This is a genomic window from Cupriavidus sp. SS-3 (assembly GCF_035818815.1).
In the GTDB taxonomy this organism is placed as follows: domain Bacteria; phylum Pseudomonadota; class Gammaproteobacteria; order Burkholderiales; family Burkholderiaceae; genus Cupriavidus; species Cupriavidus taiwanensis_C.
On record NZ_JAYLVT010000001.1, the window covers coordinates 562,142 to 677,484 of the forward strand.

Below are 115,343 nucleotides of genomic sequence, written 5' to 3' on the forward strand. Positions count from 1 at the left end.
TAGTCGCGTCCGATCGACAGGATCAGCGACAGCACGGTCGGATGCAGGTGGAAGTGCTTGTGCGCATTGACGTGGTCCAGCGCCAGGCCGGTGGCGGCAAAGGCCTCGAACTGCGCGCGGATCTCCGCGGCAAGCTGGCGGCGCACCGCGGGCAGGAAGAAGAAGCGGCACCCGTCCAGCGCCATGGCCGAGCCGAAGCGGCCGTGCGCATCGGCCAGCGCCGGGATGCGCGCGCGCGGCAGCGTGGCCGGGCCATCGGCCAGCACCACGTGCAGGCCCACGCGCAACGCCGGCAGCCGGCGCGCGCGCGCCACCGCATCCGCCACCGCGGGCGCGCCCACCATCAGGCTGGCGGCGTTGAGCACGCCGTCGCGATGGGCCAGCTCGACCGCTTCGTTGATGGCCGGGTGCAGCCCGAAGTCGTCGGCGGTGACGATCAGCGCGCGATGTGCGGCAGCGGGTGCCGCACCGGTTGCCGCACCGGAAAGGGCCCGGGCCAGGATCAGGCCTCGTGCGAGCGCAGGAAGCGGAAGAACTCCACGCCTTCGCGCAGGCGCCGCTTCATCATGTCCCAGCTGCCGAGCATCTCGCGCACGATTTCCCAGATCTTGCCGGGGCGGAAGTAGAAGCGCTTGTAGAAGGTCTCGACGCCGTGGTAGATGTCCTCCTTCGACAAGTGCGGGTAGCTGATCGCCGCCAGCTGCACGCCCTGGTCGTTGACCAGGTTGATGACCTTGTTCTCCTCGAGCCAGCCGTTCTCCACCGCCTGGCGGTACAGCGTGGTGCCGGGGTAGGGCGCGGCCAGCGAGACCTGGATGGTGTGCGGGTTGATTTCCTTGGCGTACTCGATGGTCTTCTCGATGGTCTCGCGGGTTTCGCCAGGCAGGCCCAGGATGAAGGTGCCGTGGATCTGGATGCCGAGCTTGCGGCAATCTTCGGTGAAGCGGCGCGCGATGTCGGTGCGCAGGCCCTTCTTGATGTTCAGCAGGATCTGGTCGTCGCCGGACTCATAGCCCACCAGCAGCAGGCGCAGCCCGTTTTCCTTCATGACCTTGAGCGTGCTGTACGGCACGTTGGCCTTGGCGTTGCACGACCACGTCACGCCCAGCTGGCCCAGCCCGCGCGCGATTTCTTCCACGCGCGGCTTGAAGTCGGTGAAGGTGTCGTCGTCGAACATGATCTCCCTGACCTCGGGCATGTTCTCCTTGATCCATTTCACCTCGGCGATCACGCTTGCGGCCGAGCGCGTGCGGTAGCGATGCCCGCCCACGGTCTGCGGCCACAGGCAGAAGGTGCAGCGCGAACGGCAGCCGCGGCCGGTGTAGATCGACACGTAAGGATGCTTCAGATAGCCGATGAAGTAGTTCTCGATCTTGAGGTCGCGCTGGTAGACCGGCGCCACGAACGGCAGCGCGTCCATGTCCTCGATCATCGGCCGCTGGCCGTTGTGTTCGAGCGAGCCGTCCGGCAGGCGATAGGACAGCCCGAGAATTTCCTTGAGCGGTTTGCCCGCGGCCACGTCCTGGCAGGTGTAGTCGAATTCCTCGCGGCAGACGAAGTCGATGGCGTCGCTCGCGCCCAGCGTGCCGCCGGGATCGACCGCGGGCTTGGCGCCGACCATGCCGATCATCACGCCGGGATGGCGCTGCTTGAGCGCCTCGGCGAATTTTGCGTCGGTGGGGAACGACGGCGTGCTGGTGTGGATGATCACCAGTTCATAGTCCGCGGCGATCTCCAGCGTCTGCTGCGCGGTCAGGCCGTCGGCCGGGGCATCGAGCACGCGGCTGCCGGGCACCAGTGCGGCCGGCTGTGCCAGCCACGTGGGATACCAGAACGACTTGATCTCTCGCTTGGCCTGGTAGCGCGAACCGGCGCCGCCATCGAAGCCGTCGAAGGACGGGGCCTGCAGAAAAAGGGTTTTTTTCATAACGGCCTCTTGGTATGGATGCCGGCGAAAGGTTGGGTGTCAGGGACGGGCTTCGTCGGTTTTCGCCCCTCTCCCGCTTGCGGGAGAGGGGCGGGGGAGAGGGCCGGCGCTCGCCCGGAGCGCTGCCTGTCGTGGACCGACAGCACCTGCTCCCCCCACCACACCCGCTTGCCAGCCAACGCCAGCGCCCAGCAGGCCAGCAACAAGCCATCGCGCAACGGCGCCCGCAGTGCCCCCGCGACGCCACCCGCCAGCATGCTGCGCGCCATCACGCCGACGGCCGCCGCGGCGATCACCAGCGGCAGCGGCGCCAGCCACACGCCCAACGCCAGCATCGGCCAGGTGAACGTGACGAAGCTGAACCCATAGCCCGCCGGGTTCAGCGAGGCGATCGTGCGCATCCAGCGCAACTCATGCCGCCACAGCAGCGTAAAGCTGTCTTCGGTGATATCGGTCGACACCATCACCTCCGACAGCACCGTGCGCAAGCCCAGTCGCCGCGTCAGCTCGCCCAGCCAGAAATCGTCCGCCAGCCGGTCGCGCAAGGCCTCGAAACCGCCGATCGCCGCCAGCGCATCGCGGCGCAGCGCGATGGTCGCGCCGAAGGCAAAGCGCCGCGAGCCGCCCGCGTGGGCGATGCGCACCGCCGGCACGAACCAGTCGTCGATGAACTGCGCGCCCAGGCGCGACCAGAAGCCGCCGATGGCATGGCCACGGTACAGGCAGGTGACCACGCCGACGCCGGCATCCGCCAGCGGCGCCGTCACGCGGGCCAGGTAGTCCGGCGCCACCGCGACGTCGCTGTCGGCGATGACCAGCGCATCGTGCCGGGCCGCGCCGGACAGGTTGATCAGGTTGCTGACCTTGAGGTTGCTGCCGTGCACCCGCGGATCGATCACCAGTGCGATGTCGCAGTCCGGGAAGTCGCGCCGCAGCCGCTCCACCACCGCGATCGCGGGATCGTCCGCGGCACGTACGCCGAACACCAGCTGGAAGCACGGATGTCGCTGCCGGCAGAAGCTGGCCAGGTTGGCGTAGAGACGGGGTTCGGCGCCGCACAGCGGCTTGAGCACGCTGACCGGTGTGGCGGCCATGGCGCCGCGTGGCGCAGGCTTGCGTCGCGACAGCCAGGCCGCGGCCAGTGCATAGCCAGCCGCCACGCAGACCAGCGCTGCGCCGGGCAGGATGCTGGCAAGTCCGGCGGCCATGGCAATGGCTTCAGTGCGTGGCGGCGCTGGCAGGCGCCTCGGCCGGCCGCGGCTGCTGCGCGGGCGGCCGGGCGCGCTGGATTTCCTCGAGCTTGATCTCGACGTGGCGCGAGAACACGTATTCGGCCGGCCGCTGCCGGTCCAGCGCAATGTCCGGCGCCATCGGGCCGCTGGTGCGCACGCCGCGCAGGCTGACGCCGAGCGCCTTGAGCGGATGGGCAAAGGTGTCGGCCACGGCGGTGGCTTCATAGCCGCTGTGCACCATGCAGTCGGCGCATTTCTCGTAGTTGCCGGTGCCGTAGGCGTCCCAGTCGGTCTCTTCCATCAGTTCGCGGAAGGTCGCGGCATAGCCTTCGCCCACCAGGTAGCACGGCCGCTGCCAGCCAAATACCGTGCGCGCCGGGTTGCCCCACGGGGTGCAGTGGTAGGTCTGGTTGCCGGCGAGGAAGTCCAGGAACAGCGTCGACTGGCTGAACGCCCAGTTCTTGCCCGCGCGGCCGCGGCCGAGGATGTCGCGGAACAGCTGGCGGGTCTTGCCGCGGTTCAGGAAGTGCTGCTGGTCCGGCGCGCGCTCATAGGCATAGCCCGGCGACACGGTGATGCCATCGACGCCCAGCGCCTTGACCGAATCGAAGAACCTGGCCACGCGCTCGGGCTGCGCGTCGTTGAACAGCGTGCAATTGATATTGACGCGGAAGCCGCGCGCCTTGGCCGCGCGGATCGCCTCGACGCAGCGGTCGTACACGCCTTCCTGGCACACCGAGCGGTCGTGCATCTCGCGGTCGCCGTCCAGGTGCACCGACCAGATGAAATACGGGCTGGGCTGGTACTGGTCCAGCTTCTTTTCCATCAGCAGCGCATTGGTGCACAGGTAGACGAACTTGCGCCGCCGGATGATGCCTTGCACGATCCGCGGCATGTCCTTGTGCAGCAGCGGCTCGCCGCCGGCGATGGACACCACCGGGGCGCCGCACTCGTCCACTGCCTCGAGGCATTGCTGCACCGACAGGCGCTGGTTCAGGATGGGATCGGGGTAGTCGATCTTGCCGCAGCCCGAGCACGCCAGGTTGCAGCGGAACAGCGGTTCGAGCATCAGCGCGAGCGGATAGCGTTTCTGCCGCGACAGGTGCTTGCCGACGATATAGGCGCCCACGCGGGCAACCTGCAGGAGCGGAATGGCCACGACAGCTTCCTCTGGTTGGTTCAGCCTGCAATGTTCTCGTTGGCGGCATCGCTGCAGTCGGGCGCGGTGTCCGTGCCGGCCTCCGCCGATGCCGCCGGTGGCTTCACGTCGGCCAGTTCGGCCGGCAGCCGGAACTCGGCATGCTCTTCGCGCCCGGCCATGGTGGTGACCTCCACCGGGCCCAGCCGGCGCAGCGCCGCAATCACGTCTTCGACCATGGCCTCGGGGGCCGAGGCGCCCGCGGTGATGCCGACCACGTTGGCGTCGCGCACCCAGGCCGGGTCCAGCTCGCTGCCTTCGGCGATCAGGTAGCTGGGCACGCCGCTTTCGGTGCCGATCTCGCGCAGGCGGTTGGAGTTGGAACTGTTGGTCGCGCCGATCACCAGGATCACGTCGGCCAGCTTGCACAGGTCGCGCACCGCGCTCTGGCGGTTCTGCGTGGCGTAGCAGATGTCGCGCGTGTCGGGACCGACCAGGTTGCTGAAGCGCCGTCCGAGCGCGGCGATGATGTTGCGGGTGTCGTCCACGCTCAGCGTGGTCTGGGTGACGTAGGCGACCGGGGTCTGGTCGGGCAGGTCTAGCTTGGCGACGTCGGCCTCGTTCTGCACCAGGATCACCTTGCCGGGGATCTGGCCCATGGTGCCTTCGACCTCGGGGTGGCCGGCATGGCCGATCAGGATCACGGTGCGGCCGCTGGCGGCGTACTGGCGGCCCTGGGTGTGGACCTTGATTACCAGCGGACAGGTGGCGTCAATGGCATGCAGCTGGCGCTGGCGGGCATCGGCGACGACTTCGCGCGAGACCCCGTGCGCGCTGAAGATGGTGACCGCGCCGGCCGGCACTTCGTCCAGTTCCTCGACGAAACGCGCGCCCTTGTCCTTCAGTCCCTGGACGACGTGCTTGTTATGCACGATCTCATGCCGCACGAACACCGGCGCACCGTGCTTGACGAGGGCGCGGTCGACGATCTCGATCGCGCGCACCACGCCGGCACAGAAGCCCCGGGGCTGAGCAAGAATCACCTGCATGGAGTAGGCCCCCGACCCTTTTGCTACGGGTTTCAGTGTTTGGGATCGCGCAACGGAAAACGATGCCGGTATCGAGCCAGACCCACCGGAGATCCGCCGCGGATCACATTTTCCTCGCACGGTGGTTACTATATACCCGACACGCCGGCTTTGTCTGGCGCCGCCATGGCCGGCGCCGGGCCGGCCATGGCGACGCCGCCTTACGGGGAAACGGGCTGATGACCAAAAACGATGACGTGCTGGTGACAGGTGCAGCGGGTTTCCTGGGCTCGGCGGTGGCGCGCCAGGCGCTGGCGCGCGGCTGGCGCGTGCGCGTGCTGGTGCGCCCGCAGAGCCCCCGCACCAACCTCGCGGGGCTGCCGGTGAACGTGGCACAGGGCGACATGCGCGATGCCGCCGCGGTGGCCGCGGCGCTGCAGGGCGTGCGCTACCTGTTCCATGTCGCCGCCGACTACCGGCTGTGGGCGCGCGACCCGGAAGACATCGTGCGCACCAATGTCGACGGCACGCTGGCGGTGATGGAGGCCGCGCAGCGGGCCGGGGTCGAGCGCGTGGTCTATACCAGCAGCGTGGCGACGCTGCGCGTCGCCGGCGCCCAGGCACCGGTGGACGAGACCGCGGCGATGCGCCCGCATGAAGCCATTGGCGCCTACAAGCGCAGCAAGGTCCTGGCCGAGCGCGTGGTCGAGCAACGTATCGCCGAACACGGCCTGCCCGCGGTCATCGTCAACCCGTCCACCCCCATCGGCCCGCGCGACGTGCGGCCCACGCCGACCGGCCGCATCATCGTCGAGGCCGCCACCGGCAAGATCCCGGCCTTTGTCGATACCGGGCTGAACCTGGCCCACGTCGACGACGTGGCCCACGGGCATTTGCTGGCGCTGGAGCGCGGCCGCACCGGCGAGCGCTACATCCTGGGCGGGCAGGACGTGATGCTGCAGCAGATGCTGCGCGATATCGCCCAGCTGTGCGGCCGGCGCCCCCCGACCCTGCAGCTGCCGCGCTGGCCGCTGTATCCGCTGGCCTACGGCGCGGAAGCGGCGGCGCGGCTGACCGGCAAGGAGCCCTTCCTGACTGTCGATGGACTCAATATGTCCCGCTACCGGATGTTCTTTACCTCGGACAAGGCGCGCAAGGAACTGGGGTATCAGCCGCGCCCGTACCAGGAGGGGCTGCGCGATGCGCTGGCGTGGTTCCGCGCGCACGGATACCTGGGCCATCCCTGAGCCGCCGGCTCAGGGGCGCAACGGGGCCTGGCTGCGGCCCTTCCACTGGCCGCCGCGCCGCAGCCGGTAGCGCCGCGCCGAGTCGAGCGTCGCGCCCAGGTAGAACAGCGCCGTCACCGGCAGCAGCGGTGCCAGCCACCACGGCTGCCGGTACTCGCGCAGCATCGGCAGGTAGGCCAGCGCCATCGCGGCCCAGGCCAGCCATGCCGGCCATACCCGCCAGCCCAGCGCCAGCACCGGCGGCACCAAATAGGTCAGCACCATGCCGGCGAGCGCGCCCGCCAGCCACAGCGGCGAATGGCGCAGCTGCGTGTAGGCGCTGCGCGCGATCATGTCCCACAGGCTGCGCCAGTCGTCATAGGGGCGCAGCGATACGCTGTCGTCGGCCAGGTCGAGCCGGATGGCGCCGCCGGGCTTGATGCGCGCGGCCAGGCTGCAGTCGTCGATCAGCTCGCCACGGATCGCGGCAAAGCCGCCGATGCGCGCCAGCGCCGCACGGCGCGCCAGCATGCAGCCGCCGGCCGCGGCGGCAACGCGGCTGCGCGGATCGCGCACGCGGGCAAAGGGGTAGAGCTTGGCGAAGAAGAAGACAAAGGCCGGCACCACCAGCCGTTCCCACGCCGAGACGCAGCGCAGCCGCACCATCAGCGAGACCAGGTCGCGCCGCTCCGCCTCGGCGCGCGCCACCAGGCCGGCCAGCACGCCCGGGCCGTGGCGGATGTCGGCATCGGTCAGCCAGACATAGCGTGCCTGCGGCGCGATGCGGTCGGCGGCGGCCAGGCCCTCGGACTGCGCCCAGACCTTGCCGCTCCAGCCGGCCGGCAATTCGCGCGCGCCGATGACGGTGAGCGAGTGGGGCCGCGCGGTGACGGCCGCGGCGGCGCGGGCAATATCGGCGGTGCCGTCCGCGCTGTGGTCGTCCACCACCACCAGCGCCAGCGGGCCCGGGTAGCGCTGGCCCAGCACTGCCGCCACCGCGCTGCCGATGACCTCGGCCTCGTCGCGCGCGGGGATGATGGCGACTACCCGCGGCCAATGCGCCGGCGCCGGCGCGGCCGGTGGCTTGCGCACGCGCCAGAAGCCGGCGCGCCCGAACAGCAGTAGGCCCCAGATCGCCAGCGACAGCAGCGACAGCGCCATGGCGGCGCCGGGCACGGTGGTCTCGGACATGCGGCCCCCTGCGGTGGCATGGTTCGGGGGCCATTTTAGGCGATGGCCAGCCGGCGGGCGCGGGCCCGTCGGTGGGGCGCGGACCCGCCGTTGGCTCAGGCGCGGTAGCTCACCGGACCGCGCGAGCGCATGTCGAGCGCGTAGTAGCAGATCGTCAGCAGCACCAGCCAGCCCGGCCCCACGTACAGCGCCACGCGCGTATCGGGGAAGTAGGCCATCAGCGCCACCACCAGCGCCAGGAAGGCCAGCGCGATATACGAGCCATACGGCCAGAACGGCATGCGGAACGCCAGTGCCTTGCGCGCGGCCGGCGCGAGCGAGCGCCGGAACTGGATCTGCGTGACCAGGATGATGGCCCAGGTCCAGACCGCGCCGAAGGTGGAGATCGCGGTCACCCAGACGAAGACCTTCTCCGGCACCAGGTAGTTGAGCAGCACGCCGGCCAGCAGCGCGGCGATCGACACCAGCAGCGCGCGGCGCGGCACGCCGTTGCGGTCCACCTTGGCGAAGGCCGCCGGCGCCTGGCCCTGCAGCGACAGGTTGTACAGCATGCGCCCGGTGCTGAAGATGCCGCCGTTGCACGACGACAGCGCCGCGGTCAGCACCACGAAGTTGATGATGCCGGCGGCGGTCTTGATGCCCAGGCGCTCGAAGGTCAGCACGAACGGGCTGCCCTGCGCGCCGATCTCGTTCCACGGGTACAGCGCCAGGATCACGAACAGCGCGCCGACGTAGAAGATCAGGATGCGCCAGAACACCGAGTTGATCGCATCGGGGATCGACTTCTTCGGGTTGCGCGCCTCGCCGGCGGTCAGGCCGATCATCTCGACGCCGAGGTAGGCGAACATCACCATCTGCAGCGACATCAGCACGCCCGAGGCGCCGTTCGGCATGAAGCCGCCGTGCGCCCACAGGTTGGAGATGCCGGTGGCGACGCCGCCATTGCCGAAGCCGAACACGATCATCGCGCCGCCGCCGATCAGCATCAGCACGATGGTGACGATCTTGATCATGGCGAACCAGAACTCGAACTCGCCATAGGCCTTGACCGCCATCAGGTTGACCGAGCCCATCGCCGCCAGCGCCGCCAGCGCCCAGATCCAGCGCGGCACGTCGGGGAACCACATGCCCATGTAGATGGCCACGGCGGTGATCTCGGCCACGCAGGTCACCAGCCACAGGAACCAGTAGTTCCAGCCGGTCAGGTAGCCCGCCAGCGGCCCCATGTGGTCCTGCGCGTAGCGGCAGAACGAGCCGGCCACCGGGTTGTGCACGGCCATCTCGCCCAGCGCGCGCATGATCAGGAAGATCACCGCGCCGCCGATCAGGTAGGCCAGCATGATTGCCGGGCCCGCCATCTTGATGGCATTGCCGGCGCCCAGGAACAGGCCCACGCCGATGGCCGATCCCAGCGCCATCAGCCGGATATGGCGTTCGCCCAGGCCGCGTTGCAGATGTTCTGCGCTTGCACTCATTGTTCGTTGTCTCCGTGTGATCTGAATGGCCGCGCCAGCCCTTGTGGGGCTGGCGGGGGCAGAGAACTTTTGCGTCTGCGGCGCACGCAAACGGAAAAGAGCCGGCAGGTTAATCAGATAACGGGGATATTTGTTGCTGAATTCGTGCTGAAATGCAGGAAAAGTTGCTGGCGCCGCGGGATGCCGGCGGCCCCGCGCAATGACATGGCATGGGCCGCGGAAGGCGCGCAGGGGGGTGGCACGGTGGCCGGCCGGGAATGCGGGACGGGCCAGTCAGGGATGCCAGGTTGCCGGCTGCCTGTCGCCTGGCAGCGCGGGCCGCTGACTGCCCGCCATCGCATAGGAAAGCTTGTTCGCGGCGTCGACCACGGTCTGCGCCAGCTCCAGCAGCCGCGCTTCGCCAAGCCGGGAAGTCGGCCCGGAAATGCACATCGACCCCAGCAGGCGCCAGTGCAATCCGAACACCGGCGCCGACACGCTGGAGACCTCGGGCTCGCGTTCGCCGAGCGACAGGTGGAAGCCGCGGCGCCGGATCATCTCGTAAAGCTCCCCTGGTTCGCCAGAAAAAGCCAGGATCACCCGCCCCGGCGAGCCGCTGTCCAGCGGCAGCGCCGCGCCGATCCTGACGTGATGGCGAATGGCCTGGGGGCCTTCGACACGGACCAGGCAGGTTCGCTGCTGGCCCTCGCGCACGTAGAACGAAGCGCTTTCACCGGTCTTGATGGTCAGTTCGCGCAGCACCGGCTCGACCACTTCCTGCACGTTGAAGGTGGCCTGGTAGCACGCGCCCAGCCAGCCGGCGGCGCGGCCGAGACGCCAGTTGCCGTCCTCCTTCTGCACCAGGTAGTTGTCCGCCGCCAGCGTGCGCGCCAGGCGCAGCACCGTGGTCTTGTGGATGCCGGTGCGCCGGCTCAGTTCGGCCAGCGACAGCTGCGGGTCGTTGACGCCGAAGGCTTCCAGCACGCGCAACGCGCGCGTCACGGCGATCACGGCGCCGGAACCCTCATCGGCGGATGGGGAGTTGTGTGAATCACTTTTGAGGTTCATGGCACGAAACGCGGTGCACAGTGTGAAACGGCATTGTATGCCGTGAAACGATGCACCACAATCCGAAGCACAACGAAACCAGATTCGGAGACATCCATGCAGTCCACATCCCGCCGCGTCCTCCTGGCCCTTGCCAGCCTGCTGATGGCATCCGCCAGCGTCCATGCCGCGTCGCCATATCCCGCCAAGCCCATCCGCGTGATCGTGCCATTCCCGGCCGGCGGCGGCACCGACATCATCGCGCGCGAGGTGACCAATACCGTGGCGAAGTCGACCGGCTGGGTCTTTGTCGTGGAAAACAAGCCGGGCTCCGGCGGCAACCTTGGCGTCGACGCGGCGGCCAAGGCGCCGGCCGATGGCTACACCATCGCCATGGGGCAGACCAGCAACCTGGCCATCAACGCCTCGCTGTACGAACACCTGCCGTATGACCCGCTGAAGGACCTGGCGCCGGTCAGCCTGGTCGCCTCCGCGCCGCTGGTGCTGGTGACGCACGTCAACTCGCCCTACAAGACCATGAAGGACGTGATCCAGGCCGCCCGGGCCAAGCCCGCATCGCTGAACTTTGCCTCGCCGGGCAACGGCACCGTTGCCCACCTGGGTGGCGAGCAGCTGCAAAGCACCGCGAAAGTCAAATTCACCCACGTCCCGTACAAGGGCGCGGCACAGGCTGTCAACGACCTGATGGGCGGACAGGTGGACCTGTACATGGCGTCCGTGCCGACGCTGCTCGGCCACATCAAGAACAACAAGCTGCGGCCGCTGGCCGTGACGTCAGCGAAGCGCCTGCCCGACCTGCCCCAGGTTCCAACCGTGGCCGAGTCCGGCTATCCCGGCTTCGAGACGGCGACCTGGTTCGGCTTCGTCGCGCCGGCCGCGACCCCGAAGGACATCGTCGTGCGGCTCAATGCGGAATTCAACAAGGCGCTGCAGTCCCAGGCGCTGGCCAGGAAGCTGAACGAACAAGGCGCCTCGGTGCTGGTCGGCACGCCCGAAGCGTTCGCCACGCTGATCAGGCAGGACATCGGCCGCTGGGCCGCGGTCATCAAGGCCTCCGGCACCAAGCTGGACTGATCGACTTCGACCCTATCCCTCTCATCTTGCTGGAGTTTTCCATGAGCTTGCCCAACATCATCAAATCGTTCGAGCGCGTGCCCGCCGCCGTGGTCGAGCGTGCCGCGCGCTTCCAGCCGGCGATCCTGTCGGATGTCGGCGGACGCCGCGGCGCCCTGCATGGCCGCATCCGCGCCCTGCGTCCGACCATGAAGGTCGCCGGCCCCGCCTTCACCGTGGAAGTCCGTCCCGGCGACAACCTCATGATCCACGCCGCGCTGGCGCTGGCGCAGCCCGGCGATGTGCTGGTGGTGGACGGCAAGGGCGACCAGACCTCCGCGCTGATGGGAACGATCATGATGCATGCCGCAAGGCAGCGGGGGATCGCCGGGGTCGTGATCGATGGCGCCGTGCGTGACAGCCTCGAGCTGGAGGACATGCAGTTCCCGGTTTTCTCGGTGGGCACCAATCCCAATGGCCCGACCAAGGAAGTCGGCGGCCGCATCGGCCACCCGATTTCCGTCGGCGGCGTCACGGTGAACCCGGGCGACTATATCTGCGGCGATGCCGATGGACTGGTCGTGGTGGAGCGCGGCAAGATCGAGGCGCTGCTCGATGCCGCGGCGAAGAAGGAAGAGGCCGAAGCCATGCGCATCGCGCAGATCAAGGAGGGCAATACCACCGCGCCGTGGCTGCTGGCATCGCTGGTCACGGCCGGCGTCCTGAAGCAGGGAGAAGCCCTGTGACCAGCAAGGACGTCATTATCGTCACGGGTGCGGACCTGGCACCGGAAGCGCTCGCGCTGCTTGGTGACTACCAGATCGTGTTCGCGGGCAAGAAGCCGCAGACCGACGAGCTGGTTGCGCTGGCGCGGCAGCACAACCCGGTCGGCATCATCGTGCGCTATGGCAACGTGACGGCCGAAGTCATGGATGCGGCGCCGGCCCTGAAGGTGATCTCGAAGCACGGCAGCGGCATCGACGTGATCGACCAGAAGGCCGCGGCCGCGCGCGGCATCGCCGTGAAGGCCGCGGTCGGCGCCAATGCCGCCGCGGTGGCCGAACATGCCTGGGCGCTGATCCTCGCCTGTGCCAAGGCGGTGCCGCAGCTGAACGCGCGCATGCGCGCGGGCCACTGGGACAAGTCGATCCACAAGACCATCGAACTCAATGGCCGCACCCTGGGCATCGTCGGCCTGGGCGAGATCGGCCGCCGCGTCGCGGTGACCGGGGTGGCCATGGGCATGCGCGTGATCGCCTTCGATCCCTATGCGAAGACACCACCCGCCGGCGTCGCGCTGGTCAGCGAGCTGCCGCAGCTCTACCAGGCAGCGGACGTGGTGTCGCTGCACTGTCCGCTGACCGACGAAAACCGCGGCATGCTCAACCGCGAGACGCTGGCCCTGTTCAAGCACGGCGCCATCCTGGTCAACACCGCCCGCGGTGGCCTGGTCGACGAGCCGGCGCTGGCCGAGGCGCTCGACGGCAAGCTCTACGCGGCGGGCCTCGACAGCTTCGCCGTCGAGCCGATGGCCGTGCCGCATCCGTTCCAGAACCTCCCGAACGTCATCCTGTCGCCGCATATCGGCGGCGTCAGCGATGCCGCATACGTGAACATGGGCGTGGGCGCCGCGAACAACGTGCTTGCCGTGCTGCAGGGCTCTGCCGCGGCGGTCTAGGCGAGGCTTCGACGCTTCACCGGTCAAAACAATACAGGCATGGCGGCCGGCGGGCAGTCGGACCGGCCGCTGCCAGGAGACAACGATGATTCATCGCAAATTTGGTCTGTTTGCAGTGCTCGCCGCGATCGCCACCGCCAGTGCGGCGCCGGCGTTGGCGGCCTACCCCGACAAGCCCGTGCGCATTGTCGTGCCGAATCCCCCGGGCGGCGCCGTCGACGTGGTGACCCGCAAGGTGGCGCAGAAGCTCACCGAGCAGACCGGCCAGAGTTTCGTGGTCGAGAACAAGCCGGGCGCTTCCGGCACCATCGGCACCACGCTGGTCGTCAAGGCGCCGGCCGACGGCTATACGCTGCTGGCCAATGACAACTCCTACACCACGCTGCCCTACGTCTTCAAGAAACTGAACTGGGACCACCAGACCGCGCTGGTGCCGATCGCCCCGTTCGCGTTCTCGCCGGTGGTGGTCGGGGTCAAGGCCGATTCGCGCTTCAAGGACCTGGAGTCGCTGATCCGATACGCCAAGGCGCATCCGGGCGAGGTGACATTCGGGAGCGGCGGTCCGGGCAGCTCGCCCCATTTTTCTGCGGAAGCCTTTCAGCAGGCCGCCGGCATCAGGCTGATGCACGTTCCGTACAAGGGTGCCGGCGAAGCCATGGTCGGCCTGCTGGGCGGCAGCGTCGACTTGCTGGTGGTGTCCACGCCGACCGCGCTGGCGCCGGTCAAGGGCAACCAGATGCGCCTGCTTGCCATCAGCGGCAAGCGCCGGCTCGATGTGTTCCCGGAAGTGCCGACCTTCGCGGAAGCCGGGCTGCCGACATTCAACCTGTTCAACTGGTCAGGCCTGGCGGCACCGAAGGGAACGCCCTTGGAAGTGATCGCCCGGCTGCAGGCAGAGGTGCAGAAGGCCCTGCAGTCGCCTGACATGAAGCAGTTCCTGGCGCAAATGGGCTCGCAACCGGGCAGCCTGGACAGCAGCGCGTTTGCACAGCTGATCCAGCGCGAAACCGAGCAATGGGCGGCCGTTGCGCAGAAGGCCAATATCGAAAAGCAGTAATCGCACTGGCATCCACGATGATCCTTCTTCAGCAACCCACCGTGCGCGATGCCACGGTGCTTACCCGCCTGCCGCAATCGTTCCGGCGGCAGGATCGGGACAACGCGTGGTCGCTGGCCAATCGCGGCGGCGCGGTCACGGAGTCATTCCTGGAAGGCCCGGTCTGGTCGGAAGGCCACCTGTGGGTGACCGACATTCCCTATGGCCGCGTGTTCCGCATATCGCTGCAGGGCAGCTGGGAACTGGTGGCCGAGTACGACGGCGAGCCGAACGGCATGAAGCGCCTGGCCAGCGGCGACTTCCTGATCACCGACTACCGCAACGGGCTGATGCGGCTGGACCCGGAGACCGGTGCCGTGACGCCGTTCCTTGAGCGCAGGAATTCAGAGCGCTTCCGCGGTGTCAACGACCTGACCTTCGATTCGGCGGGCAACCTGTACTTCACGGACCAGGGCCAGACCGGCATGCACGATCCCACCGGCCGCGTCTACCGCCTGTCGCCCGCGGGCAAGCTCGATGTGCTGCTGAACAATGCGCCGAGCCCGAATGGCCTGGTGCTGTCGCCCGACGAGAAGGTGCTGTATGTCGCCATGACGCGGGGCAACTGCGTGTGGCGCGTGCCGCTGCAGGCCGACGGCTCCGTCAGCAAGGTGGGCCGGTTCTTCACGTCATACGGACCGAGCGGTCCGGACGGGCTGGCCATGCGTGCCGACGGGTTCCTGCTGGTGGCCAATCCGGGGCTTGGCTATGTCTGGGTGCTGAACCATCGCGCCGAGCCGGTCGAAGTCATCCGCACGCCGGTCGGCGCGTCGTTGACCAACCTGTGCTTCGGCGGCGCTGACGGCAAGACGCTGCTGATGACGGAATCCACCACGGGGACGATTCTGAGTGCGGAGGTGCCCGAAGGCGGTGCGCCGGTGCATGGCGGGGTTGTGGCCTGACGATTGCCATGGGTGCCCGGCGCATCGTCGGGAAGCGGGCGCCTCAGGGCCTCAGGATCTCAGGGGTCCGTTTGACCGTGTGCCTTGACCGGCGGCGCACCGATATCGATCTGCAGGCTGGGGAAGGCTTCGGCCGCCGCGGCGACAGCTTCCTGCCTGGTGGAGAAAGTCTCTGTCAGCGAGACGACGAAGCCATCCGTCAGCATCCGGACGTGCCATCCGCCGTCGTCTTCGCGCATGACCAGTACGAAAGGGGGCTGCGCGGGAGCGGCATCGGGCATGATGAAGCGGACATTCATACGATAAGGCGAGCGGGCGCATACGGTCGCGGGACGCATGGGGACCAGTGCGCGGCAATCCGACTGGAAAAAAGGGCTGGCCCGCGGCCAGCCCTTTCCCACTGCAAGCTACAACTACCGGGTAACGATCAGACCCAGACCAGGTCCGACGTCGACAGGCTGCCCAGCTGGTTCGCCGCGCCCAGCAGCGCGACTTCGTGCTCGGCCTGTACGAAGGCCTGGGCGCCGTTGTTCAGCGTGAAGTCGAGCGGGTTGAACGCCTCGCCTTCGGTGTTGAACAGCAGTTGCAGGTCGGTGCCGCTGGCGTTGTAGTTGAACGAGCCGTCTTCGTTGTACGTGCCCACGCGGATCACGACGTTGACCGGATCCAGGCCGTCGCCGATGTAGAAGGCGAATGCCGGCAGGCCGTTGCCGCCCGGGGCGTTCGTCACGTACATGGCGTAGTCGCCCTGGGCCAGCGGGTTCGACACGTCGACCAGGATGGTGTCCTCGGCCACCTTGAAGTCGGTGATGACGTCCTGCTTGGCCGCCGCGCCCGGGTTCGTCGACTTGCCAGCCTCGGCCAGGTGGTTCTGGTCGAAGTTGAAGTAGAACGAATCCGCGCCCGCGCCGCCGGTCAGTACGTCGGCGTGGAGGCCGCCGGCGATGAAGTCATCGCCTGCGCCGCCGTCGAGCGTGTCGTTGCCTTCGCCGCCGAACAGCTCGTCGTCGCCCGCTTCGCCGTTGATCACGTCGGCACCGCCGTTACCAAACAGCGTGTCGTCGCCGGCGCCACCGTTGAGCGTATCGGCGCTGTTCGAGGCGTAGACCACATCACGCTGGCCCGAGCCGATGAAGGTGAACGCTGCCGCGTCGGACGGATCTTCCATCACGATCGTCACGCCGCTGCCCTTGAGGGCCGATGCGTCGATGGTGGCGAAGTTGTTGTCCTCGAACGCGAAGCCGGTGACCTCGCCGGAACCCGACAGGATCAGCTTGCTGTCGGCGCCGGCCTGCTCGTCCAGGTCCAGGCGCACCAGGCTGGAGTAGCCGACCGGGATGTCGAGGCCGGCATAGCCTTGACCATTCGCCCACACCGTACCGCTGGCGTCGCCGTTCACCGAAGCGCCGGCAGCCACGTCGACCTTCATCAGGTTGACGGATGCAGCCTGCAGCCATTCGCCGCCTTCGAAGCCGCCGAGCAGGTGCATATGGCCCGAAGCCGCGGCAGCAATGTCGATGCTGGTGATGGTGGCGCGCTTGTCAGCGCCGGCGGCATCGATGCCCCACGAGGTGAACTCGGTGCTGATGCCGGTGCTGAGCTTCACGGTTTCGAGGTCGCCGGCGGCACGGGCATCACCCACGCGGCCGATCTCGATGTCGCTGTCGGTGGCGCCTTCCACGACCAGGTGCTGCAGGTTGGTCGCTTCATCCATCAGGCTTTCGAACTGGTTGCCCAGCGACAGGTCGCCCAGGCCGGTCGACTTGATGTTCAGGCGCTGCACGGTGTCGCCATCAAGGATGACGCTGTCCGTGAAGTTGTTGCCATCGATGGTGAGGTTGCCAGCGGAGTTGTTGGTGATCGACAGGTCGGTGGTGTAGCGGCCCGAGAACGAGTCGTCCACCTGCAGGCCGCGGGAAATCACCACGCTCTCGCTGCCGTTGTGGCTCAGCGCCACCTTGTCGGCGTTGATGACGCGGATGCCCGACGGATTGCCGGCGTTGCCGATTGCGCTGGTGGTGCCTTCGATGTTGATATCGAGCGTGGTCAGCGCCTGGCCGTCGTAATCCACTTCGACGCCCTGCGCCAGGTTGCCCTGGATGTTCAGGGTCTTCAGCGTGCTGTCGAAGTTGTTGAAGTCGGCACGGCCGGTCGAGGCCTTCAGGTTGATCGTGGCCAGGTCGTTGATGTTGGTGCCGTCCAGGTGGACCGCGTTCAGGAACGTGGCGTCCAGCGTCTCGACGCGGCTCATGGTCGGCGCGCGGTTGGCTTCGGCGACCGTGGCGTTGGCATCGAACACGGCGACGACCTTGTCGGCGCCGGCACCGCCGTCGATCACGTCACCCGTGCGCAGCGAGTCGCCGACGTTCAGCACGTCGTTGCCCGAGCCCAGCTTGACGTTGACCTGCTGGTCCGATTCCGAGATGTTCAGGTTCAGGTTGGCCAGTGCGCCCGAGGCGTCGATGGTGGTCAGGGTCGAGTCCAGCGCGCCCTTGATGCCGAAGTTCAGGCCGGCCTGGCCGCCCTTGATGTTCAGCGTCTTGGTACCGTCGCCGATCAGGTCGGTCAGGTTCGACTCGAAGCCAGCCTTGTCATCGTTGATGGTCAGGTTGATGGTCTCGACGTCGAAGCCGGCATCGGTGTTGATCTCGACCGTCGCGTTGACTTCCTTGACCGAGACGTTGGCTTCCTTGCCCTGGATCTGCTGGCCGTCGAAGTTCAGCGTGATCTTGTCTTCGGCCTGGATCGCGTCGACGAGGTCATACTGCGTGGCGGCGCCCTGCAGGTCTTCCAGGCTCACGTCGCCCTTGACCTTCTCGACCACGACCTGCTGGATGTCGGTCCAGTTCTTGGTGGTGACGGCGACATCGCCGGTCGGCTGGATGGTGACCTTGCTGGCGCCGGCGATGGTGGTGCCGGAGTAGAGATCCTGCTTGGCAGCCAGGCTCAGCACGACCTTGCCCGGGCCGGTGATGGAGTCGCCCTGGGTCAGGGTCTCGGTGCCGCCGGTCACGGTATCGGCGGCGCCCAGCGTGATGGTGTCGATGGCGGTGGTCAGCACCTTGCTGCCCGGTTGCGGTGCCGGGCCGGCGACGATCTTGTCGATCGCGGCTTGCGGGTTGCCACCCTCGCCAGCCTGGTCGACCGGCTTGAGCCAGTCACGCGCCTGCTGTGCGGCCCAGTCGCCGCTGTACTTCAGGATTTCGGTGGTGGTGTTGAGGGCCGCGGTGAAGCCTTCGGCCGCGGCCAGCTTGGCATCGATGGCGACCTTGTCGCTGCCTTGCGCGCCGTTGACGATGTCCAGCGCGATGCTGGCCAGGGTGGCCTTGGGCGGGTTTGCCGCGAGCAGGCCGGTATAGAAGGCGAGGCCGGCCGGTTCGGCGTCACGGCCGAACATCTGCTGGTAAATCGCGTTGATCTTCTCGCCGTGGGTCTGGCCGCCATACAGCGCAGTCGACTCGGCCGAATTGCCGAAGGCATCGATGATCGCGTTCAGATTGCCACCGACACCGTCCAGCTTGGTGGCCCAGAACTCCAGGCCCGTCGGATCGGCCGGGCGGCCGTAGTAGGCGACGTAGACCTTCTGTACCTGATCGTAGTAGGCAGATGCTGCCATAGTGTTCTCCTGGGAATAAAAACAAGCGATCTGGACTTCGGCCTGCCATCCCGCGGCGCGGGCCAGTACGAAATCCGGATCTCGCTTCCGTTGCAGCCTGCAAGGTCAACGACATTGGCAGTGCAGGCTGCGACACGCTGCAAAACGCGTCGGGGGCAGTATCCGGAAATGCGCACGTCGAATCAGTGACTGGGGCCACAAAAACGCGCAAAGGCAGAGGCCATGCATCGGTGCGCCGAAACGCTTGCGGTGGAGAACGACGCCAACGCGCCGTTGGCGTGACGCTCTACCCGGCGCCGTGGCTCGTTGCCAGTGCGCAGACCGGGATCTCGAGTTCGCGCGCAAGCCGGCGCAGCAAGTCGGCGGCGGGCCGGCGGCGGCCGGTCTCGATCATCGAGATATAGGCGCGCGTTACACCGACGCGCTCGGCCAGTTGAGAACTCGGCAAGCCGCGAAAGCGGCGCCATGCGCGCAGCTCGGAGCTGCCGGCGGAAATCGCGGCCTGCACCAGCAGCGGCGGGCAGAACGAAGTCGCGGTACCGGCATCCTTTCCCGCTTCCTCCAGCAGCCGCTGGATGCAGCCCCTGATGTCCTTCCACGTCCGCTCGGGAACCAGCACGAAGCGCCGGCCCTCGTACTCGATGAATTCCACCTCATGCATGTCGGCTTGCCCTGAGAAGCGCACCGGGTGGTGCGTGCCTGTCGAAAGGCAAGGCTAGCCGATGGCATGCGCACGGGGATGTGACAGGTGTCACAGCATTGCCGCCGCCGTCCCCTTTGGTGGGGTGTCTATCGAACTCGCCGCAAGTTGTCTTGCTTTTCTGACGAAATGACTTTAATAATTCGTCTGAGATTTATTGCAAATTCATCTGTTATGGCAAACATGCCATGTCAATACCGAATTTCGGCGACGCGCAGGTTACCCATGTTTGGGTGATGAGCGGGGCCGCGATTGCGGGCACCATGTTGTGCCGGCAATGTCCGAACGATGTGCCCGGGGCATGGGCGCATCGATAGCAATACTGCCTTGGTCTGTGTATTGAGGTTTTTGCTTTACCAACGAAAAAGACCGTGATGCAAAGCACGGCTCGACGGGGAATGAAGGTGGTTGAACGAATAACAATAGTGGTTCGTACGGAAACGGGTTGGGCGATCGAGCAGCATGTCGGAGAATTTGCCGTCGTCTTCAATGGGGAGTACCTGAGCTGCATGCAGGCCAAAGAGGCAGCCGAGCGACTCTTCCCCAATCAGCATGTCACAGTCGCGCCGGTCAGCCGGCATCCACATTCAGGGCCGGCTGCCAAGCCAAGGCCAACGCGACGAACAAGGCGGGGTTCACACTGAGCATGGCGGGCGCATGATTTCGCAGATGCGCCTGCCCTCACCCCCGCCCCTCTCCCGCAAGCGGGAGAGGGGAGCAAACAAGCAAGAGAGCAGGCCTGTGGCCTCACCCGCGATAACGCGTGCGAGCGCAGCGATGCGCTCCGTGCCCGTGCGCTTGACCCGAGATGATGGGCGCGTGCGGCGCAGCCGCAGGCGACCCACCGCCCCACCCGCTCCCTTCCCACAAAAAAAGATGCCAGGCGTGCGGGGGCAGCCTGGCGATAACGGGAAAGTTGGCGGGGTCATTGCGCCAACAGGACCCACTATAGAAGCTCGCGATCCACCCGGCTGTGATCGGTATCACAAGCCCCTACGGGCGTCCGCCCGCGCGGCGGTGCCGGCTGAATCTCCATGTCCCGCAACACGATGCCACTTCGCAAACCTTCGTCGGGCTCGCGCACGAAGAACGACGGGCGCTGTTTTTGCGCGTCATAGACGCGTGCCAGATAGACGGCCAGCACGCCCACTGCGAGCAGCAACAGGCTGCTGAACGCTGCCTGCGCAATGATCACGGTGGTAAAGCCGTCCAGGGCATTGCCACTGAGGTAGCGCGCCACGGTCTGCACGATCAGCAGGAAGCTCAGCACCACGCCGGCGAAGCCCGCGATGGCGACCGCCTGCAGCGGCAGCGACGAGAATGCCACCAGGCTGCGCAGCGAATAGCGCAGCAAGCCGGCCACCGACCATGAGGAATGCCCCGCTTCCCGAGGCGCCACGTCGAAGGGGATATCGACCTGACGGAACCCCACCCACGCCACCAGCCCGCGAAAGAAGCGGTCCCGCTCCGGGCAGCGCAGCAGCGCATCGGCTACCTGGCGGTCGAGCAGCTTGTAGTCGCTGGCGCCTTCGAAGGAAAAGCCGGTGGCGCGCTCGAACATCCGGTAGAACAGGCGCGACGCCGTGGCATAGGCAGCGTGCTCCTCGCCGCGATGCCGCTTGCGCGCATTGACCACATCGGCGCCGGCGCGCCAGGCACTGATCATCTGCGGGATCAGCGCGGGCGGATGCTGCAGGTCCGCGTCGATGAAGAGCAGGCCGCGGCCGCGGGCACAGGCCAGCCCCGCTTCCAGTGCCGCCTCCTTGCCGAAGTTGCGCGAAAAATGGATGGCGCGCACGAACCGGTGGCGCCGTGCCAGCTCGTCGGCAACCGCCGCGGTCTGGTCGCTGGAACCGTCATTGACGATCACGATCTCGAAGCGCGAGACGGCCTGTGCGAGTTCGCTGACGATACGGGGCAGCGCGAGCGGCAGGCTGGCCGCTTCGTTGTACGCGGGGATGATGACGGACAGCTCCGTCGGTTCGCTGGTGTGCATGGGGATCACCTGATGCCGGAGCTACAGAAGTGCAGACCATGCCGGGCCAGGCAATGGGCGGTCCACCCGCGCCCGGCAATGTACTGCGTGTCATACGGCGGCCCGAGCACGACCAGCACGCCTGGCGCAAGCCCCTGTCCGGACAGGGCCGCGGCGAAGCGCGTGCAGTCGGTCTGCTGGCGTGCGCCGGAGAGACTGTTGATGGCGAGGCCGCCACGCGCGGCCAGCAGCTGCAGGGCGAATCCGCCATGCATGGCGGCTCGGTCGTCGGAGCAGCCCACTGGCGGATGGAACGCCAGCGCGGCATGGCGCCCGACCAGCGCGCCGACCAGCGGGTCGGATGACACCGGGTCCATGGGCTTCTCGGCAACGGCGACCGAGCGCAGCACCGCGGTGTCGAGCCACTGCAGTGCGGCGACGGCCACCATGCAGGCAGCGGCCGTGCGCGGACGGTAGCAGCGCGCCAGCCCATACAGCACGAAGGCGGCAATGGCATAGCCCACCGGCCAGAAGAAGCGCCCCGAGGCGCGGAAGGTCGTGCTCAGGCCCTGCAGGCCCGCCGGCCAGTCGTAGCGCAACAGGCGATAGCCGCCGGCATACACAGTGGTGGACAAGGCGTAGAGCGTCAGGCAGGCCAGCAGCGCCAGCAGCGGCCATTGCCGCCGGGCCGCGGCGCGCAGCGGAGCGCCGCGGCCCGCGCAGGCGGCTCCCGCCACCAGCAGCAGGCCTGCCAGCAGGCCCAGGCCGAGGTAGTTGAATCCCTCCATCTGGCCCGGCGTGCCGCGCGCAAAATGCCCGCTGCCCGGCAGCAGGCCGCTCTTCCCCATCGCGCCGAACGGCGCGAGCAGGTTCATCGAGTAGATGCCGAAACCCTCGCTGCCGCGCACCAGGCCCTGGCCGAGATAGCCGCCCAGCGCAAGCGCAAAGCCAAGCACGCACAGGGTCAGGCCGACGGCCGCCAGCGCGCCGCGCGCCGCGCCAGGCTGCCGCGCAAACGCCGCACACAGTGCGCTCAGCAGGAAGAACGGCAAGGTCATGGCCAGCAGGTAGGGATGGATGCCCAGTGCCACGACCAGCAGGGCTGGCCACCTCCAGTCCAGCGGCGCGCGCACCATGGCCGCGGGCGGGCCCAGTGCCAGCGCCAGCGCGAGGATCAGGACGAACTGGCCGCACAGCGCCAGATGCCACATCCAGTAACGGAACAGCAGGGCAGGCATGACCAGGGCCAGCACCGTGCCGGCGGCAACGTGAACGGCCTGGCGCAGGCCCAACCGGTCTAGCAGCAATGTCATTGCCCAGGCTTGTCCCAGCATGCAGATCCAGAGCCAGGCGGGCGTCGGTTCCGGCGCCGCGCCGCCGGCCCGGTACCACAGCTTGCCGGCCAGGGCAAAGAGCGGAATGCTGTCGGTGAAGATCACGCTGCGCAGGCCGTCGAGGCTGGGCACGCGCATCGAGAACAGCGGCAGCCGCCAGCTATCGGCGTAGTAGTACCAGGCGCCGGCCAGCGCCTGTGCCTGGTCGCCTTGCGGAAAACGCAGGGCCGGATCCGTGCCCAGCATCACTGCCGGCGACAGCACCGCGGGAGCAAGGATAAGCGCCGTGAGCAGCGCAACGGCGATGCGCCGGCCGAGCGTCAATTCAGTTGACGCACGCTGGAGAGCCACGCGCAAGGCGCCGGCCATCATGGCGTACCGGCCGCACGCGCACGGAACAGCCAGCGCATCGCAACGAAGTTGACGACGGCCATCACCACTTCCGCCGCCAGCTTGGCCACCAGCAGCCGCTCGCCACAAAGCCGCAGTGCCAGTGTCAGCACCACCGGCGAGAGCGCCACGCCGGCGAGCGTCAGCACGCCGTAGCCACCGCCCTGGGAAAGCAGTCCGTGCGCATCCACGCCCCCATGGCGGAAGGAATAGCCCTTGTGCGCGACGAAACCGATGATGGCGCCAGCGCCACGGCTCGCCGCCTGCGCCGCCGCCGGCGCGACACCGGCGTGCGTGAGCGAAAGGAACAGCGCGATATCCGCGAGCAACAGCGCGCAGCCGGTCACCACGTAGCGGCCGAAGGTCGTGCGCACCGGCAGCGCGTGCACGCCGCCGTGCCGGTGCTGACGCGTCATGGGCAAGCTCCGGTGGCATGCAGATGCTCGCGCAGCACGACTACCGGCGGCGCCGCGCCCTGCAGGAAGCGCAGGCGCGCGGCGTGCTGCAGCCGGGCCAGCGCGGTGTCGATATCCGCGGCCGGTCCGCCGGCCGAGCGGCGCGCCTGCGAACCGGCCTCGGCGGAAGCCGTGCATGGAATGCGGAACCCGTCCACCATGATGTCGAACTGAATGGCGTGGCTCATGCTCTGGCTGCCTTGCTTTTCTCGCTGGGTCAAAGCGGCAAGCGTAGCCGGCGGACTGCACCCGTTCCGTGATGGGTGTCACATTCCTCCGCGTGCCGTCACCCGCGCCCCGTGGCGAGCAGTTCGCGATAGACCTCGAGGGTTTCGCGCGCGCAGCGCTGCCAGCTGAAGCCGGCGGCGCGGCGCAGGGCGCGTGCGCCGATGGCCGCACGCCAGTGCGCGTCTTCGCAGGCGCGCAACATTGCCGCGCTGAAGCCATCGATGTCGTCCGGGTCCAGCAAAACCCCGCCATCACCCACCACGTCCGGCAGCGCCGAACGGTCCGAGCAGATGACCGGTACCCCGCAGGCCATGGCTTCAAGCGGCGGCAGGCCGAAGCCTTCGTAGATGGACGGGTAGACCATGGCGCAGGCGCCGGCGACCAGGCTCGGCAGATCCGCGTCGGGCACATAGCCCGCCACGCGAACCTCGCCCCGCGCCACGGCGGGTGCCATCTCGCGCTCCAGCTCGCTGGTCAGCCAGCCCTTGATGCCGGCCAGCACCAGCGGCATATGGCGTCGCAGCGCGGCCGGCAACCGCTGGTGCGCGCGCAGCGCCGTGGAAAGCCGCTTGCGCGGCTCCAGGGTGCCCAGTGCCAGCAGATAGCGGCCGGGCAGCAGACCCTGGCGTGCGAGCACCGGCGCAAGCACGTCGGTCGCAAGGGGCCGGAACGCCGGCGCGACGCCGTTGTGGACCACCCTGACCTTGCCGGGGTCGACCTCGCACAGTGCCAGCAACTCGGCGCGCACGAAGTCGGACACCACGATGACGCGGTCGGCCCTCGTCAGCGCGCGCGGAAACTGGCGGCGCATCAGGTCGACCCGTGCAGCGGGATGGGTCTCCGGATAGCGCAGCCACGATACGTCGTGCGCCGTGAGTACGGTCGGCAGCGCGCCGTAGCAGAAGGGCAGGAAGTTGGTCTCATGGTAGAGCGCCGCCTCGCGCGGCAGGCCCGCGCGGAACCGGTGCGCCTGCCACGCGCGCGAGGCGGCATGCGCCAGCCCCGAGCGGCGCAGCAGGCCCCGCCCCGCGGTACGCCATGCGGCGGGGCGCGCCGCATTGTGCGGCGCCAGCCCATCGGCCCCGGCGTGAGCGCTGGCGCTGCGGGCCTCGCTCCAGCCTGTGCCCAGGAAACAGTGCGGCGCCGCGCCAAGCGCCGCCAGCTCGCGCACCAGGTGACGCGTGTACTGGCCGATTCCGGTCAGCGGGGATGACAGCGAAACGGCACCCACCGCGACGCACAGCGGCTGGGCCAGGAAGCAGGAGGACAGGGGCATGAGGCGCAACCATAGCGAGCCGGTGGCCGCCGTTCTGTGACAGCCATCACACTGCGCGGGTGCGCGCCACGAGAGACTCTGCCACCAGCGCCGACCAGGGCCGGATGCCAAGCCACACACTGACATGAATATTCTGCACGTCTTCAAGGTGTACTACCCGGACTCGTACGGGGGCATCGAACAGGTCATCCGCCAGCTCGCGCGCAGGCAGCCCGACGGCCTGGCGCACGAGGTATTCACCCTGAGCCGGCATGGCGGTGGCGCGCAGCGCGAGCTGGAGATCGACGGCGTGCGCGTCACGCGCGCGCGTGCGCACCTGTCGCCAGCCTCGACGCCGATCTCGTTCAGTGCGCTGGCGCAGTTCCGGCGCGCGGTGGCGTGGGCCGATGTCGTGCAGTACCACTTCCCATGGCCCTTCGGCGACGTGCTGCATTTTGCCGCGGGCGTGCGCGTGCCGGCGCTCGTCACCTACCACTCCGACATCGTGCGCCAGCGCCTGCTGATGCCCGTGTATGCGCCGCTGATGCATCGTTTCCTGGGCAGCATGCAGGCCATCGTCGCCACCTCGCCCAACTACCTCGAAACCAGCGACGTACTGCGCCGCCATCGCGCGCGCGTGCACACCATCCCGATCGGCCTCGATGCCAGCGAATGCGAGGCGGACCCCGCCCGCGTCGCCATGTGGCGCGAACGCGTGGGGGAGGGCTTCTTCCTGTTCGTGGGCGTGATCCGCTACTACAAGGGCCTGCATATCCTGATGCAGGCGTGCCGCGACGCGGCGTTCCGCGTCGTCATCGTCGGCACCGGACCGCAGGAAGACGCCCTGAGGCAACAGGCCGTCGCGCTGGGGCTCGACAACGTGACGTTCCTCGGCGTGCTGCCGGATGCCGACAAGCATGCGCTGCTGTCGCTGTGCCGGGGTGTGGTGTTCCCCTCGCACCTGCGGGCCGAAGCTTTCGGCGTCACGCTGCTCGAAGGGGCAATGTTCGGCAAGCCGCTGGTGTCTTCCGAGATCGGCACCGGCAGCAGCTATGTCAACGTGCACGATCACACCGGCTACGTGGTGCCGCCGGCCGATCCGGCATCCCTGCGTGCCGCGCTCACGCGGCTGCACGCCGACGCCAGCCTGGCCGCAACCCTCGGCCGTAACGCCCGCGCCCGCTTCGTCGAAAAATTCAGCGCCAGCACGATGCGGCGGCGTTACCACGCGCTCTACGAAAGCGTGTTGCGCGACGGCGCGGTGACAACGCCGGCGGGCGAACCGGAGTTTCGGCGCTGGTGAGGTTGCTGCCAGCATGCGTCAACGAATTGGGATAGCGAACGCCTTGCGGATTCTGGTCGCGTACTCCGTTGATGCGCCGGCCCTCACCCCCGCCCCTCTCCCGCAAGCGGGAGAGGGGAGCAAACAAGCGGGCAATAAGAACCAGAGGGATCGCCCGCGATAGCGCGTGCGAGCGCAGCGATGCACTCCGTGCCCGAGCCGTAGACCTGAGCTAGTGAGCGCGCGCAGCGCAGCCGAAGGCGTCCTACCAACAACGCCGTTCGCAGGCGGCCACCGACCTGAAGTCGGGTTCGTCCATCCGACCTCGAACGCCAGGCACATCCAGGTAGCGTCAGCAGGGTCGAACCACCAACCGCTTCACCGCAAGTCACCACCGTTCGAACCACCAACGCCGCCTTAGCCAGCCGCTCAGGCGACGCGTTTCTTGCCTACTTCTTGGCGCTCGGCCAAGAAGTAGGTCGCCGGCTGCGCCGGCGAAACAGCCGCGCCCGCCAAGCACGACAGCCATCCGCATTGCCTAAAGAAAACCTCTCACCCACCAAAACAAAACCAACCGTGACCCACCTCACACAATTTTGTGATGAACGTCACAAGCACCACCCCAGCCCTCATCCAGAATTCGCACCTGCTTTGTGACACCACGTCACAACGCGACCAGCCCCCGGCAGGTGCCATTCTCCGCAGTGCTTAAGGTGTATCCGCAATCCATATGAGCCAATCCGCGCCTCCCGGCAGTGAAATCCTGACAGCCCTGCGCGCGCACAAGAGTGCCCTGCGCAATATCGGCGTGTTCAGTGCCGTGATCAACCTGCTGATGCTCGTGCCGTCGCTCTACATGCTGCAGGTCTACGACCGCGTGCTGCAAAGCCGCAGCGAGACCACGCTGTGGATGCTCAGCGCCATCACGCTGGGCTTGTTTGCGCTGATCTCCGTGCTCGAGTACGTGCGCAGCCAGGTGGCCATCCATGTCGGTGCCCAGCTTGACGCCCAGCTCAACCGGCGCGTCTACACCGCCGCCTTCGAAACCAACCTGCGCCAGGGTGGCTACATCGCCGGCCAGGCGCTCAACGACCTGACCACGCTGCGTCAGTTCATTTCCGGCTCGACGCTGTTTGCGTTCTTCGACGCGCCGTGGTTCCCGCTTTATCTGGGCGTGATCTTCCTATTCGACTTCCATCTCGGACTGTTTGCGTTGTGCGGCGCCGCCGTGCTGATTGCGCTGGCGGTGATCAACGAGCGCATCTCGCGCCAGCCGCTGGACGAAGCGGGCCGGCTGTCGCTGCGTTCCGCCGAATCGGCCACGGTGACGCTGCGCAATGCCGAGGCCATCGAGGCAATGGGCATGCTGGGCCCGCTGCAGGCGCGCTGGCTGCGCATTCACGAAGCCTTTCTCGGCAAGCAGGGCGAGGCGAGCGAGAAGGCGTCGATCGTCGGCGCGTGGACCCGCTTCGCGCGCATCGCCTTGCAATCGATGGTGCTCGGCGTGGGTGCCTTGCTGGTGCTGGACAACGAGATCACCGCCGGGATGATGATCGCGGCCTCGATCCTGATGGGCAAGACCCTGAGCCCGGTCGAAGGCGTGATCGGCGGCTGGAAGCAGTGGAGCGCGGCGCGGGCGGCCCACGAGCGCCTGCACAAGCTTCTGGCGGCCAATCCGGCGCGGCGCAGCGCGATGTCGCTGCCGCGCCCGCGCGGGCAGCTCGCCGTGGCGCGGCTGGTCGGCGGCGCGCCGGGCACCGCGCCGGTGCTCAAGAACGTCAACTTCGCGCTGCCGCCGGGCGAGGTGCTTGGCGTGATCGGTCCCAGCGCTTCGGGCAAATCCACGCTGGCGCGCCTGCTGGTTGGCGTATGGCCGCCATTGGCGGGCGAGGTGCGGCTCGACGGCGCCGATGTCTGGCAATGGAACAAGGATGAACTGGGACCGTTCGTCGGCTATCTGCCGCAGGACATCGAGCTGTTCGCGGGGACGGTGGCGGAGAACATCGCGCGCTTTGGCGAGCTTGATGCCGAGGCTGTGGTCGAAGCCGCGCGCCTTGCCGGTGTGCACGACATGGTGCTGAAACTGCCCAAGGGCTACGGCACCGAGCTTGGCCCGGATGGCGCCGGACTGTCGGGCGGGCAGAAGCAGCGCATCGCGCTGGCGCGCGCGCTGTATGGCTCGCCGGCGCTGATCGTGCTCGACGAGCCGAACTCCAACCTGGACGAAGCCGGAGAGGCGGCGCTGGCCCGGGCGATCACGCTGTGCCGCGAACGCGGCGCCACGGTCGTCATCGTCAGCCATCGCAGCAGCGTCCTGGCCGTGACGACCCGGCTGCTGGTGCTGCAGGACGGTACCTCGCATGCATTCGGCCCGACGCAAGAGGTGCTGCGCGCGATGCAGCAGCGGGCACAGCCGCAAGCGGGCGGCAAGCCGGCGCGCGGCGCCGAGCCAGTCCTGGCGAGCCGCGGCGAGCCCGCGCGTGCCGCCGGCTCACATTCCTGACCTGAATCGCCATGCCTTTCGATCATGCATCGTCGCTGCCGCCGGCCGTCGCCGCCGCGCAGCCATCTGCGCCCGCGGTTCCCGCGCGCCGCTACAGCCGCATCGGCTGGACCGTCATCGCCGCCGGGCTGGGAGGCTTCCTGTTGTGGGCGGCGCTGGCGCCGCTGGACAAGGGCGTGCCGGTGGCGGGTACCGTCATCGTCTCGGGCAACCGCAAGGTGGTCCAGCACCCGAGCGGCGGCATTGTCGAGAAGATCCTGGTCAAGGACGGCGACAAGGTCAGGACCGGGCAGGTCCTGGTCACCATGAACCATACGCAGGCGCGCGCGCAGGCCGAGGCGACGCGTGCGCAGCTGCTCACCGCGCGTGCGGTCGAGGCGCGCCTGCTGGCGGAGCGCGACGGCCTTGCCGACATCGACTTCGGCGAGATCGGTCGCGAGGCGGCATCGGATCCGGGCGTGGCCGAGGTGATCGCCGTGCAGCGGCAACTCTTTGCCTCGCGCCGGCAGGCCTTGCAGAAGGAGCTTGGCACGATTGCCGAGGGCATCACCGGGCTGCAATCACAGTTGAGCGGGCTGCGCGATGCGCGCCAGAACAAGCAGCAGCAGCTGGCCGCACTGCGCGAGCAGCTGCAAAACATGCGTGAGCTGGCGCGCGAAGGCTACATGCCACGCAACCGTCTGCTCGACACCGAGCGCCTCTACGCGCAGGTCAACGGCGAGATCTCGGCAGATCTTGGCACCATCGGCCGCACCCAGAGCCAGCTCACCGAACTGCGCATACGCGCCAGCCTTCGCCGCGAGCAGGAACAGAAGGAGGTGCGGACGCTGCTGGGCGAAGCGCAGCGCGATGTACGCATGCTGCGCAGCCGGCTGGAGGGGCTTGACTTCGACGTCGCCAACACGCAGGTGCGCGCGCCGGTGTCGGGCTCGGTGGTGGGGCTGGCCATCTTTACCCAGGGCGGCGTGGTCGCGCCCGGCGCCCGGCTGATGGACGTGGTGCCGGACGGCGAGCCGCTCGAAGTCGAGGCGCGGGTGCCGGTCAACCTGATCGACAAGGTCACCAGCGGCCTGCCGGTGGAACTGATGTTCACGGCGTTCAACCAGAGCCGCACGCCGCGTATCCCGGCAGCGGTCTCGGTGGTGTCGGCGGACCGCCTGACCGAAGAAGAGGGCGCGCCGTACTACAAGATCCGCGCGCAGGTGACGCCGGACGGCATGGACCGGCTCGCCGGCCACCAGGTCCGGCCCGGCATGCCGGTGGAGGTCTTCATCAAGACCGGCGAGCGCACCATGCTGAGCTATCTGTTCAAGCCGGTGGCCGATCGCGCGAGAACGGCGCTGACGGAGGAATGATGCGCGTCGTTCGTGCTGGAACCGGCGTGCTGGCCACGCTCGCCGCCGCTTGCCTGCTGTGCGCGCCAGGTGGCGCCGCCGCGCAGGCCATGTCGCTGTTCGATGCCTATCACCTGGCGCTCGCGCAGGATCCCCGCTTCCGCGCCGCGGTCGAAGAGGCCGCCGCCGGCGAGCAGTACCGCGTGATCGGGCGGTCCTTCCTGTTGCCGCAGATCCAGTTCACCTACAACTGGGCGCGCAACCGTTCGGACATCACCCGCTATGCCGGGCCGCGGCTCGGCGACCAGACCACCACCGAGTTCTATCGCAGCTACAGCGGCGCGGTGCAGCTGCGCCAGCCGCTGTTCAACTGGGACTACTGGTCGCGCTTCCGCCAGGGCGAAGCGCAGTCGCAGGCCAGCGCGGCGTTGTTCGACAGCCGGCGCCAGGAACTGGCGCTGCGCGTAACCACGGCCTTCACCGAGGTGCTGGAGGCCTACGACGTGATCGCACTGGCCGAAGCAGAGCGCGACGCGCTGCAGGAACAGCTGAAACAGAACTACCGCTTCTTCGACAAGGGCGAGGGTACGCGCACCGACATCGTCGAGACGCAGGCCCGGCTCGACCTCGCGGTGGCGCAGGTGATCGAGGCACGCGACGGCCTGACCGCCGCGCGCAAGCGCCTGGACGCGATCCTCGGAGCCAGCGAGGGCGGCCAGGACCGGCTACTGGCGACATTGTCGCCGGAGTTCCGCGCGCTGGGACCGGTGCCGGCCGATATCGGGTACTGGACCGATGCCGCCATCGCCAACAATCCGGAGCTGCAGTCGCGCGAGCACGGCGTGGAGGCGGCGCGGCAGGATATCGGCCGCGCGCGTGCCGGCCACCTGCCCAGGATCGACCTGGTGGCCAGCTACGGCGAGAACAAGTCGGAAACAGTCAACACGCTGAACACCAAGTACGACACCGCGTACGTCGGCCTGCAGGTGGCCGTGCCGCTGTTCAGCGGCGGTGCCGTCAGCGCCCAGGTCAGCCAGGCCGAGGCCGGCTACCGCAAGGCGATGGCCGAGTTCGACGGGCGTCGTACCGAGGTCACGGACGAAGTGCGCAAGCAGTTCGACCTGGCCCTCAGCAGCGTGGTCAAGGTCGGCGCCTACGAGCAGGCGGAACAGGCCGCGCGGGAACTGCTGCGCGCGACGCGCCTGAGCATCGCCGCGGGCATGCGCGTCAACCTGGACCTGCTCAATGCGCAGCAGCAGCTGCATACCGCGCGCCGCAACCTGGCCCGCGCCCGCTATACCAACGTCGTCACGCGGCTGCGGCTGCGGTTTGCGGCGGGCCTGCTTACCGAGCAGGACGTGCGCGAAGCCAGTGCGCAGTTTTCAGGCCACGCCGCGACGGTGCAGCGTGAGCGGCCGGAGCGGCCCGAGCGGCAAGAGCGCAGAACCGCAAGCCGCGCCCCGGATGCGTCGGCCGCCACCAAGCCCTTTGGAGAACCCAGACATGGACAACACTGATCTGCCGGTACTGGTCCCGGTGGTGATTTCCGGCGGCGCCGGAACCCGGCTCTGGCCGGTCTCGCGCGAGACCTTTCCCAAGCCGATGATGACGCTGGCGGATGGCGAAAGTCTGCTGCAGAAGACGTTCAACCGCGTGGCGGCCCTGCCGGGCGTGCAGGAGGTAGTGACCGTCATCAACCGCGACATCTACTTTCTCGCTCGCGACACGTTCGCGCGCAGCGCCGCGGGAGCCATGCCATGCAGCTTCCTGCTCGAGCCGGTCGGCCGCAACACCGCCGCGGCCATTGCCGCGGCAGCGAGCTGGGTGGCGCGCCGGCACGGCGATCATGCCTTGATGCTGGTGCTGCCCGCCGACCACCTGATCGAGCCGCTGGAGAGTTTCGTCGAAGCGGTGACGGCGGCGGCGGCGGTGGCGCGGCAGGGGTGGCTGGCCACGTTCGGCGTGGCGCCTACCGCGCCGGAAACCGGTTACGGCTACATCCAGGCCGGGCCGCGCATCGGCGCGGCGGGCGAGTCGGCGCACCTGGCGTGCCGCTTCGTGGAGAAGCCCGCGCTGGAGCTGGCCAAGGCCTACCTGGCCAGCGGCGACTACCTGTGGAACTCGGGCATGTTCTGCTTCGCGGCCGGCGCCGTGCTGGCCGAGCTGCAGCGCTACGCCTCGGATATCGTCGACCAGGCTGCCGGCAGTGTCCGCGGCGGCCGCGAACTGCGCGCCGGCGACCAGCTGTCGCTCGAGCTTGACCCGGTGGCGTTCGAGGCGGTGCGCGCCCAGTCGCTGGATTTTGCCTTGATGGAGCGCTCCCAGCGCGTGGCCGTGGTGCGCAACACCATGCGCTGGAGCGATGTCGGTTCGTGGTCGAGCGTGAGCGCGCTGCTGCCGCAGGATGGCGAGGGCAACAGCGTGAGCGCCGAGGCCGTGCTGCACAACACCCGCCGCTGCTTTATCCGCAGCGAGCGCGTGGTCGGTGCCGTCGGCCTGGACAACCTGATGATCGTCGACACCGAGGACGCGCTGCTGGTCGCGCACCGCGAGCATGCCGAGGATGTACGCCACATCGTCACGGCGCTGCAGCGCAAAGGGCATGACGCCTACCGGCACCATCGGACGGTGCGGCGGCCCTGGGGCGCGTATTCCGTGCTGGTGGAGGGCGAGCGCTTCAAGGTCAAGCGCATTGTGGTCGCGCCCGGCCAGTCGCTGTCGCTGCAGCTGCACGCGCATCGCTACGAGCACTGGATCGTGGTGTCCGGCGAAGCGCTGGTCGAGAACGGCACGCAGCACGCGCGGCTGCTGGCCAACCAGTCCACCTACATTCCCGCGGGACAGAAGCACCGGCTGCACAACCCCGGCAGCGGCGAGCTGGTGCTGATCGAAGTGCAGTGCGGCAACTATCTGGGCGAGGACGACATCGTGCGCTTCGAGGACAACTATGGCCGTGCGCCGGCTTCGGCGCACCACGCCTGAAGTGGGCCGGTCGCGCAGACGAGGGAACAAGGACCATGGCAAGACGCGAGGCACTTTCAACGATGCTGCTGTTCGCGCGGCAGGAGCTGGTGGACCGCCAGCAGGGCCAGCTGTTCGGCATGGCCTGGCTGATCATCCACCCGCTGTGCCTTATCATCGTGTTCAGTACCGTGTTCTCGCACCTGATGCGGGCGCGGCTCGGCAGCGACGGCAGCCCCTACGCCTATACCGTGTACCTGATCGGCGGGATGCTGGCGTGGAACCTGTTCGCCAACACGCTGTCGCGCCTGTCCACGGTCTACACCGCCAAGGCACACCTGATCCGCAAGGTACCGGTAAGCCTGGGGCTGATGCCCCTGCACGTGGTCGCGGTGGAACTGGTGGTCTACGGCATATCGATGGCGCTCTATGCCGCCTACCTGGCCGTGATCGGCTTTCCGTTCAACCCGGCCTGGCTGGCGCTGCCGGCGGTGGTCGGGCTGCTGGGCGCGTTCGCCTACGGTGTCGGCATCGTGCTCGGCATGCTCGAGGTGTTCCTGCCGGACGTGCGCCATATCGTGGTGGTCGCGCTGCAGTTCGGATTCTGGATGACTCCGGTGGTCTACCTGCCCGAGATCCTGCCGCCATGGGCGCGCGGCTTGCTGTTGCTCAACCCGGCGTACTGGGCCATCGACGCGGTCCACGTCATCATCCTCGGCGGGCGGTTGCCGGCGCCGGCCCCGCTGGCGGCACTGGCGCTGCTGGCGGCCGCGCTGCTGCTGGCCGCGCGCTGGATGAAGCGGCGGCTGGAACGCGAACTACGGGACTTGCTCTGACATGCCGGGCACTGCATCCACGGCGCCGCTGCTCGCGCTGACGCGCGTCAGCAAGGCGTTCCGCCTCTACGCATCACCCGCGGACCGGCTCAGGGAGGCGCTGCTGCGCCGGGCCTGCCATCGCGACCACCAGGCGCTCGATGGCGTCAGCCTGGAAGTCCGGCCGGGCGACGCAGTCGGGGTGATCGGGCGCAACGGCGCGGGCAAGTCCACGCTGCTCAAGCTGGTCACCGGGGTACTGCTGCCCGATGCGGGCACGGTCCGGCATGCCGGCCGGGTCACCGGCTTGCTGGAACTGGGCACGGGGTTCGATCCCAACCTGTCGGGGCGCGACAACATCGACGTCAATGCCCGGCTGCTGGGCATGGACGCGGCGGAAGTGCGGCGCAAGCGCGATGCCATCATCGCGTTCTCCGAGCTGGGGCCGTTCATCGATGCCCCGGTGCGCACATACTCGTCAGGGATGACGATGCGCCTTGGCTTTGCCATCGCCATTCACGCGGATCCGGACTGCTTTGTCGTCGACGAAGCGCTGTCGGTCGGCGATGCCCGCTTCCAGCAGAAGTGCATCGCCAGGATCCGCGAGTACCGGGAGCAGGGTGGCGGCATTCTTTTTGTCTCGCACGATGTCAACGCGATCAAGCTGGTCTGCAATCGCGCGGTGGTGCTGGAAGCGGGCCGGCTGCTGTTCGACGGCCCGCCGGAGCAGGCCGTGAGCCGCTATTTCCGGCTGATCGCCGGGGTGCCCGCCGACATGCAGATGACGGCGCGCGATGACGACGGCGATGGCGACCGCGACTACGGGCAACGGCGCACGCGCATCGTGGCCGCCACGCTGCATGACGGACAAGGCCGGGCATCGCGCAAGTTTGTCTGCGGCGATGCGGTCAGCCTGCGGCTTGCCGTGGCCTCGGACGACAACGTGGCGCTGAACGTCGGCTTCCTGCTGCGCGACCGCTTCGGCCAGGACATGTTCGGCACCAATACCGGACTGCTGGGGCGCCGGGTCGAGTTCCGCCGCGGCACGGTGTCGGAATGCCGCTTCGATTTCCCGGTGCGGCTGGCGCCGGGCAGCTATTCGGTCACGCTCGCGGTCCACTCGGAGCTGACCCACCTTCACAACTGCCAGCACTGGCTGGACAACGCACTCGAGTTCGAAGTATCGGCATTTGGTTCCTGCGCCTTCGCCGGGGTGTGCGAGCTGCCGGTCAGCTTCAGCCAGACGCCGCAGGGCGTGCGCGCCGGTGCCGGTGCCGACAAGGAGATTCCCTTTGCTTCATGAGCGATATGCGCCATCCGAGCCCACTGAACCGGTCGCGCCGGCCAGGCCCGCGCCAGGCGCGGACGCCGCTTGCGCGGACCAGGCGCGGGAGCAGGCGCGCGCGGCGCTGGAGGCGCTGGTCGCCCGCGTGCGCGCCGAGGCCGCCGCGGCCGATGGCAAGGCCAGCGCGCTCGATCCGCTGTCCGCGGACTACCTGAGCCTGCCCGAGCCGGCGCTGCCGGAACTGGGCTATGCCGGCGCGGACGGTGTCCTGCACCCGGTCCATTTGCTGTCGATCCCGCGCGCGGAGTTTGTCGGGCAGGCCTACCGCCTGCTGCTGGGACGCGAGCCCGACGACGCCGGCGCCGCGCACTACGCCGCGGTGCTGGCGTTGACCGGCAGCCGGCTGTGGGTCGTGGCACAGCTGCGCGGCTCGGCCGAGGGCCGTCGTCGCAGCGTACGGCTGGCCGGCGGCGCCGGACTGCTGGCACGGTACCTGGCGGCCCGCGTCGCGGTACGGCTGGGCCTGGGCGGACCGGCGCGGCGCGCCTTCGGCCGCTACGAGCAGCGCCTGGCCAGCCGCGAGGCGGCGGGGGTCTGGCTCGCCGATGCGTTGCAGCGGCAACGCGACGGCATGCTGCGCGCGCAGCGCGCCTGGCGCAAGCCGATCGAGGCGGTCGCGGGCAGCGTGCTGAATGCCCTGCGCGAACAGCGCGACGCACGCGCGCGCCTCGACGTGCTGGAAGACCAGCTCGACAAGCTCTCGGCCGAGCTGACCCATGAGCGCCTGTCGCGCATGGGCGAGCGCCGCACCGCGCCGCCCGTGCCGGGCCTGCTGCCCCACCACGGCGGTGGCGATAACGTGCATGGCGAGGCCGCGCCCGGCGCGGACCTGCGCGCGCAGATCGAAGCCTATTACATGGCCTTCGAGAACGCTAACCGCGGCTCGCGCGAAGAGATCCGCCGCAAGCTGTCCGCCTATGACGACTGGATCGAGGCCCTGCGCAAGGCGGCACCCGGCCCGGTGCTGGACATCGGCTGCGGGCGCGGCGAATGGCTGGAACTGCTGGCCGAGCGTGGCATTCCGGCGCGCGGCGTCGATCTCAACAGCACCATGGTGGCGTTCTGCCGCGGCCGCGGCCTGGAGGTCGACGCCTGCGATGGCGTAGAGGCCATGGCCCGCATGCCGGCCGCCGCGCTGGGCGCGGTGACGGCGTTCCATGTGGTCGAGCATCTGCCTTTCGAAGTGCTGTACGCGATGATCGCCAACGCGGCGCGGGTGCTGGCGCCGGGCGGCTCGATCCTGATCGAGACGCCGAATCCGGAGAACCTGCTGGTGGGCAGCCATACCTTCTATCACGACTTCTCCCACCGCAATCCGGTCACGCCGACGTCGCTGTCGTTCCTGCTGGCATTCCACGGCTTCGAGGCGCCGCAGGTGCTGCGGCTCAATCCTTATCCGGCAGCGGCCAAGGTGCCCGGCGACGACCCCTTGACCGAACGCGTCAACGGCCACCTGTGCGGACCGCAGGACTACGCCATGATCGCGCGCAAGCCGCTGCTGCCGACGGCCACGCCGCACGAAGCCGCCGCACCGTGAAGATCCTGCTGACCGCGAACCTGGTGCCGTTCCTGCACGGCGGCGCCGAGTACCACATCGCCAATCTCGCCGCCGCGCTGCGCGAGGCCGGGCACACGCTCGAGGTGCTGCGGCTGCCGTTTCGCTTCGGGCCGGAGCACGCCGTGGAGCAGGCCATGGCGCACGCAGCCGCGCTCGATATGCATCGCCCCAACGGGGTGGAGATCGACCGCGTGATCAGCCTGCAGTTTCCGGGCTGGGGGCTTGCGCACCCGGATCACCACGTGTGGGTGATGCACCAGCATCGCGCCGTGTACGACCTGTATGCCGAAGCCGCGGCCACGCCGCCGCTGAGGCGCCTGCGCGAGCGTGTGATCGCCTTCGACAACGCCAGCCTTGCCCGCACCCGCCGGCGCTTCGCCAACTCGCAGCGCGTGGCGCAGCGGCTGTGGCAGTACAACCAGATCGAAGCCGAGCCGCTCTATCACCCGCCGCCGCTGGTGGGGCGGTTCCGCTGCGAAGCGGCGCTGCCGTTCGTCTTCATGCCGAGCCGGCTCGAGACGCTCAAGCGCCAGGCGCTGCTGGTCGAGGCCGCCGCGCGGCTGCGTGGCGGGCTGTCGATCGTGCTGGCCGGTACCGGCGGCCAGATGGAAATGCTGCGCCAGCGGATCGAGGCGCTCGGCGTGGGCCACCGCGTGGCGCTGCTGGGCGAGATCAGCGAACAGGAGAAGCTGCACTTCTACGCCCGCGCGCTTGCCGTGTGCTTTCCCGCGCGCGACGAAGACTACGGCTATGTGACGCTCGAGGCGATGCTGTCCGCCAAGCCGGTGGTGGTCTGCAGCGACGGCGGCGGGCCGCTCGAGTTCGTGCGGCACGGGGAAAACGGCTGGGTGGTGCCGCCGGACCCGGACGCGCTGGCCGCGACGCTGGAGGCCATCGCGGCGCATCCGGCGCAGGCCGCCGAGATGGGCGTGGCGGGTCGCCAGATGCTGCTGGCGCGCGGCATCGGCTGGGAACACGTGGTCGCGACGCTGACCTCGTGAGCGGCGCACCGTGAAGACAACTGACCACATCATGGTAGAGCGGAACACATGAGAGTAGCGATCGTGGCACCGAGTCCGGTGCCTTTTATCATCGGCGGCGCCGAGAACCTCTGGTGGGGCATGCTGCGCGAACTGAACCGGCGTGCGGGCGTGGTGGCCGAACTGATCAAGCTGCCGAGCCCGGAGCGCAACCTGATCGAGCTGATCGGCAGCTACCGCACCTTCGCCCGCCTGGACCTGAGCCATTTCGACCTCGTCATCAGCACCAAGTACCCGGCGTGGATGGTCCGGCATCCCAACCATATGGTCTACCTGCAGCACAAGCTGCGCGGCCTCTATGACACTTGCCCGGCGCACCTGGCGCGCCCGCCGGACGCCGCCGCGGTGGCGCGCCTGCGGCTGCCGCCGGGACTCGAGGCAGCCTTGCTGGCGGGCCACGGCGGCGAAAACCTGGATGCCGCGGAGGTGGCCGAGACCCTGCTGGCCGCATTGACGCGCGCGGATGCGCCGCCGGAACTGCTGCATTTTCCCGGGACGTTCGCGCGCGCGGTGGTGCACCTGCTCGACCGCATCGGCATGCAGCCCGGCCATATCCGGCGCTACGCGGCGATCTCGCGCACGGTGCGCGAGCGTGCCTCGCATTTTCCGGCCGGCTGCCAGGTCGAGGTGTGCCATCACCCGACCGGGCTGGAAGGACTGGCGCCAGCCGCGCTGCCGGACGACGCCGGCATCTTCACCGCGAGCCGGCTGGTGGGTGGCAAGCGTATCGACTTGCTGATCGATGCCTATCAGCGCAGCGGCGCGACGCTGCCGCTGCGCATCGCCGGCGCCGGCCCGGAAGAACAGGCCCTGCGCGCGCGCGCGGCGTGCCACGACGGCATTCAGTTCCTGGGCCGGCTCACCGATGCGGAACTGGCCCGGGCCTATGCCCGCGCGGCATTCGTGCCCTTCGTGCCGTACCAGGAGGACTATGGCCTGATCACGCTCGAGGCGATGCTGTGCGGCCGGCCGGTGCTGACCGTCAGCGACAGCGGCGGACCCACCGAGCTGATCGAGGATGGCGTCAATGGCGTGATCGCGGCCCCCGATGCGCAGTCGCTCGGCGCGGCCATCGCGCGGCTTGCGGCGGACCCGGCCGGCGTCGCCGCCATGGGCCGGCGCGCGCGCGAACGCGCGGCGGCAATCCACTGGCAGGCTTTTGGCGACTGGCTGCTGTCCGGTGCCGCCCCCGCGGCTGCGGCGGCGTGCGCCCCGGCGCCCTGCGCGGCGCATGTGGCACGCCCGGCCAAGCCCCGCATCGTGGTGGTCAATACGTTCCCGGTCGAGCCGGTGGTCAGCGGCGGCAAGCTGCGGCTGTTCGGCCTGTACCGCCACCTGGCGCAGGCGTTCGAGGTGCGCTTCGTCAACCTGGCCGACACCGCCATGCCGCGCCATGCCAGGCCGCTGGCGCCGGGGGTGGTGGAGGAGGTGGTGCCGGTGACGCCGCGCCTGCGCGAGCAGGCCCGCGACCTCGAACAAAAGCTTGGCGTGTCGGCGGGCGACCTGGCCGCCGCCATGCATCCCGACAGCGTGCCGCAGTGGCTCGATGCGCTGCGCGAGCAGCTGCGCACCGCGGAGCTGTCGGTTTGCGCGCATCCGTACGGCTTCCCCGCCTTGCAGGCTGCCGGCGTGCCGCGTCCGCACCTGTACGAGGCGCACAATGTCGAGTACGACCTGAAGGCGGGCATGTATGGCCGGCACGCGTGGGCGGCACAGCTGGTGCGGCACTTCGAGCGCCAGTGCGCCGAGCAGGCGTGCGGCGTGACCGCTTGCAGCGAACTCGATGCCGAGCGGCTGCGCGAGCTGTACCAGCTCGACGGAACGCCGGTGGCGGTGCTGGCCAACGGCATCGAGATCGCCGAGACGCCGTTCGTGGCGGTTGCCGAGCGCCACGCCCGCGGGCACCGCCTGGGCAAGGAACGGCCACTGGCCCTGTTCATGGGCAGTGCCCATGGGCCCAATCTCGAAGCCGCCTTGCTGGTGCTGGCGGCGGCCGCGCGCAGTCCGGGGCTGGATTTTGCCATCATGGGCTCGGTCTGCGGCATGATCGACGCCGATGCGCGGCCCGGCAATGTCGCCATGCTCGGGGTGGTCGATGCGGCCGAGAAGTCGCTGTGGCTCGGCCTGGCCGATTACGGCCTCAATCCCGTGCGGGCCGGCTCCGGCACCAACCTCAAGCTGGCCGAGTACACGGCCAGCGGCCTGCTGGTGCTGAGCACGGCGTTCGGCGCGCGCGGCAGCGGCCTGACCGCGTGGGAGGACTTCGTGCCGATCGAGGCCGACGACCTCGCCGGCGCCTTGTGCGCCGCGCACGCGCTCGACGCCGGCCGCCACGGCGCGCTGGTTGCGTCGGCGCGCGCCAAGGTCGCCGCGAGCGGCGACTGGCGCAAGATCGGCGAACGCTACGCCGCCTTTGCCTCGGGCTTCTTGCGTACCTGAATCTCGGCTTCGCCCTTGGCCAGCTTTTCCAGGATGACCGGCTCGCGCACGATCAGCCGGCGCAGGTCTTTCTGGACGATACCGGTGCTGACCAGGGCGTGGATCGCGCGCGACACGGTCTCGCGGCTGACATTGGCCATGATCGCGATGCCCTGCTGGTTGGGCAGGTTCTCGATCGTGACCAGGTTGCCGGTCGGGTTGCGCGCGGCGCTCATCAGGATCGCATAGACGCGCGAGTAGGCCCGGTTCATGCCGAGCATCGAACGGTAGCTGGAGGCCTGGCGGATCGTGTTGCACAGCTTCTGCAGCAGTGTCTCGATCACGCTGGGGTGGTTGTAGAACAACCACTTCGCCTTCTGCCGGGGCAGGAAGCCGACCAGCGAATCGACGCTGGCGACGATCGAGGCGGAGCGGGGCAGGCCGTCGATGATGGACAGCTCCCCGAAATAGTCGCCGGGCTCGACGAAATCGAGCCCCACTTCGCGCCCGTCCTCCGCCAGTGCGATGACCTGCAGCCGGCCGCTCAGCAGCATCATCAGCGAATCGCCGGCGGCGCCGTGGTGAACGACAAATTCCCGCTTGCGAAACCGCTGGATCCGGATCTCGGCCTGCAGCTCGAGCAGCGTTTCGTCATCCAGGCCGGCCAGGAGACGTTGTCGCCTGAGCAGCTCAAGCGGCTTCATTGCTGAAATTCTAGACATGGACGTTACATAGCTGTCACCCCACATCCAAGCTAACACGTCCGCGTTGGCCGCGTTTGTGACTCCTGTCACAAAGCACCGGGCATGGCTCGGTCATCATCATCGCCAGCCTGTCGACGATGCGGGAGCCTCCGGGGCGACCCGCACAGGGGCCGGCGTGCGTCCCCAGGGCCGCACCGAAGTCAGAAGGGGTTGCAATGAAAACGATGATCCGGGGAATGCTGATCGGCTGCCTGTCGATCGGCTGGGCGGTATTGGCATGGGCGCAGGGACCGGCCGAGGTGGGCAAGATCGCGGTGGTGGCCGGCAGCGCCTGGGTCGAGGCGCATGGCCAGCGCCAGCCGCTGCAGGCCGGCAGCGCGCTGCATGAAGGCGTGACGCTGGAGACCGGCAGCGACGGCTATGTCTACGTCAACACGGTGGACCGCGGTTTTGTCAGCCTGCGCCCGAACTCCAGCCTGACCATCGAGGCCTACGCCTACGACAGCGCCGCGCCCGCCAATACCCGGATCAAGCTCAGGTTGAACCGCGGCGTGGTGCGCACCATCTCCGGCGAAGGCGCCCAGGCGGCGCGGGAGCGCTTCCGCATGAACACCCCGGTGGCGGCGATCGGCATCCGCGGCACCGACTTCTCGGTTTTCACCGACGCCCGCACCACGCGTGCCAGCGTGCGTTCCGGCGGCATTGTGATGTCCCCGTTCCTTGCAGGCTGCCGGCCCGCGGACATGGCCCCGTGCGATGGCGGCATGGGGCTGTCGAGCCAGGCCGGCGGCAGCATCCTGCAGCTGCGCCATGGCGAGACCCAGCCGACGCTGCTCGGGCCGCAGTTCCAGCACCTGTCGCCGGAGGCGGTGGCGCCCCCCGGCAAGGACGAGGGGAGCGTCGCCGGCGGACAGGTCAAGACCTCGGCGGTGAGCGCGCCGGCGGTGGTCACCGCCAACGAGATCGCATTCGGCGACGCCGTGAGGTCGCTGCCCGAGCCGCGCCCGGCTCCCGCGCCCGTGCCGGAGCCGCCGGTGGTGCGCCCGCCGCCGCCCGCCCCGCCGGAGGCGCAGAAGCTGTTCTGGGGCCGCTACCAGGCCCTGGCCAACCTGCCCGCGGATACCAGCCTGGACAACCTGCGCGCCGGCGTGCGCGACATTGTGGCGATGGGCGGCTTCGGCCCCTTCGCCATGGTGCGCGACACGCGCGAGCCGATGACGATGCCGGTCACGGGCGTGTTCGGCTTCCAGCTGAAGGGGGCCGAGGCCTACGTGGTGGGCGACGGCAAGGCGACCGCGGCGACCGTCGCCGATCCCTCGCTGGTGATCGATTTCGGCAAGCGCCGCTTCGACACAAGCCTGACCGTCAGCACCGGCCAGCTCCGCCACCAGATGCGGGCGCAAGGCTCGGTGACGGGCGACGGCATTTTGCGCAGCGACCAGGCGGCCGGCAACGCCACCGTGCGCGGCGCGCTGGCCGGCACCGATGCGGCGCAGGCCGGCTACGTGTTCAGCAGCGAGATCGGCGCCTCCGGGCAGACCGCTGTCGGGGCGACAAATTGGGGGCGCTAGGCGCGGCCACGCCGCGCGACTGGCTGCGTCCGGGTCTGTTTGCCGTGGTGCTGGGCGCCTGCGCGCTGCTCGGCAGCGGCATGTGGTCGCCGCGCTGGTTTCACCGCCTGGAGGACCTGATGGCCGACCTGCGCTGGCGGCTGGGGCCGTCCGCGGGCCAGTCGGCGCATGTCGCGGTGGTCGAGATCGACGAGGCCAGCCTGGACATCGTCGGCCCCTGGCCATGGCCGCGCGAAGTCGTGGCCGGGCTGGCGGGAGAACTCTTCACCCGGCACGGAGCCCGCGTGGTCGCCCTGGACATGGTGTTCCCCGAACCGCGGGACGCCGCAGCGGATGCCGCCCTGCTTGCGCTCGCCAGAAGGCACCGGATGGTGTTTTCACAGGCCTTCTACCTGACGCAGCAAACGGCACGCGCCGGCCATCCCGGGGGCGCGCTGCCCGGGCCCGCCGAGCCGTCGGCGCGGGGCGGGCTGGCAGAGGCCCCGGCGGCGACGGGCCATCTCGGCAACTTCTTCGCCGCCGCTGCCGGCGATTGCGTCGGCCATATCACGCCCCAGGTGGACGCCGACGGGGTGGTGCGGCGCATGGCGCCGCTGATCGGCTATGCCGGGCAGCAGTATCCGATGCTGGCCGCGGCTGCCTTGCTGTGCGCAAGGCCCGGCTTGCCCGCGGCGCTGCCATGGACCACGCTGGCGCCGCTGCTGGCGCAGGCCAGGGAGGCGGATGGCTTCGTGCCCATTCCGTGGCGCCACGCGAGCGAAGGGTTTCCGGTATTCAGCGCGGTCGACGTGCTGGCCCGGCGCGTGCCGGCGCAGGCGCTGGCGGGACGTTATGTGCTGGTCGGCGCGTCGGCGCTGGGCCTGTCGGACCATGTCGTCAGCCCGCACGACCCCCGCCTGCCGGGCGTGATGGCGCATGCCGAAATGCTCGACTGGCTGCTGGCCGAGGCTGCCGCGCCCTCGCCGCGGCTGGTGTTGCCGTGGCTGGGCTGGGCCTGGACCGTGGCTACCGTGCTCACGCTAGCGTGGCTGTCGCGCGGCGGCAACCTGCTGACAACCTATGGCGCCCTGACCGGCATGGCCGGGTTATGGCTGCTGGTGCTGCTGGGATTGCCGCCGGGCGCCGCGGGGCGCGCAGCGGTGCTGCCCGTGGTGGCCGCGATCCTGCTGCTGGTCTTGCAGGCGCCCGCTGAGTGGGCGCTGGCGCGCGCGCAGGCGCGGCAGTTCCAGCGCCGTTTCCGCCGCTACCTGCCGCCGGCGGTGATGGAAGCCCTGCTGCGCGAACGCGGCTACGAGGCGATGCTGCCCATGCGCCGGACCGTGACCGTGCTGTTCGCCGACATGGAGGGCTACACCGCGCTGGCCGAAACCATGGCGCCGGAGCGGCTGGTCAGGGTGACCGAGATCGTCCTGGAAGCGCTGACCGCGCAGATCCATGCCGCTGGCGGCACGGTCGACAAGTACATCGGGGATGCGGTGATGGCGTTCTGGAACGCACCGCTCGACCAGCCCGATCACGCGGATCGCGGCCTGGCCTGTGCCTGCGCCATCTTGTCCGGCATGCCGGCGCTGAACGCGCGGCTGCAGGCGGCATGCCCGTGGCTGGCGCCGGTGCGGGTCTGCATCGGGCTGCACAGCGGCGACGCTGTGGTGGGTGAGATCGGCTCGCCGCTGCGCAAGAGCTATACGGCCATCGGCGACACGGTCAACATCGCGTCGCGGCTCCAGGACCTGTGCAAGGCGGTCTCGGCCGACCTCCTGGTGGGCGAGGGGACCGCGGCGCTGGCACAAGGCCACGTACTGAAGCCGGTTGGTCGCGCGCGCCTGCGCGGACGCAGCCGGGCCGAGCAGATCTACGCGGTCCGCGGGCGGCCGTGCCCACAGCCTTTCGACCTGTCGGAGCCGGCTGTTGCGTGATGCGCGTGCCCGGTGCACGCGGGCGAGTCTGTGCGCAATGCTGGTGTGGGCGTGCGGTGCCGCGGCCCAGCCGTTGCTTCCCGCGCGGCCGGCCATGCCCGATCGGGCGGCGCCGCACCAGCCGGGATCCCCCGCGAGCATGGGGGCAGACTTGCCGGCGGCGGCTTTTGACGCGGGCGGCGCCTACGAGTCCTTCTACCAGCGCGTCCATGGCGCGATGCGCGACGGCGACTTCGACGCGGCACGGCAGCTGCTGCTCGATGTCGAGCGGCTGCCCCTGCCGCACGCCGGCGCACGGCTCGATATCGCCATTGCCCTGTGCGAACTGGGCGAGCGCGAACGCGCTTTCACGCAGTTCTCCCAGTTGCAGGCCGGCACCGATGTGCCGCCGGCCATCCGGGTGCTGATCGACTCCTATGTGCGGGGCGGATGCAAGCGCCCGGACCCGCGCCTGCGCGGCCAGATTTCACTGCTGGCCGGCTACACCACCAACGCCAACTATGGCCCGGGGGATCCGCTAGTCCCGCTGGCGCCCGGGGCGCCGGTACCATACCTGTTGCTGCAGCCGTCCCAGCTGGCACAGGCCGACCGCTTTGCCGGCATGGACGGCAGCGTGAACTGGGGAACCGGCGGGGTCGAAGGGTTGAACGTGTCCGTTGGCGCCTCGCTCCGCCAATACGCCCAGCGGCAGGACTATAGCCAGTACGGCGCAAGCCTGGCCGCCCACTATGGCCGCGAAACCGGCGCCGGCCTGGTGGAGGGGCAGGCCGCGCTCGGCTATACCTGGCTAGGCGGGCGGCCTTACCAGTATGGCGCCAGCGGGCTGCTGGGCTACTGGCTGCCGGAGCGCCAGCTGGCCGGCAGGCCCTACCGGGTCGGCATCGATACCAGCATGGCGCTCGACCGCTATCCCGACGGCCACGCCTTCGATGCGCGCCGCCACGACCTGCGTTTGCGCGGGCGCCTGGACCTCGCTCCGAACCTGCAGGTGTCGGCCGCCGTCGGCCTCATCCGCGACCTCGCGCGCTACGAGCGCGCGGGCGGCGACCGCGATGGCTACGCCATCCTGGCGAACCTGACATGGCTGCCACAGCCGCGCCACCTGGTGGTGGCGCTCGCGCAGCGCCAGGAACTGCGCGATCGCCAGCCGTACTTTCGCGCGCTGTTCGGCGACACGCGCCGCCGCCAGGTGCTCAGCCAGGCCCTGCTGCGCTACACCTATCGCCATGCGCCGGATCTCTCGTTCTATATCCAGGGCCTGTACCAGCAATCGGACGATTCCATCCCCCTGTTCCGCTATCGCGCCGGGACCGTCAGCACTGGCGTGCTGATGGACTTCTGAGCGGCGCGGCGGAATTCGCGATGGCGCAGGCAGAGACGGTTCTGGCGGAGATTGTGCCGGCGGACACATTTTCATGCGGCCCGCGCTGCCACAATCGCCTGCTGCGCCTGACATGGAAACTTTGCGCGTCTCATGGATTGGGAAAAACTGACCAACGGCGGCCTGGGCGAATTCCATCGCTATCCGCGGCGGGCCCGCCGCAACCGCACCGTGCCTGTCCTTATCGTGCTGGCGGTTGCCGTGGCGCTGGCTGTCGGCTACTGGATGCGCTGAGCCGGACGCTGCCGTGCGCCTGGCGGCGTGGCTGGCACGGGTTCCAACCTCAGCAGGCTGGCGCAGCACGCAAAAAATGCCGCCAGTGCCCGGGGAGCAACTGGCGGAAAATGCGGGGATTAACGGCCGTGTAGACGACCGTTACGCGGCATTCTAGGCGGGCATGCCGGCCACGTCGGTGATGCCTGTCACACCGTCAGGCAGTTCTGTGCGAGATCCCACCAAGGTGGGGTCAACCGCCGCATCGACAGTGCGCCCGACCGCCGCACTTAGCGCGCCGAGGGCCGCAACGCCCGCATGCCGGCCTTCACCACGCTTACCGCCGCCAGCACCAGCCCGCCGGCGACGATGCCGGCAATGCCGTCCAGCAACACCGGCGCCAGCACCGCCAGCACACCGCCGATTGCCGGCACTCCTGCCGCCGCCAGCGCCGTGGCTTCGGTCACGTGGTGCATCGCCGGAATGCCGTGCATCAGGATGCCGCCGCCCACCAGGAACATCGCCGCCGTCCCGGCAAACGACAAGGTCTTCATCAGCCACGGTGCCAGCCTGAGCAAGCCTTGCCCCAGCGCGCGGAGCCCCGCCGACGCCTGCTTGCTCAGGTACAGGCCCGCGTCGTCGAGCTTGACGATGCCGGCCACCAGGCCATAGACGCCGACCGTCATGATGACCGCGATCGCGCACAGGACGGCAAGCCGCTGGCCGAAGGGAGCGTTGGCGACGGTGCCCAGCGAGATCACGATGATCTCCGCCGACAGGATGAAGTCGGTGCGGACCGCGCCCTTGATCTTCTCTTTCTCGAACGCCACCATGTCGACGGCGGGATCCGAGACGGCCTGGACTTCACGTGCGTGGTGTGCGGCGTCCTCGGCCTTGCTGTGCAGGAACCGGTGTGCCAGTTTTTCAAAGCCTTCGTAGCAAAGAAACGCGCCGCCCACCATCAGCAACGGCACCACGGCCCAGGGCGCCCAGGCGCTGATTGCCAGCGCCGCCGGCACCAGGATCACCTTGTTGCGGATCGACCCCAGCGCAACCGCCCATACCACCGGCAGTTCACGCTCCGCCCTGACGCCGCTGACCTGCTGCGCGTTCAACGCCAGGTCATCGCCCAGCACGCCCGCGGTCTTCTTGGCCGCCATTTTGCTCATGACCGCGACATCGTCCAGGATGGTGGCGATGTCGTCGATCAATACCAGCAAGCTCGAACCCGCCATGTCAGGGCCTCCGCGCGCGGCAGTGCTGCCGCTCATGCAGCCAGTTTGTCATCCGGTCATGCTCCTCGGTGTCGTGGGTCGTGCAAGCAGGTTTCGTACCGGCCGCCGGTTGAGCGGCTCGCCGCCTGGCGTCGGCGATGATGGCCATGACGCATGGGGCGGGCCGTCGGTACCGTGTGGTTTCCGGTGCAGCCGGCGAGATTGTAGAACATGGCTTCGGTCCGGCACCGGCGAGCACCTCGCCGACCGGCCCCTTCGTCATGCATCACCCGCCATCGACAACGAGATGGTCTCGTACAACGCCTGCGCTGCGGGCTGCAGCGGCTTGTCCCGACGGCGTATCAGCGCCAGTACGCGGTCTACATCCGGCTCGACCAGCGGCACGGCGCAAAGCCGTGGATGATCCGGCGGCACCGCCATGCCGGGCAGCACGGCCATGCCCAGGCCGGCCTCGACCAGCGCGAGCACGCCAACGACGTGGTTGGCCTCGTAGTGAATGGTCGGCCGCTGTTCCAGATGGGCGATGGCGTTCTCGATCAGGGCGCGATTGCCGCTGTGCCGGGACACGCTGACCATCCGTTGTCCGGCCAGTTCCTGCCAGGCCACGCGTTCGCGGCCGGCCCATGCGTGGTCCCGGCGCATTGCCAGCCGGTAGCGTTCGGCGCGGATGGCGCGAAAGTCGATATTGGGCTCCTGCGCGCCCATGAAGTTAAGGCCGAAGTCCGATTCTCCGGACAGCACGCTGGCCAGTACGCTGCTGGCGCTTTCGTCGACCACGCGCACGCGCACGCCGGGATGCCGCCCGGCAAACGCGCGGATCGCATGGGGCAGGCAATGCAGGGCAGCGGACGGTATCGCTGCCACGGTCACCAGGCCGCGTTGCAGCGCGGCTTCATCGCCGAGCCGGAACACGGCGTGGTCCAGGATATCGAGCGCGGCGCGGGCCTCTTCCAGGAACTGGCGGCCGACCTGGGTCACCTCCACCCGACGCGTGGTCCGGTCCAGCAGGCGCGAACCCAGCGTTGTTTCCAGCTTTTCGATGCGCCGGCTCAGCGCGGGTTGCGAAATATGCAGCGCTTCGGCCGCCATGCGGAAACTGCCCTTTTCAGCGGTTGCGACAAAGGCCTGCAAATCTTCCAGGGCGAAATTGATGCGCGGCATGCATGAAATGATCAGAACATTGCAATTCACAGAATAGTCTCGCGTGACTACCCTTGCAATGCCCCGAGCGCGCCGTGGCGACGCGATCAACCGCGCGGCCTGGCCCGATGGTTGTACGCCGACAGCCTGAAGGCAGCCAGACGACGCGCCGCAGGGCCAGCGATATGGAGCCACAGGAGACAACATGAGACTGAAGACCCTTGCCGGCAGGCACGCGTTGCTTATATTCGTGCTATGGCTGGCCGCGCCGGCCTGGGCCGACGAGATCCGCGTGATCACCTCGGGCGGCTTTACCGCGGCCTACCAGCAACTGGTGCCGCTGTACGAGGCCGCCACGCAGGACCGTGTCATCACCGCGTATGGCGCGTCGATGGGCAATGCGCCCGACTCCATCCCCAGTAGGCTGGCGCGCGGCGAGAGCTTCGATGTCGTGATCCTGGCGGACTCGGGCCTGGACAAGCTGGTCGAGCAAGGCAAGGTGGCCGCCGGCAGCCGGGTCGACCTGGCGCGTTCGCTGATCGGGATGTCGGTGCGCAAGGGCACGCCCAAGCCGGATATCAGCACGGCCGAGGCGCTGAAGCAGACCCTGCTCAACGCGAAGTCCATCGCCTATTCCGCCAGTGCCAGCGGGACTTACCTCTCCACCGAGCTGTTCGCCCGGCTTGGCGTCGCGGAGCAGGTCCAGGACAAGGCGCGCAAGATCTACAGCGAGCGGGTCGGCGCCGTGGTGGCGCGGGGCGATGCCGAGATCGGCTTCCAGCAGGTCAGCGAGCTGCTGCCCTTCAAGGAGCTGGACTACGTGGGGCCGCTGCCCGCCGAGCTGCAGCAGAGGGTGTTCTTTTCCGCGGGAACGGTCGCGGGCCGGCAAAGCGCGGCAGCGTCCCGCTTCATCCGATTCCTGGCCTCGCCGGCGGCGGCATCGATCGTCAGCAGCACGGGGCTGGAGCCCGTGGCCACGCCGCTGCCGCCCCCGGTGCCCCCGGAGCTGGGGCAGGGGCAGAAGCGTTGAGCCAGGTAGGCTGCGAGGCATGGATCCGATGCAGTCCTGGCCGTACCCTACCGCAGTGATGTCCGCCTCGAAGTGCGCGCCGCGCGCGTGCACGTATTTGCGCTAGCCGGCCGGTGGCGGACGTCGGCCGGCTCGCTCGTCATGCACCGGGCGTGCCCCTGCGCGCCTTTTCCCGCTTCCCGCCTCCCAAGGCCTGTTCCAGGAACTGCATCAGGGCCTGCACGCGCGCCGTACGTCCGCGCCGTGTCGGCACCAGCAATGTCACCGGCGCGCTGTCGCATTCCCAGTCGGCCAGCACCCGCACCAGCCGGCCGTGCGCGACTGCGTCGGCCGTATCCCATTCCGAACGCAGCACCAGCCCCAGGCCCAGTTCCGCCCACTGGCGTGCAATGCTGCCGTCATTGCTGGTGTAGGCGGGCACTACACGCACGGTCTCGCGCGCCGACGGGCGCCGCCCGGCGCCGGCACCGGGTCGTCGGAAGCGCCACAGGGTCACGTCCTCGTCGTTCTCGCGGATGCAGATGCAGGCGTGCGCGAGCAGCTCGCGCGGCGCTGCGGGCGTGCCGTGCTGGCGCAGGTAGGCCGGGCTGGCGCACAGCCAGCGCGCATTGGGCGCGAGCGTGCGGGCGATCCACGATGAGTCGCGCACGGCGCCGATGTGGATCACGGCATCCGAGTCGTGTCGGTCGGGCCAGGGGGTCTCGCGCAGGTCCAGTTGCAAGCGCAAACCAGGGTGGGCCTGCGCAAAGCGCGCCAGCAGCGGCGCGATATGTTGCCGTCCGTAGCCGAAGGGGGCGGCAATGCGCAGCGTGCCGGTGAGGCGGCTGTCCTCGCGCCGGAAAGATTCGGGCAGCGCATTGAGCTGAGCCAGCAGCGCCGCGGCCTCCCGCGCGAAGCGTTCGCCCTCGGGCGTCAGGCTCAGCCGCCGGGCAGTGCGGGTGGCCAGCGCGAGGCCGAGCGTCGACTCCAGCTTGCGCAGGCGCGCGGACAACGCCGGCGGCGTCACGTTCAGCGCGCGCGCCGCGGCACTGAGCGAAGGCGACTGAGCGAGCGTCTCGACCAGCCGCAAGTCCTCGATCTGGATCATTCACTTCAGCTTAACGATTGATGTTCCAAAATTTAACCACAAGTCACCATATCGCTTCTACATTGGGGACCTCTGACAACCATGCGCAAGCCGCCTTCGCAAAAGGAACTCATGGACCCCAACACTGCGCCCGCCTGGCCTCGTGCCGTGCTGTTCGACCTTCTCACCGCGCTGCTGGACTCGTGGACCGTATGGAACGCCGCCGCCGGCTCTGAAGCCGCAGGCCGGGCCTGGCGTGCCGAGTACCTGCGCAGGACCTACGGCTGTGGCGCCTACGTGGGCTACGAACAGCTGGTGAGGGAAGCAGCCGAACAGGTCGGCCTGCCGGGGACCGCACCACAGGCGCTGGAAGCGCACTGGGATGAATTGCCGCCGTGGGACGGCGCCCGCGAGCTGCTGGCGGCGCTGCGGCCGCATTGCAAGCTGGCAGTGGTGACCAACTGCTCCGAACACCTGGGTCGCCGCGCTTGCGCCTTATTGGACATCGACTGGGATGTCGTGGTCACTTCCGAAGCAGCCGGTTACTACAAGCCGGATCCGCGCCCCTATCGACTGGCCCTGGAGCAGCTCGGCACGCGGGCAGCGGATGCTGCCTTCGTCGCGGGTTCCGGCTACGACATGTTCGGTACGGCGGCGGTGGGTTTGCGCACGTATTGGCACAACCGCGTCGGGCTGGCCTTGCCCGCCGGCGCGCCGGCGCCGGAAGCCGAGTTTTCGACCTTGGCGCCCGCCCTGCCGTGGCTGCGCTCCTTTCATGCTGCAAGCCGCTAAGGAGGCCGACATGACAGGCATGCCTTCCACGATGAGCCGCTGAAGGCAAAGAGCCAGTTCCTGGACTGAACGCATCAAGGACGATATGACCCATTCCGCCGCATCGCTGACGAGCCTGGAAACCCCCGCAGCAATCATCGACACCGTGCGCATGCACCGAAATATCCATCGCATGCAGGCACGCATGGATGCGCTTGGCGTGCGTTTCCGCCCGCATGTCAAGACCAGCAAGTGTTCGCCGGTCGTGCACGCGCAGATCCTGGCGGGCGCCAGCGGCATCACTGTGTCGACGCTGAAAGAAGCGGCGCATTTCCTTGACGACGGCATCACCGATATCCTCTACGGTGTAGGCATGGTTGCCAGCAAGCTGCCACAAGCCCTGGCGCTGCGCCGGCGGGGCTGTGACCTCAAGCTCGTGACCGACAGCGTGGATTCGGCACGCGCCATCGTTGCCTTCGGTGCGGAGCATGGCGAAGCATTCGAAGTCTGGATCGAGATCGATACCGACGGCCACCGCTCCGGCATCCGCCCGGACCAGCCGGCGCTGCTGGACGTCGCAGCCGTACTGCATGAAGGTGGTGCTCGCCTCGGTGGCGTGATGACCCACGCCGGTTCCAGCTACGACCTGGACACGCCCGAGGCACTGGCCGCGATGGCCGAGCAGGAACGGGCCGGCTGCGCGCTTGCCGCCGAGCGGCTGCGCAACGCCGGTTTTCCTTGCCCGGTGGTCAGCGTGGGCTCGACACCCACGGCCCTCTGCGCAAACAGCTTGCAGGCGGTGACCGAAGTGCGCGCCGGCGTCTACGTCTTCTTCGACCTCGTGATGCGCAACGTGGGCGTGTGTGCGACGGAGGACGTCGCGCTCAGCGTGCTGACCACCGTGATCGGCCACCAGGCCGAAAAGGGCTGGGCCATCGTCGATGCTGGCTGGATGGCCATGAGCCGCGACCGCGGCACGCAGAAGCAGAAGCACGACTTCGGCTATGGCCAGGTGTGCGGAGTCGATGGCGCGGTGATTCCAGGCTACATCCTCAGCGGCGCCAATCAGGAACACGGCATCGTGTCGCGCCAAGGCGGGACGGACGCCGACATCGCCACGCGCTTTCCGATCGGCACGCTGCTGCGCATCCTGCCCAACCATGCCTGCGCCACCGGTGCGCAGTTCCCGACGTATCAGGCTCTCGCCGGGGATGGCGAGCTCACCCAATGGAGCCGCTTGCATGGCTGGTGATCGCAACGAACGGAATAGCGCGGTGCGGACGATTGAGCCCCCCACGCTGGCGGCGCCCGGGGGGCACTACAGCCACGCCACGGTCGCCAACGGTATGGTCTTCGTCTCCGGCCAGCTCCCGCTCGCATCGGACGGACGCAAGCTCGTCGACGCCTCGTTCGAGGCGCAGGCGCAACAGGCGCTGGCCAATGTGGAGGCAGCACTGGTTGCCGCGGGCAGCGGCATCGAGGGGCTGACCCAGGTGCGCGTCTATGTCGACAGCATCGAGAACTGGCCCGCCTTCAACCAAGTCTATGCCGCGTGGGCGGGAGCGGCGCGGCCCGCGCGGGCCGTGGTGCCGACTGGCGCGCTGCACTTCGGCTTGAAGGTCGAGGTGGAAGCGGTGGCGGTCGTGTTGCGCGATGCCGCGAACTCTTGATGGGAGCGGCTGGCCTGGCGAGGAAAAACGCCGCCGAAGCGTGACGCATTCCGGTTTTTGCTATGCGCGCTTTGTCCCGCCCGCCTCGGACGACGGGTTGCGCGTATCCGCCGCAACGCGGAACCCTTGCAGTTCATCAGCCTCGCACTGGGCGATCAGCCCGGTTTCCCAGGCCAGGTACGCCCTGGCGGCATCCTGGTTGCCCTCGTGGCGGTCATGCACGAAAAACAGATAGTCGATGCGCGCCGCCGGCGGCAACGGCTCGGCCTCGACGGCTTGCGCCAGGCCGGCCGACAGCCACGTCTGGTAGCCCGCCTCGGTGCGGAACACATTGGCATAGCCCGCATCCAGCAGATCTTTCCACGCCAGGGCGGCCACTTCGGCCTCGCTCGCCAGCAATACCACCGGATCGTCCGGCGTTGTACCGAGCGACTGCAAGGTCTGCAGCAGGCGCGGCCGGATCGACCAGACGGAGCCTTGCGCGTGGCCCTGATTGAACGCAGCGCTCTCGCGCAGATCGATGACCGCCAGCGCCGCGGCCTCTGCGTGCAGCGCGCGCAGCTGATCGACGCCGAGTACACGCGGGCCCGCACCAAGATCCGGCTGCGGCCTCGCCGGCACCGTGACCGCGGCATCGACGCCTTGCGCAAGGACGGCGCTCTCAAAGCCAAGCTGGTGCAGCCAGCTGGCGGTCACCGGGGCGCGCACACCGTCATCGTCGAACACGATGACACGGCTGCCGCGCACCCCGATGTAGCGGTCCGTTGCCTGGATCAGTTGCCCGCCGGGGGCGTGGACGGCGCCGTCGATCGAGCGCCGGGCGAATTCTTCCGCGGTGCGGATATCGAAAAGGTAGGTCGTACGGCGGTCGTCATCCAGCCATTGCTGGGCCTGCGCCGTCGACAGCGACGGCAGGCCGAAGCGCTGCAGCAGCCGGGCGGATCGATCGCGCGCAGCCTGCAGCACCGGGGCGGAGGGTACGGCGTCGGCGAACCGCTCGCTGCCGTATTCCAGCGCATGGCCGGCGAGATACCAGCCCTGCGTGCCGTTCTCGAGCGCGAGCACCGGGTTGGGCAGGCCGAGGTTCAAGAGCGTCTGCGCGCCAATGATGCTGCGCGTGCGCCCCGCGCAATGCACGACGACCGGCGTGTTCGGATTGGCCAGCAGCGCCGGCAGGCGCAGCGCAAGCTCTCCGTTGGGACAGCCCAGCGCGCCGGGGATGGTCATCTTGCGGTGTTCTTCGTCGGTACGGCCGTCAACCAGCACGAACGGTTCACCGGCGGCACGGCGTGCGACCAGCGCATCGGCGCTCAGATGCGGGGTGTGCTGGATCTGCTCGACCCATTCGCCAAACGTCTTGGATGGCACGTTCACGCCTTTGAACAAGGTGTATCCGGCAGCCGCCCACGCTGGTGCACCGCCGGCCAGCAGCGTCACGTCAGCGTAGCCGAGTGCCGCAAGCCGCCGCGCCGCGCGCGTTGCCACGTCGCCGGCACCGTCGTCGAACAGGACGATACGCTCGGTGCGGCGCGGGGCCAGGCGGCCAGCTTCCAGTTCCAGTCGGCTATAGGGCAGGGGCACGGCGAAGAAGGGATGGCCTTCGCCGTACTGGCCATGCTCGCGCACGTCGAACAGGGCCAGCGACTGGCCGTCATTCAGCCACTTGCGCAGCGTGGTGGCGTCGATGGTATGGATCATGTCAGTCAATGGGGGATGTACGCTGTCAGCGCAAGGCGATGCCCGATGAGGCGATCACGGCGGCGTATCGGGGCAGGTCGCGCGACAGCGTGGCGTCCAGTTCCTGCGCCGACGACGCGACCACGACATAGCCCGCGTCTTCGAGCTGGCTGCGCGTGGCGGGTGCGTGCAGCACCGCCGCCACATCGCGGCTGATACGGTCCACCACGGCGGCCGGGGTTGCAGCCGGGGCCAGCAGTCCCTGCCAGCTCTCCACGGAGAATCCCGCAGCCCCGGCTTCGGCCAGCGTGGGCACCTGCGGCAGTGCCCTGGAGCGATAGGGCGTCGTGACCGCCAGCGCCGTGAGCTTGCCTGCCCTGACATAGTCGGTCACGGCAGCCAGGGTAATCAAGGTGGCGTCGATGTGGCCGCCAAGCAGGTCCACCGTAGCCGGCGCGCCACCGGCATAGGGAATGTAGTTGACCTTGAAGCCCAGCTGACGCGACAGCATCTCATGCGCGACGTGCGCGATGCCGCCATTGCCAGGCAGCCCGAGTGCCAGTTCCCCCGGCTTGCGGCGCGCCAGAGCCAGGTAATCCTGGAAGCTCCTTACCCCCAGGTCCGGCCTGACCACCAGCACCTGCGGGTTCACCACGGCCTTGGTGACGCCACGAAAGGCATGGCTGGTGTCATACGGCAGGTTCCTGTACAGCGAGGCGTTCAGCGTCACGCCTTCGCCGCCAAGCAGCAGCACGTGACCGTCGGGACGGGCCTTGGCCACCTGCGCCGCGCCGATGGTGCCGCTGGCGCCGACCACGTTGTCCACCACCACCGGCTGCTGCCACACTTCACTGAGCCGGGTGGCAAGGGTGCGCGCGAGCTTGTCAGCGCTGCCGCCGGGCGCCACCGGTACCACGATGCGCACCGGCCGCGCGGGAAACGCGGCGTCGGCGGCGGTTGCCGCAAGCGGCTGGGCAGCCAGCATCGCTGGCGAAAGCACAAGGAGGAGGGCGCGGAGAACGTTGCGGCGGAGCATGGTGATGACCTGGGGAGAGCCTGCAGGCCGTCGTGGGTGCTTGCATGACGGCCAATCGGACCGTCAAGCTTACGAAGCCGGCCGAACCGCACCAACGAATGTTTGAGCCTATGGATATGCGGTGTGCGTGGTGGCGACGGCCGGTCGGGGTGGAAGCGCACAGCATGTCGATACGCGAAAGCCTTCTTTGGCACCGCTTTGGTCGCGGCGTTACAGTCGCCGCATGACCCAACAGAACCTTTCCCCATCAGCGGTGCCGGGCAGCGACGTTGCCAGCCGGCGCCACGCGGCCGTGGCCGCATTCATCGCCGAGGCAAGACAGTTGCTGGAGCGAGCAGAGCCTGCCGACCGCGAGACGCTGCAGACGGTGGCGCGGGCGCTGGAGCGGCTGGGCGCGCAACGCGACTTGTTCCCGTCGGCGCAGTTTCCGGTTTCGGCCGACAATCCCGCGCAGGTCTATCGCCTTTCCGAAGATCTCGATGGCCGCTATGCGCTGTACGTGTCGGCCGGGCTGCCTGGCAAGGCGCAGCCACCGCATGACCACACCACCTGGGCCATCATTGCCGGCATCACCGGCAACGAGCGCAATGTCTTCTATCGTCGCGAGGCCACCGACGACCCCGCACGCGCTCGCCTGAGCGAGACCGGCCGCAGCGATGTCGTCAGCGGCAGCTCCGTCACGCTGTTGCCCGACGACGTCCATACCATCGAGCTGGTTGGCAACGAGCCCGGCCTGCACCTGCATTTCTACGGCCTGGCGCTGGACCGGCTGAGCGGGCGCGTGGTGTTCGAAGGCGCCGCCGGCGGCAGCTATCGGCATTTCGGGCCGCCCAGGCATATCGCCCATGCCGCCATCGAGGCCTTCGCGCTGAAGGCGGCGCTGGCCGACGGCGACGAGATCGCGCTGCTGGATGTGCGCGAGACCGGGGTCTTCGTGCGCGGGCATCTGCTGCTTGCGGCCTCCGCCCCGTTGTGGCGGCTGGAGCTGCTGGCCGACCGGCTGGTGCCGCGCCGCGACACCCGCATCGTGCTGACCGATGGCGGCGATGGCGGAGATAGCCTGGCGCACCAGGCCGCGGCCAAGCTGCTGCGCCTGGGCTGGCGCAACGTGTCGGTGCTGACCGGCGGCACGCAGGCATGGGCGGCGGCCGGGTTCGAGATCTTCAGCGGCAGCAACGTGCCCAGCAAGGCCTTCGGCGAAGTGATCGAGCACCAGAAGCACACGCCATGGATCAGCGCCGAAGAACTGCAGCAGCGCCTCGAGCGCGGCGATGACCTGGTGGTGGTGGACAGCCGCACCACCGAGGAATTTGCCGACTTCAGCCTGCCGTTCGCGCACAGCCTGCCCGGCGCGGAACTGGTCTACCGCATCGGCGAGCTGGCGCCGCGCCCCGAAACCCTGGTCGTGGTCAACTGCGCGGGGCGCACCCGCAGCATCGTTGGTGCCCAGACGCTGATCGACGCCGGGGTGCCCAACCCCGTGGTCTCGCTCAAGGACGGCACCATGGCCTGGCTGCTGAATGGCCGCACGCTGGCGCACGGACGCCATACGCCGCTGCCCGAGCCGGCCCGCGCGACCCGTGACGCCGCCCGGGCCCGTGCCGAGGCCGTGGCCTGCCGCGCCGGCGTGCGCCGTCTCGATGATGCCGGCCTCGCGCGGCTGGAGCGCGAAGCCGGCCAGCACACCTTGTATCGCTTCGATGTGCGCACGCGAGGCGAATACGAGGCGGGCCACCTGCCGGGCTGGCGCTGGGCGCCAGGCGGGCAACTGGTGCAGGCGACGGACGAATACGCGGCAACGCGCCATGCGCGGATCGTGCTTGCCGACTGGGATGGTGTGCGGGCGCTGACCACCGGCGCATGGCTGGCGCAATTGGGCGCGCACGAGGTGTTCGTGTATGCCCCGCCGGCCGACGCCGCGGTGGACACCGGCCCGGAGCCGCTGCGCGTGTTGTCGTCGCGGCCGGCAGCCCAGTCGGTGTCCGTGCAGCAGGCCGAGGCGCTGTTGCAGGCGGGCCGTGCGCGCATCTTCGACGTCGAGCGCCGCGCCGCCTATGAGAAGCGCCATGTTGCCGCCGCACAGTTCGCCGTGCCAGACCGGCTGGAGGCGCTGATTGCCCGGATTCGCGCCGATGACGTAGTGCTGATCACGTCGTCGGACGGCGTCCTCGCACGCATCGTGGCGGCGGAGCTGTCGGCGCGCAGCGGCCGTGACGTGCGCTTCCTGGCCGGCGGCACGCAGGCCTGGACGGCCGCAGGGCTATCCACCGGCAGCGGCGCGCAGGGCGTGCTGACCGGCGAGGACGATTACTGGTACAGCCCGTACCACCACGCCGATGCGGCGCAGCGCGACGCGGGCTTCCGGGCCTACCTGGACTGGGAGATCGGCCTGGTTGCGCAGCTCGAGCGCGAGGGGGACATCGGCATCCGGTTGCTGGCGCACTGAAATGAGCGCGTCCAACCACGGCGCGCGCAGCCCATATCACGCCAGTGTGAGGTGGAAGGCCTGGTCCAGATCGGCCAGCAGGTCCTGTGTGTCTTCGAGTCCGACGTGCAGCCGCACCACGGGTGCATTGCCTAGCCAGGCCCGGTGTTCGCGCAGCCGTTCCGGCGGGGCGACCAGCGCCAGGCTTTCATACCCGCCCCAGGAGGCGCCGATCGAGAACCACCGCAACGCGTCGACGAACGCACTGGCCGCGCTGGCCCCGGCGTCTTGGAATGCGAACGACACCAGCCCGCTGGCGCCGCTGAAGTCGCGTTGCCACAGCGCATGGCCAGGGTCTTCGGGTAGCGCCGGGTAAAATACGCGGCCCACCTGGGGATGGCGCTGCAGCCATTGCGCGACCTCGGTGGCGTTGCGCTGGTGCTGGGCCAGGCGCAACGGCAGCGTGCGCAGGCCGCGCAGCGACAGGTAGGCGTCGTCGGCGCCGATGGCAAGGCCGAGCGCCTCGTGCGCGGTGGCGACGCGTTCCGCCAGCGCGGGGCTGTCCACCACCACCGCGCCCTGCATCACGTCGGAATGCCCGGCAATATACTTGGTCGCGGCCTGGATCGAGATATTGGCGCCGAGCTTCAGGGGCTGCAGGAACCACCCGCCGCTCCAGGTATTGTCCACGGCCACCGGCACGCCCCGATCGCGCGCCACCGCGGCCAGCTTTGGCAGGTCCAACACCTCGAACAGCAACGAGCTTGGCGATTCCAGATAGACGAGCCTGGTCTCCGACCGGATCAGCGCGGCCAGGTCGTCATGCGCCGGCGAAAAGTATTCGACGGAGACCCCCAGGCGCCGCAGCAGCGTCTTGTCGACGCGCCGCACGGGCGCATAGACGCTGTCGGAGACCAGTACATGGTCGCCAGGGCCGACCAGGGCAAGCAGCACCAGCGTGATCGCCGACAGCCCGGAAGGCGCCAGGAATGCGCGATGCCCGCCTTCGAGCGTGGTCAGCGCGTCTTCCAGCGCCTCATGCGTGTCCAGCCCGTGGCGGCCGTAGGAGGCGATGCGTTCGCCTGCGGCACGGCGGTGCTGGCGCGATTCCAGCGCCTGTTGGCTGGCAAAGCGCACCGTACTGGTTCTCACCACGGGTACATTGACCGGGCCTGCGCCGTCGCGCAGCGTCGGCGCCCCCGCATGCAGCAAGCGCGTATGTCTGCCCGCTTCGCTCATGCCACCACCTTGCTCGGCTGCATCTGCGTGGCGTTGTAATTGACGATTTCACCAGTTTCCGGATGCACGCCGTAACGGCCCGTCAGCGTTTCAAGCGGGCGGCCATAGCAGTGGAAATGCAGCGTCGGCGCGTCGCCAACCACATGGATGCTGTGGATGTCGTCAGGCAGGAAGGCGATCGGCGTGCCGGGCTCGACCGTCAGTTCGCGCGCGACTTCCAGCCGGGCGAAGGCCGGGTCGCTGCGGTCGTCGGTGCGGCGGTAGACCCGATTGAACTCGCGGCCCTCCACGGCGACGATCACGGCCCAGGTGTCGTGGTTGTGCGGGATGGTGGTCTTGCCTGGATTGATCGAGTTCAGGTACAGCGCGGCGGCGTCGTCGCCGTCATCGGGGTTCAGGCGGTAGCGCGTCGAAGCGCCGCTGGCCGTATCCGCCGGGGGCGGAAAGTCCTCGCGGGTGAATAGTTCACGCTGCGCCGCCAGCGCCTGCAGGCGCGCGGCCACGGCATCGAGCGCCGCGCGGTCGGGCTGGCCGGCAGCCAGGCGCCGGATGTCGATCAGTGCGGCGGCCACTGCCTTGCGGCGGGCCGCCTGACGTTCGGCGGGAGAAGAATGGCTCATGGTGCGGAGACTCCGTCAGCGGGAAAGGGGGAAGGCGCCGGCGCGAAGGCGGCATCGAATTCGGCCGGCAGGCGCGGGATCGCGCCCAGCGCGCGGCGCAGGAACGCGCGCGTGCGTTCGTGCTGCGGCTTGCCGAAGATCTGGGCCGGCGGGCCGTGCTCGACGATGCGGCCAGCCTCGGTAAAGTAGATCTGGTCGCTGATCTCGGCGGCGAAGCGCATTTCATGCGTCACCAGTACGCAGGTCATGCCATCTTCGACAAGCTCGCGGATCACGGTCAGCACTTCTCCGACGGTCTCGGGATCGAGCGCCGAGGTCACCTCGTCGAACAGGATCAGCTCGGGCTGCATCGCCAGCGCGCGCGCGATCGCCACGCGCTGTTGCTGGCCGCCGGAGAGCTCGCCCGGGTAGGCACTGGCCTTGTCCGACAGCCGCACCCTGGCGAGCAGCGCCCGCGCCTCGCGCTCGGCATCTGCGCGCGGCCGGCCGATGACCCGGGTCGGGGCAAGCACCAGGTTCTCCAGCACCGTCAGGTGCGGGAACAGGTTGTACTGCTGGAACACGAAGCCCACCCGCTTGCGCAATGCGATGAACTCATCCTCGCCGCGCAAGGTCTCGACGGCGGTGTCGCCGACGCGAATCTGCCCGCGCTGCGGCCGCAGCAGGCCGGTGATGCAGCGCAGGATCGTGCTCTTGCCGGATCCGGACGGGCCGATGATGGTGACGGCTTCGCCGCGGCGCACGTCCACGTCGATGCCGCTTAGCACGGCGTTCGCGCCAAAGCTCAGGTGGACGTCGCGCAGCTGTACCAGCGGGGTCGCGGCGTGGCTGCCGGTGTCCCGGCGCAGGAAGGACTCAGTGGCGTTCATGGCGGCGTTCCAGCGCACGGGTCGCGCGCGCGATGGGGTAGCAGTAAGCAAAAAACAGGACCAGCAGACTGAAGTAGACCAGGATCGTGAAGTCGGTGCGCGCCACCGTGTTGCTGGCAACCTGCGCGGTGTCGACCACGTCGTGGACGCCGACCAGCGATGCCAGCGACGTGCTCATCGTGATGCTGGCGTACAGGTTCATCCATGGTGGCAGCATGCGCCGCAGGCACTGCGGCAGCACCACAAGGCGGAAGATCTGGCGGCGGCGCAAGGCGAGCGACTGCGCCGCTTCCCATTGCGCGCTCGGGATCGACTGGATCGCGCCGCGGAAGATCTCGGCAACGTTGGCGCTCGCCGGCAACGCAAGGCCCAGCACGACCTTGAGCCAGTCCGGGAACGGAAACGTCCAGTGCACCAGGTGCAGCTCGAACGGGAACACATAGGTGGTGAAATAGACCAGTACCAGCACCGGCGCGTTACGAAACGCCTGCACCCAGGTGCGCGTGAACCCGCGCAGCGCGGCATGCGACGACAAGGACAGCGCGCCGATCAGCAGGCCGGCGACGGTGCCGAGCGCCATGGCGAACACGCTGATCTCGATATTGGCCAGCAGCCCGCGCAGCAGTGCAGGGGTCCAGGTCCAGAGGCTGCGCAGCGCCGCCGGGGTACTGTCGGCCAGGGTCCAGAACAGCAGCAATGCCGCCACCGCGGCGCATGCGAGCCACCAGGGGGCGCGCAGCGCGCGCGCCGGCAATGGCGGGCGGCCGCTGGCGGCCGGGAGAATCGATTCACTGGCCATAGCCGGGCATCCTCAGTTGGCTTTCCAGCCAGCGACCTGCACGGCTGACCAGCCAGGTCAGCAGGCCGAACCAGGCCAGGATCAGCAACAGCAGTTCGAGCACGTTGTCGCGCTGGGTCCAGATCATGATGGATTCATAGGTCACGTCGCCGACTGCGATGGCCGATGCCACGGCAGTCATCTTGACCAGGTCCACCACGTTGTTGACCAGTGCCGGCAAGGCAAAGCGCACCGCCAGCGGCAGTTCGACCTGGAGCAGCAACTGGCGCCGCGAGAAGGCCAGCGAACGCGCCGCCTCCAGCGTGATGCGCGGCACCGCCTCGATACCGGCGCGCAGCGCCTCGGCATGGAACACCGCCTTGTGCAGCGAGACCACGATCACCACCCAGACGAAGGGCGTCAGCGGATTGCCGGTGCCGCGGCTGGCCAGCTGCTGGGTAATCAGCATGTTGAGCACCAGGAACGCGCAGTAGAGCTGCACCAGCGTGGGCGTGTTGCGCGTGAGTTCGACAAAGGCGCGGGCCGGCGCGGCAAGGGCGCGGCGGCCCGAGGTGAGCATCGCCGCCAGCACGATGCCGGCGGCCAGGCTGCAGGGAATGGTGAGCAGGCAAAGCTCCAGCGTCACGACCAGGCCACGCAGGAACGCTGAACGTTCACCCGCGTCGAGAACGAAGGCATAGTCAAGCCCCAGCGGCTTGAGCGTGGCGACAACCGAGGCGAGGATATCGGTCATGCCGCCACCTCCGCTTGCGCCGGCTGCGGCGCATGGCCAGGTCGGCATGCCTTCATGGCCTTTCACGCTCTGCAAAGACGGCGAAGTCGCCCGGCGAGATGGCCGGGGATGGAAGGAAGACTCTTTTCATGGCAGAAGGGCGCCGTAACGCAGGGGCCCGAGGGTCCCACTCAGGACGCGTTCTTGAAGCGTGCTTGCAGTTCGGGCAGCAGAGGCTGCGGCGGCGTGATGCCAAGCCGCTTTTCCGTGGCGATCAGCCAGCCCGTGCGGTGCCATTCCTGGACGATCTTGTCCACTGCGGCGATGGTGTCCGTCTCGCCCTTGCGGGTCCAGACCACCGAAGGCGCCGGCAGGATCTCGGTGGGAATCGGCGCGGCGTAGTCGGTCCAGTCGGCATTGCTGCGGACCAGCGGGTGGATCAGCGTTGCGTCGTGAACCGCGGCCACGCACTGGCCGCCCCGCAGAGCCAGCAAGGATTCGGCGGAGGTCTTGAAGCCGCGTACCTGCGCGCCGTACTGCTCCTGCAGCGGCTTGACGTAGCTGCTGCCCTGCGACGCGCAGACGGTCTTGCCGCGCAGGTCGTCCCACTTGGCGATACCGCTGCGCTTTGACACCGCTGCGGTCCCGCCGACGCGGTAAAACGGCGTTGGCGCATAGCCCAGCAGCTCGCCGCGCTCGGGGTTGTATTCCATCGACGCAATCAGCAGGTCCACCTTGCCTTGTTGCAGGAACTGCACGCGATTGGAGGGCTGCACAGGAACCAGTTCGGCTTCCACGCCCAAGCGTTTTGCCAGGTCACGGGCCAGGTCGGGATTCCAGCCAACGGGCTATTGCGTGACGGGATCGATCGAGCCGAACAGGCTGCCGCCGACGAGCACGCCGATGGAGACCTTGCCGCGCTGCTTGATGCGATCCAGCGTGGCATCTGCCCAGGCGGCGTTGATGGTAAGGCAGGACAGTGCCGCGGCAGCGGCGAGGCGAAGGAACGGGAGCGCGGGCATGTCTGAGCATAAGAACAAGGAGGAGACGATGCTATCGCCCTGCGCCCCAGCAAACAAAGAAGGCTTTCGGATATGGATATACAGGTTCCTGGCCAGTCCGTGGCGCATTGGCGCGTGCGCTCCGGCGCTGCCAGGGCGCTTCGAAGTTGAAGCGGCCTTGCATCGCCCCAGCAGGGCCGATCGATCCGCGCCGCAAACGTTCGGGTTCAGGTGCGCGTAATAGACACCCCGCCATCGGCCAGCGAGGCAGTGCCGGTGACGAACGACGAATCATCCGACGCCAGGTACAGCACCGAACGGGCCAATTCTTCCGGCCGTGCCACGCGCTTGAGCGCATGCAGGCCGGTGATAAAGGCCTGCGACTCCGATGTGTCATTCATGCTGCGATACATGTCCGTATCGACGGCGCCGGGCAGGATCGCATTGACGCGGATGCCCTGTGGCCCGAATTCGGCCGCCAGTGCCTGAGTCAGGCCGATCAGCCCGGACTTGCTCGCCGCATAAGCCGCCACCCCCGGGAAGGCAACGGTATAGCCCACGAACGTCGACGTAAAGATCACCGAGCCGCCGCCATGTTTGAGCATCTGCGCGATCTGGTGCTTGGCGCCCAGGAACGAGCCTGTCAGGTTGATGGCGATGGTGTCGTTCCAGCCCTCGGCGGATACGCCGGTGCTGGCGCCGCCCTCGCCCAGCGTGCCCGCATTGTTGAAGGCGATGTCCAGCCGGCCGTAGCGCTCCACCGCCAACGCCACCAGTGCGCTGGCGTAATCTTCGCTCCGCACGTCGCCAGGCAGTGCCACAGCTTCGCCACCAGCTTCGCGGATTTGCGCTACCAGGCTGTCGAGTTCAGCCTGGCGGCGGGCCCCGACCACTAGCTTGGCGCCCTCGGCGGCGAACAGCAAGGCGGTCGCGCGGCCGATGCCGGAGCTGGCGCCGGTAATGAGGGCAACCTTGTCAGACAAGCGTCCCATGATGGATCTCCATTCGGGCGCGCGGCCAGGGTAAGGGGCGCGGCGCCGTGTCAGTGTTGGCCAGCCAGGACATCCGGCTGCCTTGTGGATCCAGTATGGGCAACGGCCTGGGTTCGCACTAGACTGCAATTCGAGGAACAACTTTCCGGATTTTCAGAACAATGATCAAGCTCGAAGGCGTCGCGAGCTTTGCCGCCGTGGTCGAGGCAGGCTCCATCAGCGAGGCCGCCCGGCGCCTGAACCTCTCCAAGTCCGTCGTCAGCGAGCGCCTGGCCGAGCTAGAGAAAGCCGTGGGCGCAAACCTGCTGCGCCGCACCACGCGCCGCCTGACGCTGACCGAGGACGGCGCCGCTTTCGCGGAGCGCGCCAGGCGCATCCTGGATGAGGTGGAGGCAGCAGTCACCGACGTTGCCGAGCGGCGCGGCAGCCTGGCCGGGACGCTGCGCATTTCCGCGCCTGTCACGTTCGGCCGCATGCACCTGGGGCCGGCACTCTATCCCTTCGTGGCGCGGCACCCGGAACTGGAACTGACGCTCGATCTCGATGATCGCCGCGTCGACGCCGCCACCGACAGTTACGACGCCGTGGTTCGCCACGGACCGCTGGAGAGTTCACGGCTGGTGGCATGGCAATTGGCGCCCAGCCGTCGCCTGCTGGTGGCGTCACCCGGCTATCTCGCGCAAATGGGCATCCCGGCCACCGTGGAAGAGCTGAAGCGGCACCGCGGCATCTACTATGCCAATCGCGGCGCGGCCGACTGGCGCCTGCAAGGCTCCAGCGGCATTGAGATCGTCCGTGCCCACATCGCGCTGCGCGTCAACAACGGCGACATGATGCGTGACGCCGCCGAAGCCGGCGTAGGGATCGCGCTGCTGCCTACCTTTATCGTTGGCGACGCCATCCGGCGCGGCGCGCTGGCAGTGATCGAGATCGGCTTGCAGGCGGAGCAGGAAGCCATCTACATTGCCCACCCTGAAGGGCGCCGCGTGTCGGCGCGGTTGCGCGCCTTTGCGGAATGCGTGCGGGCGGCGATCGGGAGTCCGCCGTATTGGGACGAGTGGGCAGCCAGCCCGGAGCAAGGCTGAGGTTGAGCGACTGCATACCCACGCCATTAGTCCCTTGGCGTTTGCGCGGCAGGTCAAGCCTCAACCATTCCCAGGAACTGCTGCAGTTCGTGCGTCTGTGGCCGGCCGAACACTGCATCGGGCGCGCCGGTTTCGTGGACCTTGCCCTGATGCATGAAGACTACGCGGTCGCACACCTCGCGCGCGAAGCGCATTTCGTGCGTCACCATCAGCAGGGTCATGCCATCGGCCGCGAGACTGCGCACAACCTGCAGTACCTCGTTAACAAGTTCCGGATCCAGCGCCGAGGTAATTTCGTCGCATAGCAGCGCGGTCGGCTGCATGGCAAGCGCGCGGGCGATGGCGACACGCTGCTGCTGACCGCCAGACAGTTGATCCGGATACGCATCGAACTTGGCGGAAAGCCCGACCCGTGCCAGGTTCAGTTCGGCCAGCTCACGGGCCTCGGCCTGCGACGCGCCCTTGACGATCATCGGCGACAGCATCACGTTGCGCCCGGCGCTGAGGTGCGGAAACAGATTGAACTGCTGGAAGATCATGCCCACCTTCAACCGCAGCGCGCGTAATTGCAGTTCGCTGTCGGCCAGGTGAGCACCGGCCACGGTGATGGCGCCCGCATCGATGCTTTCCAGCCCGTTGATGCAACGTAGCAGCGTGCTCTTGCCCGAGCCACTCTTGCCGATAATGGCGATGACTTCGCCCGGCTCGACGGAGAGCGAAACGCCCTTCAGCACCTCGTTGCTGCCAAACGACTTGCGAACCTGATCAATGGCGATAAGCGGCATGGAATTTCCTTTCCAGCATCTTGCTGTATTGCGAAAGCGGCCAGCACAGCGCGAAGTACATCAGCGCCACGGCGGCATATACGGTAAAGGGTTGGAATGTGGCGTTCACAATCATCGTGCCCGCCTTGGACAGCTCGGTGAAGCCGATGATCGACGCCAGCGCCGTGCCCTTGATCACCTGGACACCAAAGCCAACGGTCGGTGCCACGGCAATGCGCAAGGCCTGCGGCAGGATCACGTAACGCATCTGCTGCACGTAGTTCATGGCCAGGCTGCCTGAGGCTTCCCACTGGCCGCGCGGTATGGCTTCCACGCAGCCGCGCCAGATTTCGGCCAGGAAAGCCGACGTCCACAGCGTTAGCGCAAGCCCGGCGGCCAGCCACGCCGGCACCTCGATGCCAAACAGCGCCAGTCCGAAAAAAGCGAGGAATAGCTGCATCAGCAACGGCGTACCCTGGAAAAGCTCGATGTACGCTTGCGCCAGGCGTCTTGACGCCGTGCGCTTGCCGGTACGCATCAACAGCACGAGCAGGCCAACGATGCCTCCGCCCACAAATGCAACCAATGACAGCAACACCGTCCAGCGCGCTGCAAACACCAGGTTGCGGACGATATCCCACAACGTGAACTCGATCATCCTGCCCTCCGCGCAAAAAGCTGCCGGCCAATGCCGCGCAGCAACTGCCGCAGCACGAGAGCCAGAAGAAGATAGATCGCTGTGCTCACGAGATAGACCTCAAAAGCGCGGAAGTTTCGCCCCTGGATGAAATTGGCCGCGTACGTCAGGTCTTGCGCCGCGATCTGCGAGCAGACAGCCGATCCGAGCATCACGATCACAATCTGGCTCGACAACGCTGGCCAGATCTTCTGCAATGCCGGGCGCAGCACGACGTGCCGGAACACCTGGAATGGCGACATGGCCAGGCTCGCGCCGGCTTCGAACTGCCCGCGCGGGGTGGCAGCCAGACCGGCGCGCACGATCTCGGTGCCGTAGGCGCCCAGGTTGACCACCATGGCCAGCGATGCCGCCACCATTTCGGGCAGATGCACGCCAAGGCTGGGCAGCCCGAAGAAGATGAAGAACAGCTGGATCAGGAACGGCGTGTTCCGGATCAGCTCCACATAGGTACTGACCACGGGGCGCAGCCAGGCGGGTCCCTGGGTCTTGGCCCAGGCACCCGCCAACGCCACGGCCACGCCAAGCACACCGCCCGTCAGCGTGAGCTGCGCCGTGACCGCGATGCCCTTGAGCAGCACGTCGGTGTAATCCAGCACCGACACGAAATCGAACGCGTAAGCCATGCTTCTAATCGGCGGTGCGTGTCAGAGTTGCGCTGGCAGCGGACGCAGCAGCCACTTGATCGACAGCGTGTTCAGCGAGCCGTCCTTCTTGGCTTCGGCCAGGATGGCGTTGACCTTGTCCTGCAGCGCCTTCTCACCCTTGTTCATGCCGATGAAGCACGGCGAATTCTTGATCAGGAACTTGGTCTCGGGCGCCTTGGGCGGATGCTTGGCGATCAGCGTCGAGGCCACCACGTTGCCGGTGGCAATCAGTTGTACCTGCCCCGACAGGAAGGCCGAGATCGTGGCGTTGTTGTCTTCATAGCGCTTGATGTTCGCGCTGGCCGGAGCGATCTTGCTCAGTTCCAGGTCTTCCACGGCACCGCGCGTGACGCCAACGGTCTTGCCCGCCAGATCGGCCGCGCTTTTTACGGCAAGGTCCGCAGGGCCGAACACGCCATTGAAGAACGGCGCATAGGCCTCGGAGAAGTCGAGCACTTTTTCGCGCTCGGGATTCTTGCCCATGCTTGAAATCACCAGGTCTACCTTGCGCGTCTGCAGATACGGCACTCGGTTGGTGCTGGTCACTGGTACCAACTGCAGCTTTACCCCCATCTTTTTGGCCATCAGCGCTGCCACGTCGATATCGAGGCCCTGCGGAGCCATATCGGCCCCTACCGAGCCAAACGGCGGGAAATCCTGTGGCACGGCCACGCGCAGTACGCCGGCCTTGGTGATATCGGCGAGCGTATCGGCCTGCGCCGGCAGCACGGCGGCGCAAAAACCGGCCAGCAATGCACACATCAGGCCGCGGCGGGACAATCTGGATTTGGACAGGGCTTGGAACATCGCGTGTTTCCTCAGGTTCGGGATGGAAATGGGTTTGCCGCGGAACTCTCCGCGGCGGGTGATGCGGAATGCGGAACGCGTGCCGGGGCTACTGGGGCCAGCGCCTGGCGAAGGTGTGCGAGCGGGTCGGCGGGGCCAACGGCGTCAAGACTCGTATGCACCTCGCCAAGGTGTTCGGCCATCAGGCGCGCGGCTAGCACGCCATCCCCTTCCGCAAGCGCGTTGACGATACCTTCGTGCTGCCCGCAGGAGCGGCGAGCATCGGCTGCGGACTGATTTCGACTGGCGACCAGTGTCGTGCGCGCGGTCAGGTCGCGCAGCGTATCCACCAACAGGCCATACCCCAATGATGCGCACAGGCAAACGTGAAAATCGCCCAGCAGGAAACTGCGCATGCTGGCGTCGTCGCCTTGGAGCGCGGCCTGTTCGCGTGCGATATGAACTCTGAGCGAATGAATGGCCTGCGCATTCGCCGGCCGATCCGGGCTGACTTCACGTAGCAAGCCGGTTTCGATAATGCGGCGGGCGTCGAACGCCGAGCGGATATCGTCAATGTCAGGTTCCACCAGAAACCAGCCGCGTCGCGCGCTGACGGTTACCATGCCCCGCGCCGCCAGCCGCGACAATGCCTCACGCACCAGCGTGCGGCTCACGCCGAACAAGGTGGCAAGCTCCTGCTCGCCCAGGCGGGAGCCGGGGAGCAGCTTCTGGCCAAGCATTGCCTCGGTGATGCGATTGGCGATGTCAGCAGGGGAGTTTTCGGTGGTGGCGTTCACGGCAACCACTTGAGCAAGTGGTATGCCATGCTTGTATGCAAGATTTGTCGCCAAAAAGTAGCGGGAACGCCGGTCGACAGCGGCAGCTGCGCTGAGCGACTCCCCAAAACGGGGCGTGTCGCGCGGCGATGGTGCGCGATGCGGGGCGGCGCGGGGCATTTCTACGAACAGAACCGCTACGCCGCGGCGAGGTGGCCTCGAGCTACCGCTACCTCTTCAGAGCTGCGTCATGCCGGGAATGGGGAATAGTGCTGCTCCAGATAGCTGACGCCAATGCTTCACCACGATGGGGCTCGGTCAGATATCTCTACAGTTCACGCCTGCGTGCGCTCATGGCCATCAGTGGGTCGAGCAGCGCGGCATGCAGGTATCTGACGGCGGGCGAGAACTGACGGCGATGCGGGCAGACCAGGTTGAGGGGCGCCGGCTCGCCAGGCTGATCAGGCAACAGCAGTTCCAGCCGGCCTTCTTCGACGTCATCGCAGACGTCGAGCCAGGACTTGTAAGCGATGCCGCGTCCATCCAGTGCCCAGCGCCGCGCGATTTCCGCGTCGTCGCACATCAGCGTGCCCTTGACGGTGATCTGCCGCCGCGTGCCGGCGCTCGGGAAGCTCCAACGGTCATGGACCCGGCCGCCCAACACATAGGGCAAGCACTGGTGCGTGAGCAAGTCGTCGAGTGATGCGGGCCGGCCGTGGCGCCGAAGGTAGTCCGGAGACGCCACCAGCACGCGGCGATTGTCGGGCGCGAGCGGCAGGGCGACATAAGTGGCGCCTTCGTTCATGCCATACCGGAAGGCGATGTCCACCGGGTCGCGAAAGACGTCGGAGACCTGGTCGGACAGCGACAGCCGGAGCACAAGTTTCGGGTGGGATTCCCGGAACGCGGTCAGCAGCGGCAGCAGGATATTGCGGCCAAGGTCGGACGGGGCGGCGATCTTCAGCGTGCCCTGTAATGCATGCTGCTCGCCGTGCAGGCGGTCCCGGCCTTCCTTGAGCTTGGCCAGCGCCTCGTCCGCATACGGCAGGTATTGCTCGCCCTCGGCAGTGAGCCGCAGGCTGCGAGTGGACCGTGCGAACAGCCGGATGTCGAGCTCTTTCTCCAGGCGCTGGATGGCGGCGCTGACCTGCCCCGGTAGCAGGTCGGCCTCGCGAGCGGCGTTCGAGAAGCTGCCAAGCGCTGCGGTTCGCAAAAACAGTTGCAGATCGTCGAGTCTGATCATTTTCACTCTGATAGTGAAAGTCTTGCCGGATTCTCCCAGTTTTTCGACAACGCCGCAGCGACGAAAATGCCAAACCAGTCCGGGCCGCCCCGGCCGGACGACACGCAGTCGCAGTTGAACGAATTCCCGTATTTCCCGAACCATGAACTGGAGCAGAAATGAATTTCACTGACGCCGTACTTTCCCGCCATACCGTCAAGGCTTACGAAGGCGGTAAGACCTTGCCCCAGGAACAGGTCGACATGCTGCTGGCCTGGCTGCACAACAGCCCGTCGTCGGTGAATTCGCAGCCGTGGCACTTCGTGGTGGCGTCGACGCCCGAGGGGCGCGAGACGATCGCCAAGGCGGCCACTGGTACGTTTTCCTACAACCATCCGAAGATCGTCGATGCCTCGCACGTGATCGCCCTGTGCATGCGTGCCGACCTGGACGAAGCGCATCTTCGCGCCATCCTTGCGCAGGAGGAAAGCGACGGCCGGTTCAAGATCCAAGGCGCTCGCGAAGGTCAGGACAAGACCCGTCGTTCGTATGTGGACCTGCATCGCTACGAGCGGCGCGATGTGCCGCAATGGATGGAGAAACAGGTCTATCTTGCCCTTGGTGGTCTGCTGCTGGGCGCAGGCATGCTGGGGATTGATGCGACGCCGATGGAGGGCTTCGACGCGTCGGCGCTGGATGCGGCACTCAATCTGCGCGAGCGTGGCCTCACCAGCGTCGTACTGGTGTCGTTGGGCCGCCGCAGCGAACAGGACTTCAATGCCGGACTGCCGAAGTCGCGTCTGCCGAAAGAGGTAGTGTTCACCAATATCTGAGGCGGTTTCAGCCATCGTTGCCTGGTTGGGCCTGCGCCCGCGCCCGGTATCGAGCTTCAGGTGTCACGTCCTTGGCGAGCTTCTGGCCCACCAGCGGCGGGCAGAGTTGATATTGGAAAGATAATGGCGGGAAGTTCGCATGGTGGAGGCAAGATCGAGGCGGTCATCCACGCGGCATATAGGAATGGGGCCCGGCGCCGGCAACCCAGCGCCAGCAATCCCCGTCAATCCACACTCGCCCCCGACGCCCGCACCAGCTTCGCCCACTTGTCCGTATCGCGGCGGATCAGCACCGAGAACTGCTCCGGCGTCGAAGTCAGCGGCGCGGCCCCGGCCTGCACCAGCTTGTCCCGCATCGCCTTGTCTTGCGCGATGCGCGTGATTTCCTGCGACAAGCGCGTGGATACCTCGGGCGGCAACCCTCGCGGACCCACCACGCCGAACCAGACGTCGGCTTCATAGCCCGCAATGCCCGCCTCGGCCATGGTCGGCACGTCGGGCAGCGCCGGCGAGCGCGTGGCGCTGGTCACGGCCAGTGCGCGCAGGCGGCCGGCCTTCACATGCGGCAGCGAGCCCGGCAGGTTGTCGAACATCAGTTGCACCTGGTTGGCAAGCAGGTCGGCCATCGCCGGGCCGCTGCCCTTGTACGGCACGTGCACGATCTCGACACCCGCCATCGACTTGAACAGTTCGCCGGACAGATGGTTGGTGGTGCCGTTGCCGGCCGAGCCCATATTGAGCTTGCCGGGGTTGGCCTTGGCATAGCTGACCAGCTCGCGCACGTTCCTGGCCGGCACGTTCGGATTGACCACCAGGATGTTGGGCACGCCGGCGAACAGCGCCACCGGCGAGAAATCCTTCTGCGGATCGAACGGCAGCTTCCGGTAGAGGGTGGCGTTGATCGATTGCGTGCCCACCGTGCCAAACATCAGCGTGTAGCCGTCGGCCGGCGCCTTGGCTACGAGGTCCGAGCCGATGGTGCCGCCGGCGCCCGGCCGGTTGTCCACCACCACCTGCTGGCCGAGGGTTTCGGACAAGCGGGTGGCCAGTACGCGGCCGAGCAGGTCGGTGGTGCCGCCGGGCGGAAAGGGCACCACCATGCGGATGGGTTTGTCGGGGTAGGGGCCGGCCGTGGCCAGGCTCGTCGCCAGCGTCAGACAGGTGGCAGCCAGGGCATGTGCAAGGTTCTTCATGGGGGCAGGGTCTCCGTGGGACAAGGATAAGGGCAATGCCGGCTGCGGTGTGCGGCGCGGCTCAGCTTTGTGATGCGAGGTGGTTGAGCGAGCGCTTCAGCGCCGCGCGCGCGGCGTCGAGGCGGGCCCGGGTGGCGTCAAGGGATTCGCGGGCATGATGCGTGGCGGCGCGCTGGGCGGCGATGTTGTCGCGGACCAGTACCGGCGCGGGCCCGCCGGCGGCCATGCGCGCGGCGACGCCCTGTTCGGGGTCGAGGCAGCGGGCGACCGCGGCGGCATCCAGTCCGGCCGCCCGGCCGGCGACGCGCATCGCGGCGGCATCGACCATGTCGGCGCTGATCTCGTCGGCGGGCAAGTGCTGGTCGAGCGCGTCGCGCACCACGGCACCGACGATGTGATGCGCCTGGCGAAACGACATGTCGGCCTCGCGCACCAGCGCATCGGCCAGGTCGGTCGCGGTGGAGAAATCGCGGCGCGCGCGCGCCAGCATGCCGGCACGTTGCGGCGTGGCGTTGGCGATCACCAGCCGCAGCAGCGACAGGCAGCGCAGGCATTCGTCGCCGGCCTCCCAGAAGCCGCGCATGCTCTCGCGGTTGCCGTCGCCCGAGTGCGTGAAATGGCTGCCCTTGAGCGCGGCCAGCGCGCCGGTCAGCAGGCCGAGCATGTGGCCGCCCTTGCCCTTCAGGTATTCCAGCACGACCGGGTTCTTCTTCTGCGGCATGATGCTGGAGGTGCCGGCGACGCTGTCCGGGAAGTCGATCAGGCCGAACTCGGGCGTGGCCCAGACGTACAGGTCCTGCGCCACGCGGCCCCAGCTGACCGCACCCACGGTGATCGCCGCCAGCATCTCCCAGGCAAAGTCGCGCGAGGCCACGGCGTCGAGCGAATTCGGCGCATGGGTGGAGAAGCCCAGCCAGTGCGCCGTCGCCGCGCGGTCGATCGCAAAGGCGGTGCCGGCCAGCGCGCCGGCGCCGAGCGGGCAGGCATCCAGGCGCGCCAGCGCCTGCTCCATGCGCGCGATATCGCGGCCGAGCGACTCGGCAAAGCCGGCAAGGTAGTAGCCATAAGTGATCGGCTGGGCCGCCTGCAGGTGCGTATAGCCGGGCATCACCACCGCGGCATGGGCGTCGGCCCGCTCCAGCGCCGCCGTGCGCACCGCCAGCATCGCTTCCAGGATGTCCAGCGCCAGGTCGCGTGCACGCAGCCGGTCATGCGTGGCCAGGATGTCGTTGCGGCTGCGCGCGACATGCAGCCTGCCGCCGGCGTCGGCACCGGCCATCTGCATCAGGTGGGCTTCGTAGTTGAAGTAGGCGTCCTCGCGCGCGGGATCCAGCGGCACGGCGGCAGGCCCCTCCGCTTCGATGCGCAGCAGTGACTGCGCCAGCACCGCGGCAACGTCAGCCGGAACCAGCCCGGTGCCATGCAGCATCAGCAGGTGGGCCTGGTTGATATCGGTCAGGTAGCGAAAGCCGCTGCCGAATTCGCGCATCAGGCGGGGCAGGTAGATGTGCTCGCATACCTCGGCGGCGGTGGGCTGGGTCAGGCGTCGGCTGACTTTGGATTCCATGCTGTGTGATCTCCGAAACGATGGAGCCAGTATGGAAATCCGTCGCATATATCGTCAAATCAGTATTTCCGTCATGCCCATACGGATTTGATATGCTGCACGAAAACCGCTGACCCCAACCGTCGCCAGCCATGAACTACAAGCAGATCGAAGCGTTCCGCGCCGTCATGCTGACGCGCTCGATGACCGAAGCCGCCGCGCAGCTCCATACCTCGCAGCCCAACATCAGCCGCGTGATCGGGCAACTGGAACGCGAGGCGGGCTTCCGGCTGTTCGAGCGCGTCGGCAACCGGCTCGCGCCGACGGACGAAGCCGAAGCCTTGTTTCTCGATGTGGAGCGCTCCTTCGTCGGCCTCGACAGCCTGCGCGCGTCGGCCCGGTCGATCCGTGAATCCGGCGTGGGCACGCTGCGCATCGGCACCGTGCCGTCGATCGCGATGAGCGTGATGCCACAGGCAATCCTGGCCTTCCGCGAGCGCTATCCGGACGTGCCGATCGCCGTGCATACCAATGATTCGCCCACGGTGGCCAAATGGACCGCGGCGCGCTTCTGCGATATCGGGCTGGTGTCGTACCTGGCCGAAACCACCGGCATCCGCAGCGAGTTGCTGCGCCGCGAGGACGGCGTGTGCATCGTGCCGGCGACGCACCGGCTCGCGCGCAAGCGCCGCCTGCACGCCAGCGACCTCGATGGCGAGCGCTTTATCTCGCTCACGCATGGCGACGGCACCCGCGCCACGGTCGACGCCGCGTTCGTGCCGGCAGACCGGCGCGTGCTGACCCTGGAGACGCCTTACGCGGCCACCATCTGCACCATGGTGGGCATGGGCCTGGGCGTCAGCGTGGTCAACCCGCTGGTGGTGCGCAGCCTGAAGCCGGCGGGTGTCAAGGCGATCCCGTTCGAGCCGGTGATCGCTTTCGAGAGCCACATCCTGTTCAATCCGCAGCGGCCGGTGCCGGCGCTGGCGCAATGGTTCCTGGCGTGCTTGCGGAAAGTTACTGGCTAGGCTGAAAACTGCTGGAGGGATGGCTCCGTTCGTTCCCGTACATGTCAGTATCGCCAGTGCGTGGTGGCCGGATCCGCCATGAGTTCATTGTGAAAATGGCCTGTGGACCAGCGGCACTTCCGGTGTCGGGGCGGCCTCGAAGGGTTCGTTTAGAATCCGGGGCATTGACAGCAATGTGTGCAATTCCTACCTCACCATGAGCAAGCGGCTTACCAGCATCGACATAGCCAACCTGGCAGGGGTTTCACAAACCACCGTCTCCCGTGTGCTTCAGGATTTGCCATCGGTGAAGCCGGAGACCAAGGCGCGGGTCTTAAAGGTCATACAAGACTACGAGTATTCGCCCAGTGCGGCAGCTCGACAGATGAAGACGCGTCGCAGCGGGACGGTTGCGGTGGTGATCGCGAGCCTGTCTAACCCGTTGTACCCGATGCTGCTCCAACTATTAGTTGATCGGCTCGCTAGTCGGGGCTTCCGCACAACGGTCTGGGAGCTCGAAGGAAAGATGGACGAGGCAACGGTGCGTGCGCTCGCCGAAAGCGCTACCGATGGCGTTATCTTTGCCGCCGCGCTGGATGAATCCAGGGAGATGCTGGCCCGAGTCGCGGCCGAGAAGCCGATCATCCTGATCCATCGCTCTGTCGGAACCGACTTGTTCGACACCATCGTGAGCGACAACTATGCCGGCGGCCGCCGGGTTGCAGACTATTTCGTGTCCGCGGGCAGAAAGTGCATTGGCTTGATCTCGGCCGCGTCCAGCAAGAGTTCCAAGGCAAGCACGATCCGCGAACGCGAGCGAGGCTTCATGGAAGGGCTTGGCGCGTTGAGCCAGGGGAACGCCTTTGTGCGGGCCGATGCCGCCGACTTTAGCTACGAGTATGGCTTTCGGGCGATGCAGACACTGCTCGCTGAACGCCCTGATGTCGATGCAGTGTTCTGCACCAATGACATTGTTGCGATCGGTGTGCTGGATGCCGCCCGTCGCAGTGGCAAGCAAGTCCCGGGCGATCTCTGGATCGTCGGCTATGACGATATTCCCATGGCGAGGTGGGAGTGCATCAGCTTGAGCACTGTCCAGCAACCCTTGCCTGCCATGGTCGAGCAGGTGGTAGACCGGCTCCAGCGTCGTATGACTACGCCGGAGCTGGCCCCGTACACCTTTGTGCTCCCTAATGATCTCGTATTGCGACGCACAACATCCTGAGCTTGGCAGTTTTACGATTGCGCTTATAATGACTACGTAACCAAACTATTGGGAAAGCGTGATTGACCGGCGGGAAGCCGCATCACGCGTTTTTTTGAGGGAAAAATGACTACGTATTCATTTGGTGCGGTGTCCGAGCCTGCTCGGTCGACATCCGTGTTTCGCACTGCAGACGTGTGCGTCGTTGGAGGTGGCGCTGCTGGGGTAGCCGCCGCCATTGCCGCGGCGCGGACGGGTGCCAAGGTACTGCTTCTGGAGCGCGAAGGCTTTTTAGGCGGCACCCTGACGTCGGTGAGCCTGGGCAGCATCTGTGGGCTCTACGCGGTCACGGATACAGAGATACAGCAGATTGTGGGTGGGTTCTGCAACGAAGTCATCGAGCGACTGCGGTCACTTGACGGCCTCGGGGAAACGACTCGATGGCTCGAGACAGCTTCGCTGCCTTATGACCTGTTCGCCATGAAGGTCGCCCTCGATCAACTCGTCCAGGAAGCAAAGGTCGAGGTCTTGTTTCATGCACTGGTGGTTGGGGTCGCGATGAAAGAGCGCGAACTGGACGCCGTGCTGATCGAGACCAAGGAAGGGCGACTCGCCATCCGGGCAAAGTCGTTCGTGGACTGCTCTGGCGATGCCGACCTGGTGAACTTCGCCGGCGCGCCTTTCGAAATTTCGGAAGGCGATCTTCAGTTTCCTACCACCATGGTGCGGTTCGGCGGCGTAGACACCGACTCGCTGGCCCGCTTGAGCCGTCCGGCTCTTCGCGAAAGGCTTGAGCGGGCTGTCGCCGACGGCTACGACCTTCCTCGCACCGCAGGCGGCGTATTTGCCGAACGGCCAGGGCTTGCGCATCTGAACATCACGAAAGTGGCGGTGGACGGCAAATCGCCCAACCCGTTCGACCTTAGTGTCATGTCACGGGCAGAGATTGCGGGGCGGCAACAAGTCTGCACATACCTGAAGGCATTCCGGAAGTACGTGCCGGGATTCGAGTCGGCCTTCGTCATGGATACGGGCGCGGTGATCGGCATCCGTGAAAGTCGGCGTACCGTCGGGAGCTACGTCCTCACTGACAAGGATGTTCTCGAAGGAGCGCGCTTCGACGATGCCATCGGGTGCTGTGCATGGCCAATGGAGGACCACGCTGCGGGCAGGGCGACCAAATGGATCTGGTTGCCGCCTGGCACGTACTTCCAGATTCCCCTGCGTTCGCTTCTGCTGGAAGGCTTCGACAACCTGATGGTGGCTGGCCGTTGTGCATCGGCCACTCATGGCGCGCAGGCCTCGATCAGAGTCACCGCGCAATGCTTCGCCATGGGCGAAGCGGCGGGACATACCGCTGCAACGGCAGCGGCACGCGGCATCAGCGTTCACCATGTTCCGGCGTCCGATATCCAGCAGGTGCTGGAAAACAATGGTGCCTTCCTTGGAGCCTTGCAATGAATTCCCCGAAATACCGTAGCAATTTCGCCCCGGGTACGACCCGTTGGGCACTGCGCAAGGCCCAGTGGCAAGCCCTGGGACTGAGCGATGCCGATCTGGACAAGCCGAAGATTGCCGTGGTCAACACCTCGTCGGAGCTGTCGAGCTGCTTCAGTCACCTCGATGGCGTATCCGCCCACGTGAAGGCGGCGATCCGCGCGGCAGGGGGCGTACCCTTCGAGGTCCGCACCGCCGCCCCCAGCGACTTCATTACCAGCGCAGGCAAGCAGGGCCGCTACATCCTCCCGTCCCGCGACCTGATCGTGAACGACATCGAGGTGCAGGTCGAGGGCGCACAACTCGACGGCATGGTCTGCCTGGCTTCCTGCGACAAGACGACGCCCGGACAAATGATGGCCGCTGCGCGGCTAGACATTCCGACACTGGTGGTGATTTGCGGCTATCAGGCCAGTGGTCAGTACAAGGGCGAGCATGTGGACATCGAAGATGTGTTCGAGAAGGTCGGCATGCACGTGACTGGTCAACTCTCCTTCGAGGACCTGGACGGCATGTGCAAGCGCGCCGTGCGCAGTCCCGGTGTGTGCGCGGGTCTTGGGACTGCCAACTCCATGCACATCGTCTGCGAGGCATTGGGTCTGACGCTGCCAGGTGCCAGTCCGGTCCTGGCCAACTCTCCGGCGATGGTCGACCAGGCCCGAGCCGCCGGCGCACGCATTGTCGAGATGGTCAATGAAGGTCTGACGCCTCGCAGCATTCTGACGCCGGCGGCCTTCCGAAACGCCGTGCGCGTCGCATTGGCACTGTCGACGTCGATCAACGTGCTGCGCCACCTGCAAGGTGTTGCGGAGGAAGCCGGCACGGATGTGGATCTCTACGATCTGTTTGACCGGCTTGGCCGCGAGGTGCCGTTGCTTGCGACCGTCAAGCCCAACGGTCCGCACCGTACGGAGGAGCTTGAAGCGGCCGGTGGCACCCTTGCGACGATCAAGCGTCTAACCTCTATGATCGAGCAGGAGTGCCTGACGGTCTCCGGCAAGACGTGGCAGGCAATTCTCGACGAATACGAGGCGCCTTCGCCGTCGATCCTGCGCACGTTGGACAATCCTGTCTCTACGAAACCGTCGCTGGTCATCCTGAAGGGATCACTTGCACCCGAGGGTAGCATTCTCAAGCTCGGCAATGCCGGCGAGAAGGCGGAAAGCTTTCGTGGCAAAGCGATGGTGTTTCACTCTCAGGAGGAAGCTATCGCGGCATTGGCGGAGGGACGTATCACGGCGGGGACCGTAGCGTGCCTGCGTGGCATGGGGCCGATTGGTGGTCCAGGCGTGGCCTTGGCGTCGTCATTCGTCGCAGCCGTCGAAGGCGCGGGCTTCAACGGCAAGGTCGCCGTCGTGACCGATGGCCAGCTATCTGGCTTGAACCGAGGGGTCGCGGTCGGTCAGGTGTGCCCCGAAGCCGCAGCCGGTGGCCCTTTGGCTCTTGTCCGGGATGGCGACGAGATCGAGATCGACATTCCCGGACGGCAGATCAACTTGCTTGTCGACGAGAAGGAGATGGCTTCGCGTCGGGTCGACGCAGCACCCATCCAGGGGGCTGCGGAGCAAGGCTGGCTGAACATCTACAGCAAGACGGTGAAGCCGCTCGCCAGGGGCGCGGTACTGATTCCAATCCATCCTCGATAAACCAGACTTGGAGGAGACACATCATGAATGCATTGATCAAAACTGCGTGTCGTGCGGCCATCGCGGCTTCGGCCTTGGCCTCAGGTATCGCCATGGCAGCCTACCCCGATAAGCCTGTGCGCATTGTTGTGCCATACCCGCCGGGTGGCGCATCCGATACGACCGCGCGGGTGCTGAGCGAAAAGCTGAAGGAAGTCACCGGTGCCACCTTTGTGGTCGAGAACCGGCCCGGCGCAAACGGAAATATCGCGGCCGAGATGGTGGCCAAGTCGCCGGCAGATGGCTATACGCTGCTGATGGCGAACGTCGGCCCGAATGCGATCAGCCAGTCGATCTACCCGAACCTCGGCTACGACGTCAACAAGAGCTTCGCCCCAATCGGGCAAACCACCACGGTGCCGATCGTGCTGGTGGCCGGACCGAAGGTCAAGGCGGCGGATATCAAGGGGCTGGTGGCAGAAGTCAAGGCCAATCCGGGTAAGTACACCTTTGCGTCGGCCGGCAATGGCTCCTCCAATCACCTGGTTGGCGAGATGTTCAACTCTGGGCTGAAGACGGACATGATGCACGTGCCCTATAAGGGCGATGGCCCGGCTCTGACCGATGTGATGGCCGGGCAGGTGTCCATGATGTTCACTACGGCCGTTGCTGCGCGTCCTTTCGTGACTGGAGGAAAGCTCAAGCTCATCGCTGTGGCAAGTAAGAAGCGCGTGCCGGCGTTCCCCGATGCACCGACAATCGATGAATCCGTGCTTAAGGGATTCGACGCCTCTTCGTGGGGCGGTCTCGTTGCACCCGCCGGAACTTCGCCGGAAATCATCAAGCAACTGAGTGCCGCCCTGATGAAGGTGCTTGCCATGCCGGAAGTGAAGAGCCAGTTGGCGACGCTTGGTGCCGAAGTGGTGGCAACCAGGCCTGACGAGTTTGCCCGCTATATCAAGAGCGAAACCGACAAGTGGGGCGCTGTCGCGAAGTCGGCAAAGGTGGTCGCTGAATAAGCCAGCCCGGAATGCGAACGGCCCTTGAGACCTGGTCTGGTCTCAAGGGCCGATTGCGTTTGTCCCGTCGCGCTGTCCGGGACATCGGCAAAGCGGCAAGCCCAAAGTCCCCTCTACGATTTGGGGCGCTGTTTTCCGCGCCCGCACGGGACTAAGGCGCCGCTATGATTTTCACCGCAGCAGTACTTTCCCGAGCGATCAGCTCCGGCTCGAATTCGTCCTGCAGATCGTCCCGCCGTGCCGCGCCTTCTATCTGCGCAATAATGTTCCGCGCGGTCAGTTCCCCGATACGCACGGGATTCGACCGCATGGTTGTCAGGGTAGGCGTGATAAGTTCGGCGACCTGCCAGTCCCCGAAACCGGTCACAGAGATATCGTCCGGAATGGACCGGCCCAGGGCGCGGCACTCGGCGATGGCGGCGACCGCGATGAAGTCGTTTATGCAGATCAGTGCGGTAGGCCGATGTGGACTTGTCAGGCAGGCGCGCGCCGCGGCGCGCGCCGGCTCGACCTCATAGGGCGTGGGCAGGACCAGTTCCTCGCGCAGTGCGATGCCATGTTCGCTGAGCACGTCCTTGACGCCTTCGAGCCGCTGGACCGACAGGTGCTGGGTGTGCAGCGGCCCCGGGAGGACGGCGAATTCCCGGTGCCCAAGGTTTACCAGATAGGCGGTCAGCCGCCGCATCGCGAGCCGGTTGTCGTAGCCAACCGTCGGATGGCTGCCTTCGCGATCCGTTGCCCACATCAGCACATAGGGGACATTGTGCTTATGGATCAGCGAGAAGACGTCGGGGTGGTGCTGCGAGCCGATGATGGCGATGCCGTCCACGCGCCGCTCCAGCATTTCCCGCGCGCAGCGCAACTCGATTTCGCTGTTGTCGCGATGGCACGTCAGAAGAACGGTATAGCCGAGCGCTTCGAGCTGCTTCTCCAGGCTGTCCACGGCTCTGGCGTACAGTTCGTTCATCAGCGTCGGGGCGATGATGCCGATGGACATGGTCCGTCCCGAACGCAGGATCCGGGCAGCGGCAAAAGGCACGTAGTCGAGGCTGGCAATCGCTTCCTGCACGCGCTTCAGCGTCTCAGGCCGCAGCAGTTCAGGTGCCGACAACGCGCGCGATACGGTGGCGGAAGACACGCCGGCAAGGAGAGCGACCTGTTTCACGTTGACCATATTCGGCATGCCTCGAAAACGAAGGGAAGAGCAAGGTTGGAGTGAAGGATGAGCCCGTCCAAGGGTGCCCTGGCGGCCCAGCCCGACGCCGCATTGTATCGTCGAGGGACAAGTCCGCTGGTCAGGAACGCCATGCAAGCGCCGGTCGAGGCCATGCGACCGGCGCTTGCCGCGGCTAGTCGAGCCGCACCTTCGAAGAGTCCGCAACCTTCTTCCACTTGGCGAGTTCGGCGCGAAGGAAGGCGTCAAACGACTCCGGCGTGCCGCCGACGATCTCGGCGCCCTGAGCCAGCAGCTTCTCCCGGATGTCCTGATATTGCAGCGCCTTGTTGAACTCGGCATTCATCTTGGTGATGATGGCCGCCGGGGTGCCCGTCGGCACCATGAAGCCGCCCCAGGATACGGCCTCATAGCCGTTAATGCCCAGTGCTTCGTCTACCGTGGGAACATCCGGCAAGGACGGTAGGCGCTTCTTGCTGGTGACCGCAAGCGCGCGCAGCTTGCCGCTTTTGACCTGCGGCATGCCGGCCAGCGCCGTCGGCAGCGCGACATGGATCTGCCCGCCCAGCACGTCAGTCAGCGAGGGTGCGTCGCCCTTGTAAGGGACATGCGCCATCTTGACGCCCGCCATGGTATTGAGCAGCTCGCCCGCCAGGTGGTTGCTCGCCCCGTTGCCTGCCGAGCCGAAGGTAATCTCGCCAGGCTTATCCTTGGCCATCGCGATCAGTTGCTTCAGATCCTTGATGGGGGAGTTCGCCGCCGTGACGATGACCAGCGGAACCGTGGTCGCCAGGATCACGGGCGCGAAATCCTTGACCGAGTCATAAGGCAGTTTCGAATAGACCGCAGGATTGATGGCATTCGGTCCAAGGTTGGCCATCAGCACCGTATATCCGTCCGCGGCCGATTTCGCCACGAGTTCGTTGGCGATGATGCCGTTGGCGCCCGGCCGGTTCTCGATGACGACCGATTCTCCCCAAGCCTGGCTAAGCTTTGCGCTCAGCAGCCTGGCGGTGACATCCGAAGCGCCCCCGGGCGGATAGGGCAGGACCACCCGGACCGGCTGGGCGGGCCAGTCCTTGGCCGCCGCGTGCGGCGAGGCGGAGATCGCTGCCAGGCAAAGCAGGGCGGCGGACGCTTGTCGTAGATATCGATGCATGATGGGTCTCCTGTCTCCTGATGCGATCCTGCTTCGGGATCGCGCTTGTGCTACCTGCGCTTCAAATCGTTCCTCCCCGGCGCAATCCCGAAATCCGGTCCGCGGACCAGCCGAGGTCGCGGCTCAGGATGTCGTCCGTATGCTCGCCGAGCACCGGCGGCGCACGCCGATACTCGACAGTGGAGCGGGAGAACTTGATTGGGTTGGCGATCTGTGGCGCGATCGCTCCGCTTCCATGGGGAAGCGAGAACACCATGCCGCGCGACTGCACTTGCGGATCCGACAAGGCCTGCGGAATCGTATGGATCGGTCCGCACGGCACGCCGGCGGCTTCCAGTTTGTCCAGCCAGCCTGCCGTGTCGCGGCCACGGAATCGCTCCGCCAGCAAGAACACCAGGCTCTCGCGGTGCTTCAGGCGCGCGGCGTTGGTCGCGTAGCGCTCGTCGCGTGCCAGTTCGCCCAGGTCCAGTGCGTCGCACAGGGCGCCGAACTGCCGGTCGTTGCCGACGGCAACGATCAGCGCGCCATCGCTGGTCGCGAACGACTGGTAGGGCGCGAGGTTCGGATGGGCGTTACCCCAACGTCGTGGCTCGGCACCCGCTACCAGGTAGTTGGAAGCCTGGTTCGCAAGCCACGCGACCTGCGTGTCGAGCAGGCTCATGTCGATGTACTGGCCGCGTGCGCTCTCGACCCGTTCGAACAAGGCGCTGACGATGGCCACGGATGCGTACATCCCCGTCATCAGGTCCGAGATCGGTACGCCGCATTTCTGCGGCCCGCCGCCGGGGCGGTCATCGCACTCGCCGGTGATGCTCATGAGCCCGCCCATGGCCTGCACCACGAAGTCGTAGCCGGCCCGGTGACTATACGGCCCGGTCTGCCCGAAGCCGGTGATCGAACAGTACACCAGGCGTGGATTGAGCTCCGCCAGCGTGTCGTAGTCCAGGCCATAGCGCCGCATGTCGCCGCACTTATAGTTCTCGACGAAAACGTCGGCCGTTTTCGCCAGTTCGCGGAGCACGGCCTGTCCCGCCTCGCTGCTGACGTCCACGGTGATCGAGCGCTTGCCGCGATTGGCGCAAAGAAAATAGGCCGACTCAGCCGTCGGGGTGCCGTCTTCCCGGGCAAGGAAGGGCGGCCCCCAGGCGCGCGTATCGTCCCCGCTTCCGGGCCGCTCAACCTTGATCACGTCGGCACCGAGGTCCGACAGCAACTGGGTGCTCCACGGTCCCGCAAGGATGCGGCTCAGGTCGAGCACCCGGATGCCTTCCAAAGGTCCTGCCATGGTTTTGCCTCCTGTGAATGCCCGGGCTTCAGCTCGGGTCGAACAGCACGCCGGGATTCAGGATCTGCTTCGGGTCGAACGCTTGCTTGGCCGCCTTCAGCGCGGTGCAGAACAGCTCGGGCCGCTCCTTGTCATACCAGGGGCGATGGTCCCGTCCGAGCGCGTGGTGGTGTGTGACGGTGCCGCCGGCGTCCACCATGGCCTGCTCCGCCACCCGCTTGATTGCCATGTACTGCTCGGGAATGCGGGCCTTGTCCCCATAGGCAAACCAGGTGAAGTAGGGCGCGGGGCCGTCCGGATACAGGTGGGTGAAGCGGCACGTCACCGAGCCGGGGCGGCCCGTCACTTCGCGGATGATGCGATGCGTCTCCTTCTTGACGTGCTGGTGAAGTGCGGTGAAGCGGTCCCATGTGACGGCGGTTTCCATGGTTTCGCGCATGACGCCGCGTGCAATGGCGTACTCGCGCAGATAGGGGCCGCGCAGGAACTTGTTGCGCCAGCTTGCCGTGGCCGAATCGGCACCTTCCTCGCTGGTTGCAGCGGTCTCCCAATCGCCTTCGCACGCCGCGCAGATCTCCAGCGCACGCGCCATCCACGCATCGACCGGGTGATCCGCCGACTCGAAGCCCAGCACGAGGATGTCATAGGTGCCGTCGCTGGAGCCGGTGTAGGCTGCCTCCTCGCGCTCGACCAAGCGCGCGTTCGCGGGGTTCAGGCCAGACTGGGACAGCAGCCGTGTCGCCTCCACGGCCTTCGCATAATCGCGGAAGCGCACCGTGATCTGCTTGCGGTAGACCGGGCGGCGGTGCAGCTTGACCCAGGCCTCGGTAATGATGCCAAGCGCGCCCTCCGAGCCCAGGAACAGCCGGTCGGGATTGGGGCCCGAGCCCGATACCGGAAAGCGGCGCGACTCGATATTGCCTGCGGGGGTCACCACCTTGAGGCTTTCGATGTGGTCGTCGATCTGCGTGTATGCAGTGGCGAAATGCCCGGCGGCGCGGGTCGCGATCCAGCCCCCCAGCGACGAGAATTCCCATGCCTGCAGGAAAAAACGCATGGTCAGCCCGGTGGGCTTGAGCTGGCGTTCCAGGCTCGGCCCGAGCACGCCGGCCTGGATGCGCGCGGCTTGCGAAGTCTGGTCGACTTCCAGCACCTTGTCGAAGTGTTTGAGGTCGAGCGTGAGGACGCCCCGGTAGCGATCGTGCTCCGGAGGGTTCACCCCGCCGACCACGCTGGAGCCGCCGCCGTAGGGAACGACGGCAAGCTGTTGGCGGCCGCACCAGTCGAAGAGATCGACGATGTCCTGTTCGGTCCGGGGATACGCGACCACGTCTGGCGGATTCGGGAACTCCTTCCGAATGGACCGCGCCACGTCCATCGTACCGGCGCCATAGGTGTGATAAAGGCGCTCGTAGTGGTCGGTCGTGCAGATCTCACGCAGCGTTGCAGGCGGCTGCACGCGCGGGGCGCGAAGTTCGATTTCGTCCGCGGTGGGGAAGGGCATGGCCTCGAACTGCTCGACCCCCAGCAACCGGCTCCACGCGGCCTCGAACTCCGAGATTTCCTGCGGCGTGACGGTGTCTCCTTCGTAGCCCCAGCCATAAAACTTCCGACGGCGTTCCTGCATGTCGATGTCTCCTGTGTGGTTTCGGCGCAATGTAATCGATTACATTTTCGTGCAAAAAATACTGCGAAACCGCAGCATAGACCGCTAAACCTGCAATGCAATCGATTACATCAGTGTAGGCGAGGGCAGAATGAAGTCAAGGGCGAAAAACGGGATGTTCAGCAGAAGCGGGACGACGATGGAAGACGTGGCGAGAAGGGGGGCAAGGGATGGAAGCGGTTAGGGCACGGGGTGTAGAAGAGCCAGCTGCGCCAGTCAGGCTCTCAGCCACAGCATGGGCCCGGCCTTGCCGGGACATTTTCTCTGGGATCCGGATACGCCCCTATTTCGATCGCGACGCGTGCGGCCCGCGCTCTAGGATCTTGTACAGGTGCGAGCGGGAAATCCCCAGCTGCTCGGCCGCGCGTTTCTTGTTGCCGCCGTGGCGCGCGACGGCTTCGGTCACCGCGGCATAGGCCAGTTCCCGCATCCCCGCGGCGGGCTCGGCAGGCGAGCGCTGTGCGGCAGTGGGTAAGGGCAGGTCGTCCGTCGCGGCCGTCTCGTAGGGATCCGCAGCCGCGGGCGCATGCACGGCGGGCTGGCTTTGCGGTCCCGCTAGCCCGCGCGCCGACTCGCCGCGGGCAAAGTCCGCCACGCGCAGCGTCCGGCCATCGCAGAACACCAATGCCTCCTCGATGCGCTGGCGCAACTGGCGCACATTGCCGGGCCATGGCTGGCCGGCGAGGTAACGCGCCACTTCGTGGTCGATGCCGGGCGCGGGCATGGCGTTGCGCGTGCAGAAGGCGTCGACGAAATGCTGCAGCAGCGCCGGGATGTCCTCGCGCCGCTGGCGCAGCGCGGGAATGCGCAGCACCACGCCGCTGAGCCGGTAGTACAGGTCCAGGCGGAATCGCCCCGCGTCGATCAGCTCGGGAATGTCGCGGTTGGTGGCCGAGACCAGCCGGAACTCGACCCGCTGCGCGCGGCGGCTACCCAGGCGTTCGACCATGTGGTCTTCCAGCACGCGCAACAGCTTGACCTGCATTTCCATCGGGATGTCGGCGACCTCGTCGAGAAAGACCGTGCCGCCCGCCGCCAGTTCGAGCTTGCCCGCCTGTCCCTGGCGCTGGCTCCCGGTGAAGGCGCCGGGCGCGTGGCCGAACAGTTCGGACTCGATCAGCGTTGCGGGCAGGGCCGCCAGGTTCAGGCTGACCAGCGGCCGCGCGCTGGCCGGCTCGGCTCCGGCGCCGTGGATGGCGCGGGCCACCAGTTCCTTGCCGGTGCCGCTTTCGCCCAGGATCAGCACCGGCACGTCAAGGCGGGCCACGGTCTGGATTTCGCGGCGCAGGCGCTGCATCGGCGCGCTTTCCCCGATCAGGCCGAACGTCGGTTGCGGTGCGTGCAGGCCATGGCGAAGGCCATCGACCTCGCGCTGGTAGCGCGCCACCTCGGAGCGCAATTCAACCAGTTCCTTGTGCATGCGGACCAGCGCTTCCGGCCCCTTGAACATGACCTGCCCGATGGCGCCCACCACCTCGCCGTCCTGGCGGATCGGCATGCGGTTGACCACGCGGGTGGCGCCGTCAAGCTGCTGCAACTGCCCGATCTCCGCCTTGCCGCTGGCCACCACCTGCGGCAGCCGCGAATTGGGGATGACCTCGGCGGCCGGCCGGCCGATGCCGCCGCCGGTGTCGAGGCCCAGGAATTTCTCATGGACGGGACTGATGAAGCGCACCCGTCCCGCCTTGTCGACCACGGTGATGGCCTGGTACGGGTCGTTCAGGAAGTAGTCCAGGATCGCGCCGGCGAACGGCACCGTGCCGAGGAAGTCGAGCAGCACGGCCTGGGTATCGGCGCGATGCAGAACGATCAGCTGGTGGTCGCCGTCTTCCAGGGACAAGCCGATGAAGCGCTGGTCGGCGGCGTCGACGGGAAACAGCCTGCGTCCCGCACCGGGTGCGCCTGCGCGGGCGCACGCGGCGAACGCCGCGTCGGCGATGGTGGGGTCGGTACAGGCACCGAGCGCTGCCTCGCGAGTACCGTCGCGCGCACAGATGAGCACGCCCAGTGCCAGCTTGTCGGCGTTTTGTGTCGTCATTGAGGACACGTTGTGTCTCCATGCGTGCCTCTAGTATGGACACGTCGTGTAGTCATTGGGGACATCGTACTGAGGGCAAAGAATTTATTCAATGTAATCAAGGGGTGATGAGTTTTAGCAGGCTGGCACGTCTCCTGCGAGATGTTTGCAATACATGTATCACGCAAAGACACGGGGGAAGACAGTGAGCTGGCAGCCCGAAATCGATGAACTGGCCCACCGTCGACGGCTCGCCGCCCGGATGGGCGGCGAAGGCAAGGTGGAGCGCCACAGGGCGGCCGGCAAGCTGACGGTGCGCGAGCGCATCGATGCCCTGGCGGACCCCGGCTCGTTCCGGGAGGTCGGGGGCCTGACCGGCAGCGGCCGCTACGACAGCAACGGGCGGCTGGTGGACCTGGTGCCGTCGAACCTGGTGATGGGCCGCGCGCAGGTTGGCGGCCGGCCGGCGGTGCTGGTGGGGGACGACTTCACCGTGCGCGGCGGTGCCAACGAGGGCGCAGTCGGCGACAAGCTGGTCCACGCCGAAAAGATGGCGCACGACCTGCGGCTGCCGATGATCCGGCTGGTCGACGGCACCGGCGGCGGCGGTTCGGTGCGCAATATCGAGATCAAGGGCCATACCCTGATCCCCACCATGAAGGTCTGGCAACACGTGGTGGAGAACATGTCGGTGGTGCCGGTGGTGTCGCTGGCATTGGGCTCGGTCGCGGGCATGGGCGCGGCGCGCGTGGCCGCCAGCCACTATTCGGTGATGGTCAGGGAAACCTCGCAACTGTTCAGCGAGGGCCCGCCGTCGGTCGTGGCCCGCGTGGGCGAGGCGCTGAGCAAGAACGAGCTGGGCGGCAGCCAGATCCACACCCGCAACGGCGTGGTGGACGATGAGGTCGGCACCGAGCAGGAGGCCTTCGCGCGCGCGCGCCAATTCCTGTCCTATCTGCCGCCTTCCGTCTTTGAGCTGCCGCCGCGCCGGGAGCCCGGGGACGACCCCGCGCGCCGCGACCAATGGCTGCTGTCGGCGATTCCGCGGGACAGCCGGGCGGATTACAAGATCCGGCCGATCCTGCAGGCCCTGGTGGATGCCGACTCCTGCTTCGAGATCGGCAGGCACTGGGGCTGCGCCGTCATCACCGCGCTGGCCCGCCTGGATGGCTGGCCGGTGGCGGTGATCGCCAGCGACCCGTCCTTCCATGGCGGCAGCTGGGACAGCGACAGCGCCGAGAAATTCACGCGCTTCGTCGACATGGCCCAGGCCTTCCACCTGCCGGTGGTCAACCTGGTCGATACGGCCGGGTTCCAGGTAGGCCTGGACGCCGAAAAGGCAGGGATCATGCGCTACGGCGTGCGCGCGCTGTCGGCGCTCTACCAGGCCACGGTGCCGTGGTGCTCGGTGCTACTGCGCCGTGCCTACGGCGTGTCGGCAGCCGCCCACCAGCACATGGGGCGCTTCAATTTCCGCTATGCCTGGCCTTCCGCCAACTGGGGCGCATTGCCGCTCGAAGGCGGCCTCGACGTCGCCTACAAGGCCGAGATCGAAGGCGCCGACGATCCGGTGCAGAAGCGCGCCGAGATCGAGCTGCGCGTGCGCAGCCTGACCTCGCCGTTCCGCAGCGCGGAAGCCTTCGTCATCGAGGACATCATCGACCCGCGCGACACCCGCGCGCTGCTGTGCGAGTTCGCCAACCTGGCGGCGCCGCTGCGCGAGGCCGGGATCAGCCGCTTTGGCATCCGGCCCTGAGCGCGGCGCTGGACTCGGGCACCCACGGACATCGAATTACAGAGAGGAGACTGCATTGAAGAAGCTGTTGATCGCCAATCGAGGGGAGATCGCGCTGCGCGTGCTGCGCGCCGCACGCGATCTCGAGATCGGGACCGTGTCGGTCTATTCGCAGGACGACCAGGGCGCGCTGCACCGGATCCTGGCCGACGAGGCCGTCGCCCTCGACGGCGCCGGGCCGGCGGCGTACCTCGCCATGGCAGGCATCATCGCCGCGGCCAAGGCATGCGGCTGCGATGCGATCCATCCGGGCTATGGCTTCCTCAGCGAACGGGCGGACTTTGCCCAGGCCTGCCAGGACGCCGGCATCCGCTTTATCGGCCCCACCGTCGAGCAGCTCGCGCTGTTCGGCGACAAGGGGCGAGCGCTTGAACTGGCGGCCGACAGCGACGTGCCGGTCATGCCGGCGACGCGCGGCGCGGCCTCGCTGGAAGACATCGCCAGTTTCTTCGACCAGCAAGGCGGCGCGGGCGTGGTGATCAAGGCGGTGGGCGGTGGCGGCGGCCGCGGCATGCGCGTGGTACGCCGGCGCGAAGACCTGGCCGAAGCCTATGCGCGCTGCCGTTCCGAGGCGGGCTCGGCCTTTGGCATCGATGCCGTCTACGCCGAGCGGCTGGTTGCGCGCGCGCGCCATATCGAAGTGCAGATCGCCGGCGACGGCGCGCACGTGATTGCCCTCGGCGAACGCGATTGCACCCTGCAGCGCCGCTTTCAGAAGCTGGTCGAGATTGCCCCCAGCCCGGTGCTGAAGCCGCAGCTGCGCGAGCAGATCATCAAGGCGGCGCTCAGGCTGGCGCGCCGCGTCAACTACCAGAGCCTGGGCACTTTCGAGTTCCTGGTCGAGGAAACCGAATCGGGCGAGCAGAAGGACTTTGTCTTCATCGAAGCCAATCCGCGCTTGCAGGTCGAGCACACCATCACCGAGCAGGTCACCGGCGTCGACCTGGTCGCGCTGCAGATCGGCATCGCCGCGGGGCAGGCGCTCACCGATCTCGGCCTGGATCCCGCTGCGCCGCCGCCAGCCCGCGGCTATGCCATCCAGGTGCGCATCAACGCCGAGATGACCGATGCGCAAGGGCTGGCGCGTCCCGCGCTTGGCCGGCTGGAGCGCTTCGATCCGCCTTCGGGCCCCGACGTCCGCGTCGATTCGCATGGCTACACCGGCTATGAACCGTCGCCCAATTTCGACACCCTGCTGGCCAAGCTGATCGTCACCAGCGCAGCGCCGAAATTCGACGCGGCGGTGCGGCGCCTGCAGCGCAGCCTGGCGGAGTTCCGCATCGCCGGCGTGCCGACCAACCTCCACCTGCTGCGTGCGCTGGTGCAGCGCGCCGATTTCCTCGCGCAGGACGTCCATACCCGGCACTTCGAGGCGATCGTGCACGAACTGACTGCGGCGGCGGAGGCCATGGCGCAGGCCGGACGCGCGCACGAAGCCTTGCTGGGCGGCGCGGCCCGTGCTGCGCAGGCGCCCGCGCCGCGCCCCGCCGATGCGGAAGAGGAAATCGGCGAGGGCCTGGTGGCGGTCCGTGCGCCGCTGACGGGCAGGTTGGTGGAGATTGGCGTCGCGCTGGACGAGATCGTCAAGCCCGGCCAGACGGTTGCGGTGCTCGACGCCATGAAGATGGAGCACGCCATCGTCGCCGAATGCGGCGGGCGCGTGGTCGACATGCGGCTGGAGCCGAACGCGCTGGCTGCGGAAAACCAGGTGCTGATCGTGCTGGAGCAGCTCGAGGCCGATGGCATCGCCGTGGCCGCCGCCCAGCAGGCCGATCCCGATGCGATCCGCGCGGACCTGCAGCGCGTGCTGGACCGGCATGCCTACCTGGATGACGCCGCGCGCCCCGATGCCGTCGCCAGGCGCCGCTCGCGCGGCCAGCGCACCGCGCGCGAGAACGTTGCCGACCTGTGCGATGCGGATACCTTCGTCGAATACGGGGCGCTGGCGCTTGCCGCGCAGGCTTCGCGCCGCAGCCAGCAGGACCTGATCGTCAACACCCCGGCCGATGGCCTGATCACCGGCATCGGCCATATCAACGGCGAACTGGTCGGCAAGGAGCGGGCACGCAGCGCGGTGATGGCCTACGACGCCACGGTGATGGCCGGCACGCAGGGCAAGCGCAACCACATCAAGACCGACCGCATCGTCGAGGTGGCGCTGCGCGACGAGCTGCCGCTGGTGCTGTTCGGCGAAGGCGGTGGCGGCCGGCCCGGGGACGTGGATTTCCCTTCGGTGTCCGGGCTGTACCAGCCGTCGTTCGCCGCCTTTGCCGAGCTGAGCGGCAATGTGCCGGTGGTGGGCATTGTCTCGGGGCGCTGCTTCGCCGGCAACGCGGCCTTCGTCGGCTGCTGCGACGTCATCATTGCCGACAAGTCGGCCAATATCGGCATGGCGGGTCCGGCCATGATCGAAGGCGGCGGCCTCGGCGTCTTCCGTCCGGAGGACGTCGGTCCCGCATCGGTGCAGGTTGCCAACGGCGTGGTCGATATCCTGGTCGACAACGAGGCCCAGGCCGTGCAGGCGGCGAAGCACTACCTGTCGATGTTCCAGGGGCGCGTGGCGCACTGGAGCGCGCCGCAAGCGCTGGCGCTGCGCCATGTCGTGCCGGAGAACCGGCTGCGCGTGTACGACACCCGCAAGGCCATCGAGGGCATCGCCGACGTCGGCAGCGTGCTGATGCTGCGCGTCGGCTTCGGCGCGGGCATCCACACCGCGCTGGCCCGCGTGGAAGGCCAGCCCGTCGGCATCATGGCCAACAACCCCTATCACCTTGGCGGCGCCATCGATGCGGACGCCGCGGACAAGGCGTCGCGCTTCATGCAGCTGTGCGATGCGCACGGCCTGCCGATCATCTCGCTGATCGACACCCCGGGGTTCATGGTGGGTCCGGAATGCGAGGCCCGGGCGCAGGTGCGGCACGTGTCGCGCATGTTCCTGGCGGCGGCCAAGCTGCGGGTCGCGTTGCTGGCGGTGACGCTGCGCAAGGGCTATGGCCTGGGTGCGATGGCCATGGCGGGCGGTGGCTTCCGCTCGGCAAGTTTTACCGTGTCGTGGCCGACCGGCGAATTCGGGCCCATGGGTCTGGAGGGCGCGGTCAGGCTTGGCTTCAAGAAGGAGCTCGAGGCCGTGCCGGATGGTCCCGAGCGCAAGGCGCTGTTCGACAGGCTGGTGGCCCAGTCCTACGAGCGCGGCCACGCGATCAACACCGCGGCCGCGGTCGAGATCGATGCGGTGATCGACCCCGCGCAGACCCGCAAGTGGATCGCCCAGGGCATCGCCTCGGCGGACTTGCGCGGCCGCAGGGAGCGCCGCGGATTCATCGATGCGTGGTAAGCACCGTGCCCGACCAATCGCTGCACACAGCACAAGAGGTTTCCATGATGAAGCATGGGTTTGACCCGGCGCAGCTGGCGCTGGGCGGCTTGCGCGTGCTCGAGGTCGGCAGCGGCCCCGCGCTGGCGTACGCGGGCAAGCTGTTTGCCGACTTCGGCGCCGAAGTCATCAAGGTCGAAAGCCCCGCGGGCGACGCGTGGCGGCGGATGCCGCCGCTGGTCAGCGCAGCGGATGCCGGGCAGCCGGAAAGCGCGCTGTTTGCGTGGCTGAATACCAACAAGCGAAGCGTTACTGCCGACGACCGGGACGTAGAGGACGCCGCGTGGCTGGCGCAGCTGGCGCTGACGTGCGACGTGGTGCTGGACGCCCGTGCGCTGGCTGAAGGCCCTGGCATTCTCGGCACCCCGGTCTGGCAGCGGGCGACCGGCGACACGCCACGGCACGAGCCGATCGAGGTGGCACTGACCTGGTTCGGCGAGAGCGGGCCGTACAGCCATTTCGCCGGCGCCGAAGCCGTGTGCCGCGGGCTTGCCGGCGCCGTGCACGGCAGCGGCCCCGCGGAGGGGCCGCCGCACATGCCGCACGACGTGCAGTCGGCGATCGTGGTCGGGCTGAGCGCATTCTCGGCCGCCGTCGCGGCGCTGATCGGAAGCGGGCAGGGCAGCCGCCGCTATGTGCTGAGCGCCCATGAAGCGATCTTCGGCGTGGTCGAGATGGAAGCGGGCATGGTGCAGGACCAGCGCCATCCGCTGCGGCGCCTTGGCGTCAACCGGTTCTGCGGCACGCATCCGGCCGGGATCTACCAGACCGCCGAAGGGTGGATCGGCATCTTTACGCACACGCTGCCGCAGTGGAAGGGCCTGTGCGAGGCCATCGGGCGTCCGGACCTCGGCAGCGATCCACGCTACGCCAGCGGCCCGGAACGGATGGAACGCGCCGACGAGATCGACGCGCTGCTGAGGCCTGCCTTCCTGACGCGCACGGCGCGGCAGTGGTTCGAGATCCTGGGCGACAAGAAGCATCCGGCCGTGATCGTGCCGACCATGGAGACCCTGCTTGGCCAGGCAGTGCACCGGCAGCGCGGCGCTTTCGTCCCGGTCGGCGTGGGCGGCGCATCGTTTGAAGGCCCGGTGGTGCCGCTTCGTCTCGATGCGGCGGGGCCGCTGCCCGGCGGCAATGCGCCGGCGAAGGGCGCGCATGACCTGCACTACCGCACCGCGGGACTGGATCATCGCCCGCGCCTGAGCCTCAGGCGCACGGCCGGCGAACGCTTGCCGCTGCAGGGCATTCGCGTCGTCGACCTGACCATGGGCTGGGCGGGGCCGCTGGCGGCGCGGACGCTGGCCGACTTTGGCGCGGAGATCATCAAGGTCGAGAGCACCGGCTATCCCGACTGGTGGCGCGGCGCCAATTTCACCGAGGCGTTCTATCGGGACAGGCTGTACGAGAAGAACTCGAACTTCAACCTGATGAACCGCAACAAGCTGGGGATCACGCTGGACCTGACGCACCCCGAAGGCAAGCAGTTGCTGCTGCAGCTGGTCGAAAGCGCCGACGCGGTCATCGAGAATTACTCCGCCGAAGTCCTGCCGAAGCTCGGCCTGGACTACGAAGCACTGCGCGCCAGGAACGAACGGCTGGTGATGCTGTCGATGCCGGCCTTCGGACTCGGCAACGCGTGGAGCAATACCCGTGCGTACGGCGGCACGCTCGAGCAGGCCAGCGGGCTGCCGCTGTACACGGGCCACCCGGATGGTCCGCCGGCCATGACGTCGTACGCCTATGGCGATCCCGTCGGCGGCCTGAACGGCGGCGCGGCGATCCTGCTTGCGCTGTTTGCGCAGCAGACGACGGGGCAGGGGCGGCACATCAACCTGTCGCAGGTAGAGGCGATGCTGCCGATGGCCGCACCGTTCATGCTGGAGCAATCCGTCACCGGCGCCGTGTCGCCGCGGCAGGGCAATCGCCATCCGATGCATTCGCCGCATGGGTGCTTCCGTTGCGCAGGCGACGATGCATGGATCGTGCTGACGGTGACCGATGCGGACTGGCCCGCGCTGTGCGGGGCGATCGGCCGGGCGGACCTTGCCGCCGATCCCCGCCTGGCGCAGGCTGCGGGACGGCGCGCCGAGGCGGACAGGATCGAGCAGGCGATCAAGTCCTGGTGCGTGGTCCGCGACGCCGAAGCGGCAATGCACCAGCTGCAACTGGCCGGAATCGCCGCGGGCGTGGTGCGGCCCATGTCGCAGGTGCTGCAGGACCCCCACCTGCGCGCGCGCGGGTTCTGGCGCGAAGTCGAGCGCGCCCACATCGGCACCTACACAGCCAGCACCGCTTGGTTCAGGACCGGGCCGGACCCCGTGCCCATCCGCCATGTCGCGCCAACGCTGGGCGAACACACCGAAACGGTGCTGCGCCGCGTGCTTGGGCTGAGCGCGGACCGGATCGCACGCCTGGCACAACAGGGCATCACCGGCACCGTCGCGAAACCAAAGCACGCGAAGGAAACGACATAGGCCGGCAAGCATTCAGCACACCATTCACGATACGGAGACGACATGAACAAACCGACATGGATCCAGCGCTGCCAGGCAGGCGCAAAGGCCGGCAAACTCAGCGTGGCGGCGGCCGCGCTTGGCATCCTGGCCACCACGATGGCCGCGCCGGCCGCGGCGCAGAATGCGGGCTGGCCCAACAAGCCGATCCGGATGATCGTTCCCTTTCCGGCGGGGTCGTTCACGGATACCGTGGCCCGGGTTCTTTCGGAGCGGCTGACCAAGTCCCTCGGCCAGCCTGTGGTGGTGGAAAACAAGGCGGGCGCGAACGGACTGATCGGCGTGGGCGAGGTCGCCAAGGCTGCGCCCGACGGCTATACCTTGCTGGTCACCAACTCCAGCAGCATCACCATCAACCCGCAGATCTACAAGAAGGGCACCTATTCGCCGAAGGACTTCACGCCGGTCACCCTGGTCCTCGAGGCGCCTTTCATCCTCGTCACCAACCCTGACTGGTCGCAGAAGAACGGGGTCGGTTCGGTGCCGGAGCTGGTGCGCTACGCGACGCAGCATCCCGGCAAGGTCAGCTATGGCTCGGCCGGGCCGGGCAATATCGCGCATCTCAGCTTTGCCATGCTGAACAACCGCACCAGGATCAAGACCACGCACATTCCGTACAAGTCCGCGGCACAGGCGCAACTGGCCGTGATCAGCGGTGAGCTGGATACTGCCTTCGATACGTGGACGGCGCTGCCCCAGATAAAAGCGGGCAAGCTCAAGCCCCTCGCCGTCAGCGCACCGAAGCGCATGGCGCAGTTGCCGGATGTGCCAACGCTGGAGGAGCTTGGCATCTCGCCCTTCGACGTGACCTTCTGGATCGGCATGCTGGTACCGGCCGGCACGCCGCCGCAGATCGTCCAGAAGCTCCATGCGGTCGCGCAGGGGCTGCTCGAGGACAGCAAGGCCAAGACAGCGCTGGGCCAGCAAGGCGATGTCGTGATGCTAGATCCGGCCAATTTCGCGAAGCGCGTGGCAAGGGAGGAAGGCAACTGGACGGCGGTGATCCAGCGCGAAGCCATCACGCTCGATTGAGCCGGCAGACGGCGCGGCGGTAATGACCCTAGAACCGATGCCGCATGCCGGCCCCTATGGTCTCGGCATGCGGCCGCCCTGTTACACGGTCATAGAAATACGCGGCATACAGATCGGTCCGCTTTGACAAGTTGTAGTCATAGGCGATGCCGGCCGTATGCCGGCCCATTCCCGCCACATCGTTGCGTGTGTTGCCATAGGCGTAGGAGGCCAGCACACTGCCCGCCCCGACCGGAATCGACGCGCCAACCTGGCCGTTCGCATGCCGGATATCGCCCTGGGCGCCGTTGATGGCGGTGCGGATGTACTGTGCCTGCCCGAACAGCTTGGCGACCCCGAAGTCATAGGTCACGCCCAGCTGCGCCGCCGTCTGCTTGTCGAAGCCGGCGAGGGCCGCGGGCGCTGTCACGTCGCCGGGGACGGTGTTGAACCTGACCTGCTGGAAGGCGGCCGTCGCGGCGAAGGCGCCGTTGAACCAGGTTAGGTTGCCGCCCCATTTGTTCTGGCCGTTGCTGCCCGGCTGCTCGCCAAACGCGTAGATCAGGTTCACCGTCAGGCCGCCGGCGGTTGGCGAGGAGTACACGACCGAGTTCGACCATCCGGAGTCACCGATGATCCCGGGATCGAACACGCGTCCATCGGTCGCCGTCCTATAGGTATGGAAGATCGACGGTCCAAAGTTGTAGGAATCGACCAGCGGATTGAACAGGATCGTCGACAGGAAATATGGCGTGGTATTGCGCCCGAGCCGAACCGTGCCGTACTTCGATGATTGCAGCCCGGCATAGGCGCTGCGGGTCAGGAAGCCGTCGCTGTCGGAACGGCCGAAGCGCCCCGTGTCGACGCGGTAGAACCCGTTCAGGTCGAATATCGCCTTGAGCCCGTTACCGAGATCTTCGGTGCCGCGCATGCCCCAGTAGGAAGTCTGCATGCCGCCCGCGCCGACGATGGCCGTGCGCTCGCCGCCCGAGGCGCGGGTGCTGCCGACGAAGGCGTCGACCTGGCCATACAGGGTGACGCCGGATTGGGCCAGGGCCGGGTGTCCAAGGCTCGCGGCCATGGCGGCCGCTGCCAGGGCCGAGTGTTTTCGTTGCATGGTCTCCTCCAGCTTGTTTTCAGTTGGTGTGGTGTGGAAAAACTTGCCGGCGGCGCGCCGCCAGGTGCGCGCGATAGGCCGCCATGTCCTGGATCGGGCGTCGCGCCACGCCGGCGTCGGCGGCCGCCTGGGCCACTGCCGGTGCCAGGCGGGTGATCAGGCGCGGATCGAACGGCGTAGGGATCAGGTAGTCGGGGCCGAATACCAGGGACTTGCCGGGGTAGGCGGCGGCGACTTCAGGCCCGGGCGCCTCTTCGGCCAACGCAGCCAGCGCGTGTACGCAAGCCAGCTTCATCGATTCGGTGATGGTGGTCGCACCGACATCGAGCGCGCCCCGGAAGATGAACGGGAAGCACAGCACGTTGTTGACCTGGTTGGGGTAGTCGGAGCGGCCCGTTGCGATCAGGCAGTCCGGTCGCGCCTGGCGCGCCGCTTCCGGGCGGATTTCAGGTTCGGGGTTGGCCAGGGCCAGGATCAGCGGCTTCTCGCGCATGCCGCGCAGCATGGCAGGCTTGAGCACCCCCGCACTGGAGCAGCCCAGGAACACGTCGACATCTTCCAGCGCCTCGCCCAGGGCGCGCGCTGCGTAGACGGCAGGTTCCTGCGCGAAGCGGCGCTTGCTGGGATCGAGCGCTTGCCGGTCCGTCAGGATGACGCCGCGCGAATCCAGCACGGCGATGTGCCCGCGCGGCAGCCCAAGGCTGACCAGCAGGTCCAGGCACGCCAGCGCGGCGGCGCCGGCCCCGGAGCACACCAGCCTGACGCGGTCGATCGACTTGCCGGCCACCTTGAGGCCATTCAGGATCGCCGCGGCGGCGATGATGGCGGTGCCATGCTGGTCGTCGTGGAACACCGGGATCTGCATCCGCTGGCGCAGCGCCTGTTCGACCTGGAAGCACTCCGGGGCCTTGATGTCTTCGAGGTTGATGCCGCCGAAGGTCGGCTCCAGCATCGCGATGGCTTCGACGAGCTTGCCAGGGTCCGTCTCCGCCAGCTCCAGGTCGAACACATCGATATCCGCGAACAGCTTGAACAGGCAGGCCTTGCCTTCCATGACGGGCTTGGCGGCGAGCGGCCCGAGGTTGCCCAGTCCGAGCACCGCCGTGCCGTTGGTGATCACGCCGACGAGGTTGTTGCGGGCGGTGTAGTGCCGGGCGTCCAGGGGCTCGGCGTGGATGGCCTCGCAGGCGGCGGCCACGCCAGGCGAGTAGGCCAGCGCCAGGTCGTGCTGGTTGCCGAGGGGTTTGGTCGGCGTGACCGAGATCTTTCCGGGGGTTGGGGTGCAGTGGTAGGCGAGGGCGCTTTGCTTGAAGGCGTCGTCCATGGTGGGTTCGGGGAAATTTTGGGCAAAAGGGGGCCACCGCCCGTGATGACGGGCGAGCGGCCGGCACACAATCCGTTGTTGAGGGCTACGCGGCGATGCCGCCGTGCCTGCCGGACCAGCCCGGCGGATCGGCCAGGAAGGCCCGCAATCCGGCCAGGTCGGTGTCGGCGACGTCCCCGCACCCGCTAAGTGCGTCGAGGACCTCGCGCCATGTCGCCAGCGCATGGACGGCTGGCTGCCAGCGCGACAGGACCGCTTGCGTCGGGAAGGTGCCGTAGTCGAACAGGACCAGCAGGTCCCGCACCACGGCGCCGGCCTCAGACAGTGCGGCGCAGAAGACGGCCTTGGACCGTCCCGCTGCCATCATGTCGTCGACCAGCAGCACGCGCTCGCCCGTGCGGATCTCGCCGACGATCTGCGCGCTGGGCCCGATGCCGCGCGCTTCCTTGCGCACGTAGACCATCGGCACGTCGAGCAGCTCGGCCACCCATGCGGCGTACGCGATGCCGCCGGATTCCGCGCCGGCGACCACGTCGATGCCGTCCAGGCGGCCGCGCTCGCGCAGCAGCTGCACCCCGCGCTGCACCAGCGCGCGGCGCAGTGCCGGGTAGGAGATCAGCCGGCGGCAATCGATATAGACCGGGCTGGCCCACCCCGAGGGCAGGCGAAAAGGTTCGTCGCCGCGAAAGCGGACGCAGCCGGCCTCGACCAGCGCGCGGCCGACGGACCCCTGCAGCGTCGGCATGGTTCGATGTTGGGGCATGAGGACGCTCTCGTTCATGGCTTGCCGCCGAGCTTGTCGGCACGCGGCCGGATCAGGGTTTCGGGGCGCAAGGCCTCGTCGAGCGCCTCGGCGGACATCAGGCCGCGTGCCAGCACCACTTCGCGGATGGTGGTGCCCCTGGCATGGGCCTCGGCGGCGACCGAGGTCGCGTTCTTGTAGCCGATCACGGGATTGAGCGCCGTGACCAGCGCGATCGAGCGCTCGATGGTCTCGCGCAGGCGTTCGGGGTTGGCGGTAATGCCGTCGACGCACTTGTGCGCCAGCGTCAGGCAGCCGTTGGTCAGGTGGCGGAAACTGCGGAGCAGGCTGGCGGCAATCACCGGTTCGAAGGCGTTGAGCTGCAACTGGCCGGCCTCGGCGGCAAAGGTGATGGTGGTGTCGTTGCCGAACACTTCGAAGGCGATCTGGTTGACCACCTCCGGAATGACGGGGTTGACCTTGCCCGGCATGATCGACGAGCCCGCCTGCATCGGCGGGAGGTTGATCTCGCCAAAGCCGGCGCGCGGCCCGCTGGACAGCAGCCGCAGGTCGTTGCAGGTCTTGGACAGCTTGACGGCGATGCGCTTGAGCACGCCCGAGATCTGCACGAAGGCACCGCAATCCTGCGTGGCTTCCACCAGGTTGGGCGCGAGGCACAGGTCGATGCCGGTGATGCGGCGCAGCGCGGCCAAGGCCTTCGGCGCGTAGTTGGGGTGTGCGGTGATGCCGGTGCCGATCGCGGTGGCGCCCAGGTTGATCTCGCGGATCAGCAGGGCGGTTTCGCGCAGGCGCGCCATGTCTTCTTCGAGCATGACCGCGTAGGTCGAGAACTCCTGCCCCAGCGTCATCGGCACCGCATCCTGCAACTGGGTGCGGCCGAGCTTGAGCAGGCCGGAGAATTCGTTCGACTTGCGTTCGAACGCCGCGCGCAGGACTTCCATCGCTTCGAGCAGGTGCTCGATGGCAAAGTACGTGGCAATGCGCAATGCCGTCGGATAAACGTCATTGGTGCTCTGCGCCATGTTGACGTGCTCGTTGGGATGCAGGAAACGGTATTCGCCCTTGCCGTGCCCCATGTGCTCGAGCGCCCGATTGCAGATGACCTCGTTGGCATTCATGTTCGTCGACGTGCCGGCTCCGCCCTGGATCGTGTCGACAATGAACTGGTCGTGCAGCATGCCCTCGCGCACGTCGTGGCAGGCGGCCAGGATGGCGTCGCGCAGGTTCGCGGGCAGCAGGCCAAGTTCGGCATTGGCCTCGGCCGCGGCCTGCTTGACCGAGGCGAGCGCAATGATCAGCTCCGGCCACGACGAGATGGGCGTGCCGCTGATCTGGAAGTTCTCCCAGGCCCGCAGCGTGTGGACGCCGTAGTAGGCGTCGGCCGGCACCTGGCGTTCGCCAAGCAGGTCGGCTTCGGTGCGATAGGTATTGGTCATGGTGATGGGATCCGATTAGGGTTGGCGTGGGCTAGGCCAGCATCCATGGCAGCGTCTCGCCGGCGAGGAACTGGCGGATGCGCCGGCCGTCCGGCAATTCGACGTGCTGCGGCACGTGCATGGGGCTGCGGTGGAACGTGATCGTGTCCTGGTTCGGCGGCATGCCGTAGAAGCGCGCGCCGTTGTCGCTGGCGAAGGCCTCGAAGCGATCCAGGGCATGCTCCTCCTCGAACACGGTCAGGTAGGCCTGCAAGGCGACCGGCGCGCTGAAAATCCCCGCGCAACCGCATGCGGATTGCTTGGCTTCGGTATCGTGCGGCGCCGAGTCGGTGCCGAGAAAGAATGCCGGCGAGCCCGAGGTCGCGGCACGGCGCAGCGCCAGCCGGTGTCGCTCGCGCTTCAATACCGGCAGGCAGTAGTAGTGCGGCCGGATGCCGCCCGCGAACATGGCGTTGCGGTTGAACATCAGGTGCTGCGGCGTGATGGTGGCGGCCAGCCTGCCGCTGGCGTCGCGCAGGACGAAGTCGGCCGCCTCGGCGGTGGTAATGTGTTCCAGCACCACCTTCAGGCGCGGATAGCGGGCCAGCAGGGGCCGCAGCGTGGCCTGCAGGAACGCTGCTTCCCGATCGAAGACATCGACCGCCGGATCGGTGCTTTCGCCATGGATCAGCAGCGGCATGCCGATGTCCTGCATGACCGCCAGCACGCCCGCAATACGGTCGATCGACGTCACGCCGTACTCGGAATGGGTGGTGGCGCCGGCGGGATACAGCTTTGCGGCGGCAAAGGCACCGGCGTCGAACCCGTCGCGGATCTCCGCCGCAGCAGTGGTGTCGCACAGGTAGCAGGTCATCAGCGGGGTGAAGGCGGATCCCGGCGGCAATGCGCCAACGATACGTTCACGATAGGCGATGGCCGCCTGCGCCGTGGTAACCGGCGGTTTCAGGTTGGGCATCACCACGGCGCGGCCGAACTGGCCGGCGGACGCCGGCAGCACCGCGCGCAGCAGGTCGCCGTCGCGCAGGTGCAGGTGCCAGTCGTCCGGACGGCGGATGGTCAGGGTCTGCACAGTCATGGCTGCCTCCCGGCGCGGATGCTTTCGAGTGCCCGATACATGACTTGGGTGCCGAGCATGAAATCGTCCAGGTCCATCGCTTCGTCCGGGTTGTGCGAGCCGTGCTCGTTGCGCACAAAGAGCATGGCGGTGGGGATGCCGGCATTGGCAAACAGCGCGGCGTCGTGTCCGGCGCCGCTCGGCACCATTTCAGTCGGCAGCCCTGCGCCGGCGCACGCGTCGCGCAGCAGGCCAGACAGCGCCGGGTCCATCGTCGCCGGGGCCGATTCGACACGGCGGTCGAATTCGAAATGCACGCCGCGGTCGCGGCTGATGGCCTTGCACTCCGTGCGCAGCAACTGGTAGAAGCCTTCCAGCGTGTCCACGCTCTTGCTGCGAACCTCGAAGCTGAATTCGACCTTGCCCGGAATCCGGGAAATGGAATGTTCCGCGGGGTCGGTGGACACCACACCCGTGGTCACTACCAGGTCCATGCCGCGCTCGAGCAGCACCTTCCAGTGTTCGTCGAGCCGCGTGATCAGCTCGGCCACGGCGAACATCGCATCCTTGCGCAGCCAGCGCGGCACCGCGCCGGAATGGCCGGGTTCGCCGAGGCAGGTAATGCGGTTGTGCCGGATGTTCCCGCGAATTCCGGGCACCACCGCCAGCGGCAGCTTGCGGGCCACCATTACCGGGCCCTGTTCAATATGCAGTTCCAGGTATGCCGCGGCTGCCGCACGGTCAAACAAGGGCTGTTGTGCCGCAATGGCCTCGACGTCGGCACCGACCGCGGCCATGCAATCGGCAAGTGTCTTGCCCGAACTGCGGTGCTTCAGCGCGAGGTCGTCCGCGCCAAGCTTGCCCAGCGCGGCGCCCGATCCCATATAGGCCTTGCCGAACCACGCGCTTTCCTCGCCCCGGAAGGCGATCACGCGCAGCGGTGCGGCGCCGGACCCGCCTTGCGCCTTGCGTGCGATCAGGCACAGCAGGCCGGCGACGATCCCCGCCAGGCCGTCGAAGTTGCCGCCTTGCGGCACAGAGTCGACATGCGAGCCGACCCACGCGGCCGGTGTACGAGGGTCTTCATCGGGCAGGGCGAACACGAGATTGGCCGCGCGATCGCTCCGTACGTCCAGCCCGTGCTGCCCGGCAAAGCGCCGCAGGTGGTCGGCCGCGGCCGATTCGCCGGCGCCATAGCTGTCGCGGGTAATGCCGACGCCGTCGAACGTCAGCGCGCCGATGTCGGCGAACAATTGTTCCGCCAGCGGCTTGAGTTCCAGGATATCCATGGACATGTCCGGTTGCTCAGCCCGACTGCTGCGCGAAGCGCAGCCAGCGGTCGCTGAGTTGGCGGTCGAGGATCACCTGCCCGGTCAGGTCGCGGATCGAGGCGATGCCGGCTTGCTCGCAATACGCATCGAGCCCGTCGATGATCTTCTGCATGATGCCGGGATCCCTGAACGAGGCCGTGCCGACCTGGATCGCCGACGCCCCCGCCAGCATGAACTCGATCGCGTCCTCGGCGCTCTGGATGCCGCCGCAGCCGATGATGGGGATGCGCACGGCGCGATAGCACTGGTGCACCAGCCGCAGGGCAATCGGCTTGATCGCCGGCCCGGACAGGCCGCCCATGACATTGCCAAGCTTGGGCTTGCGCGTGCGGATATCGATCGCCATGCCCAGCACGGTGTTGCCCATCACGATCGCATCGGCACCGGCTTCCTCGGCCGCGCGCGCGACCGCGGCGATATTGCCCGCGTTAGGCGTCAGCTTGACCCAGAACGGATGCCGGGTGCGGCGGCGAATCGCGGAGACGGCCTTGTAGGTGGTCTCGGGCAACATGGCAAAGGCCATGCCGTCGGCTTCCAGGTTGGGGCATGAGATATTGGCCTCGATCACGGCGACTTCCGGCAACGACATCTCTTCGCAGGCGGCGCCGAACTCTTCGGCCGTATCGGCGGAAATCGACACGACGACGGGCGTGTCGTATTGCGTATAGGCGGGCAGGACTTCCTGGCGGTAGTAGTCGAGTCCCTTGCTGGGAATGCCGATCGAATTCAGCATCCCGCTGAAGGCTTCCGCCACGCGCGGGGTGGGGTTGCCCGCGCGCGACCTGGGCGAGACGCTCTTGATGACCAGCGCGCCCAGCCGGTTGAGATCCATCGCCTCGCGGTACTCGATGGCGAAGCAGCCGGATGCGGGCATCACGGGGTTGCGCAACGTCAGGTCGCCAACCCGTACAGTCAGATTAGCCAAATTCCACCTCCCCCACCACTTCGCGAATCTTGAAAACGGGACCTTCGCGGCAGACACGCAGGAACTGCTTGTCGCCATCGCAATCGAACAGCCGCACGCACGACAGGCACACGCCCATGCCGCAGGCCATGCGCTGCTCCATCGCGACCTCGCCCTGGACGCCAGGGTGATCCTCCAGTACCCGCTGGAGCAGCATCAGCAGGCGGTGCGAGCCGCAGGTGTAGACCGCATCGGGACGTTGCGTGTCGATCAGGCGGCGGGCCAGGGCCTCGACCGCCTCGACCGAGGAGGTGCCGTCGGCATCGAACACGGCGTGCACCTCGGCGCTGGCGCCGCGCAGGAACTCTTTTTCCATCAGGTCGGCCGGGCTGCGTGCCGACATGATCGCGGTGATGGCGGTGCCGGCGTCGGCAGCCTGGCGGATCAGCGGCGCCATCGTCGCCAGCCCGACGCCGCGCGCGACCACCAGAATGCGCCGGAACGAGGGCTCGAACGTGAACGTGTTGCCGAGCGGGCCGACGATGTCCAGATGGCCGTCGACCGGGAGCGTGGCCATCGCGCGCGTGCCAATGCCGGTGACGTTGTAGAGGAACTCGATGCGCCCGCTTTCCGGGCCGGCGCCATAGACGCTCATCGGCCGCAGCAGAAAGGGCTGGGCTTCGGCGGTGGCGGGACAGCTGAGCTGGTAGAACTGTCCCGGCCGGGTCATCGCCGCGAGCGGGGCCTCCGATTCGAGCCGGATGTACTTGTAGCGCTGGTTGACCCAGGCATGTTCAACGATTCGACAGCGATAGGAGGCTACGGTAGCCGCGGAATCCGCGCTACACACGGTGGCACACATGTTGGTAACTCCTGAGGATGGCGCTGCGCCGGGCGGCGCAGCGGAGCAATGGCTGGTGCGTGGTTCCGGCGTTATTCCAGTTCCACGCCCTTCAGTTCGGGGATCAGGAAGACGGTGGCGATCATGTCGATCACGTAGATGCTCGCGAGCAGTGCGATCGCCAGCTGGAACGAATACGCCGCGGCGATGGCGCCGACTACGATGGGCCCCAGCCCGCCGACGGCGCGCCCGATGTTGAACAGCACGTTCTGTGCGGTGGCCCGTGCCGCGGTCGGGTACGCTTCGGAAATCAGCGCGCCATAGCCGCCGATCATGCCGTTGACGAACATGCCCATGACGGCGCCGGCCCACAGCATGGTCATGGGATCGGACAGCCTGGCATAGGCCAGCACCATTGCCACCGCGCCGGCCTGGAAGATCAGGAAGGTCGGCTTGCGGCCGATGCGGTCGGCCAGGTGGCCAAAGACATAGACGCCGATCATCATGCCGACGATGGTCACCGAGGTCCACAAGGCCGACTTGGTCAGCGAAAAGCCCAGCGCCTTGGACAGGTAGGTGGGCAGCCAGATCATGATGCCGTAGTAGCCGAAGTTCTGGACCGAGCACAGGATCACGATGCCCAGGCTGGTGCGAGTGGTCTTGCCATCCGCGACCAGCAGCCTGAATGCATTGGGCTTCTTCTCCGTGCGTGCGCTGCGCACGAACACTTCGGGCTCATGCAGCCGGTTGCGGATGAACCATGCCACCAGCGCCGGCAGCACGCCGATCACGAACATGCCGCGCCAACCCACCAGCGGCAGCAGCAACGGCGTCAGCAACGCCGCCATCAGCACACCCGATTGCCAGCCCAGCGCGACATAGGACGACACGCGCGCGCGCTTGCTCGCGGGCCACGCCTCGGCGGCCAGCGCCATGCCGATGCCGAACTCGCCACCGAGCCCGATGCCGGCAATGGTCCGGTAGACCAGCAGGTCCCAGAAGCCCTGGGCCAGGGCACACATGCCCGTAAATACCGCAAACAAGACAATGGTCCACGTCAGCACCCTGACGCGGCCATAGCGGTCGCTCAACGCACCAAAAATGATCCCGCCGGCCACGGCCCCGACCAGCGTCCACGTGACCAGCGCACCGGACTGGCCGGTGGTCAGCAGAAGCGAGGCACTGATCGCCGGCAGCATGAAGCCCAGGATCAGAAGGTCGAACCCGTCCATGGCGTAGCCGATGGCGGAGCCGGCCAGGGCTTTCCACGCGTACGGCGAAGTCGGCGCCTCCGTCGCGGCGACCGGTTGGGTGAGGGGCTGGCTTGTCATGCTGTCTCCATTTTTAGACTGAATGGGTCTCAAAAAGCACTGCGCCGCTACCCTCGTGGCGTATGGCACAAAGGAACTGCGTGGCATCAGTGAAAATCTATTTTTTTAGACTATGCGGCCTCGCGCGGCATGGCAAGCGTTTTTCCGGTGTTTCCGGGTTTTTCCCTACACCCCGCAGCGACGGATGTGCGCCGCGCCGGCACCATGCTATAGTGACATCAATCTAATTATTGAGACAGACATGGAACGTCGCGCCACCGGTACCGGCGGAATCGATTTCGAGGCACTGGGCGCGCGGCTGCGTGCCTACCGGCTGGGCGCGCAACTGCGGGCCGAGCAGATTGCCGAGGTGCTGGGCATTTCCCGCGCAGCGGTCTATCGCATGGAGAAGGGCGAGATCGTCAAGATCGAGACGCTCGAGCGCCTGGCCGGCATCCTCGATACCTCGCTGGAATCGCTGCTCGGCGCGGGCACGGAATACTACCCGTCAGCCATCGCCTACATCGAACGCATGCGCCAGCTCGAGCAGGGCGCCACCCGGATCCTTGCGCACTTCGAGCCGATTTCGTTCCTGCTGACCTCGCCGGACTATGACCCCTATCTGGAGCAGATGCTCAGGGAGAGCGGCGACAACGACGACGGCCGCATCCAGGCCGTCATGGCCTTGCTGCGCGAGCGCAAGGAATCGTATGCCTCGCACCCGGCGCCGATCCTGAGCCTGATCGGGCTGCGCGAGCTTGAACGCTTTGTCCATTTCGGGCTGGTCGGCCGGATGGACCTGCCCCCCGCGACGCGCATGGAGCGATCGCTGGCGGCGCGCGCGGAAGTGGAGCGCATCGCGGTGTTGTTGGAACAGCAGCATGCGGGAATGCGGATCGGCATCGTTAACGAGAGCATGCCGAATGCCACGTTCCAGATCTTCGAGCGGCCGACCGGCTCTTATGTGGCCATCAGTCCGTTCCGCTTCGGCGAATTTCCCAATATTTCGGCGGGCATCGCCTCGGTGACGGCCGCGCCGGAAGCGGTATCGCTTTACACAAACATGGTCGAGGCACTCTGGCAACGCGCCTACAAGGGCCCCGATGGTGCCGGACTGTTGCGGCGCATGCTGCAGCAGGTCTGAGCGGTTCGTTTTTTTCCCCTGAGAGACTATCCATGGACTTCAAGACGGTTACAGAGCAGTTTGCCAGCAGCGTGCCGGGGACGGACGCATTCCTCAAGGTCAAGGAGCAATCGCTGGCCCTGATGTCCGCCGATCCGGACCACGCCGCCGCGTACTTCCTGGTCTACGGTTTTGCGCGGTCGTATGTGATCCTGCATGACGACGAGGGGATTACCACCGATGTGGCCAATGCCGCCCAGGCGCAGTTGCTGGGCTATATGCGCTCGATCGAGCAGTCGCTTAGCGGCGGGGAACAGGAGCTGCTGGGCGCGATGAACCGGATCGTCCTCGACTATGATGGCCGGCGCCAACTCTTTTGAGGGCCGGATGGGGCTTGTCAACGGTGGTGCCGGGCAGTCCTGACTTCGCCAGCCAGTTCTTCGGTGCGGCTACGGTGGCTGGGCGGAAATGAGTGCCCGCCCTGCGACCTATCGATAGTCCCCCAGCACCGTGGCCCGCGTGAACTCCTCGATATTGTCCAGCAGCGCGTCGAGCGCGGTGCCGGCGCCATCGACCTCGCCGCGCGCGATGGCCGAGGCCACCGCGGCGTGCAGCTTCGACATGGTGGGCAGGTCCGCGGCTTCCTTGTAGTGGAGATACCAGAACCGCCGCGACAGGCCATGCATCAGCCGCATGGCGCCCTCGGCAAATTCATTGCGCGCCGCCACCAGGCAAAGTTCGTTGAATTCACGATCGGCGCGGACGAAGGCGACATCGTCGCCGTTGCGTGAGGACTGTTCGAATTCCCTGGCCAGCCGCTTGAAATGATCGCGCTGCTCGGGCGTCGCGCGCCGCGCGGCGCTGCGGCAGATCAGGCGTTCCACCTCGCGGCGGGTCTCGAGCAGGCGCAGCTGCCTGCCGACGTCGATCGGGGCGATCAGCAAGCCGCGCTGCGGCAGCACCATGATCAGGTGCTCGCGCGCCAGCCGCTGGATCGCTTCGCGAATGGGCGTGCGCCCGATGCCGGTCATTTCGCTCAGCTGCAGCTCGGATACCGAACTGCCCGGCGCCAGCTGCAGCGTCACGATCGCTTCCTCGATCTGCTCGTAGGCCAGGTCGGTCAGCTTGCCGCGCTGGCTGGCTGCCTCTTCAGGCTCTGGTGCAGCGGCGGCGCGCGGGCGGGTAGCGGTTTTTGCGTTCATGGCCAAGGGTTTGGGAACTCGGAAGCCCATTGTATATGAGCCATACGCAGCTTCTGTACACAGGTGTCCGCAGGCTTGCGCATGCCCTGCTTTCTGCTATTATCCTACTAATATATTAGATGTGTGCGGAGGCGGCATGGCGGACGATGACGTACTGGTCGTAGGGCAGGGGCCGGTGACGGTGGTCGCCCTGCATGGCATCCAGGGCACGCGCGACGCGTGGATGCCGTTGGCGCAACAGCTGGTCGATCGCTGTACCTTCGTCCTGCCCAACCTGCCGGGGCGCGGCAAGGCGATGCCACCGGCCGATGCCCAGGCTTGCTCGCTCGATGCCGGTGCCGAAGTGCTGCGCCGCACGCTCTGCCAGTTCGTGCGCGGCCCGTTCGTGCTGGCCGGATGGAGCCTGGGCGTATCGGTGGCGCTGGCTTATCTTGCCGGTGCACGCAAGCACCCGGAACAGCCGATGCCTGCAGAGCTTTTGCTGGTCTCCGGCACGCCGCGGCTGAACGCGGTGCAATGGTTCGATGCCGCGACCAGCGAAGCATTGCTGGAAGCCATTGCCATGCGCGAACGGCGGCTGGGGCTGCGCGAGGCAGCGGACCATCGCACCGTGGCGTGGACCTGGCAGTCGATCCGCCACACCGACCAGCGTGCCGCGCTGGCACAGATACGTTGCCGGACGCTGGTCATCCACGGCAGCGAGGACGACGATTGTCCGCTCGCCCACGGCGAGATGCTGGCCAACGGCATTGCCGACGCCGAACTGCTCGTGCTCCAGGGCGCCGGCCATGGCGTGCTGACGCAACGCATGCGGGAGATCGCCCGCCATCTGCGTGCACGCTGGCCGGCGCAGCTGGCATAGCGCCCGACAAGCCGAAATCCCCCCAAAGGAGACAGCATGAGAGTGGAAGACCTCGTATATTTCTGCGCGCCGGCGCGGCTGGTCATGGGCGCTGGATGCCGTACGCAGCTGCCTGCGCTGTTGCGCCGGCTCGGCTATCGCCGTGGCCTGCTGGTGACGGACACGTTCTTCACCGGTGGCACACCGTGGGTGGATGAACTCGTCGCCGGCGCCCGCGCGCACGGCGTCGAGCTGCTGGTCTATGACGGCGGCATGCCCGATCCCACCACCACGCTGTGCGATGCGGCCACGGCGGCCGTGCGGGAGCGGCTCGGCGGCGCGCCGCTCGACCATGTCATCGCACTGGGCGGCGGCAGCAATATCGACCTGGCCAAGGCGCTGTGCCTGACCCTGCCTGGCGGCAAGCCCGTGCGCGCCTTCCTTGGCAGCATCGACGCCGGCACTCCGATCCTGCCGCTGGTCGCGATGCCGACCACGGCCGGCACGGGCTCGGAGGCGACACCCGGAGCGATCCTGGTCGATCCGGACAACGCGACCAAGGTGGCGGTCATGGACAACCGGCTGCGCCCGGCCGTGGCGCTGGTCGACCCCGAATTCACCTACACCTGTCCGCCGCGGGTTACCGCGGATGCCGGCATCGACGCGCTGACCCATGCGATCGAGTCCTGCCTGACGCTCGATTCCGCCAGCTTTGACCGCGGCGGCGAAGCGGACCCCGGCTACAGCGGCCGCAATGCGCTGACGATGCTGTTCGCGCACGAATCGATCCGCCTGTGCGGCCGGTACCTGTTGCGCAGCTACCAGGACGGCACTGACCGCGAAGCGCGCATCGGCATGAGCTACGCCAGCGTCTATGCGGCGCTGTCATATGGCAGCGCGGGACTCAACGCCGTGCATGGCATTGCCTACGCGGTCGCGGGCCTGACGCACCTGTCGCATGGCACCACCAACGCGGTGATGCTGCCGTACGTGCTCGATGCGCTGGCCGACGTGCGCCGCGAGGAATTGCTGGCGATTGCCCGCCTGCTGGACGTCTCCGACTGCGATCCCGATATCGCGGTGGCACGCGTGCCCGGCGTGGTGCGCGAACTGGTGGCAGCCGTTGGCTTGCCGACAACGCTCCAGGCTTGCGGCATCGGGCAGGGCGACATCGATGCGCTGGTGCGCGATGCACTGGCTGTCACGCGCCTGGCCAAGGCCTTCCCCGTCCCCGACGTGCCCGCGCGCTATGCCGCCATCGTCCGCAATGCGTGGGCGGGCACGCTCTCGGCTGAAACGCACGCTCCGGCGCAGCGGCGCCGGGTGGCGTAGTGCGCTGACAGGGGATTTATCCGGCGCTTTCCTCGCTCGTGCCGCCAGCGGCTGCCTGGCCCTGGCGGTAAACCATTACTTGCACATCAGAAATGTGCAACTAATATATTACAAAGCGCGCCACCACAGAGCGCGTCTCATTGACACAGGAGACAACCATGGACATGTCTGCAGGCGCCCTCAGGCTGGAGGCCGGTATCGCGGCGCGACTGGAACGATTGCCGATGACCGGCTACCAGCGCTCGCTGTTCGGCATCATCGCCACGGCGTGGTTTTTCGATTCGATGGATCTGGGCCTGATGACCTTCGTGCTGGGCTCGATCAAGGCGGAGTTCGGCCTGAGCGCGGCGCAGGCCGGCCTGCTGGCCAGTTCCAGCTTCCTCGGCATGTTTTTGGGCGCGGCCATCGCCGGCCTGCTGGCTGATCGCTTCGGCCGCAAGCCGGTGTTCCAGGTCAGCATGATCTTCTGGGGCGTGGGCAGCCTGATGTGCGGGCTGGCGGACAGCGTGACCTCGCTGATGATCTATCGCGTGCTGCTCGGGTTCGGCATGGGCATGGAGTTTCCGATCGGCCTGTCGATGGTGTCGGAAATCGTGCCCGCGAAGAGCCGCGGCAAGTATGTCGCGATCCTGGAGGGCTTCTGGCCGATCGGCTTTATCGCGGCCGGCGCGCTGACCTACCTGTTGCTGCCGGTGATCGGCTGGCGCGGCATCTTTATCGCGCTGGCGGTGCCGGCGGTGTTCGTGTTCGTGGTGCGTCGCATGGTGCCGGAGTCGCCGCGCTGGCTGGAAGACGTGGGCCGCAAGTCGGAGGCCGATACGGTGATGGCCGGCATCGAGCAGCGCGTGGAACGTGCCTCGGGCCGTCCGCTGCCGGCGGTGTCCGCCACCTTCGGCGGCGCGCAGGCGCCGAGCCGCAAGGCGCGCTTCATGGAGCTGTGGAGCGGCCCCTACGCGCGCCGCACCGTCATGCTGTGGTCGGTCTGGTTCTTTGCACTGCTGGGCTACTACGGACTGACCACGTGGCTCGGGGCGCTGCTGCAGCAAGCGGGCTACGCCGTGACCAAGTCCGTGCTCTACACGGTCTATATCTCGCTGGCCGGCATTCCCGGCTTCATCTTCTCGGCATGGCTGCTGGAAAAGTGGGGCCGCAAGCCGACCTGCGCGCTTATGCTGATCGGCAGCGCCGTGGCCGCGTATGCCTATGGTCAGGCGGCCGTGCACCGGCTGCCGGTGGAGCAGTTGATCGCCGCGGGTCTGTGCATGCAGTTTTTCCTGTTCGGCATGTGGTCGGTGCTCTATGCCTATACGCCGGAACTGTACCCCACGCGCTCGCGCGCGACCGGCTCCGGCTTTGCCTCATCGGTCGGCCGCATCGGCTCGCTGGCAGGACCCTACCTGGTCGGCGTGCTGCTGCCGGTGGCGGGGCAGGGCGGTGTCTTCACGCTTGGCGCCCTGTCCTTTGCGGTGGCGGCAGCGGTGGTCCTGCTGCTGGGCGTCGAAACCCGCGGCAAGGCGCTGGAGGAAGTCTCGCATTAGCGGTTCGACGCGGGTTCGCCGCGCGGCGTCCCGCCGCGCCTGCATTGGCGCCCCTGGCCACCAGGGGCATTTTTTGGGTCGCCGCATTTTTATATCCAACTGATATGTTAGTGCGGCGCGGATTTACGGAGATGCAATCATGATGACGGAACGCCAACGCAAGTTCAGGGAGCAATACAAGGCCGATATCAGCCCGCTCTACAACGGCCTGCTGCATATCGCCGTGATTTACGGCGTCGGCACCGGCGCGCTGTGGTGGGCCATCCAGCAGCTGCACCACGTAACCTGGGAGTGGGCGCTGATCCTGCCGGTATTCCTGGCGGGCAACTTCGTGGAATGGTTCATGCACAGCTATGTCATGCACCGCCGCATCGACGTCTTCGCGCTGCGCGCCATCTATGAGCGCCACACGCGCCAGCACCACCAGTACTTCACCGACCAGGAACCCACCATCGACACCACGCGCGAATTCCGCATCGTGTTTTTCCCGTGGCGCGTGCTGGCAACGCTCGGCGTGGGCGGCGGTGGCCTGGGCTACCTGGCATCGCTGATCTTCAATGCCAACGCCGGCTACTTTGTCTTCATCACCATGGTGGCGCAGTACCTGATCTACGAGACCTTCCACTATTGCTGCCATGTGCACGACAACTGGTTCGTGCGCAACATGCCCTTCATCAATACGATCCGGCGCCACCACACCGCCCATCACAACATGGGCATCATGATGAAGTACAACATGAACCTGACGTTCCCGATCGCTGACTACATCATGGGCACGTCCGACCTGCGCCGCGGCCTGCTCGGGCACCTGTTCAACGGCTACAGCGAAGCGCACGTCAAGGAAGAGCTGAAGCCGATCATCCGGAAATTCCGCACCGACCACTCGCGCGTGACGCTGGACGGGCCAGTGCTCGATGAAGACGAACGCCGGGCCATGGCCGCCTAGCCGCTCTGCGTGCCTGCCGAGCGCCCGCCGCGCTACTCCACCGAGTCCGGCACCTCCTCCTGCTCTTCCCCCAGGAAGCCGCCGCTCTGGTGCCGCCACAGCCGCGCATAGGTGCCGTTCTTCGCCAGCAGTTCGGCATGCGTGCCCTGTTCGATGATGCGCCCCTGGTCCATCACGATCAGGCGGTCCATGGCGGCGATGGTGGAGAGGCGGTGGGCGATCGCGATCACGGTCTTGCCCTCCATCATCTCGTCGAGGCTTTCCTGGATCGCGGCCTCCACTTCCGAGTCGAGCGCGCTGGTGGCTTCGTCCAGCAGCAGGATGGGCGCGTTCTTGAGCATCACGCGCGCAATCGCGATGCGCTGGCGCTGTCCGCCCGAGAGCTTGACCCCGCGTTCGCCGACCAGCGTGTCGTAGCCGGTGTGGCCATGCTGGTCGCTCAGCTGGCGGATAAAGTCATCGGCCTGGGCGTGCACGGCGGCGTGGCGGATTTCCTCTTCGGTGGCGTTGGGGCGGCCGTAGGCGATGTTGTCGCGGATCGAGCGATGCAGCAGCGAGGTGTCCTGCGTGACCATGCCGATGGCGCTGCGCAGGCTGTCCTGCGTCACCCGGGCGATATCCTGCCCGTCGATGCGGATGCGGCCGCTGTCCACGTCGTAGAAGCGCAGCAGCAGGTTGATCAGCGTGGACTTGCCCGCGCCGGAGCGGCCCACCAGCCCGATCTTCTCGCCGGGACGCACGGTCAGGCTGAGGCCGTCGAGCACCTGCCGTTCGCCGTTGTAGTTGAAGCGGACCTGGTCGAATTCCACTTCGCCGCGCCGGATCTGCAGCGCCGGCGCGCCCGGTGCGTCCTGCACCTTGGCCACGTGCGTCAGCGTGGCAATGCCATCCTGCACCGTGCCGATGTTCTCGAACAACGAGGCCATCTGCCACATGATCCAGTGCGACATGCCGTTGATGCGCAGCGCCATGGCCGTGACCGCGGCCACCGCGCCGGTGCCGATCTCGGCCCCGTGCCACAGCCACAGCGCATAGCCGCCCGCCGCCAGGATCAGCGCCACCACCAGGGCCTGGTTGACGATCTCGAACTGGCTGACGAGACGCATCTGCCGGAACCCGGTTTCCTTGAAATCCTCCATCGCCGCGCGCGCGAAGTGCGCCTCGCGCCGGGTGTGCGAGAACAGCTTGACGGTGGTGATATTGGTGTAGGCGTCGGTGACGCGTCCGGTCATCGACGAGCGCGCATGCGCCTGCTCCTGACCGACCTTGCCCAGCCGCGGCACGAAGTACAGCATGGCCAGGCCGAACAGCGCGATCCAGCCGATGAAGGGCAGCATCAGCCGGAAATCGAAGCCGCCCGCCAGCGCGATGATGGTGATGAAGTACACGCCGATGGCGAGCACGATCTCGATGAAGGTGAACAGCACCTCGCGCACCGCAAGCGCGGTCTGCATGACCTTGGTGGTGACGCGCCCGGCGAACTCATCGGAGAAAAAGGACAGGCTCTGCCTGAGCATCAGCCGATGGAAATCCCAGCGCAGCCGCAGCGGCAGGTTGATCGCCAGCACCTGGTGCTGCACCATGGTGCGCAGCGCCACCAGCCCGATGCTGATCACCAGCACGATGCCGATCCCCCACAGCACGCGCTGCTCCTGTGCCGAGGCTTCGCGGTTACCCTGCCACGCCGCCAGCAGATCCACCACTTGCCCGAGGAAGGAGAACAGCCACGCTTCGTAGATCGACACGCCGGCGCTCAGCAGCGCCAGCGCGACGAAGTAGCGGCGGGTGCCGCGGGTGCAGGCCCACAGGAAGGCCGCCAGGCCCTTGGGTGGCGGCGGTGCCTCGTCGGGAGGGAAAGGATCAAGCAGACGTTCGAACGCGCGCAGCACGGGGTCCTCCGAAACGGCAGAAGGCCCGCGATCCAGCCGGCATGCGGATCGGGCGGCCTTCTTCGGTGCGAGGCGCAGATTCTACCCCCGTAAGCGCGGTGGTGCAGGGCGTGGGCGGGCCGCGCCTATTCCGCGACGATCTTGCGTTCCACGGCGATGCGCTTCCACTGCGCAAGGTCCTGCTTCATGCGCGCGCCGAACTCCGCGGGCGTCGCGGCCAGCGGGC

Annotated in this window: 95 protein-coding genes and 2 pseudogenes (2 of these 97 running past the window's edge); 43 read left to right on the forward strand and 54 right to left on the reverse strand. The window is 67.4% G+C overall.

Features of this window, described 5'->3' with window-relative positions; genetic code table 11:
* The 5 genes from hpnK to ispH all read right to left on the reverse strand — a co-directional run.
* A protein-coding gene (hpnK, locus tag U9J39_RS02530; RefSeq protein WP_116314743.1) for a hopanoid biosynthesis-associated protein HpnK crosses the window boundary here: on the reverse strand, nt 1-440 show its 5' portion. It extends 376 nt beyond the left edge of the window; only the first 440 of its 816 coding nucleotides appear in the window; its start codon is at nt 438-440; its stop codon lies off the left edge, out of view.
* A 62-nt stretch (nt 441-502) separates the two neighbouring features.
* Nucleotides 503-1,927: a hopanoid biosynthesis associated radical SAM protein HpnJ gene (gene hpnJ / locus U9J39_RS02535; protein ID WP_326346450.1), complete on the reverse strand. Its 1,425-nt coding sequence runs from the start codon at nt 1,925-1,927 to the stop codon at nt 503-505.
* Nucleotides 1,924-3,135: a bacteriohopanetetrol glucosamine biosynthesis glycosyltransferase HpnI gene (hpnI, locus tag U9J39_RS02540; RefSeq protein WP_326346451.1), complete on the reverse strand. Its 1,212-nt coding sequence runs from the start codon at nt 3,133-3,135 to the stop codon at nt 1,924-1,926. The genes hpnJ and hpnI overlap by 4 nt, the downstream gene beginning before the upstream one ends.
* A 10-nt stretch (nt 3,136-3,145) precedes the next feature.
* A complete protein-coding gene (gene hpnH / locus U9J39_RS02545) occupies nt 3,146-4,318 on the reverse strand; it encodes an adenosyl-hopene transferase HpnH (protein WP_326346452.1) in 1,173 nt (390 codons plus the stop codon).
* Between the two features lie 20 nt (nt 4,319-4,338).
* A complete protein-coding gene (gene ispH / locus U9J39_RS02550; RefSeq protein WP_115713888.1) occupies nt 4,339-5,346 on the reverse strand; it encodes a 4-hydroxy-3-methylbut-2-enyl diphosphate reductase in 1,008 nt (335 codons plus the stop codon).
* A 218-nt stretch (nt 5,347-5,564) separates the two neighbouring features.
* On the opposite strand from ispH, the gene hpnA reads away from it, so the two are divergent.
* A complete protein-coding gene (gene hpnA / locus U9J39_RS02555; protein ID WP_326346453.1) occupies nt 5,565-6,572 on the forward strand; it encodes a hopanoid-associated sugar epimerase in 1,008 nt (335 codons plus the stop codon).
* Between the two features lie 9 nt (nt 6,573-6,581).
* On the opposite strand, the gene U9J39_RS02560 is transcribed toward hpnA, so the two are convergent.
* From U9J39_RS02560 to U9J39_RS02570, 3 genes are all read right to left on the reverse strand, one after another.
* Entirely contained in the window at nt 6,582-7,742 is a 1,161-nt protein-coding gene (locus tag U9J39_RS02560) for a glycosyltransferase (RefSeq protein ID WP_326346454.1), read from the reverse strand.
* A 95-nt stretch (nt 7,743-7,837) separates the two neighbouring features.
* Nucleotides 7,838-9,217, reverse strand: a complete 1,380-nt coding sequence (locus tag U9J39_RS02565; protein WP_115713886.1) for an amino acid permease — start codon at nt 9,215-9,217, stop codon at nt 7,838-7,840.
* 273 nt (nt 9,218-9,490) lie between these two features.
* On the reverse strand, nt 9,491-10,264 hold the full coding sequence (locus U9J39_RS02570) for an IclR family transcriptional regulator (RefSeq protein ID WP_115713885.1): 774 nt from the start codon (nt 10,262-10,264) through the stop codon (nt 9,491-9,493).
* A 96-nt stretch (nt 10,265-10,360) separates the two neighbouring features.
* On the opposite strand from U9J39_RS02570, the gene U9J39_RS02575 reads away from it, so the two are divergent.
* The 5 genes from U9J39_RS02575 to U9J39_RS02595 all read left to right on the forward strand — a co-directional run bounded on the left by U9J39_RS02575 (nt 10,361) and on the right by U9J39_RS02595 (nt 14,993).
* Nucleotides 10,361-11,338 (forward strand): Bug family tripartite tricarboxylate transporter substrate binding protein, encoded by a 978-nt coding sequence (locus tag U9J39_RS02575; RefSeq protein ID WP_115713884.1) that lies wholly within the window; start codon nt 10,361-10,363, stop codon nt 11,336-11,338.
* 41 nt (nt 11,339-11,379) lie between these two features.
* Nucleotides 11,380-12,063 carry an RraA family protein gene (locus U9J39_RS02580; protein WP_115683607.1) on the forward strand — a complete coding sequence of 228 codons (684 nt, stop codon included), beginning with the start codon at nt 11,380-11,382 and terminating at the stop codon, nt 12,061-12,063.
* Nucleotides 12,060-12,995: a hydroxyacid dehydrogenase gene (locus tag U9J39_RS02585; RefSeq protein WP_326346455.1), complete on the forward strand. Its 936-nt coding sequence runs from the start codon at nt 12,060-12,062 to the stop codon at nt 12,993-12,995. Before U9J39_RS02580 ends, U9J39_RS02585 begins: the two co-directional genes overlap by 4 nt.
* Before the next feature lie 85 nt (nt 12,996-13,080).
* Nucleotides 13,081-14,052, forward strand: coding sequence for a Bug family tripartite tricarboxylate transporter substrate binding protein (locus tag U9J39_RS02590; protein ID WP_115713882.1), 972 nt, complete (start codon nt 13,081-13,083; stop codon nt 14,050-14,052).
* Nucleotides 14,053-14,069: 17 nt separating this feature from the next.
* On the forward strand, nt 14,070-14,993 hold the full coding sequence (locus tag U9J39_RS02595; RefSeq protein WP_326346456.1) for an SMP-30/gluconolactonase/LRE family protein: 924 nt from the start codon (nt 14,070-14,072) through the stop codon (nt 14,991-14,993).
* A 59-nt stretch (nt 14,994-15,052) separates the two neighbouring features.
* Here U9J39_RS02595 and U9J39_RS02600 read toward each other — a convergent pair whose 3' ends face one another.
* The 8 genes from U9J39_RS02600 to U9J39_RS02635 all read right to left on the reverse strand — a co-directional run bounded on the left by U9J39_RS02600 (nt 15,053) and on the right by U9J39_RS02635 (nt 24,967).
* Nucleotides 15,053-15,292, reverse strand: a complete 240-nt coding sequence (locus U9J39_RS02600) for a hypothetical protein (RefSeq protein WP_116314005.1) — start codon at nt 15,290-15,292, stop codon at nt 15,053-15,055.
* A 128-nt stretch (nt 15,293-15,420) separates the two neighbouring features.
* Nucleotides 15,421-18,609 carry a hypothetical protein gene (locus tag U9J39_RS02605; protein WP_115713879.1) on the reverse strand — a complete coding sequence of 1,063 codons (3,189 nt, stop codon included), beginning with the start codon at nt 18,607-18,609 and terminating at the stop codon, nt 15,421-15,423.
* 286 nt (nt 18,610-18,895) lie between these two features.
* Nucleotides 18,896-19,270: a helix-turn-helix domain-containing protein gene (locus tag U9J39_RS02610; RefSeq protein WP_115713878.1), complete on the reverse strand. Its 375-nt coding sequence runs from the start codon at nt 19,268-19,270 to the stop codon at nt 18,896-18,898.
* A 985-nt stretch (nt 19,271-20,255) separates the two neighbouring features.
* Entirely contained in the window at nt 20,256-21,305 is a 1,050-nt protein-coding gene (locus U9J39_RS02615) for a glycosyltransferase family 2 protein (protein ID WP_326346457.1), read from the reverse strand.
* A gap of 5 nt (nt 21,306-21,310) precedes the next feature.
* Nucleotides 21,311-22,969, reverse strand: coding sequence for a DUF6311 domain-containing protein (locus tag U9J39_RS02620; protein WP_326346458.1), 1,659 nt, complete (start codon nt 22,967-22,969; stop codon nt 21,311-21,313).
* 17 nt (nt 22,970-22,986) lie between these two features.
* Nucleotides 22,987-23,424, reverse strand: coding sequence for a GtrA family protein (locus tag U9J39_RS02625; RefSeq protein WP_172581854.1), 438 nt, complete (start codon nt 23,422-23,424; stop codon nt 22,987-22,989).
* Nucleotides 23,421-23,651 (reverse strand): hypothetical protein, encoded by a 231-nt coding sequence (locus U9J39_RS02630; RefSeq protein ID WP_172581853.1) that lies wholly within the window; start codon nt 23,649-23,651, stop codon nt 23,421-23,423. The genes U9J39_RS02625 and U9J39_RS02630 overlap by 4 nt, the downstream gene beginning before the upstream one ends.
* Before the next feature lie 98 nt (nt 23,652-23,749).
* Nucleotides 23,750-24,967 carry a glycosyltransferase family 4 protein gene (locus tag U9J39_RS02635; protein WP_240991365.1) on the reverse strand — a complete coding sequence of 406 codons (1,218 nt, stop codon included), beginning with the start codon at nt 24,965-24,967 and terminating at the stop codon, nt 23,750-23,752.
* Nucleotides 24,968-25,091: 124 nt separating this feature from the next.
* Between U9J39_RS02635 and U9J39_RS02640 the strand changes: the two genes are divergently transcribed.
* From U9J39_RS02640 to U9J39_RS02685, 10 genes are all read left to right on the forward strand, one after another.
* Nucleotides 25,092-26,249 carry a glycosyltransferase gene (locus tag U9J39_RS02640; RefSeq protein WP_116314009.1) on the forward strand — a complete coding sequence of 386 codons (1,158 nt, stop codon included), beginning with the start codon at nt 25,092-25,094 and terminating at the stop codon, nt 26,247-26,249.
* Nucleotides 26,250-26,958: 709 nt separating this feature from the next.
* Nucleotides 26,959-28,731: a type I secretion system permease/ATPase gene (locus tag U9J39_RS02645; protein ID WP_240987784.1), complete on the forward strand. Its 1,773-nt coding sequence runs from the start codon at nt 26,959-26,961 to the stop codon at nt 28,729-28,731.
* 11 nt (nt 28,732-28,742) lie between these two features.
* Nucleotides 28,743-30,086 (forward strand): HlyD family type I secretion periplasmic adaptor subunit, encoded by a 1,344-nt coding sequence (locus U9J39_RS02650; protein ID WP_115713872.1) that lies wholly within the window; start codon nt 28,743-28,745, stop codon nt 30,084-30,086.
* The gene (locus U9J39_RS02655) at nt 30,086-31,582 is read left to right on the forward strand and encodes a TolC family outer membrane protein (RefSeq protein ID WP_326346459.1); all 1,497 of its coding nucleotides are present in this window, start codon (nt 30,086-30,088) and stop codon (nt 31,580-31,582) included. The genes U9J39_RS02650 and U9J39_RS02655 overlap by 1 nt, the downstream gene beginning before the upstream one ends.
* Complete coding sequence (locus U9J39_RS02660) at nt 31,569-33,047, forward strand: mannose-1-phosphate guanylyltransferase/mannose-6-phosphate isomerase (protein WP_326346460.1); 1,479 nt, start codon at nt 31,569-31,571, stop codon at nt 33,045-33,047. Before U9J39_RS02655 ends, U9J39_RS02660 begins: the two co-directional genes overlap by 14 nt.
* A 35-nt stretch (nt 33,048-33,082) precedes the next feature.
* Nucleotides 33,083-33,862 carry an ABC transporter permease gene (locus U9J39_RS02665; protein ID WP_116314014.1) on the forward strand — a complete coding sequence of 260 codons (780 nt, stop codon included), beginning with the start codon at nt 33,083-33,085 and terminating at the stop codon, nt 33,860-33,862.
* Between the two features lies 1 nt (nt 33,863).
* Entirely contained in the window at nt 33,864-35,144 is a 1,281-nt protein-coding gene (locus U9J39_RS02670; protein WP_326346461.1) for an ABC transporter ATP-binding protein, read from the forward strand.
* Nucleotides 35,134-36,723, forward strand: a complete 1,590-nt coding sequence (locus U9J39_RS02675) for a methyltransferase domain-containing protein (RefSeq protein ID WP_326346462.1) — start codon at nt 35,134-35,136, stop codon at nt 36,721-36,723. Before U9J39_RS02670 ends, U9J39_RS02675 begins: the two co-directional genes overlap by 11 nt.
* Nucleotides 36,720-37,745 (forward strand): glycosyltransferase family 4 protein, encoded by a 1,026-nt coding sequence (locus U9J39_RS02680; protein ID WP_115713866.1) that lies wholly within the window; start codon nt 36,720-36,722, stop codon nt 37,743-37,745. The genes U9J39_RS02675 and U9J39_RS02680 overlap by 4 nt, the downstream gene beginning before the upstream one ends.
* 48 nt (nt 37,746-37,793) lie before the next feature.
* Entirely contained in the window at nt 37,794-40,223 is a 2,430-nt protein-coding gene (locus tag U9J39_RS02685) for a glycosyltransferase family 4 protein (protein WP_326346463.1), read from the forward strand.
* Here the strand turns inward: U9J39_RS02685 and U9J39_RS02690 are convergent.
* On the reverse strand, nt 40,187-40,906 hold the full coding sequence (locus U9J39_RS02690) for a Crp/Fnr family transcriptional regulator (protein ID WP_111516780.1): 720 nt from the start codon (nt 40,904-40,906) through the stop codon (nt 40,187-40,189). The genes U9J39_RS02685 and U9J39_RS02690 overlap by 37 nt on opposite strands.
* Nucleotides 40,907-41,121: 215 nt before the next feature.
* Between U9J39_RS02690 and U9J39_RS02695 the strand changes: the two genes are divergently transcribed.
* The 4 genes from U9J39_RS02695 (at nt 41,122) to U9J39_RS02710 (ending at nt 46,008) form a co-directional block, all read left to right on the forward strand.
* On the forward strand, nt 41,122-42,477 hold the full coding sequence (locus U9J39_RS02695; RefSeq protein WP_326346464.1) for a FecR family protein: 1,356 nt from the start codon (nt 41,122-41,124) through the stop codon (nt 42,475-42,477).
* Nucleotides 42,465-44,393, forward strand: a complete 1,929-nt coding sequence (locus U9J39_RS02700; RefSeq protein ID WP_326346465.1) for an adenylate/guanylate cyclase domain-containing protein — start codon at nt 42,465-42,467, stop codon at nt 44,391-44,393. The genes U9J39_RS02695 and U9J39_RS02700 overlap by 13 nt, the downstream gene beginning before the upstream one ends.
* Nucleotides 44,394-44,532: 139 nt before the next feature.
* Nucleotides 44,533-45,735 (forward strand): hypothetical protein, encoded by a 1,203-nt coding sequence (locus U9J39_RS02705; protein WP_326346466.1) that lies wholly within the window; start codon nt 44,533-44,535, stop codon nt 45,733-45,735.
* 132 nt (nt 45,736-45,867) lie between these two features.
* Complete coding sequence (locus U9J39_RS02710) at nt 45,868-46,008, forward strand: hypothetical protein (RefSeq protein ID WP_172581850.1); 141 nt, start codon at nt 45,868-45,870, stop codon at nt 46,006-46,008.
* Between the two features lie 269 nt (nt 46,009-46,277).
* Here U9J39_RS02710 and U9J39_RS02715 read toward each other — a convergent pair whose 3' ends face one another.
* On the reverse strand, nt 46,278-47,222 hold the full coding sequence (locus U9J39_RS02715; RefSeq protein WP_115713861.1) for a DUF808 domain-containing protein: 945 nt from the start codon (nt 47,220-47,222) through the stop codon (nt 46,278-46,280).
* Nucleotides 47,223-47,480: 258 nt separating this feature from the next.
* On the reverse strand, nt 47,481-48,383 hold the full coding sequence (locus U9J39_RS02720) for a LysR family transcriptional regulator (RefSeq protein ID WP_115713847.1): 903 nt from the start codon (nt 48,381-48,383) through the stop codon (nt 47,481-47,483).
* Between the two features lie 184 nt (nt 48,384-48,567).
* Here U9J39_RS02720 and U9J39_RS02725 point away from each other — a divergent pair, with 184 nt between their 5' ends.
* The gene (locus U9J39_RS02725; RefSeq protein WP_326346467.1) at nt 48,568-49,392 is read left to right on the forward strand and encodes a substrate-binding domain-containing protein; all 825 of its coding nucleotides are present in this window, start codon (nt 48,568-48,570) and stop codon (nt 49,390-49,392) included.
* Nucleotides 49,393-49,531: 139 nt separating this feature from the next.
* Here the strand turns inward: U9J39_RS02725 and U9J39_RS02730 are convergent, their stop codons facing one another.
* Nucleotides 49,532-50,479, reverse strand: coding sequence for a LysR family transcriptional regulator (locus U9J39_RS02730; RefSeq protein WP_115713845.1), 948 nt, complete (start codon nt 50,477-50,479; stop codon nt 49,532-49,534).
* An 81-nt stretch (nt 50,480-50,560) separates the two neighbouring features.
* Here U9J39_RS02730 and U9J39_RS02735 point away from each other — a divergent pair, with 81 nt between their 5' ends.
* From U9J39_RS02735 to U9J39_RS02745, 3 genes are all read left to right on the forward strand, one after another.
* Complete coding sequence (locus U9J39_RS02735) at nt 50,561-51,250, forward strand: HAD family hydrolase (protein WP_442784879.1); 690 nt, start codon at nt 50,561-50,563, stop codon at nt 51,248-51,250.
* 85 nt (nt 51,251-51,335) lie between these two features.
* A complete protein-coding gene (locus U9J39_RS02740) occupies nt 51,336-52,481 on the forward strand; it encodes a DSD1 family PLP-dependent enzyme (protein WP_326346468.1) in 1,146 nt (381 codons plus the stop codon).
* A complete protein-coding gene (locus U9J39_RS02745; RefSeq protein WP_115713842.1) occupies nt 52,471-52,899 on the forward strand; it encodes a RidA family protein in 429 nt (142 codons plus the stop codon). Before U9J39_RS02740 ends, U9J39_RS02745 begins: the two co-directional genes overlap by 11 nt.
* 60 nt (nt 52,900-52,959) lie before the next feature.
* On the opposite strand, the gene U9J39_RS02750 is transcribed toward U9J39_RS02745, so the two are convergent.
* Both U9J39_RS02750 and U9J39_RS02755 read right to left on the reverse strand, forming a co-directional pair.
* Nucleotides 52,960-54,597 (reverse strand): rhodanese-like domain-containing protein, encoded by a 1,638-nt coding sequence (locus tag U9J39_RS02750; RefSeq protein WP_326346469.1) that lies wholly within the window; start codon nt 54,595-54,597, stop codon nt 52,960-52,962.
* Nucleotides 54,598-54,622: 25 nt separating this feature from the next.
* Nucleotides 54,623-55,612 carry a tripartite tricarboxylate transporter substrate-binding protein gene (locus tag U9J39_RS02755; RefSeq protein ID WP_442784880.1) on the reverse strand — a complete coding sequence of 330 codons (990 nt, stop codon included), beginning with the start codon at nt 55,610-55,612 and terminating at the stop codon, nt 54,623-54,625.
* Between the two features lie 223 nt (nt 55,613-55,835).
* Between U9J39_RS02755 and U9J39_RS02760 the strand changes: the two genes are divergently transcribed.
* Nucleotides 55,836-58,058 (forward strand): rhodanese-like domain-containing protein, encoded by a 2,223-nt coding sequence (locus U9J39_RS02760; RefSeq protein ID WP_326346471.1) that lies wholly within the window; start codon nt 55,836-55,838, stop codon nt 58,056-58,058.
* A 36-nt stretch (nt 58,059-58,094) separates the two neighbouring features.
* Here U9J39_RS02760 and metC read toward each other — a convergent pair whose 3' ends face one another.
* The 7 genes and pseudogenes from metC to U9J39_RS02795 form a co-directional block, all read right to left on the reverse strand.
* Entirely contained in the window at nt 58,095-59,276 is a 1,182-nt protein-coding gene (gene metC, locus U9J39_RS02765) for a cystathionine beta-lyase (RefSeq protein ID WP_326346472.1), read from the reverse strand.
* Nucleotides 59,273-59,896, reverse strand: a complete 624-nt coding sequence (locus U9J39_RS02770) for a cysteine dioxygenase family protein (protein ID WP_326346473.1) — start codon at nt 59,894-59,896, stop codon at nt 59,273-59,275. The genes metC and U9J39_RS02770 overlap by 4 nt, the downstream gene beginning before the upstream one ends.
* Nucleotides 59,893-60,765, reverse strand: coding sequence for an amino acid ABC transporter ATP-binding protein (locus U9J39_RS02775; protein WP_326346474.1), 873 nt, complete (start codon nt 60,763-60,765; stop codon nt 59,893-59,895). The genes U9J39_RS02770 and U9J39_RS02775 overlap by 4 nt, the downstream gene beginning before the upstream one ends.
* Nucleotides 60,752-61,564 carry an amino acid ABC transporter permease gene (locus tag U9J39_RS02780; protein ID WP_116314027.1) on the reverse strand — a complete coding sequence of 271 codons (813 nt, stop codon included), beginning with the start codon at nt 61,562-61,564 and terminating at the stop codon, nt 60,752-60,754. The genes U9J39_RS02775 and U9J39_RS02780 overlap by 14 nt, the downstream gene beginning before the upstream one ends.
* Entirely contained in the window at nt 61,554-62,297 is a 744-nt protein-coding gene (locus U9J39_RS02785) for an amino acid ABC transporter permease (protein ID WP_115713833.1), read from the reverse strand. Before U9J39_RS02785 ends, U9J39_RS02780 begins: the two co-directional genes overlap by 11 nt.
* A 170-nt stretch (nt 62,298-62,467) precedes the next feature.
* Nucleotides 62,468-63,298, reverse strand: a pseudogene (locus U9J39_RS02790) (transporter substrate-binding domain-containing protein).
* A gap of 206 nt (nt 63,299-63,504) precedes the next feature.
* Nucleotides 63,505-64,269 carry an SDR family oxidoreductase gene (locus U9J39_RS02795; protein ID WP_115683569.1) on the reverse strand — a complete coding sequence of 255 codons (765 nt, stop codon included), beginning with the start codon at nt 64,267-64,269 and terminating at the stop codon, nt 63,505-63,507.
* Between the two features lie 161 nt (nt 64,270-64,430).
* Here U9J39_RS02795 and U9J39_RS02800 point away from each other — a divergent pair, with 161 nt between their 5' ends.
* On the forward strand, nt 64,431-65,354 hold the full coding sequence (locus U9J39_RS02800; RefSeq protein WP_326346475.1) for a LysR family transcriptional regulator: 924 nt from the start codon (nt 64,431-64,433) through the stop codon (nt 65,352-65,354).
* 53 nt (nt 65,355-65,407) lie between these two features.
* Here the strand turns inward: U9J39_RS02800 and U9J39_RS02805 are convergent, their stop codons facing one another.
* From U9J39_RS02805 to U9J39_RS02830, 6 genes are all read right to left on the reverse strand, one after another.
* The gene (locus U9J39_RS02805; RefSeq protein WP_326346476.1) at nt 65,408-66,139 is read right to left on the reverse strand and encodes an amino acid ABC transporter ATP-binding protein; all 732 of its coding nucleotides are present in this window, start codon (nt 66,137-66,139) and stop codon (nt 65,408-65,410) included.
* Nucleotides 66,120-66,776 carry an amino acid ABC transporter permease gene (locus U9J39_RS02810; RefSeq protein WP_116314030.1) on the reverse strand — a complete coding sequence of 219 codons (657 nt, stop codon included), beginning with the start codon at nt 66,774-66,776 and terminating at the stop codon, nt 66,120-66,122. Before U9J39_RS02810 ends, U9J39_RS02805 begins: the two co-directional genes overlap by 20 nt.
* Nucleotides 66,773-67,441, reverse strand: coding sequence for an amino acid ABC transporter permease (locus U9J39_RS02815; RefSeq protein WP_326346477.1), 669 nt, complete (start codon nt 67,439-67,441; stop codon nt 66,773-66,775). Before U9J39_RS02815 ends, U9J39_RS02810 begins: the two co-directional genes overlap by 4 nt.
* A gap of 21 nt (nt 67,442-67,462) precedes the next feature.
* Entirely contained in the window at nt 67,463-68,269 is an 807-nt protein-coding gene (locus tag U9J39_RS02820) for a transporter substrate-binding domain-containing protein (protein WP_373429576.1), read from the reverse strand.
* 11 nt (nt 68,270-68,280) lie between these two features.
* Nucleotides 68,281-69,045 (reverse strand): GntR family transcriptional regulator, encoded by a 765-nt coding sequence (locus tag U9J39_RS02825; RefSeq protein WP_326346478.1) that lies wholly within the window; start codon nt 69,043-69,045, stop codon nt 68,281-68,283.
* A 307-nt stretch (nt 69,046-69,352) separates the two neighbouring features.
* The gene (locus U9J39_RS02830; protein WP_115713828.1) at nt 69,353-70,267 is read right to left on the reverse strand and encodes a LysR family transcriptional regulator; all 915 of its coding nucleotides are present in this window, start codon (nt 70,265-70,267) and stop codon (nt 69,353-69,355) included.
* Here U9J39_RS02830 and U9J39_RS02835 point away from each other — a divergent pair.
* Nucleotides 70,244-70,429: a hypothetical protein gene (locus tag U9J39_RS02835; protein ID WP_326346479.1), complete on the forward strand. Its 186-nt coding sequence runs from the start codon at nt 70,244-70,246 to the stop codon at nt 70,427-70,429. The genes U9J39_RS02830 and U9J39_RS02835 overlap by 24 nt on opposite strands.
* Nucleotides 70,426-71,079: an oxygen-insensitive NAD(P)H nitroreductase gene (nfsB, locus tag U9J39_RS02840; RefSeq protein WP_115714293.1), complete on the forward strand. Its 654-nt coding sequence runs from the start codon at nt 70,426-70,428 to the stop codon at nt 71,077-71,079. Before U9J39_RS02835 ends, nfsB begins: the two co-directional genes overlap by 4 nt.
* Nucleotides 71,080-71,303: 224 nt before the next feature.
* Here nfsB and U9J39_RS02845 read toward each other — a convergent pair whose 3' ends face one another.
* Nucleotides 71,304-72,272: a Bug family tripartite tricarboxylate transporter substrate binding protein gene (locus U9J39_RS02845; RefSeq protein WP_116314032.1), complete on the reverse strand. Its 969-nt coding sequence runs from the start codon at nt 72,270-72,272 to the stop codon at nt 71,304-71,306.
* A gap of 61 nt (nt 72,273-72,333) precedes the next feature.
* Nucleotides 72,334-73,839: an argininosuccinate lyase gene (gene argH, locus U9J39_RS02850; RefSeq protein ID WP_115713826.1), complete on the reverse strand. Its 1,506-nt coding sequence runs from the start codon at nt 73,837-73,839 to the stop codon at nt 72,334-72,336.
* Between the two features lie 131 nt (nt 73,840-73,970).
* Here argH and U9J39_RS02855 point away from each other — a divergent pair, with 131 nt between their 5' ends.
* From U9J39_RS02855 to U9J39_RS02875, 5 genes are all read left to right on the forward strand, one after another.
* Nucleotides 73,971-74,846 (forward strand): LysR substrate-binding domain-containing protein, encoded by an 876-nt coding sequence (locus tag U9J39_RS02855; protein ID WP_018008210.1) that lies wholly within the window; start codon nt 73,971-73,973, stop codon nt 74,844-74,846.
* A 196-nt stretch (nt 74,847-75,042) separates the two neighbouring features.
* Nucleotides 75,043-76,050 (forward strand): LacI family DNA-binding transcriptional regulator, encoded by a 1,008-nt coding sequence (locus U9J39_RS02860; RefSeq protein ID WP_115713825.1) that lies wholly within the window; start codon nt 75,043-75,045, stop codon nt 76,048-76,050.
* 105 nt (nt 76,051-76,155) lie between these two features.
* Complete coding sequence (locus U9J39_RS02865; RefSeq protein ID WP_116314034.1) at nt 76,156-77,490, forward strand: FAD-dependent oxidoreductase; 1,335 nt, start codon at nt 76,156-76,158, stop codon at nt 77,488-77,490.
* A complete protein-coding gene (gene ilvD, locus U9J39_RS02870; protein WP_115713823.1) occupies nt 77,487-79,172 on the forward strand; it encodes a dihydroxy-acid dehydratase in 1,686 nt (561 codons plus the stop codon). Before U9J39_RS02865 ends, ilvD begins: the two co-directional genes overlap by 4 nt.
* A 23-nt stretch (nt 79,173-79,195) precedes the next feature.
* Entirely contained in the window at nt 79,196-80,170 is a 975-nt protein-coding gene (locus U9J39_RS02875; RefSeq protein WP_115713822.1) for a Bug family tripartite tricarboxylate transporter substrate binding protein, read from the forward strand.
* 151 nt (nt 80,171-80,321) lie between these two features.
* Here U9J39_RS02875 and U9J39_RS02880 read toward each other — a convergent pair whose 3' ends face one another.
* The 5 genes from U9J39_RS02880 to U9J39_RS02900 all read right to left on the reverse strand — a co-directional run bounded on the left by U9J39_RS02880 (nt 80,322) and on the right by U9J39_RS02900 (nt 87,492).
* Entirely contained in the window at nt 80,322-81,344 is a 1,023-nt protein-coding gene (locus tag U9J39_RS02880; protein ID WP_115713821.1) for a LacI family DNA-binding transcriptional regulator, read from the reverse strand.
* Nucleotides 81,345-81,519: 175 nt separating this feature from the next.
* Nucleotides 81,520-82,503 (reverse strand): tripartite tricarboxylate transporter substrate binding protein, encoded by a 984-nt coding sequence (locus U9J39_RS02885; protein ID WP_116314037.1) that lies wholly within the window; start codon nt 82,501-82,503, stop codon nt 81,520-81,522.
* 61 nt (nt 82,504-82,564) lie between these two features.
* A complete protein-coding gene (locus U9J39_RS02890; protein ID WP_115713819.1) occupies nt 82,565-83,788 on the reverse strand; it encodes a CaiB/BaiF CoA transferase family protein in 1,224 nt (407 codons plus the stop codon).
* A 28-nt stretch (nt 83,789-83,816) separates the two neighbouring features.
* Nucleotides 83,817-85,415 carry an FAD-binding oxidoreductase gene (locus U9J39_RS02895; protein WP_326346480.1) on the reverse strand — a complete coding sequence of 533 codons (1,599 nt, stop codon included), beginning with the start codon at nt 85,413-85,415 and terminating at the stop codon, nt 83,817-83,819.
* A gap of 322 nt (nt 85,416-85,737) precedes the next feature.
* Entirely contained in the window at nt 85,738-87,492 is a 1,755-nt protein-coding gene (locus tag U9J39_RS02900) for a sigma-54 interaction domain-containing protein (RefSeq protein ID WP_116314040.1), read from the reverse strand.
* 184 nt (nt 87,493-87,676) lie between these two features.
* Between U9J39_RS02900 and U9J39_RS02905 the strand changes: the two genes are divergently transcribed.
* From U9J39_RS02905 to U9J39_RS02920, 4 genes are read left to right on the forward strand one after another with little or no spacing between them, the layout of a single operon-like run.
* Complete coding sequence (locus U9J39_RS02905; RefSeq protein ID WP_326346481.1) at nt 87,677-89,227, forward strand: acyl-CoA carboxylase subunit beta; 1,551 nt, start codon at nt 87,677-87,679, stop codon at nt 89,225-89,227.
* Between the two features lie 55 nt (nt 89,228-89,282).
* Nucleotides 89,283-92,600, forward strand: coding sequence for an acetyl-CoA carboxylase family protein (locus tag U9J39_RS02910; RefSeq protein WP_326346482.1), 3,318 nt, complete (start codon nt 89,283-89,285; stop codon nt 92,598-92,600).
* A gap of 44 nt (nt 92,601-92,644) precedes the next feature.
* Nucleotides 92,645-95,116 carry a CaiB/BaiF CoA-transferase family protein gene (locus U9J39_RS02915; protein WP_326346483.1) on the forward strand — a complete coding sequence of 824 codons (2,472 nt, stop codon included), beginning with the start codon at nt 92,645-92,647 and terminating at the stop codon, nt 95,114-95,116.
* Nucleotides 95,117-95,158: 42 nt separating this feature from the next.
* Nucleotides 95,159-96,187 carry a tripartite tricarboxylate transporter substrate binding protein gene (locus tag U9J39_RS02920; protein ID WP_115683550.1) on the forward strand — a complete coding sequence of 343 codons (1,029 nt, stop codon included), beginning with the start codon at nt 95,159-95,161 and terminating at the stop codon, nt 96,185-96,187.
* 28 nt (nt 96,188-96,215) lie between these two features.
* On the opposite strand, the gene U9J39_RS02925 is transcribed toward U9J39_RS02920, so the two are convergent.
* The 9 genes and pseudogenes from U9J39_RS02925 to U9J39_RS02965 form a co-directional block, all read right to left on the reverse strand.
* Entirely contained in the window at nt 96,216-97,283 is a 1,068-nt protein-coding gene (locus U9J39_RS02925) for a porin (protein ID WP_115713813.1), read from the reverse strand.
* A 61-nt stretch (nt 97,284-97,344) separates the two neighbouring features.
* A pseudogene (locus tag U9J39_RS02930) lies at nt 97,345-98,607 on the reverse strand (malic enzyme-like NAD(P)-binding protein); the annotation flags it as partial.
* Between the two features lie 85 nt (nt 98,608-98,692).
* Nucleotides 98,693-99,370, reverse strand: a complete 678-nt coding sequence (locus U9J39_RS02935) for an orotate phosphoribosyltransferase (RefSeq protein ID WP_326346484.1) — start codon at nt 99,368-99,370, stop codon at nt 98,693-98,695.
* A gap of 14 nt (nt 99,371-99,384) precedes the next feature.
* Nucleotides 99,385-100,806, reverse strand: a complete 1,422-nt coding sequence (aspA, locus tag U9J39_RS02940) for an aspartate ammonia-lyase (RefSeq protein ID WP_326346485.1) — start codon at nt 100,804-100,806, stop codon at nt 99,385-99,387.
* A 31-nt stretch (nt 100,807-100,837) separates the two neighbouring features.
* Entirely contained in the window at nt 100,838-101,881 is a 1,044-nt protein-coding gene (gene pyrC / locus U9J39_RS02945) for a dihydroorotase (protein ID WP_326346486.1), read from the reverse strand.
* On the reverse strand, nt 101,878-103,149 hold the full coding sequence (locus U9J39_RS02950) for a hydantoinase/carbamoylase family amidase (RefSeq protein WP_326346535.1): 1,272 nt from the start codon (nt 103,147-103,149) through the stop codon (nt 101,878-101,880). Before U9J39_RS02950 ends, pyrC begins: the two co-directional genes overlap by 4 nt.
* A 16-nt stretch (nt 103,150-103,165) precedes the next feature.
* The gene (locus U9J39_RS02955) at nt 103,166-104,116 is read right to left on the reverse strand and encodes a dihydroorotate dehydrogenase (RefSeq protein ID WP_326346487.1); all 951 of its coding nucleotides are present in this window, start codon (nt 104,114-104,116) and stop codon (nt 103,166-103,168) included.
* Nucleotides 104,109-104,957 carry a dihydroorotate dehydrogenase electron transfer subunit gene (locus U9J39_RS02960; protein WP_116314048.1) on the reverse strand — a complete coding sequence of 283 codons (849 nt, stop codon included), beginning with the start codon at nt 104,955-104,957 and terminating at the stop codon, nt 104,109-104,111. Before U9J39_RS02960 ends, U9J39_RS02955 begins: the two co-directional genes overlap by 8 nt.
* Nucleotides 104,958-105,028: 71 nt before the next feature.
* Nucleotides 105,029-106,267: an MFS transporter gene (locus U9J39_RS02965; RefSeq protein ID WP_115713807.1), complete on the reverse strand. Its 1,239-nt coding sequence runs from the start codon at nt 106,265-106,267 to the stop codon at nt 105,029-105,031.
* Nucleotides 106,268-106,508: 241 nt separating this feature from the next.
* On the opposite strand from U9J39_RS02965, the gene U9J39_RS02970 reads away from it, so the two are divergent.
* Nucleotides 106,509-107,390 (forward strand): helix-turn-helix domain-containing protein, encoded by an 882-nt coding sequence (locus tag U9J39_RS02970; RefSeq protein ID WP_326346488.1) that lies wholly within the window; start codon nt 106,509-106,511, stop codon nt 107,388-107,390.
* 32 nt (nt 107,391-107,422) lie between these two features.
* Nucleotides 107,423-107,749, forward strand: coding sequence for a hypothetical protein (locus U9J39_RS02975; RefSeq protein WP_116314049.1), 327 nt, complete (start codon nt 107,423-107,425; stop codon nt 107,747-107,749).
* Between the two features lie 108 nt (nt 107,750-107,857).
* Here the strand turns inward: U9J39_RS02975 and U9J39_RS02980 are convergent, their stop codons facing one another.
* Entirely contained in the window at nt 107,858-108,571 is a 714-nt protein-coding gene (locus U9J39_RS02980) for a GntR family transcriptional regulator (RefSeq protein WP_326346489.1), read from the reverse strand.
* 136 nt (nt 108,572-108,707) lie between these two features.
* On the opposite strand from U9J39_RS02980, the gene U9J39_RS02985 reads away from it, so the two are divergent.
* The 4 genes from U9J39_RS02985 (at nt 108,708) to U9J39_RS03000 (ending at nt 113,228) form a co-directional block, all read left to right on the forward strand.
* On the forward strand, nt 108,708-109,433 hold the full coding sequence (locus U9J39_RS02985) for an alpha/beta fold hydrolase (protein ID WP_116314051.1): 726 nt from the start codon (nt 108,708-108,710) through the stop codon (nt 109,431-109,433).
* Nucleotides 109,434-109,469: 36 nt separating this feature from the next.
* Nucleotides 109,470-110,744 (forward strand): iron-containing alcohol dehydrogenase, encoded by a 1,275-nt coding sequence (locus U9J39_RS02990; RefSeq protein ID WP_326346490.1) that lies wholly within the window; start codon nt 109,470-109,472, stop codon nt 110,742-110,744.
* A gap of 158 nt (nt 110,745-110,902) precedes the next feature.
* Complete coding sequence (locus U9J39_RS02995) at nt 110,903-112,282, forward strand: MFS transporter (RefSeq protein ID WP_115713802.1); 1,380 nt, start codon at nt 110,903-110,905, stop codon at nt 112,280-112,282.
* A 139-nt stretch (nt 112,283-112,421) separates the two neighbouring features.
* Complete coding sequence (locus tag U9J39_RS03000) at nt 112,422-113,228, forward strand: fatty acid hydroxylase family protein (RefSeq protein ID WP_326346491.1); 807 nt, start codon at nt 112,422-112,424, stop codon at nt 113,226-113,228.
* A 32-nt stretch (nt 113,229-113,260) separates the two neighbouring features.
* On the opposite strand, the gene U9J39_RS03005 is transcribed toward U9J39_RS03000, so the two are convergent.
* Together U9J39_RS03005 and U9J39_RS03010 are read right to left on the reverse strand one after the other, a co-directional pair.
* Complete coding sequence (locus U9J39_RS03005) at nt 113,261-115,117, reverse strand: ABC transporter ATP-binding protein (protein ID WP_326346492.1); 1,857 nt, start codon at nt 115,115-115,117, stop codon at nt 113,261-113,263.
* Nucleotides 115,118-115,242: 125 nt separating this feature from the next.
* Nucleotides 115,243-115,343, reverse strand: partial view of a tripartite tricarboxylate transporter substrate-binding protein gene (locus U9J39_RS03010; RefSeq protein ID WP_116314055.1) — the final stretch only. 928 nt of this gene lie beyond the right edge of the window; the window shows 101 of its 1,029 coding nt (coding positions 929-1,029); the start codon falls outside the window, past its right edge — the gene reads right to left on this strand; its stop codon occupies nt 115,243-115,245.

Bases quoted from the DNA above. Each gene is read 5' to 3' on its own strand.
- aspA (WP_326346485.1), bottom strand. From the start codon at position 100,806: ATGACCAATACCTATCGCACCGAAGCCGACCTGCTTGGCGAACGCCAG.
- U9J39_RS02990 (WP_326346490.1), top strand. From the start codon at position 109,470: ATGAGAGTGGAAGACCTCGTATATTTCTGCGCGCCGGCGCGGCTGGTC.
- U9J39_RS02985 (WP_116314051.1), top strand. From the start codon at position 108,708: ATGGCGGACGATGACGTACTGGTCGTAGGGCAGGGGCCGGTGACGGTG.
- U9J39_RS02575 (WP_115713884.1), top strand. From the start codon at position 10,361: ATGCAGTCCACATCCCGCCGCGTCCTCCTGGCCCTTGCCAGCCTGCTG.
- U9J39_RS02800 (WP_326346475.1), top strand. From the start codon at position 64,431: ATGATCAAGCTCGAAGGCGTCGCGAGCTTTGCCGCCGTGGTCGAGGCA.
- U9J39_RS02970 (WP_326346488.1), top strand. From the start codon at position 106,509: ATGGAACGTCGCGCCACCGGTACCGGCGGAATCGATTTCGAGGCACTG.
- hpnA (WP_326346453.1), top strand. From the start codon at position 5,565: ATGACCAAAAACGATGACGTGCTGGTGACAGGTGCAGCGGGTTTCCTG.
- U9J39_RS02820 (WP_373429576.1), bottom strand. From the start codon at position 68,269: ATGTTCCAAGCCCTGTCCAAATCCAGATTGTCCCGCCGCGGCCTGATG.
- U9J39_RS02650 (WP_115713872.1), top strand. From the start codon at position 28,743: ATGCCTTTCGATCATGCATCGTCGCTGCCGCCGGCCGTCGCCGCCGCG.
- U9J39_RS02655 (WP_326346459.1), top strand. From the start codon at position 30,086: ATGCGCGTCGTTCGTGCTGGAACCGGCGTGCTGGCCACGCTCGCCGCC.
- U9J39_RS02845 (WP_116314032.1), bottom strand. From the start codon at position 72,272: ATGAAGAACCTTGCACATGCCCTGGCTGCCACCTGTCTGACGCTGGCG.
- U9J39_RS02725 (WP_326346467.1), top strand. From the start codon at position 48,568: ATGAGACTGAAGACCCTTGCCGGCAGGCACGCGTTGCTTATATTCGTG.
- U9J39_RS02975 (WP_116314049.1), top strand. From the start codon at position 107,423: ATGGACTTCAAGACGGTTACAGAGCAGTTTGCCAGCAGCGTGCCGGGG.
- U9J39_RS02880 (WP_115713821.1), bottom strand. From the start codon at position 81,344: ATGGTCAACGTGAAACAGGTCGCTCTCCTTGCCGGCGTGTCTTCCGCC.
- U9J39_RS02640 (WP_116314009.1), top strand. From the start codon at position 25,092: ATGAATATTCTGCACGTCTTCAAGGTGTACTACCCGGACTCGTACGGG.
- U9J39_RS02665 (WP_116314014.1), top strand. From the start codon at position 33,083: ATGGCAAGACGCGAGGCACTTTCAACGATGCTGCTGTTCGCGCGGCAG.
- U9J39_RS02890 (WP_115713819.1), bottom strand. From the start codon at position 83,788: ATGGCAGGACCTTTGGAAGGCATCCGGGTGCTCGACCTGAGCCGCATC.
- ilvD (WP_115713823.1), top strand. From the start codon at position 77,487: ATGAATTCCCCGAAATACCGTAGCAATTTCGCCCCGGGTACGACCCGT.
- U9J39_RS02705 (WP_326346466.1), top strand. From the start codon at position 44,533: ATGGGGGCAGACTTGCCGGCGGCGGCTTTTGACGCGGGCGGCGCCTAC.
- U9J39_RS02920 (WP_115683550.1), top strand. From the start codon at position 95,159: ATGAACAAACCGACATGGATCCAGCGCTGCCAGGCAGGCGCAAAGGCC.
- U9J39_RS02925 (WP_115713813.1), bottom strand. From the start codon at position 97,283: ATGCAACGAAAACACTCGGCCCTGGCAGCGGCCGCCATGGCCGCGAGC.
- U9J39_RS02605 (WP_115713879.1), bottom strand. From the start codon at position 18,609: ATGGCAGCATCTGCCTACTACGATCAGGTACAGAAGGTCTACGTCGCC.
- U9J39_RS02645 (WP_240987784.1), top strand. From the start codon at position 26,959: ATGAGCCAATCCGCGCCTCCCGGCAGTGAAATCCTGACAGCCCTGCGC.
- hpnI (WP_326346451.1), bottom strand. From the start codon at position 3,135: ATGGCCGCCGGACTTGCCAGCATCCTGCCCGGCGCAGCGCTGGTCTGC.
- U9J39_RS02810 (WP_116314030.1), bottom strand. From the start codon at position 66,776: ATGATCGAGTTCACGTTGTGGGATATCGTCCGCAACCTGGTGTTTGCA.
- U9J39_RS02980 (WP_326346489.1), bottom strand. From the start codon at position 108,571: ATGAACGCAAAAACCGCTACCCGCCCGCGCGCCGCCGCTGCACCAGAG.
- U9J39_RS02770 (WP_326346473.1), bottom strand. From the start codon at position 59,896: ATGAGCCATTCTTCTCCCGCCGAACGTCAGGCGGCCCGCCGCAAGGCA.
- U9J39_RS02615 (WP_326346457.1), bottom strand. From the start codon at position 21,305: ATGCACACCAGCGAACCGACGGAGCTGTCCGTCATCATCCCCGCGTAC.
- pyrC (WP_326346486.1), bottom strand. From the start codon at position 101,881: ATGACTGTGCAGACCCTGACCATCCGCCGTCCGGACGACTGGCACCTG.
- U9J39_RS02860 (WP_115713825.1), top strand. From the start codon at position 75,043: ATGAGCAAGCGGCTTACCAGCATCGACATAGCCAACCTGGCAGGGGTT.
- U9J39_RS02735 (WP_442784879.1), top strand. From the start codon at position 50,561: ATGCGCAAGCCGCCTTCGCAAAAGGAACTCATGGACCCCAACACTGCG.
- U9J39_RS02895 (WP_326346480.1), bottom strand. From the start codon at position 85,415: ATGCAGGAACGCCGTCGGAAGTTTTATGGCTGGGGCTACGAAGGAGAC.
- U9J39_RS02875 (WP_115713822.1), top strand. From the start codon at position 79,196: ATGAATGCATTGATCAAAACTGCGTGTCGTGCGGCCATCGCGGCTTCG.
- U9J39_RS02715 (WP_115713861.1), bottom strand. From the start codon at position 47,222: ATGGCGGGTTCGAGCTTGCTGGTATTGATCGACGACATCGCCACCATC.
- U9J39_RS02740 (WP_326346468.1), top strand. From the start codon at position 51,336: ATGACCCATTCCGCCGCATCGCTGACGAGCCTGGAAACCCCCGCAGCA.
- U9J39_RS02685 (WP_326346463.1), top strand. From the start codon at position 37,794: ATGAGAGTAGCGATCGTGGCACCGAGTCCGGTGCCTTTTATCATCGGC.
- U9J39_RS02755 (WP_442784880.1), bottom strand. From the start codon at position 55,612: ATGCTCCGCCGCAACGTTCTCCGCGCCCTCCTCCTTGTGCTTTCGCCA.
- U9J39_RS02960 (WP_116314048.1), bottom strand. From the start codon at position 104,957: ATGTGTGCCACCGTGTGTAGCGCGGATTCCGCGGCTACCGTAGCCTCC.
- U9J39_RS02580 (WP_115683607.1), top strand. From the start codon at position 11,380: ATGAGCTTGCCCAACATCATCAAATCGTTCGAGCGCGTGCCCGCCGCC.
- U9J39_RS02785 (WP_115713833.1), bottom strand. From the start codon at position 62,297: ATGACCGATATCCTCGCCTCGGTTGTCGCCACGCTCAAGCCGCTGGGG.
- U9J39_RS02865 (WP_116314034.1), top strand. From the start codon at position 76,156: ATGACTACGTATTCATTTGGTGCGGTGTCCGAGCCTGCTCGGTCGACA.
- U9J39_RS02710 (WP_172581850.1), top strand. From the start codon at position 45,868: ATGGATTGGGAAAAACTGACCAACGGCGGCCTGGGCGAATTCCATCGC.
- U9J39_RS02780 (WP_116314027.1), bottom strand. From the start codon at position 61,564: ATGGCCAGTGAATCGATTCTCCCGGCCGCCAGCGGCCGCCCGCCATTG.
- U9J39_RS02935 (WP_326346484.1), bottom strand. From the start codon at position 99,370: ATGCCCCAACATCGAACCATGCCGACGCTGCAGGGGTCCGTCGGCCGC.
- nfsB (WP_115714293.1), top strand. From the start codon at position 70,426: ATGAATTTCACTGACGCCGTACTTTCCCGCCATACCGTCAAGGCTTAC.
- U9J39_RS02610 (WP_115713878.1), bottom strand. From the start codon at position 19,270: ATGCATGAGGTGGAATTCATCGAGTACGAGGGCCGGCGCTTCGTGCTG.
- U9J39_RS02670 (WP_326346461.1), top strand. From the start codon at position 33,864: ATGCCGGGCACTGCATCCACGGCGCCGCTGCTCGCGCTGACGCGCGTC.
- U9J39_RS02885 (WP_116314037.1), bottom strand. From the start codon at position 82,503: ATGCATCGATATCTACGACAAGCGTCCGCCGCCCTGCTTTGCCTGGCA.
- U9J39_RS02595 (WP_326346456.1), top strand. From the start codon at position 14,070: ATGATCCTTCTTCAGCAACCCACCGTGCGCGATGCCACGGTGCTTACC.
- U9J39_RS02590 (WP_115713882.1), top strand. From the start codon at position 13,081: ATGATTCATCGCAAATTTGGTCTGTTTGCAGTGCTCGCCGCGATCGCC.
- argH (WP_115713826.1), bottom strand. From the start codon at position 73,839: ATGGAATCCAAAGTCAGCCGACGCCTGACCCAGCCCACCGCCGCCGAG.
- hpnJ (WP_326346450.1), bottom strand. From the start codon at position 1,927: ATGAAAAAAACCCTTTTTCTGCAGGCCCCGTCCTTCGACGGCTTCGAT.
- U9J39_RS02915 (WP_326346483.1), top strand. From the start codon at position 92,645: ATGATGAAGCATGGGTTTGACCCGGCGCAGCTGGCGCTGGGCGGCTTG.
- U9J39_RS02570 (WP_115713885.1), bottom strand. From the start codon at position 10,264: ATGAACCTCAAAAGTGATTCACACAACTCCCCATCCGCCGATGAGGGT.
- U9J39_RS02750 (WP_326346469.1), bottom strand. From the start codon at position 54,597: ATGATCCATACCATCGACGCCACCACGCTGCGCAAGTGGCTGAATGAC.
- U9J39_RS02745 (WP_115713842.1), top strand. From the start codon at position 52,471: ATGGCTGGTGATCGCAACGAACGGAATAGCGCGGTGCGGACGATTGAG.
- U9J39_RS02695 (WP_326346464.1), top strand. From the start codon at position 41,122: ATGAAAACGATGATCCGGGGAATGCTGATCGGCTGCCTGTCGATCGGC.
- U9J39_RS02660 (WP_326346460.1), top strand. From the start codon at position 31,569: ATGGACAACACTGATCTGCCGGTACTGGTCCCGGTGGTGATTTCCGGC.
- U9J39_RS02635 (WP_240991365.1), bottom strand. From the start codon at position 24,967: ATGCCCCTGTCCTCCTGCTTCCTGGCCCAGCCGCTGTGCGTCGCGGTG.
- U9J39_RS02775 (WP_326346474.1), bottom strand. From the start codon at position 60,765: ATGAACGCCACTGAGTCCTTCCTGCGCCGGGACACCGGCAGCCACGCC.
- U9J39_RS02795 (WP_115683569.1), bottom strand. From the start codon at position 64,269: ATGGGACGCTTGTCTGACAAGGTTGCCCTCATTACCGGCGCCAGCTCC.
- U9J39_RS02565 (WP_115713886.1), bottom strand. From the start codon at position 9,217: ATGAGTGCAAGCGCAGAACATCTGCAACGCGGCCTGGGCGAACGCCAT.
- U9J39_RS02720 (WP_115713847.1), bottom strand. From the start codon at position 48,383: ATGCCGCGCATCAATTTCGCCCTGGAAGATTTGCAGGCCTTTGTCGCA.
- U9J39_RS02730 (WP_115713845.1), bottom strand. From the start codon at position 50,479: ATGATCCAGATCGAGGACTTGCGGCTGGTCGAGACGCTCGCTCAGTCG.
- U9J39_RS03000 (WP_326346491.1), top strand. From the start codon at position 112,422: ATGATGACGGAACGCCAACGCAAGTTCAGGGAGCAATACAAGGCCGAT.
- ispH (WP_115713888.1), bottom strand. From the start codon at position 5,346: ATGCAGGTGATTCTTGCTCAGCCCCGGGGCTTCTGTGCCGGCGTGGTG.
- U9J39_RS02900 (WP_116314040.1), bottom strand. From the start codon at position 87,492: ATGACGACACAAAACGCCGACAAGCTGGCACTGGGCGTGCTCATCTGT.
- metC (WP_326346472.1), bottom strand. From the start codon at position 59,276: ATGAGCGAAGCGGGCAGACATACGCGCTTGCTGCATGCGGGGGCGCCG.
- U9J39_RS02830 (WP_115713828.1), bottom strand. From the start codon at position 70,267: ATGATCAGACTCGACGATCTGCAACTGTTTTTGCGAACCGCAGCGCTT.
- U9J39_RS02625 (WP_172581854.1), bottom strand. From the start codon at position 23,424: ATGACGCGTCAGCACCGGCACGGCGGCGTGCACGCGCTGCCGGTGCGC.
- U9J39_RS02815 (WP_326346477.1), bottom strand. From the start codon at position 67,441: ATGGCTTACGCGTTCGATTTCGTGTCGGTGCTGGATTACACCGACGTG.
- U9J39_RS02805 (WP_326346476.1), bottom strand. From the start codon at position 66,139: ATGCCGCTTATCGCCATTGATCAGGTTCGCAAGTCGTTTGGCAGCAAC.
- U9J39_RS02600 (WP_116314005.1), bottom strand. From the start codon at position 15,292: ATGAATGTCCGCTTCATCATGCCCGATGCCGCTCCCGCGCAGCCCCCT.
- U9J39_RS02630 (WP_172581853.1), bottom strand. From the start codon at position 23,651: ATGAGCCACGCCATTCAGTTCGACATCATGGTGGACGGGTTCCGCATT.
- U9J39_RS02690 (WP_111516780.1), bottom strand. From the start codon at position 40,906: ATGAAGCCGCTTGAGCTGCTCAGGCGACAACGTCTCCTGGCCGGCCTG.
- U9J39_RS02855 (WP_018008210.1), top strand. From the start codon at position 73,971: ATGAACTACAAGCAGATCGAAGCGTTCCGCGCCGTCATGCTGACGCGC.
- U9J39_RS02950 (WP_326346535.1), bottom strand. From the start codon at position 103,149: ATGGATATCCTGGAACTCAAGCCGCTGGCGGAACAATTGTTCGCCGAC.
- U9J39_RS02760 (WP_326346471.1), top strand. From the start codon at position 55,836: ATGACCCAACAGAACCTTTCCCCATCAGCGGTGCCGGGCAGCGACGTT.
- U9J39_RS02995 (WP_115713802.1), top strand. From the start codon at position 110,903: ATGGACATGTCTGCAGGCGCCCTCAGGCTGGAGGCCGGTATCGCGGCG.
- U9J39_RS02965 (WP_115713807.1), bottom strand. From the start codon at position 106,267: ATGACAAGCCAGCCCCTCACCCAACCGGTCGCCGCGACGGAGGCGCCG.
- U9J39_RS02560 (WP_326346454.1), bottom strand. From the start codon at position 7,742: ATGTCCGAGACCACCGTGCCCGGCGCCGCCATGGCGCTGTCGCTGCTG.